The sequence below is a fragment of the Streptomyces sp. CB02056 genome, assembly GCF_001905545.1.
Lineage (GTDB): Bacteria > Actinomycetota > Actinomycetes > Streptomycetales > Streptomycetaceae > Kitasatospora.
Window position 1 is genome coordinate 1 of record NZ_LIPD01000016.1, and the last position, 109,947, is coordinate 109,947.

General features: G+C 73.5%; 108 protein-coding genes and 1 riboswitch (1 of these 109 only partly in view). Of the genes, 57 read left to right on the forward strand and 51 right to left on the reverse strand.

All coding sequences use genetic code 11. The annotated features are described in order from the left end of the window. Positions 1 to 141 precede the first annotated feature (141 nt). Positions 142 to 1,089 carry an ROK family protein gene (locus AMK13_RS33550; protein ID WP_049655186.1) on the reverse strand — a complete coding sequence of 316 codons (948 nt, stop codon included), beginning with the start codon at positions 1,087 to 1,089 and terminating at the stop codon, positions 142 to 144. Between the two features lie 325 nt (positions 1,090 to 1,414). On the opposite strand from AMK13_RS33550, the gene AMK13_RS33555 reads away from it, so the two are divergent. Further along, a complete protein-coding gene (locus AMK13_RS33555; protein WP_074005442.1) occupies positions 1,415 to 2,695 on the forward strand; it encodes an extracellular solute-binding protein in 1,281 nt (426 codons plus the stop codon). Between the two features lie 46 nt (positions 2,696 to 2,741). Here AMK13_RS33555 and AMK13_RS33560 read toward each other — a convergent pair whose 3' ends face one another. After that, entirely contained in the window at positions 2,742 to 3,092 is a 351-nt protein-coding gene (locus tag AMK13_RS33560) for a cupin domain-containing protein (RefSeq protein WP_049655188.1), read from the reverse strand. 102 nt (positions 3,093 to 3,194) lie between these two features. Between AMK13_RS33560 and AMK13_RS33565 the strand changes: the two genes are divergently transcribed. Continuing rightward, positions 3,195 to 3,422, forward strand: coding sequence for a DUF3263 domain-containing protein (locus tag AMK13_RS33565; protein WP_079272731.1), 228 nt, complete (start codon positions 3,195 to 3,197; stop codon positions 3,420 to 3,422). Between the two features lie 353 nt (positions 3,423 to 3,775). Next, positions 3,776 to 4,615, forward strand: a complete 840-nt coding sequence (otsB, locus tag AMK13_RS33570; RefSeq protein WP_074005443.1) for a trehalose-phosphatase — start codon at positions 3,776 to 3,778, stop codon at positions 4,613 to 4,615. On the opposite strand, the gene AMK13_RS33575 is transcribed toward otsB, so the two are convergent. Then, positions 4,602 to 6,068, reverse strand: coding sequence for an alpha,alpha-trehalose-phosphate synthase (UDP-forming) (locus AMK13_RS33575; protein ID WP_074005444.1), 1,467 nt, complete (start codon positions 6,066 to 6,068; stop codon positions 4,602 to 4,604). The genes otsB and AMK13_RS33575 overlap by 14 nt on opposite strands. A gap of 45 nt (positions 6,069 to 6,113) precedes the next feature. Further along, positions 6,114 to 7,151: a glucosyl-3-phosphoglycerate synthase gene (locus AMK13_RS33580; RefSeq protein ID WP_074005445.1), complete on the reverse strand. Its 1,038-nt coding sequence runs from the start codon at positions 7,149 to 7,151 to the stop codon at positions 6,114 to 6,116. A gap of 111 nt (positions 7,152 to 7,262) precedes the next feature. After that, positions 7,263 to 7,399, forward strand: a riboswitch (SAM riboswitch). A 16-nt stretch (positions 7,400 to 7,415) separates the two neighbouring features. On the opposite strand from AMK13_RS33580, the gene thrC reads away from it, so the two are divergent. The 6 genes from thrC to AMK13_RS43820 all read left to right on the forward strand — a co-directional run bounded on the left by thrC (position 7,416) and on the right by AMK13_RS43820 (position 12,486). Next, a complete protein-coding gene (gene thrC / locus AMK13_RS33585; RefSeq protein ID WP_074005446.1) occupies positions 7,416 to 8,696 on the forward strand; it encodes a threonine synthase in 1,281 nt (426 codons plus the stop codon). 35 nt (positions 8,697 to 8,731) lie between these two features. After that, positions 8,732 to 9,010: a MoaD/ThiS family protein gene (locus tag AMK13_RS33590; protein WP_049652344.1), complete on the forward strand. Its 279-nt coding sequence runs from the start codon at positions 8,732 to 8,734 to the stop codon at positions 9,008 to 9,010. A gap of 538 nt (positions 9,011 to 9,548) precedes the next feature. Continuing rightward, complete coding sequence (locus tag AMK13_RS33595) at positions 9,549 to 9,752, forward strand: cold-shock protein (RefSeq protein ID WP_030289665.1); 204 nt, start codon at positions 9,549 to 9,551, stop codon at positions 9,750 to 9,752. 347 nt (positions 9,753 to 10,099) lie between these two features. Further along, positions 10,100 to 11,722 (forward strand): chaperonin GroEL, encoded by a 1,623-nt coding sequence (gene groL / locus AMK13_RS33600; protein WP_049652341.1) that lies wholly within the window; start codon positions 10,100 to 10,102, stop codon positions 11,720 to 11,722. 170 nt (positions 11,723 to 11,892) lie between these two features. Further along, positions 11,893 to 12,249 carry a hypothetical protein gene (locus AMK13_RS33605; RefSeq protein WP_049652339.1) on the forward strand — a complete coding sequence of 119 codons (357 nt, stop codon included), beginning with the start codon at positions 11,893 to 11,895 and terminating at the stop codon, positions 12,247 to 12,249. Between the two features lie 63 nt (positions 12,250 to 12,312). Next, positions 12,313 to 12,486 carry a hypothetical protein gene (locus AMK13_RS43820; protein ID WP_158077776.1) on the forward strand — a complete coding sequence of 58 codons (174 nt, stop codon included), beginning with the start codon at positions 12,313 to 12,315 and terminating at the stop codon, positions 12,484 to 12,486. A gap of 6 nt (positions 12,487 to 12,492) precedes the next feature. Here the strand turns inward: AMK13_RS43820 and AMK13_RS33610 are convergent, their stop codons facing one another. Beyond that, positions 12,493 to 13,203, reverse strand: coding sequence for an HD domain-containing protein (locus AMK13_RS33610; RefSeq protein WP_074005447.1), 711 nt, complete (start codon positions 13,201 to 13,203; stop codon positions 12,493 to 12,495). A 78-nt stretch (positions 13,204 to 13,281) separates the two neighbouring features. On the opposite strand from AMK13_RS33610, the gene AMK13_RS33615 reads away from it, so the two are divergent. The 3 genes from AMK13_RS33615 (at position 13,282) to AMK13_RS33625 (ending at position 15,410) form a co-directional block, all read left to right on the forward strand. After that, complete coding sequence (locus AMK13_RS33615; RefSeq protein ID WP_074005448.1) at positions 13,282 to 13,665, forward strand: PadR family transcriptional regulator; 384 nt, start codon at positions 13,282 to 13,284, stop codon at positions 13,663 to 13,665. Then, positions 13,662 to 14,636, forward strand: coding sequence for a hypothetical protein (locus AMK13_RS33620; protein WP_074005449.1), 975 nt, complete (start codon positions 13,662 to 13,664; stop codon positions 14,634 to 14,636). The genes AMK13_RS33615 and AMK13_RS33620 overlap by 4 nt, the downstream gene beginning before the upstream one ends. An 87-nt stretch (positions 14,637 to 14,723) precedes the next feature. Beyond that, positions 14,724 to 15,410, forward strand: coding sequence for a copper homeostasis protein CutC (locus AMK13_RS33625; protein WP_049652332.1), 687 nt, complete (start codon positions 14,724 to 14,726; stop codon positions 15,408 to 15,410). Positions 15,411 to 15,475: 65 nt separating this feature from the next. Here the strand turns inward: AMK13_RS33625 and AMK13_RS33630 are convergent, their stop codons facing one another. After that, positions 15,476 to 17,593: a HelD family protein gene (locus tag AMK13_RS33630; RefSeq protein ID WP_074005450.1), complete on the reverse strand. Its 2,118-nt coding sequence runs from the start codon at positions 17,591 to 17,593 to the stop codon at positions 15,476 to 15,478. Positions 17,594 to 17,931: 338 nt separating this feature from the next. Between AMK13_RS33630 and AMK13_RS43825 the strand changes: the two genes are divergently transcribed. Further along, positions 17,932 to 18,093, forward strand: a complete 162-nt coding sequence (locus tag AMK13_RS43825; RefSeq protein ID WP_158077777.1) for a hypothetical protein — start codon at positions 17,932 to 17,934, stop codon at positions 18,091 to 18,093. A gap of 58 nt (positions 18,094 to 18,151) precedes the next feature. Here AMK13_RS43825 and AMK13_RS33635 read toward each other — a convergent pair whose 3' ends face one another. After that, a complete protein-coding gene (locus AMK13_RS33635; RefSeq protein ID WP_049652330.1) occupies positions 18,152 to 19,789 on the reverse strand; it encodes a DNA repair helicase XPB in 1,638 nt (545 codons plus the stop codon). Between the two features lie 124 nt (positions 19,790 to 19,913). On the opposite strand from AMK13_RS33635, the gene AMK13_RS33640 reads away from it, so the two are divergent. After that, positions 19,914 to 20,168 (forward strand): hypothetical protein, encoded by a 255-nt coding sequence (locus AMK13_RS33640; RefSeq protein ID WP_049652328.1) that lies wholly within the window; start codon positions 19,914 to 19,916, stop codon positions 20,166 to 20,168. Positions 20,169 to 20,189: 21 nt separating this feature from the next. On the opposite strand, the gene AMK13_RS33645 is transcribed toward AMK13_RS33640, so the two are convergent. Further along, positions 20,190 to 22,691, reverse strand: coding sequence for a helicase C-terminal domain-containing protein (locus AMK13_RS33645; protein ID WP_074005451.1), 2,502 nt, complete (start codon positions 22,689 to 22,691; stop codon positions 20,190 to 20,192). 172 nt (positions 22,692 to 22,863) lie between these two features. Between AMK13_RS33645 and AMK13_RS33650 the strand changes: the two genes are divergently transcribed. Then, positions 22,864 to 23,847 (forward strand): hypothetical protein, encoded by a 984-nt coding sequence (locus tag AMK13_RS33650; protein ID WP_074005452.1) that lies wholly within the window; start codon positions 22,864 to 22,866, stop codon positions 23,845 to 23,847. A gap of 126 nt (positions 23,848 to 23,973) precedes the next feature. Here AMK13_RS33650 and AMK13_RS33655 read toward each other — a convergent pair whose 3' ends face one another. Further along, positions 23,974 to 24,612, reverse strand: a complete 639-nt coding sequence (locus tag AMK13_RS33655; RefSeq protein ID WP_063780391.1) for an NAD(P)-dependent oxidoreductase — start codon at positions 24,610 to 24,612, stop codon at positions 23,974 to 23,976. A gap of 134 nt (positions 24,613 to 24,746) precedes the next feature. Between AMK13_RS33655 and AMK13_RS33660 the strand changes: the two genes are divergently transcribed. Beyond that, a complete protein-coding gene (locus tag AMK13_RS33660; RefSeq protein ID WP_074005453.1) occupies positions 24,747 to 25,520 on the forward strand; it encodes an SDR family NAD(P)-dependent oxidoreductase in 774 nt (257 codons plus the stop codon). Positions 25,521 to 25,617: 97 nt separating this feature from the next. Continuing rightward, complete coding sequence (locus AMK13_RS33665) at positions 25,618 to 26,238, forward strand: TetR/AcrR family transcriptional regulator (protein WP_074005454.1); 621 nt, start codon at positions 25,618 to 25,620, stop codon at positions 26,236 to 26,238. Between the two features lie 8 nt (positions 26,239 to 26,246). Here the strand turns inward: AMK13_RS33665 and AMK13_RS33670 are convergent, their stop codons facing one another. After that, positions 26,247 to 27,119 carry an alpha/beta fold hydrolase gene (locus AMK13_RS33670; protein ID WP_074005455.1) on the reverse strand — a complete coding sequence of 291 codons (873 nt, stop codon included), beginning with the start codon at positions 27,117 to 27,119 and terminating at the stop codon, positions 26,247 to 26,249. A 68-nt stretch (positions 27,120 to 27,187) separates the two neighbouring features. On the opposite strand from AMK13_RS33670, the gene AMK13_RS33675 reads away from it, so the two are divergent. The 3 genes from AMK13_RS33675 to AMK13_RS42480 all read left to right on the forward strand — a co-directional run bounded on the left by AMK13_RS33675 (position 27,188) and on the right by AMK13_RS42480 (position 29,950). Then, positions 27,188 to 27,793 (forward strand): TetR/AcrR family transcriptional regulator, encoded by a 606-nt coding sequence (locus AMK13_RS33675; RefSeq protein WP_074005456.1) that lies wholly within the window; start codon positions 27,188 to 27,190, stop codon positions 27,791 to 27,793. A 163-nt stretch (positions 27,794 to 27,956) separates the two neighbouring features. Further along, a complete protein-coding gene (locus AMK13_RS33680) occupies positions 27,957 to 29,015 on the forward strand; it encodes a fatty acid desaturase family protein (protein ID WP_079272734.1) in 1,059 nt (352 codons plus the stop codon). Between the two features lie 134 nt (positions 29,016 to 29,149). After that, complete coding sequence (locus AMK13_RS42480) at positions 29,150 to 29,950, forward strand: hypothetical protein (protein WP_074005457.1); 801 nt, start codon at positions 29,150 to 29,152, stop codon at positions 29,948 to 29,950. 22 nt (positions 29,951 to 29,972) lie between these two features. Here AMK13_RS42480 and AMK13_RS33690 read toward each other — a convergent pair whose 3' ends face one another. From AMK13_RS33690 to AMK13_RS33700, 3 genes are all read right to left on the reverse strand, one after another. Then, on the reverse strand, positions 29,973 to 31,199 hold the full coding sequence (locus AMK13_RS33690) for a sensor histidine kinase (RefSeq protein ID WP_074005458.1): 1,227 nt from the start codon (positions 31,197 to 31,199) through the stop codon (positions 29,973 to 29,975). After that, entirely contained in the window at positions 31,196 to 31,735 is a 540-nt protein-coding gene (locus AMK13_RS33695) for a hypothetical protein (RefSeq protein WP_074005459.1), read from the reverse strand. The genes AMK13_RS33690 and AMK13_RS33695 overlap by 4 nt, the downstream gene beginning before the upstream one ends. 150 nt (positions 31,736 to 31,885) lie before the next feature. After that, positions 31,886 to 32,248, reverse strand: coding sequence for a nuclear transport factor 2 family protein (locus tag AMK13_RS33700; protein ID WP_049657787.1), 363 nt, complete (start codon positions 32,246 to 32,248; stop codon positions 31,886 to 31,888). A gap of 107 nt (positions 32,249 to 32,355) precedes the next feature. On the opposite strand from AMK13_RS33700, the gene AMK13_RS33705 reads away from it, so the two are divergent. After that, positions 32,356 to 33,231 carry a LysR family transcriptional regulator gene (locus AMK13_RS33705; protein ID WP_074005460.1) on the forward strand — a complete coding sequence of 292 codons (876 nt, stop codon included), beginning with the start codon at positions 32,356 to 32,358 and terminating at the stop codon, positions 33,229 to 33,231. A gap of 103 nt (positions 33,232 to 33,334) precedes the next feature. Here the strand turns inward: AMK13_RS33705 and AMK13_RS33710 are convergent, their stop codons facing one another. Further along, entirely contained in the window at positions 33,335 to 33,922 is a 588-nt protein-coding gene (locus AMK13_RS33710; protein WP_074005461.1) for a TIGR03086 family metal-binding protein, read from the reverse strand. Positions 33,923 to 33,987: 65 nt separating this feature from the next. Here AMK13_RS33710 and AMK13_RS33715 point away from each other — a divergent pair, with 65 nt between their 5' ends. Further along, positions 33,988 to 34,854: an AraC family transcriptional regulator gene (locus AMK13_RS33715; RefSeq protein WP_079272737.1), complete on the forward strand. Its 867-nt coding sequence runs from the start codon at positions 33,988 to 33,990 to the stop codon at positions 34,852 to 34,854. Here the strand turns inward: AMK13_RS33715 and AMK13_RS33720 are convergent. The 4 genes from AMK13_RS33720 to AMK13_RS33735 all read right to left on the reverse strand — a co-directional run bounded on the left by AMK13_RS33720 (position 34,815) and on the right by AMK13_RS33735 (position 38,842). Continuing rightward, a complete protein-coding gene (locus AMK13_RS33720) occupies positions 34,815 to 35,804 on the reverse strand; it encodes an ABC transporter substrate-binding protein (protein ID WP_074005462.1) in 990 nt (329 codons plus the stop codon). The genes AMK13_RS33715 and AMK13_RS33720 overlap by 40 nt on opposite strands. Positions 35,805 to 35,889: 85 nt before the next feature. Continuing rightward, on the reverse strand, positions 35,890 to 36,708 hold the full coding sequence (locus AMK13_RS33725; protein WP_074005463.1) for an ABC transporter ATP-binding protein: 819 nt from the start codon (positions 36,706 to 36,708) through the stop codon (positions 35,890 to 35,892). Further along, positions 36,708 to 37,802 carry a FecCD family ABC transporter permease gene (locus AMK13_RS33730; RefSeq protein ID WP_074005464.1) on the reverse strand — a complete coding sequence of 365 codons (1,095 nt, stop codon included), beginning with the start codon at positions 37,800 to 37,802 and terminating at the stop codon, positions 36,708 to 36,710. Before AMK13_RS33730 ends, AMK13_RS33725 begins: the two co-directional genes overlap by 1 nt. Further along, positions 37,799 to 38,842, reverse strand: a complete 1,044-nt coding sequence (locus AMK13_RS33735) for a FecCD family ABC transporter permease (RefSeq protein WP_049658474.1) — start codon at positions 38,840 to 38,842, stop codon at positions 37,799 to 37,801. Before AMK13_RS33735 ends, AMK13_RS33730 begins: the two co-directional genes overlap by 4 nt. 99 nt (positions 38,843 to 38,941) lie before the next feature. Here AMK13_RS33735 and AMK13_RS33740 point away from each other — a divergent pair, with 99 nt between their 5' ends. After that, positions 38,942 to 39,571, forward strand: coding sequence for an HAD family hydrolase (locus AMK13_RS33740; protein ID WP_049658472.1), 630 nt, complete (start codon positions 38,942 to 38,944; stop codon positions 39,569 to 39,571). A gap of 45 nt (positions 39,572 to 39,616) precedes the next feature. On the opposite strand, the gene AMK13_RS33745 is transcribed toward AMK13_RS33740, so the two are convergent. Next, the gene (locus AMK13_RS33745) at positions 39,617 to 39,856 is read right to left on the reverse strand and encodes a hypothetical protein (protein WP_049658468.1); all 240 of its coding nucleotides are present in this window, start codon (positions 39,854 to 39,856) and stop codon (positions 39,617 to 39,619) included. A 470-nt stretch (positions 39,857 to 40,326) separates the two neighbouring features. Here AMK13_RS33745 and AMK13_RS46165 point away from each other — a divergent pair, with 470 nt between their 5' ends. Next, the gene (locus AMK13_RS46165) at positions 40,327 to 40,710 is read left to right on the forward strand and encodes a cold-shock protein (protein WP_049658465.1); all 384 of its coding nucleotides are present in this window, start codon (positions 40,327 to 40,329) and stop codon (positions 40,708 to 40,710) included. Positions 40,711 to 40,759: 49 nt separating this feature from the next. On the opposite strand, the gene AMK13_RS33755 is transcribed toward AMK13_RS46165, so the two are convergent. The 4 genes from AMK13_RS33755 to AMK13_RS33770 all read right to left on the reverse strand — a co-directional run bounded on the left by AMK13_RS33755 (position 40,760) and on the right by AMK13_RS33770 (position 44,339). Further along, positions 40,760 to 41,611: a 1,4-dihydroxy-6-naphthoate synthase gene (locus AMK13_RS33755; RefSeq protein ID WP_079272738.1), complete on the reverse strand. Its 852-nt coding sequence runs from the start codon at positions 41,609 to 41,611 to the stop codon at positions 40,760 to 40,762. An 11-nt stretch (positions 41,612 to 41,622) separates the two neighbouring features. Beyond that, on the reverse strand, positions 41,623 to 42,372 hold the full coding sequence (locus AMK13_RS33760; RefSeq protein WP_074005465.1) for a futalosine hydrolase: 750 nt from the start codon (positions 42,370 to 42,372) through the stop codon (positions 41,623 to 41,625). Between the two features lie 10 nt (positions 42,373 to 42,382). Continuing rightward, complete coding sequence (locus AMK13_RS43140; RefSeq protein ID WP_049659504.1) at positions 42,383 to 42,913, reverse strand: hypothetical protein; 531 nt, start codon at positions 42,911 to 42,913, stop codon at positions 42,383 to 42,385. Positions 42,914 to 42,986: 73 nt separating this feature from the next. After that, positions 42,987 to 44,339 carry an MFS transporter gene (locus tag AMK13_RS33770; protein ID WP_049659510.1) on the reverse strand — a complete coding sequence of 451 codons (1,353 nt, stop codon included), beginning with the start codon at positions 44,337 to 44,339 and terminating at the stop codon, positions 42,987 to 42,989. A gap of 572 nt (positions 44,340 to 44,911) precedes the next feature. Between AMK13_RS33770 and AMK13_RS33775 the strand changes: the two genes are divergently transcribed. Together AMK13_RS33775 and AMK13_RS33780 are read left to right on the forward strand one after the other, a co-directional pair. Then, on the forward strand, positions 44,912 to 45,793 hold the full coding sequence (locus AMK13_RS33775; RefSeq protein WP_049659506.1) for a DUF3027 domain-containing protein: 882 nt from the start codon (positions 44,912 to 44,914) through the stop codon (positions 45,791 to 45,793). A 224-nt stretch (positions 45,794 to 46,017) separates the two neighbouring features. Next, positions 46,018 to 49,314: a sacsin N-terminal ATP-binding-like domain-containing protein gene (locus tag AMK13_RS33780; protein ID WP_079272739.1), complete on the forward strand. Its 3,297-nt coding sequence runs from the start codon at positions 46,018 to 46,020 to the stop codon at positions 49,312 to 49,314. On the opposite strand, the gene AMK13_RS33785 is transcribed toward AMK13_RS33780, so the two are convergent. The 3 genes from AMK13_RS33785 to AMK13_RS33795 all read right to left on the reverse strand — a co-directional run bounded on the left by AMK13_RS33785 (position 49,278) and on the right by AMK13_RS33795 (position 52,462). After that, complete coding sequence (locus tag AMK13_RS33785; RefSeq protein ID WP_049655012.1) at positions 49,278 to 49,547, reverse strand: hypothetical protein; 270 nt, start codon at positions 49,545 to 49,547, stop codon at positions 49,278 to 49,280. The genes AMK13_RS33780 and AMK13_RS33785 overlap by 37 nt on opposite strands. Before the next feature lie 79 nt (positions 49,548 to 49,626). Continuing rightward, a complete protein-coding gene (locus tag AMK13_RS33790; protein ID WP_049655015.1) occupies positions 49,627 to 52,086 on the reverse strand; it encodes an HAD-IC family P-type ATPase in 2,460 nt (819 codons plus the stop codon). Positions 52,087 to 52,138: 52 nt separating this feature from the next. Beyond that, complete coding sequence (locus tag AMK13_RS33795; RefSeq protein WP_074005466.1) at positions 52,139 to 52,462, reverse strand: DUF2530 domain-containing protein; 324 nt, start codon at positions 52,460 to 52,462, stop codon at positions 52,139 to 52,141. A 176-nt stretch (positions 52,463 to 52,638) separates the two neighbouring features. Here AMK13_RS33795 and AMK13_RS33800 point away from each other — a divergent pair, with 176 nt between their 5' ends. After that, entirely contained in the window at positions 52,639 to 54,099 is a 1,461-nt protein-coding gene (locus AMK13_RS33800) for an NCS2 family permease (RefSeq protein WP_049655021.1), read from the forward strand. 77 nt (positions 54,100 to 54,176) lie between these two features. Here the strand turns inward: AMK13_RS33800 and AMK13_RS33805 are convergent, their stop codons facing one another. Continuing rightward, a complete protein-coding gene (locus AMK13_RS33805; RefSeq protein WP_074005467.1) occupies positions 54,177 to 54,626 on the reverse strand; it encodes a VOC family protein in 450 nt (149 codons plus the stop codon). Positions 54,627 to 54,757: 131 nt separating this feature from the next. Here AMK13_RS33805 and AMK13_RS33810 point away from each other — a divergent pair, with 131 nt between their 5' ends. After that, positions 54,758 to 55,681 carry a DUF4231 domain-containing protein gene (locus AMK13_RS33810; RefSeq protein WP_049655027.1) on the forward strand — a complete coding sequence of 308 codons (924 nt, stop codon included), beginning with the start codon at positions 54,758 to 54,760 and terminating at the stop codon, positions 55,679 to 55,681. Between the two features lie 204 nt (positions 55,682 to 55,885). Next, the gene (locus AMK13_RS33815; protein WP_074005468.1) at positions 55,886 to 57,604 is read left to right on the forward strand and encodes a hydrogenase maturation protein; all 1,719 of its coding nucleotides are present in this window, start codon (positions 55,886 to 55,888) and stop codon (positions 57,602 to 57,604) included. Between the two features lie 179 nt (positions 57,605 to 57,783). Here AMK13_RS33815 and AMK13_RS33820 read toward each other — a convergent pair whose 3' ends face one another. Together AMK13_RS33820 and AMK13_RS33825 are read right to left on the reverse strand one after the other, a co-directional pair. Next, entirely contained in the window at positions 57,784 to 58,632 is an 849-nt protein-coding gene (locus AMK13_RS33820; protein ID WP_074005469.1) for an MHYT domain-containing protein, read from the reverse strand. Positions 58,633 to 58,915: 283 nt separating this feature from the next. Beyond that, on the reverse strand, positions 58,916 to 59,410 hold the full coding sequence (locus AMK13_RS33825; protein ID WP_234348557.1) for a VOC family protein: 495 nt from the start codon (positions 59,408 to 59,410) through the stop codon (positions 58,916 to 58,918). Between the two features lie 123 nt (positions 59,411 to 59,533). Here AMK13_RS33825 and AMK13_RS33830 point away from each other — a divergent pair, with 123 nt between their 5' ends. Together AMK13_RS33830 and AMK13_RS33835 are read left to right on the forward strand one after the other, a co-directional pair. Next, positions 59,534 to 59,968 (forward strand): MarR family winged helix-turn-helix transcriptional regulator, encoded by a 435-nt coding sequence (locus AMK13_RS33830; protein WP_030235202.1) that lies wholly within the window; start codon positions 59,534 to 59,536, stop codon positions 59,966 to 59,968. Positions 59,969 to 60,362: 394 nt separating this feature from the next. Continuing rightward, entirely contained in the window at positions 60,363 to 61,652 is a 1,290-nt protein-coding gene (locus AMK13_RS33835; protein WP_198959492.1) for an MFS transporter, read from the forward strand. Between the two features lie 57 nt (positions 61,653 to 61,709). Here AMK13_RS33835 and AMK13_RS33840 read toward each other — a convergent pair whose 3' ends face one another. After that, a complete protein-coding gene (locus AMK13_RS33840; protein ID WP_079272742.1) occupies positions 61,710 to 62,228 on the reverse strand; it encodes a GNAT family N-acetyltransferase in 519 nt (172 codons plus the stop codon). A 46-nt stretch (positions 62,229 to 62,274) separates the two neighbouring features. Between AMK13_RS33840 and thpR the strand changes: the two genes are divergently transcribed. Beyond that, on the forward strand, positions 62,275 to 62,862 hold the full coding sequence (thpR, locus tag AMK13_RS33845; RefSeq protein ID WP_074005471.1) for an RNA 2',3'-cyclic phosphodiesterase: 588 nt from the start codon (positions 62,275 to 62,277) through the stop codon (positions 62,860 to 62,862). Positions 62,863 to 63,189: 327 nt separating this feature from the next. Here the strand turns inward: thpR and serC are convergent, their stop codons facing one another. Both serC and AMK13_RS33855 read right to left on the reverse strand, forming a co-directional pair. After that, positions 63,190 to 64,317 carry a phosphoserine transaminase gene (serC, locus tag AMK13_RS33850; RefSeq protein ID WP_049656082.1) on the reverse strand — a complete coding sequence of 376 codons (1,128 nt, stop codon included), beginning with the start codon at positions 64,315 to 64,317 and terminating at the stop codon, positions 63,190 to 63,192. Positions 64,318 to 64,492: 175 nt separating this feature from the next. After that, positions 64,493 to 65,593, reverse strand: coding sequence for a citrate synthase 2 (locus AMK13_RS33855; RefSeq protein WP_049656080.1), 1,101 nt, complete (start codon positions 65,591 to 65,593; stop codon positions 64,493 to 64,495). Between the two features lie 438 nt (positions 65,594 to 66,031). Here AMK13_RS33855 and pdxH point away from each other — a divergent pair, with 438 nt between their 5' ends. From pdxH to AMK13_RS33890, 7 genes are all read left to right on the forward strand, one after another. Further along, complete coding sequence (pdxH, locus tag AMK13_RS33860) at positions 66,032 to 66,664, forward strand: pyridoxamine 5'-phosphate oxidase (RefSeq protein WP_074005541.1); 633 nt, start codon at positions 66,032 to 66,034, stop codon at positions 66,662 to 66,664. A gap of 128 nt (positions 66,665 to 66,792) precedes the next feature. Then, positions 66,793 to 68,154, forward strand: coding sequence for a TIR-like protein FxsC (locus AMK13_RS33865; RefSeq protein WP_079272743.1), 1,362 nt, complete (start codon positions 66,793 to 66,795; stop codon positions 68,152 to 68,154). Next, complete coding sequence (fxsT, locus tag AMK13_RS33870) at positions 68,154 to 72,047, forward strand: FxSxx-COOH system tetratricopeptide repeat protein (RefSeq protein ID WP_074005473.1); 3,894 nt, start codon at positions 68,154 to 68,156, stop codon at positions 72,045 to 72,047. The genes AMK13_RS33865 and fxsT (AMK13_RS33870) overlap by 1 nt, the downstream gene beginning before the upstream one ends. 391 nt (positions 72,048 to 72,438) lie before the next feature. Beyond that, positions 72,439 to 72,624, forward strand: a complete 186-nt coding sequence (locus AMK13_RS33875) for a hypothetical protein (RefSeq protein WP_049660424.1) — start codon at positions 72,439 to 72,441, stop codon at positions 72,622 to 72,624. Between the two features lie 70 nt (positions 72,625 to 72,694). Beyond that, positions 72,695 to 75,121 (forward strand): FxsB family cyclophane-forming radical SAM/SPASM peptide maturase, encoded by a 2,427-nt coding sequence (locus tag AMK13_RS33880; protein ID WP_074005474.1) that lies wholly within the window; start codon positions 72,695 to 72,697, stop codon positions 75,119 to 75,121. Positions 75,122 to 75,282: 161 nt separating this feature from the next. Continuing rightward, positions 75,283 to 75,996 carry an aminoglycoside N(3)-acetyltransferase gene (locus AMK13_RS33885; protein ID WP_241853148.1) on the forward strand — a complete coding sequence of 238 codons (714 nt, stop codon included), beginning with the start codon at positions 75,283 to 75,285 and terminating at the stop codon, positions 75,994 to 75,996. Positions 75,997 to 76,326: 330 nt separating this feature from the next. Then, positions 76,327 to 76,860: an NUDIX domain-containing protein gene (locus AMK13_RS33890; RefSeq protein ID WP_074005475.1), complete on the forward strand. Its 534-nt coding sequence runs from the start codon at positions 76,327 to 76,329 to the stop codon at positions 76,858 to 76,860. Here the strand turns inward: AMK13_RS33890 and AMK13_RS33895 are convergent, their stop codons facing one another. Next, positions 76,861 to 78,174: a hypothetical protein gene (locus AMK13_RS33895; protein WP_074005476.1), complete on the reverse strand. Its 1,314-nt coding sequence runs from the start codon at positions 78,172 to 78,174 to the stop codon at positions 76,861 to 76,863. 694 nt (positions 78,175 to 78,868) lie between these two features. On the opposite strand from AMK13_RS33895, the gene AMK13_RS43830 reads away from it, so the two are divergent. The 5 genes from AMK13_RS43830 to AMK13_RS33915 all read left to right on the forward strand — a co-directional run bounded on the left by AMK13_RS43830 (position 78,869) and on the right by AMK13_RS33915 (position 82,216). Then, positions 78,869 to 79,009, forward strand: coding sequence for a hypothetical protein (locus tag AMK13_RS43830; protein ID WP_158077778.1), 141 nt, complete (start codon positions 78,869 to 78,871; stop codon positions 79,007 to 79,009). 120 nt (positions 79,010 to 79,129) lie between these two features. Further along, positions 79,130 to 79,258: an albusnodin family lasso peptide gene (locus tag AMK13_RS42500; protein ID WP_107418935.1), complete on the forward strand. Its 129-nt coding sequence runs from the start codon at positions 79,130 to 79,132 to the stop codon at positions 79,256 to 79,258. A gap of 78 nt (positions 79,259 to 79,336) precedes the next feature. Further along, positions 79,337 to 81,034, forward strand: a complete 1,698-nt coding sequence (locus AMK13_RS33905; RefSeq protein ID WP_074005477.1) for an albusnodin/ikarugamycin family macrolactam cyclase — start codon at positions 79,337 to 79,339, stop codon at positions 81,032 to 81,034. After that, the gene (locus tag AMK13_RS33910; protein ID WP_074005478.1) at positions 81,031 to 81,696 is read left to right on the forward strand and encodes a lasso peptide biosynthesis B2 protein; all 666 of its coding nucleotides are present in this window, start codon (positions 81,031 to 81,033) and stop codon (positions 81,694 to 81,696) included. Before AMK13_RS33905 ends, AMK13_RS33910 begins: the two co-directional genes overlap by 4 nt. Beyond that, complete coding sequence (locus AMK13_RS33915; RefSeq protein ID WP_074005479.1) at positions 81,665 to 82,216, forward strand: GNAT family N-acetyltransferase; 552 nt, start codon at positions 81,665 to 81,667, stop codon at positions 82,214 to 82,216. Before AMK13_RS33910 ends, AMK13_RS33915 begins: the two co-directional genes overlap by 32 nt. 156 nt (positions 82,217 to 82,372) lie before the next feature. Here AMK13_RS33915 and AMK13_RS33920 read toward each other — a convergent pair whose 3' ends face one another. The 3 genes from AMK13_RS33920 to AMK13_RS33930 form a co-directional block, all read right to left on the reverse strand. Beyond that, positions 82,373 to 82,894, reverse strand: a complete 522-nt coding sequence (locus tag AMK13_RS33920) for a DUF6879 family protein (protein ID WP_074005480.1) — start codon at positions 82,892 to 82,894, stop codon at positions 82,373 to 82,375. A gap of 109 nt (positions 82,895 to 83,003) precedes the next feature. Then, positions 83,004 to 83,309, reverse strand: coding sequence for a DUF6879 family protein (locus AMK13_RS33925; RefSeq protein ID WP_338016368.1), 306 nt, complete (start codon positions 83,307 to 83,309; stop codon positions 83,004 to 83,006). Positions 83,310 to 83,455: 146 nt separating this feature from the next. Then, positions 83,456 to 83,716, reverse strand: coding sequence for a DUF397 domain-containing protein (locus AMK13_RS33930; protein WP_074005481.1), 261 nt, complete (start codon positions 83,714 to 83,716; stop codon positions 83,456 to 83,458). Positions 83,717 to 84,066: 350 nt separating this feature from the next. Here AMK13_RS33930 and AMK13_RS33935 point away from each other — a divergent pair, with 350 nt between their 5' ends. Continuing rightward, positions 84,067 to 84,570: a GNAT family N-acetyltransferase gene (locus AMK13_RS33935; RefSeq protein WP_074005482.1), complete on the forward strand. Its 504-nt coding sequence runs from the start codon at positions 84,067 to 84,069 to the stop codon at positions 84,568 to 84,570. Positions 84,571 to 84,623: 53 nt separating this feature from the next. Here the strand turns inward: AMK13_RS33935 and AMK13_RS33940 are convergent, their stop codons facing one another. Beyond that, positions 84,624 to 84,821, reverse strand: a complete 198-nt coding sequence (locus tag AMK13_RS33940) for a DUF397 domain-containing protein (protein WP_074005483.1) — start codon at positions 84,819 to 84,821, stop codon at positions 84,624 to 84,626. A 198-nt stretch (positions 84,822 to 85,019) separates the two neighbouring features. Between AMK13_RS33940 and AMK13_RS33945 the strand changes: the two genes are divergently transcribed. Beyond that, positions 85,020 to 85,556, forward strand: a complete 537-nt coding sequence (locus tag AMK13_RS33945; protein ID WP_074005484.1) for a hypothetical protein — start codon at positions 85,020 to 85,022, stop codon at positions 85,554 to 85,556. A gap of 47 nt (positions 85,557 to 85,603) precedes the next feature. Here AMK13_RS33945 and AMK13_RS33950 read toward each other — a convergent pair whose 3' ends face one another. Then, on the reverse strand, positions 85,604 to 85,801 hold the full coding sequence (locus tag AMK13_RS33950; RefSeq protein WP_074005485.1) for a DUF397 domain-containing protein: 198 nt from the start codon (positions 85,799 to 85,801) through the stop codon (positions 85,604 to 85,606). Positions 85,802 to 85,803: 2 nt separating this feature from the next. After that, on the reverse strand, positions 85,804 to 86,697 hold the full coding sequence (locus tag AMK13_RS33955; RefSeq protein WP_143204701.1) for a helix-turn-helix domain-containing protein: 894 nt from the start codon (positions 86,695 to 86,697) through the stop codon (positions 85,804 to 85,806). A gap of 138 nt (positions 86,698 to 86,835) precedes the next feature. Here AMK13_RS33955 and AMK13_RS33960 point away from each other — a divergent pair, with 138 nt between their 5' ends. Both AMK13_RS33960 and AMK13_RS33965 read left to right on the forward strand, forming a co-directional pair. Continuing rightward, on the forward strand, positions 86,836 to 87,204 hold the full coding sequence (locus AMK13_RS33960) for an ATP-binding protein (protein ID WP_074005487.1): 369 nt from the start codon (positions 86,836 to 86,838) through the stop codon (positions 87,202 to 87,204). Further along, a complete protein-coding gene (locus tag AMK13_RS33965; protein WP_049649948.1) occupies positions 87,201 to 87,443 on the forward strand; it encodes a hypothetical protein in 243 nt (80 codons plus the stop codon). Before AMK13_RS33960 ends, AMK13_RS33965 begins: the two co-directional genes overlap by 4 nt. Positions 87,444 to 87,491: 48 nt before the next feature. Here the strand turns inward: AMK13_RS33965 and AMK13_RS42505 are convergent, their stop codons facing one another. After that, a complete protein-coding gene (locus AMK13_RS42505; RefSeq protein ID WP_074005488.1) occupies positions 87,492 to 88,085 on the reverse strand; it encodes a TetR/AcrR family transcriptional regulator in 594 nt (197 codons plus the stop codon). A gap of 78 nt (positions 88,086 to 88,163) precedes the next feature. Here AMK13_RS42505 and AMK13_RS44335 point away from each other — a divergent pair, with 78 nt between their 5' ends. Together AMK13_RS44335 and AMK13_RS33980 are read left to right on the forward strand one after the other, a co-directional pair. Then, complete coding sequence (locus AMK13_RS44335) at positions 88,164 to 89,669, forward strand: MBL fold metallo-hydrolase (protein WP_074005489.1); 1,506 nt, start codon at positions 88,164 to 88,166, stop codon at positions 89,667 to 89,669. Between the two features lie 95 nt (positions 89,670 to 89,764). Next, positions 89,765 to 90,292 carry a hypothetical protein gene (locus AMK13_RS33980; protein ID WP_074005490.1) on the forward strand — a complete coding sequence of 176 codons (528 nt, stop codon included), beginning with the start codon at positions 89,765 to 89,767 and terminating at the stop codon, positions 90,290 to 90,292. A gap of 31 nt (positions 90,293 to 90,323) precedes the next feature. Here AMK13_RS33980 and AMK13_RS33985 read toward each other — a convergent pair whose 3' ends face one another. Further along, positions 90,324 to 90,875 carry an NIPSNAP family protein gene (locus tag AMK13_RS33985; protein ID WP_074005491.1) on the reverse strand — a complete coding sequence of 184 codons (552 nt, stop codon included), beginning with the start codon at positions 90,873 to 90,875 and terminating at the stop codon, positions 90,324 to 90,326. A gap of 91 nt (positions 90,876 to 90,966) precedes the next feature. Between AMK13_RS33985 and AMK13_RS33990 the strand changes: the two genes are divergently transcribed. Then, positions 90,967 to 91,896, forward strand: a complete 930-nt coding sequence (locus AMK13_RS33990) for a helix-turn-helix transcriptional regulator (RefSeq protein ID WP_074005492.1) — start codon at positions 90,967 to 90,969, stop codon at positions 91,894 to 91,896. An 89-nt stretch (positions 91,897 to 91,985) separates the two neighbouring features. Here AMK13_RS33990 and AMK13_RS33995 read toward each other — a convergent pair whose 3' ends face one another. Beyond that, positions 91,986 to 93,464, reverse strand: coding sequence for an MFS transporter (locus AMK13_RS33995; protein WP_074005493.1), 1,479 nt, complete (start codon positions 93,462 to 93,464; stop codon positions 91,986 to 91,988). 77 nt (positions 93,465 to 93,541) lie between these two features. Here AMK13_RS33995 and AMK13_RS34000 point away from each other — a divergent pair, with 77 nt between their 5' ends. Further along, positions 93,542 to 93,937: a MarR family winged helix-turn-helix transcriptional regulator gene (locus tag AMK13_RS34000; RefSeq protein ID WP_158077779.1), complete on the forward strand. Its 396-nt coding sequence runs from the start codon at positions 93,542 to 93,544 to the stop codon at positions 93,935 to 93,937. A gap of 10 nt (positions 93,938 to 93,947) precedes the next feature. Here AMK13_RS34000 and AMK13_RS34005 read toward each other — a convergent pair whose 3' ends face one another. From AMK13_RS34005 to AMK13_RS34025, 5 genes are all read right to left on the reverse strand, one after another. Next, entirely contained in the window at positions 93,948 to 95,009 is a 1,062-nt protein-coding gene (locus tag AMK13_RS34005) for a TauD/TfdA family dioxygenase (RefSeq protein WP_049649958.1), read from the reverse strand. Then, the gene (locus tag AMK13_RS34010; protein WP_053111967.1) at positions 95,006 to 96,004 is read right to left on the reverse strand and encodes a ThiF family adenylyltransferase; all 999 of its coding nucleotides are present in this window, start codon (positions 96,002 to 96,004) and stop codon (positions 95,006 to 95,008) included. The genes AMK13_RS34005 and AMK13_RS34010 overlap by 4 nt, the downstream gene beginning before the upstream one ends. Next, a complete protein-coding gene (locus tag AMK13_RS34015; RefSeq protein ID WP_074005495.1) occupies positions 96,001 to 96,876 on the reverse strand; it encodes a hypothetical protein in 876 nt (291 codons plus the stop codon). Before AMK13_RS34015 ends, AMK13_RS34010 begins: the two co-directional genes overlap by 4 nt. Beyond that, the gene (locus tag AMK13_RS34020) at positions 96,873 to 98,084 is read right to left on the reverse strand and encodes an acyl-CoA dehydrogenase family protein (RefSeq protein ID WP_074005496.1); all 1,212 of its coding nucleotides are present in this window, start codon (positions 98,082 to 98,084) and stop codon (positions 96,873 to 96,875) included. Before AMK13_RS34020 ends, AMK13_RS34015 begins: the two co-directional genes overlap by 4 nt. A gap of 68 nt (positions 98,085 to 98,152) precedes the next feature. Continuing rightward, a complete protein-coding gene (locus tag AMK13_RS34025) occupies positions 98,153 to 98,473 on the reverse strand; it encodes a hypothetical protein (RefSeq protein ID WP_074005497.1) in 321 nt (106 codons plus the stop codon). A gap of 137 nt (positions 98,474 to 98,610) precedes the next feature. Between AMK13_RS34025 and AMK13_RS34030 the strand changes: the two genes are divergently transcribed. Next, on the forward strand, positions 98,611 to 98,967 hold the full coding sequence (locus AMK13_RS34030; protein ID WP_063780062.1) for a winged helix-turn-helix transcriptional regulator: 357 nt from the start codon (positions 98,611 to 98,613) through the stop codon (positions 98,965 to 98,967). 247 nt (positions 98,968 to 99,214) lie between these two features. Here the strand turns inward: AMK13_RS34030 and AMK13_RS34035 are convergent, their stop codons facing one another. After that, positions 99,215 to 99,409, reverse strand: coding sequence for a DUF397 domain-containing protein (locus tag AMK13_RS34035; protein WP_074005498.1), 195 nt, complete (start codon positions 99,407 to 99,409; stop codon positions 99,215 to 99,217). Positions 99,410 to 99,607: 198 nt separating this feature from the next. Between AMK13_RS34035 and AMK13_RS34040 the strand changes: the two genes are divergently transcribed. The 3 genes from AMK13_RS34040 to AMK13_RS34050 all read left to right on the forward strand — a co-directional run bounded on the left by AMK13_RS34040 (position 99,608) and on the right by AMK13_RS34050 (position 106,152). Next, entirely contained in the window at positions 99,608 to 101,071 is a 1,464-nt protein-coding gene (locus AMK13_RS34040) for a TIR-like protein FxsC (RefSeq protein WP_074005499.1), read from the forward strand. Positions 101,072 to 101,144: 73 nt separating this feature from the next. Further along, positions 101,145 to 105,152, forward strand: a complete 4,008-nt coding sequence (fxsT, locus tag AMK13_RS34045) for an FxSxx-COOH system tetratricopeptide repeat protein (RefSeq protein WP_079272748.1) — start codon at positions 101,145 to 101,147, stop codon at positions 105,150 to 105,152. A gap of 31 nt (positions 105,153 to 105,183) precedes the next feature. Then, a complete protein-coding gene (locus tag AMK13_RS34050) occupies positions 105,184 to 106,152 on the forward strand; it encodes a 2-hydroxyacid dehydrogenase (protein WP_074005500.1) in 969 nt (322 codons plus the stop codon). Between the two features lie 7 nt (positions 106,153 to 106,159). Here the strand turns inward: AMK13_RS34050 and AMK13_RS34055 are convergent, their stop codons facing one another. The 3 genes from AMK13_RS34055 to AMK13_RS34065 all read right to left on the reverse strand — a co-directional run bounded on the left by AMK13_RS34055 (position 106,160) and on the right by AMK13_RS34065 (position 109,036). Further along, positions 106,160 to 107,071: an alpha/beta fold hydrolase gene (locus AMK13_RS34055; protein ID WP_049649964.1), complete on the reverse strand. Its 912-nt coding sequence runs from the start codon at positions 107,069 to 107,071 to the stop codon at positions 106,160 to 106,162. 11 nt (positions 107,072 to 107,082) lie between these two features. Further along, positions 107,083 to 108,000 carry a DUF4231 domain-containing protein gene (locus AMK13_RS34060; RefSeq protein WP_049649965.1) on the reverse strand — a complete coding sequence of 306 codons (918 nt, stop codon included), beginning with the start codon at positions 107,998 to 108,000 and terminating at the stop codon, positions 107,083 to 107,085. A gap of 271 nt (positions 108,001 to 108,271) precedes the next feature. Next, complete coding sequence (locus tag AMK13_RS34065; RefSeq protein WP_049649966.1) at positions 108,272 to 109,036, reverse strand: sugar isomerase domain-containing protein; 765 nt, start codon at positions 109,034 to 109,036, stop codon at positions 108,272 to 108,274. Between the two features lie 220 nt (positions 109,037 to 109,256). On the opposite strand from AMK13_RS34065, the gene AMK13_RS34070 reads away from it, so the two are divergent. Beyond that, positions 109,257 to 109,947, forward strand: the 5' portion of a protein-coding gene (locus AMK13_RS34070) for a metal-dependent transcriptional regulator (RefSeq protein ID WP_049649967.1). It continues 2 nt past the right edge of the window; the window shows 691 of its 693 coding nt (coding positions 1-691); the start codon lies at positions 109,257 to 109,259; the stop codon is cut by the window's right edge — 1 of its three bases falls inside, at position 109,947.

Below are 109,947 nucleotides of genomic sequence, written 5' to 3' on the forward strand. Positions count from 1 at the left end.
TCAGGTCGAGGTCGCCGGGCTGGGTGTCGCCGCCGAGGCCGGCGATGCGCTCGCCCTCGACGGCGAGGCGGTCGCCCTCGACGCCGCCGGGCAGGACCAGCCGGGCACCGGCCAGGGCAGTACGGTCACGGTCCGCGGTGGTCACGCGGTCACCTCCATGGAGAGCAGATCCCAGGCGAGCAGGCCCGCGCCCAGGGACGCGGCGGTGTCTTTGAGCATGGCGGGTACGACCTTCGGGGGCATCTGGAAGGTCAGTCGCCCGGTGACCGCCGCGCGCAGCGGAGTGAAGAGCGTGTCGCCGGCCTCGGCCAGCCCGCCGCCGACGATCACGGTGGACGGGTCGAGCAGGCTCTGGGCCAGCACGATGCCGTCCGCCAGGGCGTCGACGGCGCGCTGCCAGACCGCGAGGGCGCGGTCGTCCCCGGCGTCCACCGCGGCGGCGCAGGATGCCGCGTCGGCGTCGGGGTCGCCGCTGGTCTCGGCCCAGGCGCGGGAGACGGCGGAGGCGGAGGCCAGCGTCTCCAGGCAGCCGCGGGCGCCGCAGCCGCACTGCGGTCCGCCCGGGCGGACCACGACGTGGCCGATCTCGCCGCCGTAGCCGTGCGCGCCGGCCTCGATCCGGCCGTCGATGCCGATGGCGCCGGCGATGCCGGTGCCGAGGGCGATGAACAGGAAGCGGTCGACGCCGCGGCCGGCTCCGAGCCGGCCCTCGGCCAGGCCGCCGGAGCGCACGTCGTGGCCGAGGGCCACCGGCATCGCGCCGCCGTCCGGTCCGGCCAGGCGCTCGCCGAGGAGCTTGCGCAGCGGGAGCTCGCGCCAGCCGAGGTTGGCGGAGAAGACCGCGATGCCGTTCTTCTCGTCGATCGTGCCCGGGACGGCGACACCGGCCGCGAGCGGGGCGACGCCGAAACGGCTGCGGCCCTCGTCCGCCAGGTCGGTGGCGAAGTCGAGGATGGCGGCGACGACGGCGTCCGTGCCGTGCTCCCGCCCGGTCGGTCGGCGTGCCTCGAACAGCACGGAGCCGTCCTGGGCGAGCAGCGCGGCCTTCATGCCGGTGCCGCCTACATCGAGTGCGATGACGTGCTTCACGGAGGACAGTTTCCCTTGGGCGGGTAGAAGAGGTCTAGTCCAGTTGTCGGATTGGTCTGGTCCATACTGGGTGAGCTTTGTCGCAGCTGCGGGGGTGTGCGCGGCTTTGCGCCGGGGTGCGGGGCGGGCGCGGACCGGGGTGAGTGGGGGTTTTGTTGCGCATTGTGCAATGACGCCGAGCACTTCGATAACTACTGGGGCGGCGCCGGGCGGTGGTGTGGACCGGTGGACGACGGGTTTGGGAGTGTTGCGCGTCCCCCTGCCGGATTCCCCCGTTCCGGCTGCGTTCACCCCCCGTTCCATCCCCCCGAAGGCGGTACCCGCGTTGAACAGGCGCGTCCACGTCCCCACCCGTGTGCTCGGCGGTGCGCTGGCCGGAGCACTGGTCCTCACCGCGGTCAGTGCCTGCGGCGGGCAGGACGACGGGCCGGTCACCCTCAGACTGGTCGCCGCCGACTACGGGGAGAGCCCCGAGACCAGCTCCCAGCACTACTGGGACGCGGTCGCCAGGGACTTCGAGGCGGCCAACCCCGGGATCAAGGTCAGCGTCGAGGTGGACAGCTGGACCGAGATCGGCAAGAAGGTCGAGGACATGATCGCGGCCGGCAAGTCGCCGGACCTGCTCCAGACCGGCGGCTTCGCGGACCAGGTCGCGGCGGACCGGCTGTACCCGGCCTCCGACGTGCTCTCGGTGGACACCCAGGCCAGGTTCCTGGACACCTTCGCGCACGCCGGGCAGGTGGTCGGGACGCAGTACGGGATCCCGTTCGTCTCCTCCTCGCGGGTGCTCTTCTACAACAAGGCGGTCTTCCGGCAGGCCGGGATCACCCAGCCGCCCGCCACCTGGAACGAGCTGCGGCAGGACGCCGAGAAGATCAAGGCCAAGGTGCCGGGGGTGACCCCGTACGGGCTGCCGCTGGGGCCGGAGGAGGCACCGGCCGAGTCGATGCTGTGGACGCTGAGCGGCGGCGGCAGCATCTCCGACGACGTCGGCAACTACACCATCGACAGCGCCCAGAACCAGGCCACCTTCGGCTGGCTGAAGAGCAACCTGGTGGCCACCGGGCTGACGTACCCGGACCCGGGCAAGATGAACCGCACCCCGGTGTTCCAGGACTTCGCCGCCGGGAAGGTCGCGATGCTGAACGGGCACCCGACCCTGCTGCGGATGGCGACCGCCGGGAAGATCGAGTTCGGCACGGCGCCGATCCCGAAGAAGGACGGCGTCGGACGGACCGGGAGCCTCGGGGTCGCGGACTGGATGATGGCGCTGAAGGCGAACGGGCACAAGAACGAGATCAAGAAGTTCCTGGCGTTCGTCTACGGCAAGGACAACCAGCTGAAGTTCGACGAGCAGTACAACCTGCTGCCGGTCACCCAGGACGCGTTCGCCCAGATGTCGTCCGACCCCAAGCACGAGGACCTCAAGCAGTTCGCGGTCGGGCTCAGCAACGCGAGCTTCTACCCGTTCGGGGACCCGGCCTGGGGCGAGGTCAGCAACCGGATCAAGGCCGGGATCGGGCAGGCCGTGACGGGGGATCCGAAGCAGGTGCTCGAAGGACTGCAGGACGCGGCGGTGAAGGAAGCGGTGAAGGTCCGCAAGTAGCAGGTCGTCGGGGCCGGGGCGTGGTCCGCCCCGGCCCCGACGGGGCTCAGGGCAGCGTGATGGCGTAGGCCTTGCGGAGGGTCTCGTGGACCGTCCAGGTGGTGCGGTCGCCCTCGCGCAGCACCGCGCAGTCGCCGGGGCCGACCTCCAGGGTCGGGCCGCCCTCGACCTCGATCGTGGCCCGGCCGCTGAGCACCACGAACATCTCGTCCGCCTCGACGTCCGTGACCACGCCGGGGGTGATCTGCCAGAGACCGCGCAGGTGGCGGCCGTCGGCGGACTCGGAGAGCACCCTGCCGGTGACCTCGGGGGTGCCCGAGACGATCTGGGACGGGTCGAGCGGGTCGGGGTCGAGGTCGGCGGTCGGGATGTGCAGGGCGAAGCTCGGCGTGGTCATGGGGGTGACGGTAGCCGGGCGCGGGGAGCGGTGGGGCGAGCAGTGTGTGTCCGGGTCGCGCGCGAGAATGACACTCCGTAGCGGTGGACGGAGGTGTCGGCGGTGGGCGAGCTGAGCGAGCGGGACCGGGCGGTGCTGGCGCTGGAGGGGCGGCAGTGGCGGACGGCGGGGGCCAAGGAGCGGGCGATCCGGGAGGAGCTGGGGCTCTCCCCGACGCGGTACTACCAGGTGCTGAACGCGCTGCTGGACCGGGAGGAGGCGCTGGCGCACGCGCCGGTGCTGGTGAACCGGCTGCGGCGGGTGCGGGAGGCCCGGCGGGGGGCCCGTTGACGGGTGGGGGGGGTTCGGGCTCTCGGGGGGGTGGGGGCCGGGGGCGGCTCCGGGAGTGGCCGCTCCGGGGGCTGGGTGATTTTCAGACTGCCAACCCTGGAGGTGGGGCGTTCAGACCGTTGGCAGTCTGAAAATCACCCGTCACGCCCCTCTCCGCGGCCACCCCCTGCGCCACCCCCTCCCGCAGCGCGTCCCTCTCGCTGGGGGAGGGGGGGGGGGGGGGGGGTGGGGGAGGGGGCCCTGGTGCGGGGGTGGGGGAGGTGGCCTTGGTGCGGGGGGTGGGGGAGGCCGGGGTGCGGGGGCTCCGGGGTGGGCGGGGTGCGGAGTGGGGGGCTCCGGGGTAGGGCTTCGGTATGGGCTTTGAAGAGATGTTCGTGCCGGGGACCGGGGCTGGGCGGGACGGGGTGCGGGCGGTGCTGGGCGCGCCCGGGGATGCCGTGATCGGGTTGGACTTCGACGGGACGCTGGCGCCGATCGTGGCGGATCCGGGGCGGGCGCGGGCGCATCCGGGGGTGGTGGGGGTGTTGCGGCGGCTGGCGCCGGTGGTGGGGGGCGTGGTGGTGGTGACGGGGCGGCCGGCCGGGGTGGCGGTGGAGTACGGGGGGTTCGTGGACCTGCCGGGGGTGGTGGTGCTGGGGCACTACGGGGCCGAGCGGTGGGAGGGCGGGGAGCTCTCGGCGCCGGAGGTGCATCCGGGGGTGGCGCGGGTGCGGGCGGTGCTGCCGGGGGTGCTGGAGCGGGTGGGGGCGCCCGAGGGGACGTGGGTGGAGGACAAGGGGCGGTCGGTGGCCGTGCACACCCGGCGGACGGCGGCGCCGGAGGAGGCGTTGGAGCTGCTGCGGGCGCCGGTGGGGGAGCTGGCGGCCGGGTACGGGCTGGTGGTGGAGCCCGGGCGGCTGGTGCTGGAGCTGCGGCCGCCGGGGGTGGACAAGGGGGCGGCGCTGACCGGGTTCCTGCGCGAGCGGGGGGCGCGCTCGGTGCTCTACGCGGGGGACGACCTGGGGGACGTGGCGGCCTTCGCCGCGGTGGAGGAGCTGCGCGGCGAAGGCGTGGCCGGGGTGCTGGTCTGCGCCGGCGCGGTGGGGGACGCGCCGGTGCGGGAGCTGGCCGACCGGGCGGACCTGGTGGTCGCCGGGCCGGAGGGCGTGGTGGAGCTGTTGGGGGCCTTGGCGGACGCGCTCACAGCGCGTTGAGCTGGTCCAGGAACCACTGCTGCGGGGGGAGCGCGGTGGCCGCCGCCGCCAGGCGCTTGGTGCGGTCGGCGCGCTCCTCCGGGCTCATGGTGAGGCCGGCGTGGAGGGCCTCGGCGGTGGCGATGACGTCGTAGGGGTTGACGGTGAGGGCGTCGTCCTTGAGTTCGGCGTGGGCGCCGGCCTCGCGGGAGAGGACGAGGGCGCAGCCGTGGTCGGAGACCACCGGGACCTCCTTGGCGACCAGGTTCATGCCGTCGCGGATGGGGTTGACCAGGGCGACGTCGGCCAGCCGGTAGGCGGCGAGGGAGCGCGGGAAGTCGTCGTCGACGTGGAGGATCAGGGGCTGCCAGGCGGGGGTGGCGAACTCGGCGTCGATCTCCTCGGCCAGCCGCTGGACGGCGGCCGTGTAGGCGCGGTACTCGGCGAGGTCGGTGCGGGACGGGTAGGCGAAGGCGATGTGCACCACCCGGTCGTGCCACTCGGGGCGGGTGCGGAGCAGGTGCCGGTAGGCCTGGAGGCCGCGGACGATGTTCTTGCTCAGCTCGGTGCGGTCGACCCGGACGATGGTGCGGCGGTCGCCGACGGCCGCGCGGAGGGCGGCGAGGCGTTCGTCGACGTCGGGGCGGTGGGCGCGCTCGCGCAGGAAGTCGGCGTCGGCGCCGAGGGCGTGGACGCCGAGGCCCGTGGTGCGGCCGTCGACGGTGACGGTGAGCGCGTCGTGGTCGACGGTCGCGCCGAGGAGGTCCTCGCAGCAGGCGGCGAAGGCGCGGGCCCAGCGCTGGGTCAGGAAGCCGGCCCGGTCGGCACCGAGGACGCCGGTGAGGACGGCCCGGGCGACGTCGTCGGGCAGCATCCGGTAGTACTCGGGCGGGGCCCAGGGGGTGTGCGAGAAGTGGCCGATCCGCAGGTCGGGGCGGGCTTCGCGGAGCAGGGCCGGGACCAGGGAGAGGTGGTAGTCCTGGACGAGGACGGCGGCGTTCGGGGCGGCCTCGGCGGCGAGGGCTTCGGCGAAGGCCTCGTTGTAGGCCCGGTAGGCGGCCCACTCGGTGCGGAAGGCGGCGTCGAAGGAGGGCGCGGTGGGGGTCGCGTAGAGCAGGTGGTGGACGAACCAGAGGGTGGAGTTGGCGACGCCGTTGTAGGCGCGGGCGAAGGTCAGCGGGTCGATGTCCAGCATCCGTACGGCCTGGCCGCCGACCTCGTGGCCGGCCAGGTCGAGGCGGCCGTGGGGTGCCTCGGCGGCGGCCCTGCGGTCGGAGTCGTCGAGGGCGGCGCAGACCCAGACGGCGTTCGGGTCGTCGATGGCGGAGAGGCCGGAGACCAGGCCGCCGCCGCCGCGGCGCAGGGTCAGCGTGCCGTCGTCGGCGGTGCTGAAGGACACCGGTCCCCGGTTGGACGCCACCAGGACGGGGGCGGTGCCGGTCACGCTCGAACGGTTGGTCGTGAGATCGCCCATGGTTGGCATGTTGCCGTGGGGTCGGCGTGGCAAACCCGTGCGGCCCTAATGGCGGGCGGCGTACTCGGGGAGGGTGTGGATCGGGGGGCGTTCGAGGGCGGTCACCGGGTGGGTGTGGGCGGTGAAGGCGCGGGTCTCCGGGTCGCGGGTGAACTGGGTGAGGTGGGGGTGGACGAGGTCGGCGGAGGCCTTGAGGCGGTGGGTGCGGTCGAGGCGTTCCAGGGCGGTCCGGTAGATGGTGGCGGCCATCCGGCCGAGGGCCTGGCCGTCCTGGTGGCGGTGGTGCCGGACGCCCACGTCCACCTGGGCGAGGGCGTCCAGGCCGGCCAGCTCCAGGGCGTCGACCAGCAGGCCGAGTTCGACGCCGTAGCCGGTGGGGAAGGGCAGCCGTTCGAGCAGTGAGCGGCGGGCCGCGTACTCGCCGCCGAGGGGCTGGACGAAACCGGCGAGTTCCGGCCAGTGGAGGTTGAGCAGGGGGCGGGCGACGAGTTCGGTGACCCGGCCGCCGCCGGCGGGCAGGACGGCGCCCTCCGACTCCAGCGGGCGGTCGTACATGGCCTTGACCAGCTGGATGGACTCGTCGGTGAGCAGCGGGCCGACGATGCCGGAGACGAAGGCCGGGTCGAACTCGCGCAGGTCGGCGTCGACGAAGCAGACGATGTCGCCGTGGGTGACCAGCAGCGAGCGCCAGAGCACCTCGCCCTTGCCGGGGACGGCGGGCAGCCGGGGCAGGACGGCGTCGCGGTGCTCGACCCGGGCGCCGGCCTCGGCGGCGACGGCGGCGGTGGCGTCGGTGGAGCCGGAGTCGACGACGACGAGTTCGTCGACGAGCGGGAGGCGTTCCATCAGCTCGCGGCGGATGGTGCGGACGATGTCGCCGACGGTGGCCTCCTCGTCCAGGGCGGGGAGGACCACGCTGACCGTGCGACCGGTGCGCTCCTTGGCGTCGAGCAGGGTGCGGACCGGCCGGTCGGCCGCGCTCCAGGAGCGGCGGCGCAGCCAGGACGCCGCCTGCGGGAGGAGCGCGGGAGTCGGTTCGGCGGGCACGGAGATCTCCTCGGCGAGGTCGGTGGGACGGGTCATCTCGCTTGGCGGACGGTCCCGTTCAGGTTTGACGCCTTCGGATACAGTCTTCGTACAGCGGTCGGACCTTTGCACGCCGGGGTCTCCGTTGAGCACCACCACAATTTCACAAGCTCATCCAGAGGGACTGAGGGAACGGCCCGTTGACGTCCCGGCAACCTTCTCGCGCGGCTGTCTGTCGACAGGCCCCGGCGGGACAGGTGCCAATTCCGTCCCGTGTCGCGACCGCGCCACGGGGAAGATGAGGAGAGAGGCCTCGCCATCATGGCTATCGACACTGCCGCACCTGTTTCCGTCGACCTCGGCCCGGCCGCCGCGCTGTCCTGTCGCGAGTGCGGCACCCGCTTCCCGCTCGGCCCCAGCTTCGCGTGCCTGGAGTGCTTCGGCCCGCTGGAGATCGCCTACGAGTTCGGCAGCGAGGGCGCCGAGGAGCTGCGCAAGCGGATCGAGGCCGGTCCGGCCTCCATCTGGCGGTACGCGCCGCTGCTGCCGGTGCCGGCCGACGTGGCGTCCAAGCCGAACCTGAACCCGGGGTGGACCCCGCTGGTGAAGGCGGACAACCTGGGCCGGGAGCTCGGTTTCACCGCCCAGCTGCACGTCAAGGACGACTCCGGGAACCCGACGCACTCGTTCAAGGACCGGGTGGTCGCGTGTGCGATCGAGGCGGCCCGGGCGTTCGGCTACACCACGCTGTCCTGCTCCTCCACCGGCAACCTGGCCGGCGCGGTGGGTGCGGCGGCGGCCCGGGCCGGGTTCCGGTCCTGCGTGTTCATCCCGCACGACCTGGAGCAGGGCAAGGTCGTCATGGCCGGGGTGTACGGCGGCGAGCTGGTCGGCATCGAGGGCAACTACGACGACGTGAACCGCTTCTGCTCGGAGCTGATCGGCGACCCGGCCGGCGAGGGCTGGGGCTTCGTCAACGTGAACCTGCGGCCGTACTACGGCGAGGGCTCCAAGACGCTGGCGTACGAGATCTGCGAGCAGCTCGGCTGGCGGCTGCCGGAGCAGATCGTGATCCCGATCGCCTCGGGCTCGCAGCTGACGAAGATCGACAAGGGGCTCCAGGAGCTGATCAGGCTCGGCCTGGTCGAGGACCGGCCGTACAAGGTCTTCGGCGCCCAGGCGGAGGGCTGCTCGCCGGTGTCGGCCGCGTTCAAGGCCGGCCGGGACGTGATCAAGCCGGTGAAGCCGGACACCATCGCCAAGTCGCTGGCGATCGGCAACCCGGCCGACGGCCCGTACGTGCTGGACATCGCCCGCCGTACCGGTGGCGCGGTGGAGGACGTCACGGACGCCGAGGTTGTGGCGGCGATCCGGCTGCTGGCGCGGACCGAGGGGATCTTCGCCGAGACCGCGGGCGGGGTGACCGTCGGCGTGCTGAAGAAGCTGGTCGAGACCGGGCAGCTGGACCCGGCCAAGGAGACCGTCGCGATCAACACCGGCGACGGGCTGAAGACCCTGGACGCCGTCTCCGATTCCGGGATGACCGCCGTCATCCGCCCGACGCTGGACTCGTTCCGCGCCGCCGGCCTCGTGTCCGCCTGAACCACCCGATAGGCCCCGCCCCCGCTAGGAGAGTCATGAGCGCCACCGTCCGCATCCCCACCATCCTGCGCACCTACACCGACGGCGCCGCCGAGGTGACCGCCGAGGGTGCCACCCTGGCCGAGGTCGTCGCCGACCTGGAGAAGAACCACGCGGGCATCGCGGCCCGCATCCTGGACGACACCGGCAAGCTGCGCCGCTTCGTGAACGTCTACGTGAACGACGACGACGTGCGCTTCGCCGAGGGTCTGGCGACCGAGATCAAGGACGGCGCCAGCGTCTCGATCATCCCGGCGGTGGCCGGCGGCTGCTGAGCCGACAAAGCAGAACCCGCGGTCGCCCGCGCGTACGGAAATCCGTTCTCCGTATGCGCGGGCGACCGCTCGCATTCCGGCGGGAATATTTCCGGGTCGAGTCGGAGTAGAGTGTGGCTCGGCTGGGAACAGGGTTTCCCTTTCGGCCCCCGCAGTGCTCGGCCCGGGGGCGTCCGGCCGCCGGGGGCGGACCGTGAAACATGTCAGGCAGATGTCAGAATTCGCGCGGGCATTTGAGTAATTCGTCCGCTATGTCCGGCGTGGAATGCCGAGATTATTCCGATTCGATCCGTCCTGTCCCTTGACGCCTTGGCGGAATTACCGGCGGTTGGCCCTGTTGCAGAGGGCGTCGATCCGGATACATTCAGCGGCGGTCGACGCAATCACCCGCTCACCGGAGGCCGCCCGGCGTTCCGCGCGGATGGTTGCGGCGTGCACGGCTGCGCCCAGGGGGGGTTCCCCGGGCCGGCCTTCAACCAACCCGGGCCCGCGACCTGCGGGCACGTGAAGGGCCAGCACAGCACTAGGGGAGTTCGGAATGGCTCAGGGCACCGTCAAGTGGTTCAACGCGGAGAAGGGCTACGGCTTCATCGCGGTCGACGGTGGTGCGGACGTCTTCGTCCACTACAGCGCGATCCAGATGGACGGCTACCGCACCCTCGAGGAGGGCCAGCGGGTCGAGTTCGAGATCTCCCAGGGACAGAAGGGCCCGCAGGCGGACATGGTCCGCGCGGCGGTCTGACCCCTTCCGACTCCAGGAGCTCGGCGCGGCCCTACGGCTGGTGACCACTCGCTTCTCGACGGGCCCGTGCGACGCGTGTCGTACGGGCCCGTCGGCGTTCCCCGACGCGGCTCCGCCGGGGCTCGGGCGGGGCTCCGGCGACGGCTCGCGGATCGTCGATTGGGCTTGCACTCGACCACCCGGAGTGCTAATCATTGGCGTTAGCACTCACAGCGTGAGAGTGACAGCGGACCGGGTCGGTGAGGCCCCCGGGAGCGGTAGGGGAATGGACCCCCGCACACCAGGGCCGTCCGTCGCGGGCACCCCTTGGTCCGAGCAGTCGACCGTGTCCCGGAGGACCACTTCAGATGGCCAAGATCATCGCCTTTGATGAGGAAGCTCGCCGCGGCCTTGAGCGTGGCATGAACCAGCTCGCCGACGCCGTGAAGGTCACGCTCGGCCCCAAGGGCCGCAACGTCGTGCTGGAGAAGAAGTGGGGCGCCCCCACGATCACCAACGACGGTGTCTCCATCGCCAAGGAGATCGAGCTCGAGGACCCGTACGAGAAGATCGGTGCGGAGCTCGTCAAGGAGGTCGCCAAGAAGACGGACGACGTCGCGGGTGACGGCACCACCACCGCCACCGTGCTCGCCCAGGCCCTGGTTCGCGAGGGTCTGCGCAACGTCGCCGCCGGCGCCAACCCGATGGCCCTGAAGCGCGGCATCGAGAAGGCCGTCGCGGCCGTCTCCGACCAGCTGCTGGCCCAGGCCAAGGACGTGGAGACCAAGGAGCAGATCGCCTCCACCGCCTCCATCTCCGCCGCTGACACCCAGATCGGCGAGCTCATCGCCGAGGCCATGGACAAGGTCGGCAAGGAAGGCGTCATCACCGTCGAGGAGAGCAACACCTTCGGTCTGGAGCTCGAGCTCACCGAGGGCATGCGCTTCGACAAGGGCTACATCTCCGCCTACTTCGCCACCGACCTGGAGCGGATGGAGGCGACGTTCGAGGACCCGTACATCCTCATCGCCAACTCCAAGATCGGCTCGGTCAAGGACCTGCTCCCGCTGCTGGAGAAGGTCATGCAGAGCGGCAAGCCGCTGGTCATCATCGCCGAGGACGTCGAGGGCGAGGCCCTGTCGACCCTGGTCGTGAACAAGATCCGTGGCACCTTCAAGTCCGTCGCCGTCAAGGCCCCGGGCTTCGGCGACCGCCGCAAGGCCATGCTCGGCGACATCGCCATCCTCACCGGTGGCACCGTGATCTCCGAGGAGGTCGGCCTCAAGCTGGAGAACGCCGGCATCGACCTGCTGGGCACCGCCCGCAAGGTGGTCATCACCAAGGACGAGACCACCATCGTCGACGGTGGCGGCGACAGCGAGCAGGTCGCGGGCCGCGTGAACCAGATCCGCGCCGAGATCGAGAACAGCGACTCGGACTACGACCGCGAGAAGCTCCAGGAGCGCCTCGCCAAGCTGGCCGGCGGCGTGGCCGTCATCAAGGCCGGCGCGGCCACCGAGGTGGAGCTCAAGGAGCGCAAGCACCGCATCGAGGACGCCGTCCGCAACGCCAAGGCCGCCGTCGAGGAGGGCATCGTCGCCGGTGGTGGCGTCGCCCTGCTGCAGGCCGGTGTCGCCTTCGACAAGCTGGAGCTGGAGGGCGACGAGGCCACCGGTGCCAACATCGTCAAGGTCGCGCTGGAGGCCCCGATCAAGCAGATCGCGACCAACGCCGGCCTGGAGGGTGGCGTCGTGGTGGAGAAGGTGCGCAACCTCCCCGCCGGTCACGGCCTGAACGCGGCCACCAACACCTACGTCGACCTGATCGCCGAGGGCATCATCGACCCGGCCAAGGTGACCCGCTCCGCGCTGCAGAACGCCGCCTCCATCGCGGCGCTGTTCCTGACCACCGAGGCCGTCATCGCCGACAAGCCGGAGAAGGCCGCCGCGGCCGCCGGCGGCGGCATGCCGGGCGGTGACATGGACTTCTGATCCTGATCGCTCCGATCGGATCGGCTGGTTCCTCGTCCGTGTGGGCGGCTCCCTTCGGGGGGCCGCCCACACGGCGTTTCGGCGTCCGGCGGCGTCCGGAAGTTCCGGGGCCCGGGCGTTCGGACGTCCGGGCGTTTCGGCGTTCGGCCGGGTGGACGGAGAATGGACGGATGGCTTCCGACGACATCGAGACCGCCCTGCACAACGCGCGGGCACTGATCCTGGCCGACCTCACCGCGCGGGACGTGGCGGACGCCGCCGTCGTCTCGCTGGTGGAGCAGGCCGTGACGCACCGCCGCTGGTGGCTGGAGCAGTGGCCGGACGGCACCGAGTACGTGCTCGGGCTGGTCGCCCAGGACGTCCAGGACGCGCTGCTGGAGGCGTACGGGCGCTGGCCGCTGTGCACCGGGTGCGCGGCCGACGGGGACCCGCACGCGCTGAGCGTGGAGCCCGAGCTGGGGCCGGAGCCGCACTGGGTGTGCGGCAAGCAGGGCGCGGTGGTGGCGCCGGTGGGGAAGCTCGCCTAGCCCGGCCGGCTCGGGGCCGGGGGTGCCTTCCGGGGGTGGTGCGCGGGTGGGTACGGTGCGCGCATGGGGCGCTGGGTGTGGGGCGTGGCGGGCGGGTGCTGCGGGCTCGGGCTGTGGTGGGCCGTGCTGGAGGCGGCGGGGGCCGGCCACGACGCGTGGTGGGCCGTGGCCGGGCGGGTCCTGGCCGTGACGGGGGGAGTGGCCGCCGCGGACCGGGTGCGCGGGCGGTGGGGCTGACGGGCCTCAGAGGGCGCCGAGCTCCGCGGTCAGGTTGGCGCGGGCGGCCGCGGTGAAGCGCTCGCGGGCGGCCGGGGTGCGGTAGAGGTCCGGCAGGGCGAGCAGGTGGCGCAGCACGGCGGCCCGGCCGGCCGCGAAGTCCGGCGCGGGGACGAAGCCGTACTCCTCGCGGACGGCGGCCGCGTACGCCGCGTACGCCTCGGGGGAGCCGCCGAGGACGGCGAGGTCCGCGTCGCAGAGCACCTCGCCGTCGCGGTCGCCGGGGGCGGGGTCGTGGCCGACGGTGAGCAGCACGAGGCGCTCGACCTCGGCGACCCGCTCGGCGGGCAGCCCGGCGGCGGTCAGCGCGCGGACGGCCAGGGCGGCGCTGCGCTCCTCGTTCTCGGTGCGGTCGGGGCGGTAGACGGCGTCGTGGAACCAGGCCGCGAGGCGGACGGCCTCCGGGTCGGCGGCGTGCCCGGCCAGCTCGTCGACCAGGCCCAGCACCGCGCGCAGGTGCGCGGCGGTGTGGTAGCGGCGCTGCGGCTCCGACCAGCGGCGCAGCAGCTCCCGGCCGTACGGCTCGGGGTCGACGGCGGCCCCGCAGCGGTGCAGCAGGGCGGTCCAGGCGGCGAGCAGGTCGTCGGTGGGCGGGTCGGCGAGCGGGCCCTCGGCGGGCGCGTCGGTGAGCGGTTCCTCGGTGGGCGGGGCGTCCTCGGTGGTCGGCATGGCGACCATTGTGGCGGCCCGGCCGGGTGCCGGGCCCGGGGGAGTGGGCGCTGGACCTATAGGTAGGTTGACGATATATGTAGTCGTATGACAGAACGCTCCATGCAGGAGCCCACGCTGCTGCTGCTCACCGCGCTGGCCGACGCCCCGCGGCACGGCTACGCGCTCATCCAGGAGATCGCCGCGATCTCCGACGGCCGGGTCAAGATGCGCACCGGCACGCTCTACGGGGCGCTCGACCGGCTGCTGGGCCAGGGCCTGATCGAGGTCGCCGCCGAGGAGGTGGTGGACGGCCGGGCCCGGCGCAGCTACGCGCTGACCGCCGCCGGCCGCGAGGCGCTGGCCGCCGAGGCGGAGCGGCTGCGGGCGGTCGCCACCGAGGCCGAGCGCCGGCTGACCAGGATCCGGTCGATGCTGCCGGGCAAGACCGGGTCGCAGGGGCGGCCCGCGGCGGGGGGAGGCCTCTCATGACCACACCGGTGATCGGCGCTGGGCCCTCGGCGGTGCTGCGGGCCGCGCTCCAGCTCTACCCGGAGCCGTACCGCCGCGAGCGCGGCGAGGAGCTGGCCGAGGTGTTCGCCGACACGACGGCGGCGGGCAGCCGGCCGGCGGTCGCCCGGGAGGTCCTCGGCCTGGCGGTGTACGGGCTGCGGGTGCGGCTCGGGCTGACCGGCGCCACGGCGGCCGGGCGGCTGCTCGCGGTGGTCGCGCCGATGCTCGCCGGGGCGGTGGCCGGCGCCACGCTGGTGGCCTGGCTGACCACCGCGCACCGGATCGCCAACCTGCTCTCCTGGGACGACTCGTACGGCGCCTACTTCTCGTCGTTCTGCCCGCCGGTGGCCGCCGTGCTGCTCCTGGTGGCGGGGCTGCTGGGGCGCTGGACGGCGGTGCGGGGCAGCGCGCTGGTCCTGGGGGCGGTGGGGCTCTACAACCTGGCGGACGCCGTCTGGTCCTCCTCCTTCGACCTGTGGTGGAGCGGCTACATCGCGATGGCCACGCTGCCGCTGGTGCTGGCCGCGCTGCTGCTGGCGGCGGCGCCGACGGACCTGCTGCCCCGGCCGGGCCTGCGCGCGGCCGGTCTGGTGCTGGCCTCGGGGGCCGTGGGCGGGCTGCTGGAGGCGGCCCAGAGCTGGGACGACACCACCTTCCCGCTGGACCTGGTGTGGTTCGTGGTGATGCTGGTCGTCCCGCTGCTGCTGACCTTCGCCGGGCTGCGCGGGCGGGTGGCGCCGACGGCGGCGGGGGTGGCGGCGCTGGTGCTGGCCGGGCCGGGCTGCCTGTTCAACATCTGGCGCGGGTCCGGCGGGGTCTCGCAGCTGCTGCCGGCGGTGGGGCCGTCGGTGGCCGCGCTGGTGCTGGTGGCGGTGGCGGTGCACCGGTTCGGCCGGTCGGAGGCGGCCGGGGCGTCCGGTGCGATCGGGGCGGTCCACGGTCCGGCGTGACCGGGAGGTTCGGGGGGCCGTTCCGGCGTGACCGGAACGGCCCCCTGGGAGTTTCCGGGGGCGGGCCGATGTGGCAGGCTGTCGAATATGTCTAGACCAATTTTCGAAGTCATCGCGCTGACGCCCCAGGACGCCCAGGCCGCCGAGTCGGGCGGCGCCGACCGGCTCGAACTGGTCACCGACATGGCCGCCGACGGGCTCACCCCGTCCGTCGAGGACTTCGGCCGGATCCGGGCCGCCGTCGGCATCCCGCTGCGGGTCATGCTGCGGATCCGGGACGGCTTCGCCCCCGGCGACGTGGACGGGCTGTGCGCCCGGGCCGCCGCGCTGCGGGCCGAGGGGGCCGAGGAGTTCGTGCTCGGCTTCCTCGACGCCGACGGCGCCGTCGACCTGGCCGCCACCACGGCCGTCGCCGAGGCGATCGCCGGCTGCCGCTGGACCTTCCACCGGGCGATCGACCACAGCGCCGACCGGGCCGCCCTGCGGGCCGCCGTCGGCGGGCTGCCCGGCCTGGACACCTTCCTCACCTCCGGCGCGGCCGCCGGGGTGGACGCCGGGCGCGAGGTGCTGTCGGCCGAGCTGGCCCGGGCCGGCGAGCCCGGGTACCGGCAGCGGATCCTGATCGGCGGCGGCCTGCGGGCCGAGCACCTGAAGGAGCTGCGGGCGGAGGGCTTCGACGCCTTCCACGTCGGCGGCGCGGTGCGGGTCGACGGCTGGCGGACGCCGGTGGACGCGGCCAAGGTCGCCGAGTGGCGGGCGCTGATCGACGCCTGAGCGCGGGTGCGCCGGTACGGGCGTTCGTACGGAAGGGCCGGTCCGCGGACCGGCCCTTCCGCGCGCTACCGCAGCTGCTCCGGCAGCGGCTCGCGGTGCAGCACCGTCAGCCCGGAGACGGCACGGGTCAGCGCCACGTACAGCCGCCGCAGGCCGGTCCGCTCGTCCGGCTCCCCGGCGACCACCGCGGCCGGCTCGTCCAGCACCACGTAGTCGTACTCCAGTCCCTTGGCCAGCGAGGCCGGGACGAGGGTGAGCCGGGCCTCCGCGCTGGTCTCGTCGCCGGGGGAGAGGTACGGCAGGCCGGCCGCGGTCAGTGCCTCGGCGAGCCGCGGGACGCGGGCGTCGGCGGCGATCAGGCCGGTCGAGCCCTCGTGCTCCAGCGCCTCCCGGCAGGCGGCCAGGACCGCCTCCGTGCCAGTCGCGTCGCCGGTCGTGCCGCCGTCCGTGTCCGTGTCCGTGTCCGCGTCCGTGTCGCCCTCCGCGGCGCCGTCCGCGATCCGGCGGATCGTCAGCGAACCGGGCGCCTCACGGACCGAGGAGGCCGGGGCCAGGCCGGGGGCGATCGCCGGGAGCAGCCGGGAGGCGTACGCGATGACCTCCTCCGGCACCCGGAAGCCCTTGGTCAGCTCCTCGATGTGCGCCTGCGGCTTGCCCAGGTGGTGCAGTGCCTCCGGCCAACTCGCCGTCGCCCACGGGGTGGTGCCCTGGGCGAGGTCGCCGAGGACGGTCGCCGAGCCGGTGGTGCAGCGGCGGCCGACCGCGCGGTACTGCATCGGGGAGAGGTCCTGGGCCTCGTCCAGCACCACGTGCCCGAGCGAGGGGGTGCGCTGCACCAGGTCGGTGGCCTCGTCGACCAGGACGGCGTCGGCCGCCGTCCAGCGGGCGGTCTTCACCGAGCGGCCGGGCTTGGGCCACAGCACCGCCCGCTGCTCCTCGGGCGTCAGCACGCCCTCGGCGCAGGCGGCCAGGAACTCCGGCTCGGAGAGCAGCCGCAGGACCAGCTTCGCCGGGTCGACGGCCGGCCAGCACTCCTTGACCACCGCCTTGACGGCGCTGTTGCGGGCCACCGCGTCCTGCACCCGGTCGTCCGGGGCCTCGCCGCCCTGCTCCATCTTCAGCAGCACGGCGTGCGCGATGCGCTGCGGCAGGGCGTCCCTGGCCGCGCCGTAGCGGGTCTCGCGGCCCTTCAACTCCTCGATGATCTCGACCAGTTCGTACACCGGTACGCGCCAGCGGCGGGAGCCGCGGACCACCACGCAGGGCTCGGTGGGCAGCGCGATGCCGGACCGCACCGCCCGGCGCAGCACCTCGGCCATCCGGGCGTCGCCCTTCAGCCGGGCCGCCTCCGGGTCGTCCTCGCCCCTCACCTCGACGTGCCCGACCAGCTGCTGCACGGTGGCCTGGGCGACCTCCAGCTCGCCGAGGGCCGGGAGCACCTGCTCGATGTAGGAGAGGAAGGCGTTGTTCGGCCCGATCACCAGGGTGCCGGTCCGGGCCAGGCGCTCGCGGTGGGCGTACAGCAGGTACGCGACGCGGTGCAGGCCGACGGCGGTCTTCCCGGTGCCGGGCGCCCCCTGGACGCAGATGGTGCCCGTGATGTCCGAGCGGACGATCTCGTCCTGCTCGGGCTGGATGGTGGCGACGATGTCGCGCATCGGGCCGACGCGGGGCTTCTCGATCTCGGCGGCCAGCAGGGCGGAGGCGGAATCGGTCTCGGCCGGGTCGCTGAGGTGCTCGTCCTCGTAGGCGGTGAGCTCGCCGCCGGTGTAGCCGAAGCGGCGGCGGCGGTCGACGTCCATCGGGTCGGTGCGGCTGGCCCGGTAGAACGGCTGGGAGACCGGCGCGCGCCAGTCGATCACCATCGGGTCGCCGTCGGCGTCGTGGACGTGCCGGCGGCCGATGTAGAAGCTCTCGCCTCCGCTGCCCTCGCTCAGCTCCTCGCTGATCGCGTGCAGGTAGTCGAGGCGGCCGAAGAACAGCGGGGTGTGCGAGAGGTCGGCCAGGGCGGCGATCCTGGCCTCGATCTGGTTCTGGAGCACGAGGGCGGTGACCCAGGTGCCGGTCACGTCGCGGATGTCGAGCGACTCGACGTCCTCGCGCATCGCGCGCAGCGCGGCCCGGGAGGCGGCCAGGTGGTCGCGTTCGCGCTGGAGGGGGTCGGTGGTGGAGGTGGCGGGCACAGCGAACCTTCCCGGCTGCCCCCGGTGGCGGGCGCAGCGGATCGTAGGAGCTCACGGTGGGTACGGCCGACCGGTTGCCGAACGGTCGGTACCTCCCCCGGCTGCCTGCGGGACTTCAGCAGGTACCACGGTTCGGGAGGGGGGCAGACGGACGATCTTAGACCCGTCCGCCCCTGGGGGCCAGCCGCGCGGGTCTCGGGGTTCCGGCCGTACCGGCCTCGGGGTTCGCCCTACCCCGGCCTCGGGGGCCGCCGTACACCCGGCGGACGAGCCGCGCACCTGCGGATACGGCCTTTGGAGTGATGCCGACCGCCGGTCGGGTGCCTACCGTTGAAGACATGAGCACCACGAACCGAACCCCCCGACCCGGCCCGTCCGGCGCCACCGCCGTCTCCGGGCGCCACCGCAACCCGCTGAGCACCGCCGTCCGCAACGTCGGCATCGCCCTGGACACCGCCGCGCGCGTGATCTTCCTCGGGCGCGACGGTGTCCGGTACTGAAGGCGCCGTCCGGTACTGAAGGCAGTGTCCGTTCCCGGGACGGCCTACCGCCCGTGCGTCACAGCACGTCGTCCGCGTCCATGATCCGGTACGCGTAGCCCTGCTCGGCCAGGAAGCGCTGCCGGTGGGCGGCGAAGTCCTGGTCCACGGTGTCCCGGGCGACCACCGAGTAGAAGTGGGCCGAGTGGCCGTCCGCCTTGGGGCGCAGCACCCGGCCGAGGCGCTGGGCCTCCTCCTGGCGGGAGCCGAAGGTGCCGGAGACCTGGATGGCCACGGTGGCCTCGGGCAGGTCGATCGAGAAGTTCGCGACCTTGGAGACCACCAGGACGCCGATCTCCTTGTTCCGGAAGGCCTCGAAGAGCTTCTCGCGCTGGGCGTTGCTGGTCTCGCCCTTGATCACCGGGGCGTCCAGGGCCTCGCCGAGCTCGTCCAGCTGGTCGATGTACTGGCCGATGATCAGCGTCTGGTCCTTCTCGTGCTTCCTGACCAGCGCCTCCACCACCCGCCGCTTGGTCGCCGTGGTGGCGCAGTAGCGGTAGCGCTCCTCCGGCTCGGCGGTCGCGTAGGCGAGCCGCTCGGAGTCGGTCAGGGTGACCCGCACCTCGCAGCAGTCGGCGGGCGCGATGTAGCCCTGCGCCTCGATCTCCTTCCACGGCGCGTCGAAGCGCTTGGGGCCGATCAGGCTGAACACGTCGCCCTCGCGGCCGTCCTCGCGCACCAGCGTCGCGGTCAGGCCGAGCCGGCGGCGGGCCTGGAGGTCGGCGGTGAACTTGAACACCGGCGCGGGCAGCAGGTGCACCTCGTCGTAGACCACCAGGCCCCAGTTGCGGGCGTCGAACAGCTCCAGGTGGGCGTAGACGCCCTTCCGCTTGGTCGTCATCACCTGGTAGGTGGCGATGGTGACCGGGCGGATCTCCTTCTTCGTCCCGCTGTACTCGCCGATCTCGTCCTCGGTGAGCGAGGTGCGCTTGACCAGCTCGTGCTTCCACTGGCGGGCCGAGACGGTGTTGGTGACCAGGATCAGCGTGGTCGACTTGGCGTGCGCCATCGCGGCCGCGCCGACCAGCGTCTTGCCGGCGCCGCAGGGCAGCACGACCACGCCCGAGCCGCCGTGCCAGAAGCCCTCGACGGCCTGCGCCTGGTACGGGCGCAGCTGCCAGCCGTCCTCGTCCAGGTCGATCGGGTGCGCCTCGCCGTCCACGTACCCGGCGAAGTCCTCGGCGGGCCAGCCGAGTTTGAGCAGCACCTGCTTGATCTGCCCGCGCTCGGAGGGGTGCACCACCACGGTGTCCGGGTCGACCCGGGCGCCGACCAGCGGGACGACCTTCTTGGAGCGCAGCACCTCCTCCAGCACCGGCCGGTCGGTGGTGGTGAGCACCAGCCCGTGGGTCGGGTGCTTGAGCAGCTGGAGCCGCCCGTACCGGCCCATGGTGTCCGCCACGTCCACCAGCAGCGCGTGCGGCACCGGGTAGCGCGAGTACGTCACCAGGGCGTCCACCACCTGCTCGGCGTCGTGCCCGGCCGCCCGCGCGTTCCACAGCCCGAGCGGCGTCACCCGGTACGTGTGCACGTGCTCGGGCGCCCGCTCCAGCTCGGCGAACGGCGCGATGGCGCGACGGCAGTCGGAGGCCCTGGGGTGGTCGATCTCCAGGAGAAGAGTTTTGTCGCTCTGGACGATGAGCGGTCCGTCGTTCACGCGGGGAAGCCCTCCACTGGCTGACAGGGTGGATTGACGCAGACCCTCCAGTGTCGCGCATCGCGGGCGGTGCGCGGGAGCCGCCCGGAGTGACCACCGTCCGTACTCGCTCGTTGAGCTGGTCATGAAGAAGTCGAAGCGTGTTCTCACCGCCCTCGCCCTGATGGGCTCGGCCTTCGCGGCCACCGCCTCCTCGGCCGGCTCGGCCCACGCCCTCGCGGGCATCGGCGAGGGGCCCGGCGGCCTGCTCGCGGCGCCCGGGTTCCTGCTGGCGGACACCGTCACCGGGGGGTCGATGCCGGTCGGGCAGGGGCAGATCGGCAGCCTGGCGGACAAGGCCGTCCAGGACAAGATGAAGGAGGCGCAGCAGGGGCACTGAAGGCCCCCGGCCTCCCCGGGGTCACTCGTCGAGTTCCGCGACGCCGGTGATGCGGTGCAGGGCGAAGGTGCGGAGTTCGTCGGCGTGGTGGTCGAAGGCGGTGACGAAGCCGCCTTCGACCTTGACCGGGTCGATGATGCGCTGGCTGGCGATGCCCTCGGCGTTGAGGTAGCCGATCCACATGCGCTCGCCGAGCAGGACGGCCGTCTGGAGGGCGGCCAGGGTCTCGGCGGCGGCGGTGCGGGGGAGCCGGCGCGGGTCGGGGGCGGGGTCGCGGCGGGTGGCGGTGGCGGCGCGGTCGCCGGCCCGGATGGCCTTGATGGCGGCCGCGAGCAGGGTGTCGTCGGGGGCGGGCGGTCCGTCGGGGACGGGCACGGGGGCCGGCCGGGGCGGGGTGCGGCGGCTGTCCGGGCGGGTGATCAGCACGTCTCCCTCGGCGGACTCGGCGGCCGGGGCGTAGCCCATGGTGCGCAGGGCGGCGAGCAGGACGTCCGGGGCGGCCTGGGAGGCGAGGACGGTGGGGGCGAGCAGCCGCAGCCGCAGGTCGGCGGAGCGGCGGTCGGCGAGGACCTCGCCGAGCAGCGACGGGTCGTCGCAGCGCAGGTAGGAGGAGGCGGCGCCGACCCGCAGGACGCCGTGCCGGCGGGCGACGTCGTCGACCAGGTACGCGAGCGGCTGCGGGACGGGCGTACGGCTGTGCTGCTCCAGGAAGGCCCGCAGGTCGGTGGCGGTGCGGCCGGCGTCGAGGGCGCGGCGCACCGAGGCCGGGGTGAAGCGGTAGACGGTGGCGCCGCCCTTGGACTCGATGTCGGCGCACAGGGCGAGGGCCTGGGCGAGCGGGGTGAGCAGTGGGCCGGGGGCGATCGCGGTGAGGTCCGGCTGGAGGATCACGTGGTCCAGCGGCTGCGGGAGCAGCGGGGCGAGCACCTCGGCCGGGTCGGACTCGGCGGTGAGCAGGGCGCGGGCGGGGGCGGCCAGGGCGCCGCGGCCGGTGATGCCGAGGAGTTCGGCCTCGTCGAGGGTCCAGGCGGTGAGTTCGTCGCGCAGGTCGCGGCCGTCCGGGCCGACGGGGCCGCCGCGCAGCGGGCGCTGCCAGCGCAGGGCGGGGAGCAGCTCCTCGGCGGTGGCCGGGGTGCCGGGCGGCAGTTCGGCGAGCAGGGCGAGGGTGGCGCGGCGGACGGACGGGGCGAGGGTGCGGTCGAGTTCGGGGCCGAGGGCGGCGCGCGGCTTGCCCCGGCCGTCCGGGGTGCCGGTGAGGGCGGGGACGCGGGTGGCGGCGAGCCAGGCGCCGGCCAGGACGGACCAGCGCTCGGCGGTGTCCAGGTGCAGCCAGGTGTCGTACCCCGGGGTGGGGGCCCAGCGTTCGTCCACCTCGCCGTCGGGGGCCAGCAGGCCTGCGGTGTAGGCGAGTTCGAGCCAGAAGGCGGTCTGCTGCTCGGTGTTCTCCAGGGCCTGGGCGGTGCGCTTGAGGTCGCGGACGCCGAGGCCGCCGGCGCGCAGGGTCAGCGGCGGGGTGAGGCCCCAGCCGTCCAGCAGCTCCTCGACGGTCTTGACGGCGGTGTGCGCCTGGCCGGCCGCGGCGGCGTCCACGGCCTGCGGGTCGCGCGGGGCGGCGGCGGGCGCGGGCTCGGGCTGGACCGGCTCGACGGTGCGGTGGGTGCGGCCGCCGCGCAGGTGCAGGGCCAGCTCGCGGGGCAGCACGACGCTGCCGGGGCTGCTGGGCAGCAGCAGGCCGCGGGCGAGCAGCCACTCGACGGGGCTCTGCGCGTCCTCGGCGGTGACCGGGCGGGTGGCGTCCGGGACGGTGCCGGTGGGCGGGCCCCAGACCAGCCGCTCCAGCAGCCGCAGCGCGGCCTCGGGCGCGGTGTCGAGCAGTGCGGCGCAGCGGGCGCGGTCGGTGAGCAGCGCGGTGAGCGAGGCGACGGCGCTGACCGGGTCCGGGGTGCCGGGCTCCCCGGCCGAGGCGAGCAGCTGCTGCAGCCGGGCCGGGGACATGCCGACGGTGGCGTCGGCGAGGGTGGGGCCGAGGCCGGTGCGGCCCGGGTTGACGGCGGTCGGGGCGAGCGCCTCGCGGACGGCGAGGACCAGCCGCAGCCCGTTGTCCGGGCCCCAGAGCAGCGCCCGGTCGCGCAGGGTGGCGAGCGCGCGCGGCAGGGCGGTGGCGACGGCGGACCGGTCGGCGGGGGTGAGCGGGGTGGCGCCGGGGTGCGGCTTGACCTTCGCCGGGCCGGTCAGCAGGGTGCGGACGGTGCTCAGCGAGGTGCCGTCCGGGGCGGTGGCCAGGGCCTCGGCGACCTGGAGGGTGAAGCGGTCGAGCCGCTCCAGGGCGCGCAGCGCGGAGGCGCGGGAGGAGAGCCGGGCGGACAGCTGGGTGAGGTCGCCGGGGACGGGGTTCAGCAGGTCGGGGCGGGAGCGGAGCAGGGCGGCGAGCGCGTCGTCGGGACGGGCGCGCAACTCCTCGGCGAGGGTGCGCGGGCCGGTGGCGGACCTGCCCCGGCGTTGAGGGCCCTGCTGTGTGGTCATTCGACCTAGGTTAGTCGGGCGCGGGGACGACGGGGTGTCCGTCGTCCGGGCGCACCTTCGGCGCTCCGCCGTACCGGCGGACGGACTCGCGCGGGCGGGGGCGGGGTGGGTAGCGTCACGCCGAGGGCGGTTCGGTGGGCGGCCGGGTACGGGCGAGGCGGGGTGGTCGGTGATGACGGACGGCGAGTGGTGGCGCAAGAGCGGGCCGTGGAGCGAGCGTTCGGTCGGCGGCCCGGACGCGGGCCCGGACGCCGCTTCGGACGCCGGCTCGGGCTCGGGTTCGGGCTCGGGCGCCGGTTCGGGTGAGGCCGCGTCCGGCGGCGCTCCGGAGGCTCCGTCCGCCCCCGTTCCCGCTCCGGACTTCGACCCCGACAGCGTGTACGACCCGCCGGCGCCGAGCGCGGGCGGCATCCCGTCCGTGCCGCTGCACCTGCCGGAGACCGTCGCCGGGGACCGGCCGGACGGGCCCCCGCCGACGACGGTGTCGAGCACCGGCCCGTGGACGATGACGCTCTTCGACTTCTCGGACGGGCCGCGGCCCGCGCCGAAGCCGATCCCCGGGCAGCGCACCGCCGAGGAGGCCGCCGAGCAGGCGGCGGCGGAGGCGGCGGAGGCGGCGGCGCCCGCCGCGGACCTGACGAAGAAGCCGCGCAGGGGCTGGCTCAGGCCGGCCCCCGCCGCCCCTCCCGCGCCGCCCGAGGCCCCGGCCGGGAAGGCCGGGGGCAAGCCCAAGGCGAGAGGGAAGGGGAAGGCCAAGGGGAAGGGCCAGGAGGCGGAGAAGGAGGCGCCCGCCCGCAAGCCCTCCCCGCTGATCCTGCTCTCCTGCGCGCTGCTGGTCGGCGGAGCGGTCTCCGGCTTCCTCCCGGCCATGCTGGCCGGTTGGGGCCTCGGCTACCTGTCTCGCCAGATCTCCGACCTGATGCGGAAGTTCGTGATCCTCGGCATCCCGCTGGTCACGATGAGCGTGTCCACCTTCTACTCCATGCAGCAGGCCAAGCAGGCCGGCGGACAGGGCGGCGGCCTCCAGTCGGGCTCGCCGCTGGGCGCGATCAGCTGGTCGTCCGCCCCGAACGTGCTGCGGCTGTCCGCCGTGCTGTCGGCGGTGGTCCTGCTGCTGCTCGCCCTGCGCCGCCGCCCGCCGCAGCAGCAGGGCTGAGCGCGGGGGCCGGTCCGGTCCGGCCCCCGCCGGGCAGGGCTACTTGCGGACGAAGCAGCCGGAGCCGTCCACGACGGCGTGGGTGCCGCCGTTGTGTGACGGTGGCGCCGGGGCGCGGGCGGGGCGTCAGTCGTCGGCGAGGTGGACGAGTCGGCGGAAGGTCGTCGGGTCGCCGAGGTGGTCGACGATCCAGTGGGCGACGGTGGCGCGGGTGGCGGTGCCGGCCCGGGGGAGCGGTCGGTCGTACGAGACCTGCGGGCCCGGGGACGGCGGGCCGTCCTTGAGCATCGGCACGCGGACGACCGTCCAGGCGGTGTCGGAGCCGGCGAGCACCGCCTCCATCCGGGCCAGGTCGTGGTGGACCTCCCGGTACAGCCGGTCGACCACCAGCCTGGCCACCACCCGTTGGGCGCGCGGGAGCCGGCTGGTGTCCAGCCCCGCCGAGCTCATCGTGACCAGGTGCCGGGCGCCGCCGTCCCGCAGTGCCGCGGTCAACTCCCGGGCGCCGTCGGAGAAGACGGTGGTGGCGGTCCGGCGGCCGGTGGTGCCGAGGGTGGCGACGACGGCGTCCTGGTCGCTCAGCGGCCCCCGCAGGGAGCCCGGCCGGCCGACGTCGGCCCGGGCGGTGAGCGGGGTGCCGTGCGCGTACTCCGGTAGCCGGGCGGGGTCGCGGGCGACGGCGGTGACGGTGTGTCCGGCGGCCAGTGCGAGGTCGACCACCAGACGGCCGGTGCGTCCGGTGGCACCCACGACTGCGATCCTCATCGGTTCCCTCCTCGGGATGGTTCGGGATGGTTCGGTCTCGGATGGCGCCTTGTCATTCATTCAGACGGACTGTATGAATGAAATCAAGTGAACCACGGCGCACCGCGCGTGCGAACCCGAAGGAGCGATGGAACATGGGAGTTCGGCAGGATCGGTACCCCGACCTGGACGGCCGGGTGGTCGTGGTCGCCGGCGGCAGCCGCGGCATCGGCGCGGAGACCGCCCGCGCCTTCGCCCGGCAGGGCGCGGCCGTCGCCGTCCTCGGGCGCGACGCGCAGGCGCTGGCGGACGTGGCGGAGGGCCTGCGGGCGGAGGGGGTCCGGGCGCTCGGACTGGTCGCCGACTGCACGGACGCGGCGGCACTCGGCTCCGCCGCCGCCCGGATCGAGCGGGACCTCGGCCCCGTCGACACCCTGGCCGCCTTCGCCGGCGGCGGAGGCTACCCGGTGCCGACCGTCCGCGAGGCCGAGGAGCACTGGCGGGCCGTGCTCGACGGCAACCTCACCGCCACCTTCCTCACCGTCCAGGCCTTCCTGCCCGGCCTGCTGGCCCGCCGCGGCGGTTCGATCGTCACCATGGCCTCCACGGCCGGCCGGCTGGCCGGCGGCGCCTCCGCGGCGTACGCCACGGCCAAGGCAGGGGTGCTGATGTTCACCCGGCACCTCGCGCTGGAGGTCGCCGGTGAGGGCGTGCGGGTCAACGCCATCGCACCGGGCGCCGTCCGTACCGAGCGGACCGCCGCGCAGATGCCGCCCGAGGTGCAGGCCGCGGTCGCCGCCGTGCACCCGCTGGGCCGCCTCGGCGAGCCGGCGGACGTCGCCTCGGCCACGCTCTTCCTGGCCTCCGACGCGTCCTCCTGGATCACCGGGCAGACCCTGGACGTCAGCGGCGGGCGGGTCATGATCTGAGCGCCGGGCCCGCTCCGCCGGGAGCCGGGCCTTCCCCGCCCGGGTGAACCGATCGGCGATACTGCCAGTTCACACGGAACGAGTGGAGGCGAGCGGGATGAGCCCCCGGTCCTACCGGATGGGACAGCGGCAGGCGGAGGTCGACGAGACCCGCGCCCGGATCGTCGCGGCCGCCCGCGCGCACCTGGCCGAGACCGGCGGGGTCTCGCTGGACGCGGTCGCCCGCCGCGCGGACGTCGCCCGGGCGACCGTCTACTACCAGTTCGGCTCCAAGGCGGGCCTGCTGGAGGCGGTCTGCGACGCCCTCGCCGAGCAGGGCGGCATGGCCCGGCTCGCCGAGGCCTTCACCCAGGCCGACCCCTGGGCGGCGGTGGACCGCTTCGTCGAGGTGATGGGCGGCTTCTGGGCGGTCGACCGGGTCTGCACCCGCCGCTTGCGCGCCCTCGCCGCGCTCGACGAGGAGGTGGGCCGGGTCATCGCCGACCGCGACGCCCGCCGCCGGGAGGGCGCCGCGGTGCTGGTCGGCCGGCTGCCCGACGCCCCGGCGGACGCGGGGCGCCTGCTGTTCGTGCTCACCGCCTTCGAGACCTACGACGCGCTGGCGGCGGAGGCGGAGGCGGCGGGAGCCGTGGGCGGCGGGGCCGACCTGGCTGTGGCCACCCCGGCGGTCACCCGCCTGGTCCGCGCCGCTCTCGGCGGGCCGGCCGAGGGGTCGTAGGGCCCCGGTCAGCCGGCCTGCCGCGCGGCCGTGCCGAGGATGCCGGCGGTGACGGCCGCCGGGTCGTCGGTGGGCAGTGCATGGCCGGCGCCGGGGACGATCTCGACCCGGGCGGTGGGCACCAGCCGGTGCAGGCGGTCGGCGACGGCCCGGGCGTCGTGCAGGGCGCTGCGTTCGCCGAGGAGGAAGAGGGCGGGGGCGGTGAGCCGGCCGAGTTCCCGGTCGGTGAGGGTGGCGGCCGGGGGCAGGCGGCGGCGGAAGCCCATCGAGGCGCGGACCAGCGCCATCAGTTCGGTCTCCAGGACGGCGCTGTTGCCGACCAGCCGGGCCAGCCGGGGGCGCAGCGGGCGCGGGGCCGTCGCGGCGAGGCCGCCGAGGACGAGCCAGGTGTAGAAGCGGCGGTCCAGGTCGGCGAGGCCCGCCGTTTCGACCAGGGTGAGGGCGGCGGTCCGTCCGGGGTGGTGGATCTGGTGATTGAGGGCGATCCAGCCGCCGTAGGAGCAGCCGACCAGGTGGGCGGAGGGCAGGTCGAGGGCGGTGAGCAGTTCCTCCAGCCAGGCGGCGGCGTCGCGGCCGTCGGTGACGGGGGCGCTCTGCACGCTGGCGCCCGGTTCGCCGACGGTGTCCACGGCGATCACGGGGTGCTGTGCGGCGAGGGCGTCGAGGTGGGCGTGCCACATCAGCGCGTTGCCGCCGGAGCCGGGCAGCAGCACGATCGGCCGGCCCTCGGCGCGGCCGGTGCGGTACACCCGGGTGGTGCCGTAGCCGGTGGGGACGTCGAGCGGTGTCCAGGGCCCCGGCCGGAGTTCGGTCAGCGCGCGCTCGTAGGCGGCGCGGAAGCGGGCTTCGGCCTTGCCGTTCTTGAACTCGCTGATTCGCATGGTACATGTGTATCACATGCATGATACGGGTGTACCAAGTGAAGCGGGACGAACAGACGGAGGCCGGAATGACCGCGAAGGTCGACCACGAGGAACGCCGCCGGCAGATCGCCGAGGCCCTGCTGCGCATCGCCGACACCCAGGGCCTGCAGTCCGCCAGCATGCGGGCCGTCGCCACGGAGGCCGGGGTCTCGCTGCGGCTCGTCCAGTACTACTTCACGACCAAGGAGGGACTGCTGCTGGACGCCCTGGCCAGGCTCGGCACCCAGCTCCAGGCCCGGATGGAACGGTGGATCGGCCAGGCCCGCGCCCCCCGGGAGGTGGTGACGGCGATCCTGTCCTGCATCCTGCCGACGGACGCCGAGAGCCGCCGGATCACCAGGACGTACGCGGCGTACTACGCGCTGGTGCTCGGCGACCCCGAGGTGCTGGCGAAGCAGGCCGCGCAGCCGCCGGTCGTCCTGGAGGGCTTCCTCGCCAAGCAGCTCCGGGCGGCGCAGCAGGCCGGGGGGATCGGGCCGGAGCGGGACGTCGAGGCGGTCGCGGCCGGGCTGCTGGCGATGGTCAACGGGCTCGGCTCCAGCGTGCTGGGCGGCCAGCGCACCGGTGAGCAGGCGCTCGCGGTCCTCGCGTACCACCTGGACGAGCTGTTCGGGCGGCCGGAAGCGGGCTGACGGCCGGTGCCGTCGACCGTCGCGACGGCCCGCCGGTCCGACGGTCCGGCCCGCCGATCGGCGCGGCAGGCGGGCACCCCTCGCGGCAAGGGGGCTAACACCCGTACGGGGCGGGTGCTTTCCCCGTTCCGCTGGAGGGCCTGTCACTGACAGACTCCGGGGTATGTCCGCGCAGCCCGTGATGACGACCGAAGCGCCCGAAGCCCCCTCCTCCCGGTCCGGGAGCGGCGGCAGCGACTTCGCCCAGCTGACCCGCCGAATAGTCGACGAGGGCCTGCTCGACCGGCGCCCCGGCTACTACGCCGCCCGCATGGCCCTGGTGTTCGCCGCCTTCCTCGGCGGCTGGTACGCCCTGTTCGCGCTGGGCGACACCTGGTGGCAGCTCGGCCTGGCGGCGGCGATGTCCGTCGTCTTCGCCCAGATCGGCCTGCTCTCCCACGACCTGGCGCACCGTCAGGTCTTCGACCGGCGGGTGCCGAGCGAGATCGGCGGCCGGATCGCCGCCAACCTGCTGATGGGCATGAGCTACGGCTGGTGGATGAACAAGCACACCCGCCACCACGCCAACCCGAACCACGAGGAGCGGGACCCGGACGTCGCCCCCGAACTCCTGGTGTGGTCCCAGCGGCAGGCCCGGAAGGCGAGCGGCGTCGCCCGGTTCATCGGCCGCCGGCAGGCGTACCTGTTCGTGCCGCTGCTCCTGCTGGAGGGCCTCAACCTCAGCTTCAACAGCTTCCGCGCGCTGCGCGGGCCCGTGGTGAAGCGCCCGGTGCTGGAGGGCGTGCTGCTGGTGGTCCACTTCCTCGCCTACTTCGGCCTGGTGTTCGCCGCGCTCCCGGCCGGCAAGGCCGTCGCCTTCATCGCCGTGCACCAGGCGCTGTTCGGCGTCTACCTGGGCAGCGTCTTCGCCCCGAACCACAAGGGCATGCTGATGGTGACCCCGGAGATGAAGCTCGACTTCCTGCGCCGCCAGGTGCTCACCTCGCGCAACGTCCGCGGCGGGCTGCTCATCGACGCGGTGATGGGCGGCCTCAACTACCAGGTGGAGCACCACCTGTTCCCCAGCATGCCGACTCCGGCGCTCGGGCGGGCCGCCCGGATCACCCGGGAGTTCTGCGCCGAGAAGGGCGTCGCGTACTACGAGACGGGCCTGTTCCGCTCCTACCGGGAGATCTTCACCCACCTGCACCGGACGGGCGAGCCGATCCGCTCCGGCGGGTGACCGTCACGTCCGGCGGGTGACCGTCACGCCCTGGCGCCGGGATCCGTCGCCGGGACGGCCCTTCGGTGGCATCGCCCGTCCGCCGACGCGTTCGCGCCCGTACGATGCCCGAGCGGGGTGGGTGGAGACCGGGGGTGGGTGTGGTTCGGTTCTGGCTGAGGTGGGCGCTGATCGCGCTCCTGGGAGTGGCGGTCGTGTTCGGCGGCTGGGCCGGGTGGCGGTTCTACCGCGACACGGCCATTCCGGCCCCGCCGGACGTCCCGGGGGTGGCGCGGGCGCCGGAGACCGAGGAGGCCCGCCTGGCGGCCGAGCGGCGGATGGCCGACCGGATCGACCGGCTGCCCGAACTGCTGCCGTGGGCCCAGGGGTTGGGGCGGTCGACGGTCGACGTGTGCCGCACCGACTACCGCGGCGGCCTGTTCCTCCGGGGGCTGTGGCTGCCGGTGGCCTGCGAGCGGACCGTGAACGTGTACCTGGCCTTTGACGGCGGCGACGTCCGCTCCCGGCTGGCCGATCTGGACCGGTACCTGGACGCCGAGGGCTGGCGGAGCTCGCAGCGGTGGAGCGGCCTGGTCGCGGCCGACGAGTACGCCCACCAGCCGCCCGCCGACCCGACCCCGGAGGAGGTGGCGGAGGCGGCGGCCCGGCCGATCGCCCCGTCGGTGGAGTTCAGGCCGGCGACGGACGAGGCGGTGCGGACGGAGCTGGCCGTGAGCGTCTCCCGGCCGCCGGGCCCCGAACTCCTGACCTCCGGCGAGGACTACTGGTACGAGAAGTACGGCGGCCGGCGCTACCGGAACGACGAGGGGCAGCGGTCCGAGTACCTGGCCTGGCAGCCGGTGCGGCCGAGTGAGGTCACCGGGCCGGCCGAGGGCCGGTACGTGGCGGTCCTGGGCTTCACGACCAGGTACGCGGAGCAGCAGGAGGCGCCGTGAGGCAGGGAGCCGCCGTGGCCGGTCAGCCCGCCGTGCCGGGCGGCGGGGAGGGCGGCGGGGAGAGCGGCAGGGTGGCGGTGACCCGGAAGCCCGTGCGGTAGGGCGAGGCGGTCAGCTCGCCGCCGAACAGCGCGATCCGCTCGGCGAGTCCGAGCAGGCCGTGCCCGGTGGACAGTCCCCGGCGGGCCTCGGGGCGGCGGCCCGCGCCGTCGTCGACCACGTCGAGGGTCAGCACCTCGGACCAGCTGATCCGCACCGAGGCGTGGCTGCCGGCGCCGGAGTGCTTGATGATGTTGGTGACGGCCTCCTGGACCAGCCGGTAGGCCGTCAGGTCGACGCTGTCGTCGAGGTGGGCCGGGGTGCCGCGCACCTCCAGGTCGATCAGGATCCCGGCGCGTCGGGCGTCCTCCAGCAGCGGGCCCAGGTCGGCGAGCCCGTGGCGCCCGGTCCCGTCCGTCATGGGGACGTCGGCGGTGCGCAACAGCCGGAGCATGCGGCGCAGTTCGGCCATCGCGTTGCGGCCCAGTTCCTCGATGTCGCGGAGGGTGCCGGCCAGCCGGTCCGCGTCGGCGGGCGCGGTGCAGCGGGCGGTGTCGGCCTGCATGACGATGACGGCCACCGCGTTGGCCACGATGTCGTGCAACTCCCGGGCGATCTGGACGCGTTCGCCGAGGACGGCCTGGCGGGCGCGCGCGAGTTCGCGCTGGTCGCGCTCGGCGGCGAGGGCGGCGGCCCGGACCCGGCGGCCGGCGCCCCAGGCGACGGCGGTGATCGGCAGGAAGTAGGCGATGCCGCTGACGAGGTACGACGTCCGACGGGAGGGAGGCACCGCCCCGTCGGCGATCGGGTACCAGATGGCCAGGGCGATCGGCAGGGCCGTCAGCACGAGGGCGGCGACGGAGGCGGGCCGGCCGCTCAGCCTGGCCGCCGTGTACAGCGCGAGCAGTACGCCGAAGAAGGGGGTGAAGGCGAAGCCGCTGTTCAGGGAGAGCAGGGCCGCGCCCACGGCGGCGGCCCAGACGACGGCGAACACCGCCTCCGGCCACCGTCGGCGGAAGGTCAGCGCGACGGCCTCCGGGACGGCGAACGCGGACAGCAGCAGCTGGTCGCGGACGTTCGTCCCGGTCGCGAGCGGGGCCGCGTAGAAGAAGACGTCGGGGACGGTGACCGCCAGTGCCAGCGCGGCGTCCGCCGCCGTGACGGTCGGTGACCCCCGGCGGCGGACGCCGTCTGTCGCGACCTCCGTCACAACCGGAGTTCCCGGCAGCACGAGGTGTTCGAGCCGAGGCAGCACCAGTTGTCGTCGAACTCCCGGAACCCCTCCACCGGGATGTCGGACCACCACGGTTCCGGCGGGGTGGCGCGCTCCGGTGGACGGACCGGATAGCCGAGGGCGGCGTGGGCGGCCCACAGGTCGCCGCGGTACTGCCGCAGGGTGTCGTTGAGCCGGTCCCGGGTGACCTCTCCGGGGGCGGGCGCGTGCCGTGACGGCGTGAGCAGGGTCAGGAAGGCCGCCGCGCCGCGGACGTCGTCGGTGGCGAAGGCGGCCAGGCTGATGCCGGCCACGCGCAGGGCCTCGGTGCCGTCGCCCGGGTCGGGGGCGACGGTGATGCGGACGGCGAGGCTCTGCCACGGGTCGCCGACCGTGCGCGGCGGATCGGGCACCAGGAGAGTGCGGGGGCCGAGGAGGATGCCGTGGGCGAGGGCCGGACCAGCCTTCCCGTCCGACTCGACGTGGTGCACGGTGGCACCGACGGTGGGCGCGGGGATCGTCGATTCGCTCATGGTGGGGCTCCCGGAGGGGAGTGGGGGCTTTCACCCAGTGGTAGCGCGCCCCGTCCCGCGTCGCCTGCGGGGGATGACTGCTCGGGTGAGTGACCGAGCGGGGTCGGTCGCGGCCCCCCGCAGGCGTCCCGCGGGCGGCCGCGAGGCCCCTCAGCCGCCGAAACCGGCCAGCAGCCCGCGCGGGTCGAAGGTCACCCGGATCCGGGTGATCCGCCCGTCCTCGACGTGCATCCAGTTCGCCGTCGGCGCCGGCGGGGCGATGCTGGTGCGCAGCTCGAACCAGGTGATCACCTCGTCGCCCTCGGCCACCCGGACCTTCACGTCGATCTTCTCCAGCACCTGTCCGAGCCCCTTCAGCCCGGCCAGCGCCTCCTCCACCCCGGAGGCCGTCCCCAGCGCGCCGACGAAGTCGACGTCGTCGGCCAGCAGGCCCCGGACGGTCTCGAAGTCGCCCGCCTCCCAGGCGGTGAAGTAGGTCTCGGCAAGCTCACGCGCGGTCTTCGTCGTCGTCATGCCGCCATCCTCCCGAGCACCCAACCCATCCGTCCAACAGATGGATCGGATGGAGTCCATCTCTTCCGGTTATGCCGCAGGGGTCCGGTCGCCTATCGTCGTCGCCCATGGAGATGCACCAGCTGCGCTACTTCGCCGCCGTGGTCGACGAGGGCACCTTCACCGCCGCGGCCGCCCGGCTGCACGTGAGCCAGTCCGGCGTCAGCACCCAAGTGGCCAAGCTGGAGCGCGAACTGGGCCAGCAGCTGCTCGACCGGGCCGGCCGGCAGGTGCGCCTCACCCCGGTCGGCGAGGCGGTCCTCCCGCTGGCGAGGAACGCCCTGGCCACCCTCGACGCCATCCAGCACACCGCCGCCGAGTTCGCCGACGCCGTCCGCGGCCGGGTCCGGCTCGGCATGATCATGGGCTGCTCGATCCCGCCCTTCCTGGACACCGTCGCGGACCTCGGCCGCAGCCACCCCGGCATCGAACTCAGCCTGCACGAGGGGCACTCCGAGGACCTCCAGGCGCAGGTCCTGGCCGGCTCCCTCGACCTGGCCCTGATCGGCTACACCGGCGAGGCCGCCCCGGGGCTGGAGGACACCGTCGTCGTCGACGAGCCGATCTCCGCCGTCGTCCCCGCCGGGCACCCCCTCGACCGGGCGCGGCTCCGCCTCGCCGACCTGCGCGGCGAGAAGGTCCTCTGCCTCCCCCCGGGCACCGGCCTGCGCGCCGCCTACCAGGACTCCTGCCGCCGGCTCGGCCTCGATCCGCGGGTGGACATCGAGGCCAGCTCCCCGGCCGCCCTGCTCCGGCTCGCCGAGCGCGGCGCGGGCGTGGCCGTCCTCAGCGCCTCCTCCGCCACGGGCGCCGGGCTGCGGGCCGTCCCGCTGGCCGACGCCGCCACCTGCGCCCGGCTCGGGCTGGTCGTCCGCCGCGACCAGCAGTCCCCGGCGGTACGGCTGTTGCGCGCGAAGCTCGCCGCGGCGATGCGCCCGGCCTGAGCGCCGCCCGCCGCAGTGATGCGCCCGGCCTGAGCGCCGCCCGCCGCGCCGCGCCGTCCCCCCGTACCGGCGCGGGCGGGCCGGCGGGCCCGTCGACCGGAGCTCAGGCCTTCCAGTGCGGATCGCGCCCCGAGGCGGCCAGCGCGCGGTCCCACGCGGAGGCGTCCTCCGGCAGCGCCACCGACTCGGCGAAGCCCGCGTACCGGCGGTACAGCTCGGCGTTCTCCGCCACGATCTCCCCGGCCAGCAGGGCGAGTTCCTCGTCGACCCCGATGCGCCCACCGGTCGCCCGGGCCACGTCCCAGCCGTGCAGCAGCAGCTCCAGGACCAGCATCCGGGCGATCCCGACCGCCGGTACCGGGGCGCCGCCGAGGTCGACGTCCCCCTCCCAGGCGGCCGGGTCCGCCCAGGCCGCGACGGCGCGCTCCAGCTGGGCCGCGTAGCCGGAGCGCCAGTCGGCGTCGACGGTGAAGTCCCGCGCGCCGAGCTCCTCGGGCAGTTCGACCCGCCGGGCCCGGTGCTCCAGGCCGTGCGAGGTGTAGAGCACCCAGTGGTTGATCAGCGCACGGGTGTCGAACTCCGTGCAGGGCGTCGGCGCGTCCAGGGGCTGGTCGGCCGGGACGGCGGTGGCGACAGCGGCGGCGGCGGAGGCGGCGCGGGCCAGGAGCGGGTGCATCGGGTGGGCGGTCATGGCGCCGATTCTGCGCGGGGCCGTACCGGCCGGTCTTGAAGAAACGCGACGGCTAGCCTGGCGGCATGGGCACGGACCCCCTGGACCCCCTGGACCCCTTGGAACCCCCGGACGCTCCCGGCCTCGGCCGCGGCGTGCTCCACCCCGCCCGGGCGGCGGAGCTGATCACCGTGGACCGGCTCGTCCCCGACCCGGCCGTGGCGCGGTTCGTCGAGTACTACTGGCTGGTCCGCTGGGACCTGCGCGGCCTGCCGGCGTACGAGCAGAAGGTGCTCGCCCACCCCAACGTCCACCTGGTCTTCGAGGCCCCGCGGGCGCGCGTGTACGGGGTGGACCGCTCGCTCTTCGTCCGCCGTCTGGAGGGCGCGGGGCACGTGCTGGGCGCGCGGTTCCGGGCCGGCGCCTTCCGCGCCCTCGCCGGGCACCCGGTGAGCGGGCTGGCCGACCGGTCGGTGCCCGCCGCCGAGTACTTCGGGCCCGGGGCCGACCGGTTCAACGCGGAGGTCCTCGGGGCGTCCGGCAGTCCCGCGGCCCTCGCCGACGCCTTCCTCCGCCCCCGGCTGCCCGAGCCCGACCCGGTCGCCGCCGAGGTCGCCGCGATGGTGGACCGGATCACCGGCAGGCCGGACCTGTGCCGGGTGGACGCGCTGGCCGCCGAGCTGGGCCTGACGGTCCGCCGCCTCCAGCGCCTGTTCGCCGAGTACGTCGGCGCCTCCCCGAAATGGGTGCTGCGCCGGGCCCGCCTCCACGAGGCCGCCGAACGCGCCGGGACGGACGGCGGGTTGGACCTGGCCGCGCTCGCCGCCGAGCTGGGGTACGCGGACCAGGCGCACCTCACCCGGGACTTCGCCGCCGCCGTCGGCGTGCCCCCGGCCCGCTACGCGGGGGCGGGTCAGGCTCCGAGGAAGCGCTGCAGCTCGTCCAGGACGTAGTTGGCCCCGGTGTACCCGATCCCCTGGAACCACAGCTGGTCGTCGACCGGGAACGCCCGGTGCCCCTTGACCGCCCCCAGCGCCTGCCAACCCGGGCTCGCCAGGGCGGCGTTGGCCCCGGACAGCTCCGGATCGCCGTACGTCGCGTAGAGCAGCAGGTCGCCGTCGGCCTTGGCGATCTGGTCCAACGGGATCTCGGTGTCGGACTGGTCGACGTTCTGCGCGTCCGGCCGGCCGACCTGGGCGTCGGCGAGCACCGTGCCGGGGAAGCTCTGCCGGCCGAACAGCCGGATGCCGCCGCCCTCCACGAACCGCACCAGGCTCACCTTGCGCCCGGACAGCCTCGCCGCCGCCAGCGCCTGGGCCACCTGCCCGGCGTGCTTCTGGTACGCGCCGGCGAAGGCCGCCGCGGCCGCCTCCCGGTTGAGCGCCTGGGCGTGCAGCTGGAAGTCGGCCTTCCACGGCGCCCCGGCGGTCTGGGTGAGCACGGTCGGGGCGATCTCGCGCAGCTGCTCGTAGCGGTCGCCGTCGCGGGTCTGGTTGGAGAGGATCAGGTCCGGCCGCAGCGCCCGTACGGTCGGCAGGTCGGGCGAGCCGGCCGGGCCGACCAGCCGGATCCCGGCCGTCCGGGAGGTCGGCCAGTACTCGGGGTAGCGGGTGTCGCGGGCCGGGAGCGCGGCGCCGACCGGGGTGATGCCGAGGGTCAGCGCGGAGTCGAGCACGTCGGTGTCCAGCACGACCACCCGCATCGGCGCGCCCGGCACCACGACGGGGCCGGTGGCGGCGTTCACCGTCACCGGCGGCACCGGGGTCGGGGACGGCGAGGCGCCGCCGGCGGGGCCGTCCGCGGTCGCCGGGGCCGGCCGCCGGGCGGCGGTGCAGCCGGTGGCCGCCGCGAGCGCGCCCGCGCCGAGGCCGGTGAGGAGGGTGCGGCGGGAGATCCGGGGCATCGGCGGTCCTCTGGCGGCGCGGTGGGGTCGGGGCGCCGTCGATTATGTCCGAAATGGCACCTAAAGTGCCGTTAAGCGCGGGCCGTCAGGCGCGAGTGGCGTCCGGGGCGAGCGCCGCCCACGGGGCGCCCGGCACGACCAGCGGCGTGCCGGTCACCGGGTCCGGCACCACCACCGAGTCCAGTCCGAACACCTCCCGCACCAGCTCGGCCGTCACCACGTCCCCGGGCGCGCCCTGCGCCACCACCCGGCCGTCCCGCATCGCCACCAGGTGGTCGGCGTACCGGGCGGCCTGGTTGAGGTCGTGCAGCACCGCGACGACCGTCCGGCCGCGCTCGACGTTCAGCCGGCGGACCAGGTCCAGCACCTCCACCTGGTGCGCGATGTCCAGGTAGGTGGTCGGCTCGTCCAGCAGCAGGATGTCGGTGCCCTGGGCGAGCGCCATCGCGATCCAGGCGCGCTGGCGCTGGCCGCCGGACAGCTCGTCCATGCTCCGCTCGGCCAGCTCGGCGGTGGAGGTGCGCTCCAGCGCCTCCGCGACCGCCGCCTCGTCCTCCGGCGACCACTGCTGCCACCAGCTCTGGTGCGGCTGGCGGCCGCGCGCGACCAGGTCCGCCACCGAGATGCCCTCGGGGGCGGACGGCGACTGCGGCAGCAGGCCGAGCCGCTGGGCGATCCGCTTGGTCGGGATCCGCGCCAGCTCCTCGCCGTCCAGCAGCACCGCGCCCCGGACCGGCTTCAGCAGCCGGCCGAGGGCCCGCAGCAGGGTCGACTTGCCGCACGCGTTCGGGCCGACGATCACCGTCACCCGCCCGTCCGGGACGGCCACGTCCAGGTCCTCGACGACCGTGCGCGCCTCGTAGGCCAGGGTGAGGCCCCGGGCCTCCAGGCGGTGTTCGGACATCAGGAACCTCCACGGCGGGATCGGATCAGCAGCCACATCAGGTACGGCGCGCCGACCAGGCCGGTCACCACGCCCACCGGCAGCTCCGTCGGAGCCAGCAGCCGTCGGGCGACCAGGTCGGCGAGGACCACCACCAGCGCGCCGGTCAGCGCCGAGCAGAACAGCGGGACCTGCGCCGAGCGGGCCAGCCGCAGCGCGATCTGCGGGGCCATCAGCGCGACGAAGTCCACCGGCCCGGCGGCCCCGGCCGCGCACGAGGCCAGCACGATGCCGAGCAGCGCCATGCCGAGGCGGATCCGGTCCAGGCGCAGGCCGAGGCCGACGGCGGTGGCGTCGTCGAAGGAGATCGACCGCTGGGCGCGGGCGGCCCACAGCGCGACCGGCACGGCGGCGAGCAGCACCCAGGCGAGCCAGTCGGCCTGGTCGTAGCCGGCGCCGTTCAGGCTGCCGGTCATCCAGACCTTGGCGGCCTGGGCCTGGAAGCCGTCGCCCTTGGTGAGGAAGACGGAGGTGAGCGAGGACAGCGCGACGCTGATGCCGATGCCGATCAGCACGAAGCGCTGCGCGTGCAGGCCGCGCCGCCAGGCCAGCGCGTACACCAGCAGCCCGGCCACCAGGCCGCCGGCCACCGCCGCGTACGGGGCCTGGCCGGTCGAGCCGACCACGCCGTACGCCATCAGACCGACCACGGTCGCGGTCGCGCCCCAGGTCACGCCGACCACGTCGGGGCTGGCCAGCGGATTGCGGGCGACGGTCTGGATCAGCGCCCCGGCCAGCCCGAGCGCCAGGCCGACCAGCAGCCCGACCACCACCCGGGGCAGCCGGAACTCGCCGACCACCAGCTCGTGCGGGCTCGGCCGGCCGAGCACCACCTTGACCACCTCGGACGGCGCGACGGTGGACTCGCCCAGGCAGAGCGAGGCCACCACGGTCGCCGCCAGCGCCACCAGCAGCCCGACGGTGACGGCCAGCGAGCGCCGGTGCACCAGGAACGACGCCCGCCCGGCCCGGACGACGGTGTAGCCGCGCAGCGAGACCTTGCGGGAGACGGATGCCGTGCCGGGGACGGAGCTCGTACCGGGGACGGAAGTCATGCCGCCACCACCTTGCGGCGGCGGACCAGGGCCACCAGCACCGGGACGCCGACCAGCGCCGTCATCACGCCCGCCGGGACCTCGGACGGCGGGAACAGGACCCGGCCGAGGGTGTCGGCGAGCAGCAGCAGCGCCGGGCCGAGGACGGCGGAGAAGGCGAGGATCCAGCGGTGGTCGGCGCCGGCCAGCGCGCGGGCCGCGTGCGGGACGGCGAGGCCGACGAAGGCGATCGGGCCGGCCGCCGCGACCGCCGAGCCGGTCAGGACGGTCGCGCCGAGCGCACCGACCGCCCGGACCAGGCCGGTCTTGGCGCCCAGCCCCTTCGCGGTGTCGTCGCCGAGCGCCAGCGCGTCCAGTCCGCGCGCCACCGCGACCACCAGCACCGTGCCGACGGCCAGGAACGGCAGCAGCTGCCAGGCCACGTCCGAGGTCCGTCCGGAGAGCGAGCCGACGTGCCAGAAGCGGAACTGGTCCATGGTGGCCGCGTCGGTGGTCAGCACCAGGGTGTTGAGCGAGGCGATGAAGGCGGACGTCGCCGAGCCGGCCAGCGCCAGCTTGATCGGCGTGGCCCCGCCCCGGCCGCGCCCGGCGAGCCCGTACACCAGCACGGTGGCGATCACCGCGCCGGCGAAGCCGAACCAGACGTACCCGGTGAGGGTGGAGACGCCGAAGCCGGAGATGGCGACCACCACGCCGGCCGCCGCGCCCTGGGAGACGCCGAGGATGCCGGGGTCGGCGATCGGGTTGCGGGTCAGGCCCTGCATGACGGCCCCGGCCAGGCCGAGCGCCGCGCCGACGGCCAGCCCGACGACGGTGCGCGGCACCCGCAGTTCGCGGACCACCACGGCGTTCGCGGTGTCGCCGCCGTGCAGCAGGGCGTCCAGCGTGTCGCCGAACGGGATGGTCCGGCTGCCGACCGCCAGGCTCAGCAGCACCGCGGCGGCCAGCACGACGAGTGCGGCGGCCAGCCACAGTATTCGGCGCCGCGGCGCGCGGTACGGCGCGCGGGGCGCACCGGGCGGTGCGCTGGTGTCGGTCATGGGCCCTCTCCGCTGACAACTCAGGCAAACCTAAGTTCCGCCGTGAAGCCCGGGCAAATCGCCTCGTGGCCCGGGGCACCCGTTGGGTAGCCTGGCGGCATGCCCGCGACCTCACCCGCCCCGCTCACCGTCGGCTTCGACCTCGACATGACGCTGCTGGACACCCGGCCGGGTATCCGCGCCACCTACCTGGCGCTCTCCGCCGAGACCGGCACCCCCATCGACGCCGACCTGGTGGTCACCCGGCTCGGCCCGCCGCTGCTGGACGAGATCCGCAACTGGTTCCCGGAGCACGAGGTGGAGCGGGCCGTCACCCGCTACCGCGAGCTCTACCGCGACCACGCCTTCGCCCCGACCGTGGCCCTGCCCGGCGCCCACGCCGCCGTCGAGGCGGTCCGCGCCCACGGCGGCCGGGTCGCGGTGATCACCGGCAAGTACGAGCCGAACGCCCGCCTCCACCTGGAGCACGCCGGGCTGGCCGCGGACACCGTGATCGGCGACCTGTGGGCGGAGACCAAGGGCGACGCGCTGCGCGAGCACGGCGCGAGCGTCTACGTCGGCGACCACCTCGGCGACATCCGCGGGGCCCGGCACGCCGACGCCCTCGCGGTCTGCGTGCCCACCGGCCCGTACAGCGCGCGGGAACTCCACGAGGCGGGCGCGGACGTGGTGCTGGACGACCTCACCGGCTTCCCGGACTGGCTCGCCGGGCACCTCGCCGACCGCTAGGGCGGGCGACGGAGCAGGCCCGCGGGCCTCAGGAGCCGGAGGGCCTCAGGACTCGACCGGCTCGATCCGGCGGCGCTGGGCCCGCGCGTTCAGCAGCAGTCCGGTCAGCGCGGCCAGGAAGCCGGCCGGCATCAGCATGCTCAGCCAGTACGCGGCCGTCGGCAGCGGCGTCAGGTGCAGGAACAGCGGGACGAAGGTGACCAGGGTGGCGAGCGCGCCGAGACCGAAGACGATCACCCCGGCCTTGACGTACACGTCGCCGGGGTCGGCGCTCTGGCTGCTCACGTCTGCTCACTCCTACGGGCCGGTCGGAACTGCCCCCAGTCTGGCAGAGCGGCCGACAGGGAGGCCCACCGGAGCGGGCCGGTCACGTTGCGCAGTTTCCCGGCAGCTGAACGTTTTGATCCCTGTTGAGCGGGGGTATGCACGGGGTGCCGAGGGGCGCTACAGGTGCGCCCCGCGTCCTCAGACCCGGGGGTGTGAGCCGATGGACCGCGCGGAGCCGCGCCCCGGCCGTGCCAGTGCCGGGTCGCCCGTGACCGCGAGATCCCGTTCCCGCCGCCCCCACCGGGCCTCGGAACGCGGGTCCCTCGCGGAACGCGGATGAGGCAGTGACGGACGGTTAGTCTGCTCCTGACCGCGTGCCGGCCACGAGCGCCCACGGGCGCCGAGCCGAGGTCGGCCGCCTTTCCCCACCACCCAGTGATCCCCGGCCAGGGCCGGGATCCCTCACACCCATTCGAGGACTGTTCGAGATGCCCACCGGCCAGGTCAAGTGGTTCAACGAGACGAAGGGCTTCGGCTTCCTGTCGCGCGACGACGGCGGGGACGTCTTCGTCCACACCAAGGCGCTGCCCGACGGTGTCACGTCGCTGAAGCCGGGTCAGCGGGTCGAGTTCGGCGTGGTCGCCGGCCACCGCGGGGACCAGGCGATGGCCGTGCAGCTGCTGGACGCACTGCCCTCGGTGGCCGCCGCCCAGCGGCGGAGCGCCGACGACATGGCGCCGATCGTCCAGGACCTGATCACCACGCTGGACGCGGTGCTGCCCGGCCTCCAGCGCGGGCGCTACCCCGCCAAGCCCACCGGCCAGAAGCTGGCCGGCCTGCTGCGCGCGGTGGCCGACAACTTCGACGTCTGACGGGGAGCCGGACAGCCCTGGAGCCGGGCCGCCCTGAAGTCGGAACGCTCTAGAACGCCAGCGCACCCGGGTCGAGCGGGGGCACCAGCCCCTCCGCGGCGGCCCGGGTGAGCAGCGCGCGGACGGCCGCGTAGCCCTCCTCGCCGAGGTCCTCGGTGAACTCGGTGACGTACAGCCCGATGTGCTGCTCGGCGACGTCCAGGTCCATCTCCTGGGCGTGCGCCAGCACGTACCCGCGGCTCGCGGCCGGGTCCGCCCAGGCCTGTCGGACGGAGGAGCGGATCGCGTCGGCGATCTCCCGCAGCCGCTCGGCGCCGAGCGAGCGCCGGGCGACGATCGCGCCCAGCGGGATCGGCAGGCCGGTCTCCCGCTCCCAGGCCTCGCCCATGTCGGCCAGGCTGTGCAGGCCGTACTGCTGGTACGTGAAGCGGGCCTCGTGGATGACCAGGCCGGCGTCCACCCGGCCGTCCCGGACGGCGGGCATGATCTCGTGGAACGGCAGGACGACGATCTCGCCGAAGCCGCCCGGCACCGCCTTCGCCGCCCAGAGCCGGAACAGCAGGTAGGCGGTGGAGCGCTCGGAGGGCACCGCGACGGTCTTCCCGGCCAGGTCGGCGGGGGAGTCCACGCCCGGCAGGGTGAGCACCAGCGGGCCGCAGCCGCGGCCCAGCGCGCCGCCGCAGGGCAGCAGGGCGTACTGCTCCAGGACCCAGGGCAGCGCGCCGTAGCTGATCTTCAGCACGTCCAGCTCGCCGCGCTCGGCCTGCCCGTTGGTGATGTCGATGTCGGCGAAGGTCACCTCGGGGGCGTCCGCCCCGGGCACCAGGCCGTGCGCCCAGGCGTGGAAGACGAAGGTGTCGTTCGGGCAGGGCGAGTACGCGATGCTCAGCCGTTCAGCCACGGCCGGCCTCCTCAATCGATTCGTGGTGCGGATGCCAGCTCGTGGACGGGCAGGGCGGCGAAGGCCCGTTCCAGCGCGCCCAGGGCCTCGCCGATCCGCCAGGCGGCCCGGTCGCGCGGGCCCACCGGGTTGGACACGGTGCGCAGTTCGAGGGCCGGCACGCCGTACCGGGCGGCGGCCTCGGCCACGCCGAAGCCCTCCATCGCCTCGGCGACGGCGCCCGGGTGGCGGGCGGCCAGCGCGGCGGCGCGCTCGGCGCTGCCGGTGACGGTGGAGACGGTCAGCACCGGGCCGGTCACGGCGTCCAGCGCCCGCGCGGCCAGCGCGACGGCGGCCGGCGGCGGGGTGTGCCGGACGGTGCCGAAGCCCAGCTCGGTGACGTCGGCGAAGCCCTCGGGGGTCTCGGCGCCGAGGTCCGCGGCCACGATCGCGTCGGCCAGCACGGTGACGCCGACCGGGGCGAGCGGGGCGAAGCCGCCGGCGATCCCGGCCGAGACGGCCAGGGCGTACGGGTGGGCCGCCAGCGCGGTGGCGGCGGCGGCCGCGGCGGCGGCCGGGCCGACCCCGGCGGCCAGCACGTCCACCGGCACCGCCAGGGCCCGGTGCAGCGTGCCGCCGGGCAGCGGCAGCGCGGCGGACCCGCCGGGCAGGCCGCGCAGCACCGCCTCGGCCTCGGCGGCGACCGCGACGACGACGAGCAGCCGGGCCCCCGCGGGGTCCGACCGCTCGCCCCGGCCGTCGGCGACGGCGTGCGCGGTCATCGCGGGACCGTCAGCTGTCCTGGGTGTTCAGCTGGAAGTACCAGACGGCGATCGGGGCCTCCTGGTTCGGGTCGCCCTCGACCACGGTCACCACGGTCTTGCCGCTGGAGTTCAGCAGCTTGCCCGCGGCCTGGGCGCCGGACCAGGTCTGGCCCTTGGCGGCCGAGAACAGGCTGTAGCGCCCGCCCTGGTTGGCGGAGCCGCCGTTGGTGAAGGCCCACCAGCCCGTGTCGGCCACGTTCGGCGAGACGCCGACGCCGACCCGGTCGCTGCCCACGACGTCCGAGGAGGGCAGCGAGCCGTCCTTCAGCGCCTTGGTCGCGTCCTCCTGGCACTGCTGCTGCTGGTCCTCGGTGAGCGGGCTGCCGCCGTTCCAGCACAGCGGCTGCGCGACGACCGAGGAGTTGCCCACCGTGAGCGTGGCCTGGTGGGAGATGTGCTCGGTCTGGCCGGCGGCGATGGCGACGGAGGTGCCCACCGTGGCGGCGCCGACCACGACGACGGCGCCGAGGGCGGCGATGGCACGGGAATTGAGGCTCATGCGTCAGAATCTACCGGGCCGGGCCGATCACGCGACGCGGGGGTAGGCACCGCGTGTTGCCGCACCGCCCCGTTCAGGCCACCCGGGGGGTCGCCGGGTGCCGCCGCAGGCCCACCCGGAAGAGCGAGCGGAGCGTCCACAGCAGCGCCAGGCCGACCACCCCGGCGGCGATCGACAGGCCCAGCTCACCGTTCAGCGGCAGCAGGATGCCGACCGCGCCGCCGGCCACCCAGGACACCTGCATCAGGGTCTCCGACCGGGCGAACGCCGAGGTCCGCACCGCCTCCGGGACGTCCCGCTGGATCAGCGCGTCCAGCGCCAGCTTGCCCAGCGAGGCCGCCATCCCGGCCACCCCGGCGACCAGAACCACCGTCACCACGCCGTACCAGAGCGCGGCCGCCGCCGTCACGCAGGTCGCCAGCAGCAGCATCGCGGCGACCGTCGCCTCCGGGCCCCGGGTGCGCAGCCAGGAGCCGAGCACCGAGCCCAGCGCGTTGCCCGTCCCGGCCGCCAGTGCCACCAGGCCCAGCGCCACCGTCGGCCGCAGCCCGCCGATCGGCTCCTCCCGCAGCAGGAAGGCCAGGAACATCACCAGGAAGCCGACCAGCCACTTCATCGCCGACATCGCCCGCAGCGCCAGGATCACCGAGGGGCCGACCGTGCGCAGCGAGGCCTTGACCGGCGGCGGCCGGTGGTGGATCAGGTGCGAGCCCTCGCCGTGCACCTCGGCGTGCAGGACGGCCCGCTGCTCGCCCTTGGCGGAGTCCACCGTGGGCGGCAGGTGGAAGGCCATCAGGGTGCCGACGACGAACACCAGGAAGGCGCCGCGCAGCGGCCAGCCGGGCCCGATCAGGTGCAGCAGCCCGCCCACCGCGGCGGCCACGCCGGTGGCCAGCAGCCCGGCCAGGGTGACCCGGGAGTTCGCCTTCACCAGGGACAGCCGGCTCGGCAGCAGCCGGGGCACCACCACGCTGCGCACCACCCCGTACGCCTTGGACGCGACCAGCACGCCGAGCGCCTCCGGGTAGAGCGCGATGCCGCCGCCGGCGATCACCCCGGCCATCGTCCAGGCCAGCACGGCGCGGGCCAGCATGGCCATCGCCATGGCCGCCCGGCGGCCGTGCGGGAGGCGGTCCAGCAGCGGGCCGACCACCGGGGCCAGGAGGGCGAACGGGGCCATCGTGATCAGCAGGTAGAGCGCGACCCGGCCGCGGGCCTCGCCGGTGGGCACCGAGAAGAAGATGGTGGACGCCAGCGCGATGGTGATCAGCATGTCGCCGAAGGAGTTGAGCGCGTGCAGCTCGATCAGCTTGGCGAGGCCGGACTCGCCCGCGCCCTCGGCGGCGGTGGCCCGGCGGATCCGCCGGCCGGTGCCGTGCACCACCTTGCCGGTGCGGGAGCCGGCGGCGGAGGCGGTGCGGACCAGGAAGTGCCGGCGGGGCTCGGGGACCTCGTCCCCGAACTCGTCCTCGTCCCCGTGCCCGTCCGGCTGCCGCGCGGTCCGGTCGGGGGCTCCCGGCGTCTCCGGGGCCTCGTTCCCGGGCCGGTCAGGGGGGCCGGCGGGCGCCTCGGGGCCGTCCGCCGGCTGCGGTTCGTCCGCGCCGGGGACCGGGGGCTGCTGTCGCGGCACGGCGTCCGCCTGGTCGGGGCTGCCGGCCTGCGGGGCGCGCAGTGCGTGCTGCGACGGGTCGTGGTCCGCCACAAGCCCATCCTGCCCCAGAAACGCCGAGCCGACGCGGGACCGGACTCCGCTCGGCGCGGCCCCGGAGCGGCCGTGTCCGCCCCGGACTGTGCCGGGGCACCGGCCGACGGGTAGCCTGCCCAAGGTCGACCCGCCGGAGCGCCGGGGCGCCGGCAGGCCGGTCGAGCGGCGCGGCCGGTACCCGAGGGGGCTCCCGGTCGCGCAGAATGGACGAGGGACACCGAGCCGCGACGGAACAGGCAACACGCCGTGGGCGACAGAAGAACTGGGAGAGAATCGACGCCGTGAGTGCTGCGATGCGAAGCCGTACCCCCGACCGGCTCTGTGCCGAGGCCGTCGAACTCGCCCGCCAGGCCGCCGAGGAGGCCGTCGGTGCGGAGGCCGTCGGGCCGCACCTGGGCGTCCAGGCCGACGCCGACCGCGTCGTCACCCACACCTTCGAGTGCCTGGACGCGGCCTACCGCGGCTGGCACTGGGCGGTCACCGTCGCCCGCGCCCCGCGCGCCAAGAACGTGACCCTGGACGAGGTCGTGCTGCTGCCGGGCGCCGACGCGGTGCTCGCCCCCGAGTGGGTGCCGTGGAGCGACCGGCTGCGCCCCGGCGACATGGGCCCGGGCGACCTGCTGCCCACCGGCGCCGACGACCTGCGGCTGGAGCCCGGCTGGACCGGCGAGGACGAGCCGGCGCCGAACTCCGCGGTCGCCCTGGTGGACGACGAGGACCTGGTCGTCACCGACCCGCACGTCCAGCCCGCTCCGGCCCGCGCCCGGATCAACGCCGTCGCCGAGGAGCTGGGCCTCGGCCGCAGCCGGGTGCTCTCCCGGCTCGGCCTGCACCTGGCCGCCGAGCGCTGGGAGAAGTCCCACGGCCCGCAGACCCCGATGGCGCAGGCCGCCCCGGCCTCGTGCGCGAGCTGCGGCTTCCTGGTGCCGATCGGCGGCTCGCTCGGGCAGGCCTTCGGCGTGTGCGGCAACGAGTTCGGCCCGGCCGACGGCCAGATCGTCTCCTTCGCGTACGGCTGCGGCGGGCACTCCGAGGCGGCCGTCATCCCGGCTCCGCCGGCGCCGTCCGAGCTGATCCTGGACGAGCTGGTGGTCGAGCCGCTGCCGCTGCACCCGGACCGCGCCTCCGGCTCCGTCGAGCCCGACGGCCCGGCCGAGGAGCTCGGCCACTCCTGAGCCCCGGGCCTTCCCTCGGGTCTGTCTTCCGCGGCCCGCACTGGTCACCGACCGGTGCGGGCCGCGGTGCTGTCCGGACGGTTCCGCGCGGCTCCGGGCGGGTGGCGGGGGCGCCGTCGGCGCCGGCCCGGGGCCGACGCCGGCGGGGTCCGTGGTCGGGAGCAGTCGGTGGGGCAGGGAAGAATGCCCTACGACGAACAGGGCAGCGGAAGGTGGCAGGTCCAGTGGAACCTCGGATCATCGGCAGCGGCACGGACGAGCACCTCGCGGACCCCTTCGGGAGCGCCGCGCTGCGCCGGCGGGTGCTGGACGCCTGGGCCGCCTCGCCGTCCCGGTTCCGGGAGGACGCCAACGCCGAGGAGGAGCTGGCGCTCGGCGGCTACCGGGACCGCCTGGTGGTCGAGTTGGCGCAGAACGCGGCCGACGCCGCGGTCCGGGCCGGCCACGGCCCCGGCCGGCTGCGGCTGACCCTCGCCGACGGCGTGCTCGCCGCCGCCAACACCGGCGCCCCGCTGGACGCGGCCGCCGTCGAGTCGCTGTCCACCCTGCGCGCCTCCTCCAAGCGCGGCGAGGCGCCCGCCGTGGGCCGGTTCGGGGTCGGCTTCGCCGCCGTCCTCGCGGTCACCGACGAGCCCGCCGTGCTGGGCGCCGGCGGCGGGGTGCGCTGGTCGCTCGGGGAGGCCCGGTCGCTGGCCGGGGCCCAGCCCGAGCTGGCCGAGGAGCTGCGCCGCCGGGACGGCCACGTGCCGCTGCTGCGGCTGCCGTTCGCGGCCGAGGGCACCGCCCCGGAGGGCTATGACACGGTGGTCGTGCTGCCGCTGCGGGACGCGGCCGCCGAGGACCTGACCCGCCGTCTGCTGGCCGGGATCGACGACGCGCTGCTGCTCACCCTGCCCGGCCTGCACGAGGTCGTGGTGGAGACCCCGGACGGCGTCCGGACGCTCACCCGGGACGCCGCCGAGACCCGCCCGGACGGGGTCACCGAGGTCACCGTCACCGACGACGCGGACGGCCGGCCGCGGCGGACGGTCTGGCAGACCGCCGGCGCCTCCGGCACGCTCGCCGCCGAGCTGCTGGCCGACCGGCCCACCGAGGAGCGCGCCCGCCCGTACTGGACGGTGACCTGGGCCGTCCCGGTCGGCGAGGACGGCGCCCCGCAGCGGCCCCGGATCGCCTCCGTGCTGCACGCGCCCACCCCCAGCGACGAGCCGGTCGGCCTGCCCGCGCTGCTGATCGCCTCCTACCCGCTGGACTCCACCCGCCGGCACGTCGCCCCCGGCCCGCTGGCCGACTTCCTCACCGAGCGGGCCGCCGACAGCTACGCCGAGCTGCTGCGCGCCCGTGGCGCCGACCTCGGCTCGCTCGGCCTCGTCCCGGCCCCGCTCGGCCAGGGCGCGCTGGACAACGCGCTGCGCGCCGGGGTGCTCTCCCGGCTGCCCGACACGCCGTTCCTGCCGCACCCGGCGCCGGTCGAGGAGGGCACGCCCGCGCTGCGGCCCCGGGACGCGACGCTGCTGGAGGGCGCGGACGGCTCGGTGGTCGAGGCGCTCTCGCCGATCTTCCCCGGGCTGCTGCCGGCCGGCCTGGAGCGCCGTGCCGAGCTGCGGGTGCTGAACGTGCGCCGGGTGCCGCTGGCCGAGGTGGTGGACCAGCTCGGCGGCCTGGACCGCGAGCCCGCGTGGTGGCGCAACCTGTACGCGGCGCTCGGCGCGGCCGACCCGGAGGCGCTCGGCGCGCTGCCCGTCCCGCTCGCCGACGGGCGGACGGTCACCGGGCCGCGGCGCGTCCTGCTGCCCTCCGAGGACGCCGACTGGGCGGCCTTCCCCGGCTACCCCGGGTCGCTCGCGGGCGCGCTCGCCGCGCTCGACCTGCGGCTGGCCCACCCCGAGGCCGCCCACCCGCTGCTGGCCAGGCTCGGCGCCGGCACCGCCACCCCGGCCGGGGTGCTGGACACCCCCGAGGCGCGGGCCGCCGTCGCCCGTTCCTACGAGCTGGCCGAGGACGACCTCGACGCGGCGCTCGAACTCGCCGACGCCGTCCTGGCGTTGGTGAAGGCCGCCGCCCCGGAGCCGGGCGCCCACCCCTGGCTGGCCCGGCTGGCGCTGCTCGACGACGAGGGCGAGCCCGCCCGGGCCGGCGAACTCGTGCTGCCCGGAAGCCCGTTCGCCGCGCTCGCCCGCGAGGAGGACGCCGGCTGGGTGGACGACGAGCTGCTGGAGCGCTGGGGGTCCGAGGTGCTCGCCGCGGTCGGCGTGCTGGCCGACTTCGTGTTGGTGCGCGCCGAGGACGTGGTGCTCGACCCGGACGACCTGGAGCGGCTCGACCCGACCGTCCCCGCCGACCGCGCGGCCGGCGGCCACCCCACCGGCCTGCTGGACGAGGCGCCGGACGGGCTCGCCGAGTGGGCCGAGGACGCGCTGGAGGCGCTGCAGGCCGACGAGGCGGTCGGCGTCCCGCCGGTCGCCGCCGAGCTGCTGGCCGTGCGCGACCTCGACCTGGTGGACGACGACGCCTGGCCGGAGGCGCTCGCCGCGCTGGCCCGCCCGCCGTACCGGGAGGCCGTGGTCGGCCCGGTGCGCACCCTGCTGCCGGACGGCTCGTACGCCGACCTGCCGCCGTACACCGCCTGGTGGCTGCGCGACCACCCGGTGCTGGCGGGCCGTGAGCCGGCCGGCCTGCGCGCCGCCGGGGCCGACCCGCTGCTGCGCGGCCTGTACGACGAGGCCCGCACCACCCTGGACGAGCAGTTCCTGCACGCGCTCGGGGTGCGCACCACGCTGGCCGCGCTGCTCGCCGAGCCGCACGGGCCGGACGAGGTGCTGGACCGGATGACCGACCCGGACGCCGAGGTCGGCCACCGCCAGCTGCACGGCATCCACACCGCGCTGGCCCGGGTGGACCGCGAGCGGATCGAGCCGCTGGACGTGGTGCGGGCGCTGCCGCCGATGGACCCGGACACCGGGCGCCGGCCGGCCCACACCGTGGTGGTGGACGCCACCGAGGCGGTCGTCGCCGACGCCCCCGACCTGGTCCAGCTGCTGCACCCGTACCCGCTGCTGCCGGTCGCCCCGGCGCTGGCCGCCGACCTCGCCGAGCGGCTGCACGTGTCGCTGGCCAGCGAGGTGGCGGGCGGCCGGGTGCTGTCCGAGGGCGTGCTGCACCGGGTCCCGGCGGTGGTGCGGGAGCTGCTGCCCGGCTGCCCGGTCGCCTACGAGGAGCACGAGGAGCTGCTGGTCGTCGGGCCGGAGGGCGGCGAGGCGGCGGTGGACTGGCGCTGGGACACCGGGGCGGACACCCCGGAGCCGCCGTACGACCCGGAGCTGGCCGAGGCCGGCGACGAGGACGACGAGTTCGAGGTCCCGCCGGTGCCCGGCCTGCTGCACGCGGCGACCCCGGAGGGCCTCGCCGCCGGGCTGGCCTGGTCGGTCGGGCAGTGGCACCGCCGCTTCGAGGTGCTGGCCGCGCTCAGCGAGCCCGACCGCGCCTACGAGCTCTCGGCCGCCCGGGACTTCGAGGGCTGAGCCCCGCGGCGCGCACCGGTCGGCCGGTCGGTGCGCGCCCGCAGCCGCCGGTAGACGGCGGTGGTGGCGGTCAGCCAGACCGCGCCGAGCGTCACCAGCGCGGCGGTCCGCAGCGCGGGCGTGGGCCGGACGGTCAGCCCGACGCCCGCCATCGCCAGGGCGGCCAGTCCGGCCGCCGCCAAGCCGCCCAGGAAGGCGATGAACGCCTCCAGGTCCCCACCCCTGCGTGCCATTCGGCACCCCCTTCCGGGGTCATCATCGGGTGTGCGCGGGGGGCTTGTCACGCGGTGGCGCGGCCGGCCGGCGGCTCCGTCACTCCATGCCGCGGCGCTTCATCACGCGCCAGGCGATCTCCAGGGCGATGCCGCAGACCACCGCGACGGCGACGCCCGTCAGCGGGTCGCGGTAGCCGACCAGGGAGAGGTCGAAGAACGACTTCAGCGGGGGCACCAGCAGGACCAGGGCGAACGCGCCGCCCATGGCGCCGATCAGCAGCAGCCGCCACCAGTTGTACGGGCGGGCGACGATGGCGAGGACCCAGATGGCGATCAGGAAGAGCGTCAGGGTGGCCACGCTGGTGTCGGCCTTGAGGTCGGTCGCGTGGTCGGTGCGGGCGAGCGTGTAGGCGACGAAGGTGCCGGTGCCGGCGATGGCGCCGCCGGGGACCGCCAGCCGCAGCACGCGCTTCACGAAGCCGGTGCGGGCCCGCTCGTTGTTGGGGGCGAGGGCGAGGAAGAAGGCCGGGATGCCGATGGTCAGCGAGGACAGCACGGTGGAGTGCCGGGGCAGGAACGGGTACGGCGAGTGGGTGAAGATCACCAGGAGCGCCAGCAGGACCGAGTAGACGGTCTTCACCAGGAAGAGTGAGGCGACCCGCTCGATGTTGCCGATCACCCGGCGGCCCTCGGCCACCACCGACGGCAGCGAGGCGAAGGAGTCGTTCAGCAGCACGATCTGGGCGACCGCCTTGGTGGCGTCGGAGCCGGTGCCCATCGCCACGCCGATGTCGGCGTCCTTGAGCGCGAGCACGTCGTTGACGCCGTCTCCGGTCATCGCCACGGTGTGGCCGCGGGACTGCAGCGCCCCGACCAGTTGGCGCTTCTGCTGGGGGGTGACCCGGCCGAAGACGCTGGTCCGGTCGGCGGTCTCGGCGAGCTGCTCCGGGTCGGTGGGCAGGGAGCGGGCGTCCAGCGGGTGGTCGGCGCCGGGCAGGCCCAGGTGGCCGGCCACCGCGCCGACCGAGACCGCCGAGTCGCCGGAGATGACCTTGGCCCGGACCCGCTGGCCCTCGAAGTAGCGCAGGGTCTCGGCGGCGTCCGAGCGCAGCCGCTGCTGGAGCACCACCAGGGCGAGCGGGGTGAGGCCGGCCGCCGGGTCGGGGGAGTCCAGCGGGACGGGGGTGCGGCCCAGCAGCAGCACCCGCAGGCCCTGGGCGCCCAGTTCGTCCACTTCGGCCAGGGCCGGGTGCCCGGCGGGCAGCAGCACGTCGGGCGCGCCGAGCAGCCAGCTGGCCTCGCCGCCCTGCGGCTCCAGCAGCTGCACGCCGCTCCACTTGCGGGCGGAGGAGAAGGGCATCGCCTCGATCACCCGCCAGCCGTTCCGGCCGGAGGCGGCGCCGTCGTCGCCGCGCCCGTACGCGTCGATGACCGCCTGCATGGACGGGTTGGGGCGGGCGTCGGCGCCGGCCATCACGGCCAGCGCGTGCTGGACGGTGTCCTTGTCGACGGCGGCGGGCTCCCCGTCGGAGAGCACCCGCAGGTCGACCACGTCCATGCCGCCCTCGGTGAGGGTGCCGGTCTTGTCCAGGCAGACGGTGTCCACCCGGGCCAGGCCCTCGATCGCCGGGAGCTCCTGGACCAGGCACTGCTTGCGGCCGAGCCGGACCACGCCGATCGCGAAGGCGACCGAGGTAAGCAGCACCAGGCCCTCGGGGACCATCGGCACGATGCCGGCCACCATGCGCCGGACGGCCTCGCGCCAGTCCCGGCCCTCGACGGCCAGCTGGCTGATGATCAGGCCGAGGGCGGTGGGGATCAACAGGTAGGTGATGATCCGCAGGATGCTGTCGATGCCGGTGCGCAGCTCCGACTTCACCAGGGTGAACTTGCTGGCCTCCTCGGCGAGCTGGGCCGCGTAGGCCTCGCGGCCGACCTTGGTGGCGGTGAACGCGCCGGCGCCGGCCACCACGAAGCTGCCGGACATCACCTGGTCGCCGGGCTGCTTGAGGACCGGGTCGGGTTCGCCGGTGAGCAGCGACTCGTCGATCTCCAGGCCGTCCGCCTCGGTGACCTCGCCGTCCACGATCACCTTGTCGCCGATGCCGAGCAGCACGGTGTCGTCGAGGACGATCTCGGAGACGCCGACCTGCCGGGCGGTGCCGTCCCGGCGGACCTGCGGGCGGGCCTCGCCGATCAGGGCCAGGCTGTCCAGGGTCTTCTTGGCGCGCAGCTCCTGGATGATGCCGATCGCCGTGTTGGCCACGATGACCAGGCCGAACAGGCCGTCCTGGATCGGACCGACGATCAGGATGATCCCGAACATCACGCCGATGATCGCGTTGAAGCGGGTGAAGACGTTGGCGCGGACGATCTCCCGGGTGGACCGGCTGGACCGTACGGGGACGTCGTTGACCTGGCCCCGGGCGACCCGTTCGGCGACCTCGGCGGTGGTCAGGCCGCCGCGTCGGCCGGGCAGCAGGCCGAGGGGGTGGGCTCCGTCCGGGCGGTCTCCGTCGGCCGGCTGCTCTTCCGCCGGCTGGGCAGGCTGCGTCATGGCACCGACTCTACGGGCGCCTTATGTCCGGTGCGTGCTACTAAAGGACTATTCAGTCCGACCGGGTGGCCGGGTCCTGGCCGTCGTCGCCGGTCGTCCGTTCGGCCGTGTGTGCGGCCGCCTCGGCAGCTTCGGCGGCGCGGCCGCGGGCGATCGCGTCCCGCCGGGCGCGGCAGTACCAGAGGCCGATCAGGCCGAGCAGGCCGCCGGAGAGGCAGATCCACGGCCAGGTGCCGTGGCCGTGCGCCGAGAGGCTGCCCTGGAAGGGGAGCAGGGCGAGGAAGGCGATGAACCACAGCACCGTGCCGCCGCCGACGATGGCGACGTCGTTGGCCTCCAGCGGAGGGGGCGAGGGGTGCAGTGGCGTCTTGGGCATGGGGCCTAGCGTACGGTGCGGTGGGGCGGCTGCGCGGGTGCCGTGACCCCGCGCGGGCTCTACGCGCGAAGATAGCGCGTGTGCGATCGGGAAACGATACTTGAGGCCCTGCGCCCGGCCACCGTCGCCCCGGGCGTTCCCACCCCCTCCTCAGCTCCCCCACAGAGGACGCACGCATGCCTGTGGTCCAGCCGACCACCGAGTCGCCCGAACCCGCCGACGCCGCGCCGCAGCCCCCCACGAGCGCCGTCGACCGCTTCTTCCGGATCAGCGAGCGGGGCTCCACCCTGCCGCGCGAGATCCGCGGCGGTGTCGCCACCTTCTTCACCATGGCGTACATCCTGGTGCTGAACCCGATCATCCTGGCCAGCGGCACGGACGTCACCGGGGCTCACCTGAACAGCGCCCAGCTGGTCACCGCCACCGCCCTCACCGCGGGTCTCACCACCCTGCTGATGGGCGTCATCGGCAACGTCCCGATCGGCCTGGCCGCCGGACTCGGGGTCAACACGATCGTGGCGCTCCAGCTCGCCCCCAAGATGACCTGGCCGGACGCCATGGGCATGGTCGTGCTGGCCGGTTTCGCGATCATGCTGCTGGTCGCCACCGGGCTGCGCGAGCGGGTCATGAACGCCGTCCCGCTCGGCCTGCGCAAGGCCATCGCGATCGGTATCGGCCTGTTCATCAGCCTGGTCGGCCTGGTCGACTCCGGCTTCGTCAGCCGCATCCCGGACGCCGCCCACACCACCGTCCCGCTCCAGCTCGGCGGCAACGGGCACCTGCTCGGCTTCCCGGTGCTGATCTTCGTGATCGGCCTGGTGCTCACCCTGGTCCTGCTGATCCGCAAGGTGCCCGGCGCCATCCTGATCAGCATCGCGGTCTCCACCGCGCTCGCCGCGGTCATCGACAAGGTGGCCGACGTCCCGGCGCTCAAGTGGGGCCTCACCGTCCCGACCTGGCCGGGCAACCCGGTCTCCGCGCCGGACTTCGGCCTGGTCGGCAAGGTCAGCCTGTTCGGCGGCTTCGAGAAGGTCGGCGTGCTGACCGGCCTGCTGTTCGTCTTCACCGTGCTGATGTCCTGCTTCTTCGACGCGATGGGCACCATCCTCGGCGTGGCCGACGAGGCCCACCTGCTGGACGAGAAGGGCGACCTGCCCGGCATCAACAAGGTCCTGATGGTCGACGGCATCGCCACCGCGGCCGGCGGTGCCACCTCGGCCTCCGCCAACACCTGCTTCGTCGAGTCCACCGCCGGCGTCGGCGAGGGCGCCCGGACCGGCTTCGCCTCGATCGTCACCGGCCTGCTCTTCGTGGTGGCGCTCTTCCTCACCCCGCTCGCCACCATGGTCCCGGCCCAGGCCGCCACCCCGGCCCTGATCACCGTCGGCTTCCTGATCCTGGCCAACTCGATCAAGGAGATCGACTGGGCCGACTACACGATCGCGATCCCGGCCTTCCTGACCATCGTGATGATGCCGTTCACCTACAGCATCACCAACGGCATCGGCATGGGCTTCATCGCCTTCTGCGTGCTGCGCCTGGCCGCCGGCCGCGGCCGCGAGGTCCCCGTCCCCATGTACGCGGTGGCGTCGGTCTTCGCCTTCTACTACCTGATGCCGGCCTTCGGCCTGCTCTGACGGCCCCGCCGGTTCTCCGACGGCCCCGTCCTCCCGCTCGGGAGGGCGGGGCCGTCGGCGTTCCCGGGGCTCGGCGGTCAGTGGACGCAGAACTCGTTGCCCTCGGGATCCTGCATGACCGTCCAGGCGCCGCCGGGCTCGTCGACGTGGCGGAGGGTGGTGGCGCCGAGGGCGGTGAGGCGGGCGACGGTGGCCTCGCGCTCGCCCGGGCCGGGGTGGACGTCGAGGTGCAGGCGGTTCTTGCCCTGCTGGGCCTCGGGGACGGCCTGGAACAGGACGCGGCGGCCGAGGCCGGTGTCCGAGGCCGGGTCGAACGGGTCCTCGGGGTGGCGGACGGCGGCCAGGGAGCGCCAGGCCGGGTGGCCGTCCACCTCGGTGAGGGCCTCCGGGCCGACCGCGCCGGCGGCGAGCAGCCGGGTGATCAGCGCGCCGTGGTCCTCCGGTGTGTACTCCAGGGCGGCGGCCCAGAAGGCGGCCTGGCGGTGCGGGTCGGCGCAGTCGATGACGAGCTTCCAGTGCAGCGGCATGTAACCGTTTCTACCGGTTACCCGGGGGTCGGGCAATGGCCGGCCGTCAGAAGTTGTCAAAAAGGCGCCCGTGTAGGCCAGTTGGCGGTGGGAATACTGGCTGGACGGAGAAGGGGGAGGGGACTCGACCGATGGTGCAACAGGATCCGCCGGGGGGCGTCGAGGCGCAGCTGCTGCCGGAGCTGTTCTGGACGACGGACAAGGCCTCGCTGGACGGCCAGCGGGAGACGCTGCGCTGGTACCGCGGCCTGATCGCGATGCTGGTGGTCGCCGCCGTGATCGGGTCGTTCCCCGACCCGGACGACAAGAACGCCCTCGACATCTGGCCGCTGTTCTCGGTCGCCGCCTTCCTGGTGGCCGGCTACTTCTGGTCCCGGCTGCGCCGCGGCAACCCGCAGGGCCGCTGGTACCAGGCCCGGGCGGCGGCCGAGTCGGTCAAGACGCTGGCCTGGAAGTACACCGTCCGGGCCCGGCCGTTCGACGGCGCGGCCGAGTCCGAGGACACCGACCGCGGCTACCTGCTCCAGGTCGAGGACGTGCTGCGGGCCTTCGAGGACCCGGAGATCGTGCCGCCCGGCAGCGTCGCCGAGATCACCCCGGAGATGCGCCGGCAGCGCGCCGAGAGCCTGACCGCCCGGCGCACGCTCTACCTGCGCACCCGGGTCGAGGGCCAGCGCACCTGGTACCGCTCCCGGGCCGAGGCCTGCGACTCGCAGGCGGTCTCCTGGGGGCTCGGCGTCGCGGTGCTGATCATCGTCGGTGCTGCGGCGGCCATCGCCCAGGCCACCGGCGCGCTGCCGGTGCACGTCTTCGGCGCCACCTCGGCCGCGGCCGCGGCGATCATCGCCTGGACGCAGCTCAAGCAGCTCGGCCCGCTGGCCGCCGCCTACCAACTGGCCGCGCGGGAGCTGGAGAACGTCGGCAACCAGCTGTCCGACCTCGACCTCAAGGCGCCGGACGCCGAGGCCCGTTGGGCCCGGCTGGCCGCCGAGGCGGAGGACGCGGTCTCCCGGGAGCACACCACCTGGCGGGCCCGCCGGGCGTTCCCGCGCTGAGCCGGGCTCGCGGGACGGACGGGGGGCGGGAGCGGCGCAGAGTACTCGACCGGAGCGGGGACTTGGGGAGATCCGGCGAAACGCGGGGTGCGGGTGTGCGGGGTGCGTGAGAGTAGGGCGCCCAGGTGCGGACCGTAATCGTTACGTGTCCATGCCCTGGTTTCATCGCCTGCGCGCGACCCCAGTTCCCGCCGGAGGCCCTCCTTGCGCATTCTCCTGATCGCCAGCGCGTTCAACAGCCTGACCCAGCGCGTCCACACCGGGCTGCGCGAGCGCGGCCACCAGGTCGCCGTCCAACTCGCCCTCGGTGACGAGCAGATGAGGGCGGCGGTGGTCCGCACCGACCCCGAGCTGATCATCTGTCCGATGCTCACCAAGGCCGTCCCGCAGGACATCTGGTCGACCCGGACCGTCCTGATCGTCCACCCGGGGCCCAAGGGCGACCGCGGCCCCTCCTCGCTCGACTGGGCGATCACCGAGGGGGCCGAGCGCTGGGGCGTCACCGTGCTGCAGGCCGTCGAGGAGATGGACGCCGGCGACATCTGGGCGTCCGTCGAGTTCCCCGTCCCGGCCTGCGGCAAGAGCGAGTTGTACCGGGGCGAGCTCGCCGACGCCGCCGTCGAGGCCGTCCTGCTGGCCGTCCAGCGGTACGAGGGCGGGCTGTTCACCCCCGAACCGCTGGACTACGCCCGGCCGGACGTGCACGGCGAACCGCGGCCCCCGCTGCGCCAGGAGGCCCGCCGGATCGACTGGGAGCGGGACGACACCGCCACCGTGCTGCGCAGGCTGCGCGCCGCCGACTCCCAGCCCGGCGTGCTGGACGAGCTGTACGGACGGGAGTTCTTCCTGCACGGCGGCCACCCCGAGGACGAGCTGCGCGGCCCGGTGCCGGGCGCCGTGCTGGCCACCCGGGACGGCGCCATCTGCCGGGCCACCGTGGACGGCGCGGTGTGGATACCGCAGCTGCGCCCGCGCCGCACCCCCGGCGGGCCGGCCACCTTCAAGCTGCCGGCCGCCACGGTGCTCGCCGACGAGCTGTACCGGGTCCGCGAGGTGCCGGTGAGCCCGGAACGGGCGAGCGGCCGGGACACCTGGTCGGAGCTGCGCTACCACGAGGAGGGCGAGGTCGGGTTCCTCGAATTCGCCTACGCGGGCGGGGCGATGAGCACCGACCAGTGCCGCCGGCTGCTCGCCGCCTACCGGGAGGCGGCCGAGCGGCCGACCTCGGTGCTGGTGCTCGGCGCGCCCCGGGACTTCTTCTCCAACGGCATCCACCTCAACGTCATCCAGGGCGCGGCCTTCCCGGCGCTGGAGTCCTGGGAGAACATCAACGCGATGGACGACGTCGTCGAGGCGGTGCTGACCACGACGGACAAGGTGACGGTGGCGGCCCTGGCCGGGAACGCGGCGGCCGGCGGGCTGATGGCGGCGCTCGCCGCCGACGAGGTGTGGTGCCGGGACTCGGCGGTGCTCAACCCGCACTACCGGCTGATGGGCCTGTACGGCTCCGAGTACTGGACGTACACCCTGCCCCGCCGGGTCGGCGCCGAGCAGGCCGGGCGGCTCACCGCCGAGGCGCTGCCGGTCGGCGCGGACCACGCCCGCCGGATCGGTCTGGTGGACCGTACGGTCGGCGGGGACGCGGCCGGGTTCCGCCGCTGGGTGGCCCGGGAGGCGGCCCGGATCGCCGCCTCGCCGGAGCTCACCGGGCGGCTGGTGGACAAGAAGCGCCGCCGCGCGGCCGACGAGGAGGCCAAGCCGCTGGCCGAGTACCGGGCGGAGGAACTGCGCCGGATGCACGCCGACTTCTACCGGGCGGGCGAGCCGTACCACGCGCTGCGGCGGGACTTCGTGCACAAGGTCTGCCCGGTGGCCACGCCGGAGCACGTGGCGGGGCTGCTCGGGCGGCCGGCTCAGTCGTAGGCGGACCGCGTAGCGGTACGCGGCCTGTGCGGTCGTAACGGCCCACGCGGGCACAGGGGTTCGCGCGGTCGTGGCGGGTCACGCGTCGTACGGGGAGGGCAGGAGCGGGACGGGCGGCGCCCGGCCGGGGTGGGGGGCCCGGCCGGACGCCCGCTCGGGCCCCGCTCCCGTACCCGGCGTCAGTGCCGGGCCGCCCCGCCCAGCGGCTGTCGCCGCTGCGGGACGAACTGGCCGTCCGGGTCGCCCGGGGTGCGCGCGGCCCGCGGGGGCAGCGGGGCGGCCGGACCGGCCAGCAGGGGTTGGGAGTCGGGTCGGCTCGGGGAGACGGCGAAGGCCAGCGAGCCGAAGAAGATGTAGCAGCCGAGCCCGACCCCGAGCGGGAAGATGAACTGGAGCGCCATCACGCCGCCTTCGGTGGAGCGCGAGAAGTCCAGCTGGACGGAGAGCGCCGCCATGCCGGTGTAGTGCATCGCGCAGACCGCCACGCCCATCACCGGCGCCGCCGCCAGGACGGCGAGCGTGCCCCGGATGTTCAGCGCGGCCCAGAGCGCGGCGGTGGCGGCGACCACGGCGATGGCCACCGAGGCCGCCACGACGGTCCGGTCGTAGCCGAGCCGGCCGGGCAGGACCATCGCGGCCATGCCCAGGTAGTGCATCGCGGCGACCCCGAGGCCGGTGGTCAGCCCGCCGACCAGCAGGGCCGGGGCGCGGCGGCGCCAGTACCCGACGGTGAAGAGTCCGATGCCGACCACGGCGACGGCGACCAGCAGGCTGAGCACGGTGAGCAGGGGCCGGTAGCTGATCTCGGCGCCGGTCACGGAGAAGCCGAGCATCGCGATGAAGTGCATCGACCAGATCCCGGCGCCGAGCGAGGTGGAGGCGAACAGCAGCCAGACGACCCGGGTGCGGCCCTGGGAGACGAGCGCCCAGCGGGCGCTGCGCAGCGCGACGAAGGCGCCGAGGCAGGCGACGAAGTACGAGACCGCCGGGGTCACCCAGCCGTGGTCGGCATGGTGGATCGCACCCAAGAGAGCTCCCTGGACGAGGGTTGAGGGCACCGGGGCGCGGGAGGGCGCGGCTGGTCGGGGAAGGCGCGCGGCGAACGGGCACCGGAGCGGGAACGCCGTCCCGCGGGGAGGAGCCTGGCGTGTGGTGCCCCTGACAAGGGGGAGATTAGCCATCGACCGGCAGTCGCACAATGTTCGCGTTTTTCGTGAAGTCCCAGGTCAGGATGGGCCTTTACGCGGCCTGCATGATCCCGGCACCAACCCCTGACACCGCCTGCGCACCGCCCCCGGCCGCCTTTGGTGCTTACTCCAAGGGGGCTAGCCCGAACGGGTGGCCGGCCGGGTCGATCAGCACCCGTAGTGTGCGGCCGTGCTGGTAGGCGGGCTCGGTGGCGCCGAGCGCGAGGGCCTTGGCGGTGGCCTCGTCCAGGTCGTCGACGTAGAAGTCGAGGTGGAAGTGCTTGCTGCCGTCCGGCTCCGTCCACGGCTCCGGCCGGTAGCCGGTCACCCGTCCGAAGCCCAGCGGGCTGCCGCCCTCGGGGTTGTCCAGGATGGCGAAGTGGTCGTCCGCGTGCCTGGTCTCCCACCCCAGCAGTTCGCCGTAGAACGAGGCCAGCGCGACCGGGTCGGCGCAGTCGATGGTGACCATGGCGAGCCGGCCGAAGCCGGTGTCGGCGGGCCCGGTCGGCCCGGTCGGCTGGGGCTGCTCGGACGACCGGGGCCGGTCGGACCGTTCGGACGACTGCGGCCGTCCGGACGGCTCGGACCGCTCGGACCGCTCGGTGGCGAGGTCGGACATGGCAGGTCGGCCCTTCTGGGAGTCGAGAGCTGGGGCCCATCACCAATATGGCACCGGGGTGACCCTCCGGCACGGCGGCGGATCTCATTTTCCTTAGCGAGAGTAATGACGTAAGCTAAAGAGATGCCCGAGATGTCCGAGCAGGACCTCGCAGCGATCAGTCAGCTGCGATCGTCCACGATGCGCCTCTCCCGACGACTCAAACACCAGAGGGTGGAGGAGTCGCTGAGTCCCACCGAGATGGGAGTGCTGGGCACCCTCGCCCGGTGCGGGAAGGCGACGCCGGGTGAGCTCGCCCGGAAGGAGCACGTGCAGCCTCCTTCGATGACCAGGATCGTCGCGATGCTGGAGGAGAAGGGGCTGGTGCGGCGCGAACCGCACCCCGAGGACCGCCGACAGGTGGTCGTCAGCAGCACCGAGCAGGCCGAGACGATCCTCGCGGAGAGTCGTCGGCGCCGGAACGTCTGGCTCGCCGAGCTCGCCCAGGGGCTCGACGAGGAGGAGTGGGCCGTCCTCAGGGAGGCCGCGCCCGTGCTCTACAAGCTCGCACACCTGTAGCCGTACACCCGCGGTCCGTACGGCCGCAGCTCGTACACCTCTGAGGCACACCGACCCCGGCCGGCCGCCGGGAGAACAAGGAGCCCGCATCACCGCAGGACCGACCACCGACACCAGGAGCGCGACGGCCACCGCCATGGCCGTCGCGCCGCGAGGGGAGACCAACGTGACACCGACGGCCGCAGCCAGCGCCGCCATCCGCACCGACGAGCCCACCACCGACCCCGCCGCGGCCAGTGCCGCGGCCGCCGAAGCCCAGGCACCCGCCCCCACGGGACTGCCCGGCAACGGCGACGACGACCCCGACGAACGCACCGCGGCGGACCCCGCCGCTCCCGGCCGATCCCGATCGGCCACATCTCCCACAGGCGCCCGCTTCACGAGGCCCGGGGGGATGTTCTCCTCCCTTCGCGTTCGCAACTACCGCTACTACTTCGCCGGCCAGGTGGTGTCCAACACCGGCACCTGGATGCAGCGCATCGCCCAGGACTGGCTGGTGCTGAGCCTCACCGGCAGCCCGCTCGCGGTCGGCATCACCACCGCCATGCAGTTCCTGCCGATGCTGCTGCTCGGACTGTTCGGCGGCGTGCTCGCCGACCGGATGCCCAAGCGCCGGCTGCTGATCTACACCCAGGGCGCGATGGGCCTGCTGGCCGCCGGCCTCGCGGTGCTGACCGTCGGCGGCGTGGTGACGCCGTACTACGTGTACGCCTTCGCGCTGCTGCTCGGCCTGGTCACCGTGGTGGACAACCCGACCCGGCAGGCCTTCGTCTCCGAGATGGTCGGCCCGAAGGACCTGGCCAACGCCGTCAGCCTGAACGCCGCCAACTTCCAGACCGCCCGGCTGGTCGGCCCCGCCGTCGCGGGCCTGCTGATCGCCGCGGTCGGCAGCGGCTGGGCGTTCGCCGTCAACGCGCTGTCCTTCGCCGCAGTGATCGGCGGGCTGCTCGCGATGCGGGAGTCCGAACTGCGCCCGACCGCGCCGATCGCCCGCGAGAAGGGGCAGTTGCGCGAGGGCCTGCGGTACGTCAAGGAGCGGCCCGAGCTGCTCTGGCCGATGGTGCTGGCCGGGTTCATCGGCACCTTCGGCTTCAACTTCCCGACGCTGCTCTCCGGTTTCGCGTACGACACCTTCAAGGTGGGCGCCGGCCAGTACGGCCTGCTGAACACCGCGATGGCGATCGGCTCGCTGGCGGGTGCGCTGCTCGCCGCCCGCCGGGGCGTGCCGCGGCTGCGCCGGCTGGTCGGCGCGGCGCTGGCCTTCGGAGCGCTGGAGGTGGTCGCCGCGTTCGCGCCCGACTACTGGACCTTCGCGCTGCTGCTGATGCTCATCGGGGTGTTCGGGCTGAGCTTCAACACCTCCGTCAACTCCATGCTGCAGTTGTCCACCGACCCCGAGATGCGCGGCCGGGTGATGGGCCTGCTGGTGCTGGTCTTCACCGGCGGCACGCCGATCGGCGCCCCGGTCGTCGGCTGGGTGACCGCCTCGTACGGGCCCCGGCTCGGCCTGCTGGCCTGCGGACTGGTGTCCGCGGCGGCGGCCGGCGCGGTCGGCCTGGTGCTGGCCCGCAGCGCGGACCTGCGGGTGCGGTTCGACCTGCACCCGGGCCGCGGCGGCCGGGTGGTGGCCTTCGTGCCGCGGACCGGTGCGGCGAGCAAGTCGGAGCTGGCGGCGGCCTGCTGATGCCGCGCCAGGCCCCCGGGAGTGCCCCGGGGGCCGGATGGTTCAGGGCCGGACGGGTCAGAGCCGGATCTCCAGCACCTGGCCGGGCCAGAGGCCGTGCGGCTGCTCGACCTCGAACGTCACGGTCTCGGTGAAGCCGAGCGCCCGGTAGAGCCCGACCAGCTTGCGGTCGGCGCCGCCGTAGCAGTCCACCCGGATCAGGCCGATGCCGCGCCGGCGGGCCTCCTCGATCGCGTCGGCGATCAGCGCGGCGCCGATGCCGGAGCCCTTGCGGGTGCGGTCGGTGACCAGGTTGCGGACGTACAGCTCGCGCTCGTCCACGGCGGGGATCCACCGGCCGCGGTCCTCGGAGACCACGCAGCAGCCGACCGTACGGCCGTCCTCGTCCACGGCGAGGCGGATCAGGAACGGCTCCTCGGCGTACGAGGAGACCTGGTCGATCCGGGCCTGGTTGGTGCTGAACGGCTGGTCGCCCCACTGGCCGGTACGGCCCTGGGCGGTCAGCCAGGAGACGGCGCCGTCGAGCAGGGACAGGATGTCGGGGACGTCCGCGGACCCCCCGTTGCGGATCTTCATGGAAGACCGTTCTACCCCAGACGGCCGGGCGCGGGAAGATTGATCCATGAGGTTGTTCGTGGCGGTGCTGCCGACGACCGAGGCGCTGCAGGGGCTCGCGGACGCGGTCGCGCCGCTGCGGGAGCTGCCGGGGGCGGAGCGGCTGCGCTGGACCGGCGCCGAGGGCCGGCACCTGACCCTGGCCTTCCTGGGCGAGGTGGCCGCCGAGCGGCTGCCGGAGCTGGCGGCGGGCCTGGCCGCCGTCGCCGAGGTCAACCCGGTGCACCGGCTGCGGATCGCGGGCGCGGGGCGGTTCGGCGACCGGGTGCTCTGGGCCGGGGTCGAGGGCCAGGCCTGGGCGCTGCGCCGGCTGGCCGAGGCCGTCACGGAGGCCACCGCCGAGGTCACCGGGGCGACCGACGACTTCGCCTTCCACCCGCACCTCACCCTCGCCCGGGCGGGCTCCTCGCGCGGGCACCGGCGGGCCGTGCAGCGGGTCGCGGCGGCCGAGCTGGACGGCCTGGTGGCGGCGCTGGCCGACTACCGGGGGCCGGAGTGGGAGGCCGCCGAGCTGCACCTGGTGCGCAGCGACCCGGGCGGCGGCTCCGCGCGCTACGTGACGCTGCGCACCTGGGCGCTGGCCGACTGGGGCTGAGGGCTGAGGGCTGAGCGCCGCGGGGGCGGGCCGTGGGGGGCGGTGGGGCAGGGGCCCGGCGGAGTCCGGGGTGAGCCGGAGGTACGCTCGTTGACCGTGGATCCCAAGACTCGTATGCGCATCGTCTCCGGCACCCTGGTGCTGATGCTGGTCGTCGTGCTGATCAGCTCACTGGTCGGCCGCTGAGGCCTGCCTGAGGCCCGTCCGAGGGCTGCCTGAGCCTGCCGGAGGCCCGTCCGGGCACAGACACGCCCCAGGACCCCGGGAACGGCGAGAGGGCCACCGCCCGTCGGCGGTGGCCCTCGGCCGTGTCCTCGGGGGACCGGGTCAGACCTGCGCGAGCTGCTCGACCACGTAGTCGACGCAGTGGGTGAGCGCCTCGACGTCCGCCGGGTCGATCGCCGGGAACATCGCGATGCGCAGCTGGTTGCGGCCCAGCTTGCGGTACGGCTCGGTGTCCACGATGCCGTTGGCACGCAGTGCCTTGGCGACCGCGGCGGCGTCCACCGACTCGTCGAAGTCGATGGTGCCGACCACCTGGGAGCGCTCGGCCGGGTTCGCCACGAAGGGGGTCGCGAACGGGGACTTCTCGGCCCAGGAGTACAGCCGGGACGAGGAGTCGGCGGTGCGGGCGACCGCCCAGTCCAGCCCGCCGTTGCCGTTCAGCCACTCCAGCTGGTCGGCCAGCAGGAAGAGGGTGGAGAGCGACGGGGTGTTGTACGTCTGGTCCTTCGACGAGTTGTCGATGGCCGTCGGCAGCGAGAAGAACGGCGGGATGTAGCGGCCGGAGGCGGCGATCTCGGCGGCGCGCTCCAGGGCGGCCGGGGAGAAGGTGGCCAGCCACAGGCCGCCCTCGGAGGCGAAGGACTTCTGCGGGGCGAAGTAGTAGACGTCCGTCTCGGTGATGTCCACCGGCAGGCCGCCGGCGCCCGAGGTGGCGTCCACCAGGACCAGCGAGCCCTCGTCGGCGCCGGCCGGGCGCGCGATCGGCATCGCGACGCCGGTCGAGGTCTCGTTGTGGGTGAGCCCGTAGACGTCCACGCCGGCCTCGGCGACCGGCAGCGGGTGGGTGCCCGGGGCGGTCTTGATCACGGTCGGCTCGCCGAGCCACGGCGCGGCCTTGACCGAGGAGGCGAACTTCGAGGAGAACTCGCCGAAGTCCAGGTGCTGGGACTTCTCCCGCACCAGGCCGAAGGCGGCGATGTCCCAGAAGGCGGTGGAGCCGCCGTTGCCGAGGACGACCTGGTAGCCGTCCGGCAGCGAGAACAGGCTGCTCACGCCCTCGCGCACGCGCTTGACCACGTTCTTGACCGGGGCCTGGCGGTGCGAGGTGCCGAGCAGGGAGGTCTGGGTGGCGGCGAGGGCACTCAGGGCCTCGGGGCGCACCTTGGACGGTCCGCAGCCGAAACGGCCGTCTGCGGGCTTGATGTCAGCGGGGATCTGGATCTGAGCCACGCGCGCAGCCTACCGGCCGGGGGCCCGGCGGGGTACGGCCGTCCGCCCGCTGAGACCGCGGTCACGGCTGCTCGGGGAGCCGCCCGGAAACGTGCGGCAGCGGGCCCGGCCGGAGCCGGACCCGCTGCTCAGGGGCACTGACCGGACGCTCGTCCGGTATTCGCCGACCGGGGGGTCAGCGGGCGATGGCGTCCCAGCCCTCGATCTCCTCGGGGCGGCGCGGGCCGGGGCCGATGTAGCGCGCGGAGGGGCGCACGAGCCGGCCCGTGCGCTTCTGCTCCAGGATGTGCGCCGACCAGCCGGCCGTCCGGGCGCAGGTGAACATCGAGGTGAACATGTGCGCCGGGACCTCGGCGAAGTCCAGCATGATGGCGGCCCAGAACTCGACGTTGGTGGCCAGCACGCGGTCGGGGCGGCGGTTGTGCAGCTCCTCCAGCGCGGCCTTCTCCAGCGCCTCGGCGACCTCGAAGCGCGGCGCGCCGAGCTCCTTGGCGGTGCGGCGCAGCACCCGGGCGCGCGGGTCCTCGGCGCGGTAGACGCGGTGGCCGAAGCCCATCAGCCGCTCGCCCTTGTCCAGGGCGTTCTTGACCCAGGCGGTGGCGTCGCCGGTGCGCTCGATCTCCTCGATCATGCCGAGCACGCGGGACGGCGCGCCGCCGTGCAGCGGGCCGGACATCGCGCCGACCGCGCCGGAGAGCGCGGCCGCGACGTCGGCGCCGGTGGAGGCGATGACCCGGGCGGTGAAGGTGGAGGCGTTCATGCCGTGCTCGGCGGCGGAGGTCCAGTAGGCGTCGACGGCCTTGACGTGCTTCGGGTCCGGCTCGCCGCGCCAGCGGATCATGAACCGCTCGACGACCGTCTCGGCCTTGTCGATCTCGCTCTGCGGGACCATCGGCAGGCCCTGGCCGCGGGCCGACTGGGCGACGTAGGAGAGTGCCATCACGGCGGCCCGGGCGAGGTCGTCGCGGGCCTGCTCGGCGTCGATGTCCAGCAGCGGCTTGAGGCCCCAGACCGGGGCGAGCATGGCGAGCGCCGACTGCACGTCGACCCGGATGTCGCCGGAGTGCACCGGGATCGGGAACGGCTCCGCGGCCGGCAGGCCGGGGTTGAACTTGCCGTCCACCAGCAGGCCCCAGACGTGGCCGAAGGAGACGCTGCCCACCAGGTCGTCGATGTCGACACCGCGGTACCGCAGGGCGCCGCCCTCACGGTCGGGTTCGGCGATCTCGCTCTCGAACGCGACGACTCCCTCAAGCCCGGGTACGAAATCGGACATGCGACGGCTCCCTCAGTTCTGTGATCGGCGCCCCGCCGTGGTGGGGCGGCGCGCCAGTGACCGAATGGTGTTTGGCACTCGGTGCCAGGGTGACAGGCACGGGGTGCATTGCGCCATACACCACCATGGTGATGTTTCCCGTCGACCCGTTTGACTTTCCCCGTCGGAGGGGCCGGCCGGGCCCGTGGCGCCCCCGGAAGCCCTGGAATCCCCCGAATCAAACGTCCGGTTCCGGACAATTCCCCGCAGGGCGGGCGGCCGAGCGGTGGAGGGTCACCTGATCTCCCACCGGGGTTTGTCCGGAGGTAGCGGTGCCCGCTGCTTGTCGTACGGGATGATGTTGGCGTGCAGACCCCGGATCGCGCCCAGTCGACGCCCCCGAGCCCCGCCAACCGGACCCTGGCCGACGAGGCCCGCCCCCGGCCGGACCTCACCGTGATGCGCAAGCACTACAGCCACGAGGGCCTGGTCGAGGAGCAGCTCGCGCCCGAGCCGATCGGCCAGTTCACCCGCTGGTTCCACGACGCCGACGACGCCGGGGTGGTGGAGCCCAACGCGATGGTGCTCTCCACCGCCGACGCCGAGGGGCGGCCCAGCTCGCGCACCGTCCTGCTCAAGGGCTACGACCTGCGCGGCTTCGTGTTCTTCACCAACTACGGCTCCCGCAAGGGCTCCGAGCTGGCCGCCAACCCGCATGCCGGGCTGCTGTTCCCGTGGATCGCGCTGGCCCGCCAGGTGATCGTCCAGGGCCGGGTGGAGAAGGTCGGCCGGGACGAGACCGCGGCCTACTTCCGCACCCGCCCGCACGGCTCCCAGCTGGGCGCCTGGGCCAGCGAGCAGTCCAGCCCGGTCGGCGGCCGGGAGGTCCTCGAACAGCGGTACGCCGAGCTGGAGCGCCGCTACCCGGAGGGCGAGGGCGTGCCCGTCCCGCCGTTCTGGGGCGGGTACCGGGTGGTCCCGCGGAGCGTCGAGTTCTGGCAGGGCCGGGAGAACCGGCTGCACGACCGGCTCCGCTACGTCGTCGACCCGTCCAGCCCGACGGGGTGGCGGGTGGAGCGGCTCTGCCCGTGATCCGTTCGGCCCACAGGCTCCGCGCGGCGCCCGCGCGGAGCTGATGGGGGCCGAACGGCCCCGCATCCCCCCAACTCGCCGGTACCGTGGGCGGGTCGGCAGGCCAGGGTGATGTGGTCGGGGGCGCGATGGAACCGTTGTTCTTCTTCAGCTACGCCCGCCGGGACCAGCTGGCCGGCAGTACGTTCGTGGACCAGTTCTTCAGCGACCTCAAGGACGAGCTGGCCCGACTCGAACCCGCCGTCGGCCCGGCCGGGCTCGGCTACCGGGACACCGAGCGGCTGCGGGTGGGCGACGACTGGGAACGGCAACTGTCCGACAACGTCGCCTCGTGCCGGACCCTGGTGGCGCTGTACTCCCCGGCGTACTTCGCGAGTCCGTACTGCGGCAAGGAGTGGACGGCCTTCGACGAAAGGATGTGCCGCCACCAGGAGTTGACCGGTCGCTCGGTGCCGGCGCTGATCCCGGTGCTCTGGGAGCCGCTGCCGGAGGGCCTGCCGTCCCGTGTGCTGCGGATCCAGTACGTCCAGCGCGACATGGGCGAGGCCTACGCGGCCGGTGGACTGCGGTCCCTGCTGCGGGCAGACCCGTACGGGCCGGAGTACCTGCGGATCGTCAGGAAGATCGCCGAGCGCGTGCGGGAGGCCGCTGGGCAGTTCCTCGGCGAGCTGCCGAAGCTCGAACTCGGCGCGGTCCAGGGCTGTTTCCCGCTCTCCGGTGAGCAGCCGTCCCCCGTCCGGCCGGGGATGGTCCGTTTGTTCGTGGCGGCCGGACGGGCGCGGGAAAGCGGCGGATCGTCACCGGACGGGACGGAGTCGGCGGCCCGGGTGCCCGGGGGCGGGTGGTACGGATCGCAGCCCTGGGACTGGGCGCCGTACCACCCGCCGAGTGTCCCCTCACTGGTGGTCGGGGCCCAACGGGCGATCACCCGGGCCGGTCATATCACCACACTGGACGAGATCGGCCCGGGCCTCGCGGTCGACCTGGACCGGGCCCGGGAGAACAATCAGGTCAGTGTGTTGCTCGTGGATCCGTGGGCGGCCAGGCAGGAGCCGTACCGGGAGGCGCTGCGCGAGTTCGACGACCAGAACCATCCGGTCACCGGGGTCCTGGTGCCGGCCGGCACCGGTGACCCGCCGGACGGGCCGGCCCGCGACCGGCTCTGGGGCGGGGTGCGCGCGGTGTTCCCGCGCAACTGGCTGCACCGCTCGGGGCCGGAACCACTCTTCCGGGTGAGAGTGACCCGGGAGCGTTTCGAGAGCGAGTTATTGCGCACCGTGACCGTTGCGCAGAACCGGTTGTTGGACGAGGTGGACGAGGGCGAGGACGGTGATCCGGAGGCCATCCGGGCCTCGTTCGGACTCGGCCCGGGGGCGCGAGCGCTCCCCGGGCTGGCGATCCCGGCCCGGCCGGCACCACGGGCGCATCCGGGCCCCGTTACCGCCACGCCGCCTGACGACGAGGCGCCGAGCCGAGGGGACTCAGCGTGATGCCGGCCGACCGGACCCCGCCGACAGCCGACGATGCCGCCGCTCCGTCGGCGACCGGCTCGATCGTGACCTTCTACTCCTTCAAGGGCGGCACCGGCCGGACCATGGCCTTGGCCAACCTGGGCTGGATCATGGCGAGTCAGGGACTGCGGGTCCTGGTGGTGGACTGGGACCTCGAAGCCCCGGGCCTGCATCGCTACTACCACCCGTTGCTGATTGATCCCGAGCTCTCCGGCACACCCGGCCTGATCGACCTGTTGCGCGGCTACGTCGATCAGGCCCTGCCCCGCGCGGGTGAAGCGCCGGGGCTCGGACCGCGGGAGTGGCTCGCCGAGCCCGGACACCTGGACAGGTACCTCTGCGGCCTCGCCCTCGATCTGCCTGCCGGAGGCCGCCTCGACCTGATGCCTGCCGGACGGCAGGACAGCGCCTACTCGGCGGCCGTCACCAGCTTCAACTGGCGCAGCTTCTACACCCGGAACGACATCCGAGGGGCGGAGTTCCTGACGGCCCTGCGTGAGCAGTGGACGAGCTCGTACGACTACGTACTGATCGACAGTCGGACCGGGGTCAGCGACACCTCCGGCATCTGCACCGTGCTGATGCCCGACACCGTGATCGACTGCTTCACCATGAGCGCCCAGAGCATCCGCGGCGGCGTCGACGCGGCCCACTCCATCGCCGACTCGGACGTGCGGGACATTCGGGTGTTCCCGGTGCCGATGCGGGTGGAGGAGGCCGAGCGGTCGGGCCTCGCCGCCGGACGGGACTTCGTCCGGGAGGCGTTCGCCCCCTACCTGGAACGCTGGCTCTCCGGCGAGCGGGCGGAGACGTACTGGCGCGATGTGGAGGTGCCCTACAAGCCCTTCTACGCCTACGAGGAGGTGCCGGCGACCGTCGCCGACCGGCCCCGCCAACATCGCAGCCTGCTCAGCGCGTACGAGAGGCTGGCCGCCTGGCTCACCGACGGGCGGGTGCGCGAGCTGAGACCCGTCCCGGACCGGGTCCGGCGCCGGCTCTACGCGGCCTACCTGCGGCCCGGGCGGACCAGGTCCCGTCAGGTGTACGTGAGTTACGCACCGGGGGACCGTATGTGGGCCGAGTGGGCCGTTGCGGCGCTGACCGGGTTCGGCTACGTGGCCACGCTGCACAGCGCTGCGACCCCGACGGAGCCGTCCGGCGCCCTGCCGGAGGTCGACGGGCCCTTGGACGGGGACGGGCGGATGCTGGCACTGCTGTCGCCGGAGTACTTGGCACTGCCACGGGCGGGAGAGCTGTGGCGCCGCTCCGGAGAGGGGGAGGAGGGCGCGCTGGCGGCCGTGTCCGTGGCAGCCGTACCGCTCCCGGATCCCTTCGACAGCCGGGCGGTGGTCGAACTGGCCTCCTGCCAGGCCGAATCGGCGGAGTCCCGGTTGTTCGAACTGCTCGGGCCGCCGCCCGGCGCAGGCCGTTGGGTCGAGGCCGAGGAGTCGGCCGCGCCGTCGGTCCGTTTCCCTGGCAGTCGGCCGGTGGTGTGCTCGCTTCCTCAGCGTGACCCCGCTTTCACCGGTCGCGCCGTGTTGCTTGACCGGTTGCGTGACGGATTCACCGGGAGGCCCGCCGGCACACCCGTCCAGGTGCTGTACGGGATGGGCGGGGTCGGCAAGTCGCAGACCGCGGTCGAGTACGCGCATCGCTTCGCTGCGGGGTACGACGTCGTCTGGTGGGTCCGGGCCGAGCAGCCCGCCGACATCCCGCAGCAGCTCGCCGACCTCGCCGAGGTGCTCGGACTGCCTGTGGACGGGGACGTTCAGCAGGCGGCCCGGGGCCTGCTGGACCACCTCGCCCACGCGCGTCCGCACGCGCGGTGGCTGCTGGTCTACGACAACGCCGAGGATCCGGACCAGCTGACGTCCTGGCTGCCCGCCGGTACGACGGACGGACACGTGCTGGTGACCTCCCGGAACCGGCGCTGGGCCCGGCATCCGGGCCGTGTCGAGGTCGAGGTGTTCGACCGGGTGGAGAGCGTGCGACTGGTGGGGCGCTTCAACCCCGCGATCGACCCCCTGGACGCCGGCCGGATCGCCGAGCGGCTCGGCGACCTGCCGCTCGCTGTCGGCCAGGCGGCGCGGTGGCTCCAGGAGACGCCGATGCCGGTCGCCTCCTACCTGCAACTGCTGGACGAGGAACTCACCGAGGTACTGGACCGACCGATCCCCGGTGGCGGCCAGGCCGCTGTCGCCGCCACGGCACGGATCGTCGGTACCGATCTGCGCCGGGTCAGTCCTCCGGCTGTGCGGCTGCTGGAACTCTGCGGCTTCCTCGGGCCGGACGCGATTCCGATCGAGCTGTTCTACAGCGGGCCGGCCATCAAGGCGATCGGCCCCCCGCAGGGGGAGGACGAGCGTCTGGCGATCGGGGACATCCTGCGGATCGTCGACCAGTACGGGATGGTCCGCTACGACGCGAGGGGCGGCGGGACACTCGGGGTGCACCGGATCGTCCAGGCCGTGCTGCGCGACCAGGTGGACCCGGCGGACCGGCCGTCCGTCCGTGCCGCCGTGCACCGTGCGTTGGCACTGGTCGGGGCCGGCGACCCGGACCAGGCCGCGGACTGGCCGCGGTTCGCCATGCTGCTGCCGCACCTGGGCCCGTCCGGAGCGGTGGAGAGCGCCGACCCGGACGTGCGGCAATGGATCCGCGGGTCCGTTCGCTACCTGTGGCAGCGAGGGCTGCTGGAGGCCGCGCGGGACCTCGCGACGCGGGCGCTGGAACACTGGGACGAGGCGGGCCTGCCGACGTTGTTCCTGCGGGTCGAGCTGGCCAATGTGCGGCGGCTCCAGGGCGCCGCACAGGACGCGTACCGGATCGACCGGGCAGTGTGGGAGCAACTGACGGCCCTGCTCGGCCCGGAACACCTGAAGACCATCGCGGCCGCCGGCGGTCTGGGTGGTGACCTTCGCCAACTCGGCCGCTACCGCGAGGCGCAGGAGCTCGACCGCCGGACGCTCGCGGCTGCCGAGCGATCCCTCGGGCCGGCGCACCCGCGCACCACGATGATGATCAACAATCTGGCGCTCTCCGACTTCCTGGCCGGGGACCTCCACGGTGCGTTGGCTCGGCACGCCGAGGCGTTGCGCCGCCAGCGTGCGGTGCTCGGCGGGGACAGCCTGTACACCCTTTCCTCCGTCGTCAACCATGCCCGCGACCTGCGGGAACTCGGTCGGTACGAAGAGGCGCTGACCCTGCTCACGGATGCGGTCGAGCGCTACCGGGCCCGCTACGGCGAGGATCACGACGGCACGCTCAAGGCCCTCCGCCACCTTGGTGCGGTCCTGCTGCGGCTCGGACGGTACGAAGAGGCGCGGGCCGCTGACGAGGAGGCGCACCGGCGGCTACTGGTCCGCCACGGGGCGGACCATCCGGAGACCGCGGCTGCCGCCGGACACCTGGCCGCCGACCTCGCGGCATCGGGCGAGACGGACCGGGCCATCGCGTTGGCGCGGGAGGTGTCCGGCTATCACCGTGCACGCCTCGGGGATGAGCACCCCACGACGCTGCTCGCCGCCGGAAACCTGGCGGTGCTGTTGCGGCGGAGCGGTCGTGCGGAGGAGGCCGCGGAACTCTCCGGACGGGCGCTTGAGGGGCTTCGGGCGCAGTTGGGCGGTCGGCACCGGTACGTCGGGGTGACGATGCTGAACCACGCCAACTCGCTGGTGGATGCGGGCGATCCGGCCACGGCGCGAGAGTTGGGCGAACGGGCTGCAGCAGTGCTGGCGGAGTCGCTGGGGTCGGACCACCCCTACAGTCGGGCGGCAGTCAGGAATCTGACACTAAATCAGGAGATCGGTGGTGTCGGTGCTCCAGGTGCGGCCGAACGAGTGGACATCTTCGTCGAAACGCCGCCGGTGTGACCCGGTCGCCCAGGGTTGAGCAGCTGGTGCGGGCCGTCCGGGCGCTCGGCGGGCCGGGGGAATGAATCCGGCTTGCCGGATGCTTGGCCCGGCGGGGCGATTGTTCCGGTGCTTCCCGGGGCACTCCCGGGGTGTGACCAGGGGCTGGTCCGTGTGGTTGTTCGGGTACGGGCCACGGCGACGCGCTTCGGCGCGCGCCACGGCGAAGTGCGCGACCGCTGAACGGGTGAATTCTGGGGGCCCAAAGCGCTGTCGTACGACGTCGGCAGCCCGGGGAGCCCAACGTGAGTCCGCAAGGTGCCGCGCGGAGTCTTCGCGGGCACTACATTGGTCGCAACCGGGTGGGCTTACCCACCCTCGGCAGGTCCTAACCGCGCCTAAGGAAACGAATATGACTCCGGTAACCAGCACCAGGCCGGCCGGCAAGCTCACTGACCCTCAGGAGACGCCGGAACGCCCCTCGCTCGCCGACCTCGCCGCACTCGGCGCGGAAGAGCTCGCCTCCCGGCTCCAGCGCGCGCTCCCCGGCGCGGACTCCGGCCTCGTGCCGGTCGCAGCCTTCAACTCCTCGATCTGACCCGGCCCGGAACTCCCGGCGGAGCCCAGGCCGAGCAGACCGAGCCGATCGAAGCGAACCGGACAGTTCCATGACGACGTCGATTCCGCTGCCGTTGACACAGTTCGTGGTCAAGATGCACAGCAGGTGCGATCTGGCCTGCGACCACTGCTACGTCTACGAACACGCGGACAGCAGCTGGCGGTCCCGGCCGAAGGTCATCGCGGACGGGATCCTGGCCAAGGCCGCCGAGCGCATCGGCGAGCACGCGGCCGCCCACCGGCTGCCCGCCGTCCGGGTCGTCCTGCACGGGGGAGAACCCCTGCTCGCCGGCCCGGACCGCTTGCGCCGCGCCGCCGAGGCGCTCCGGGCGGCACTCCCGCCCGGCTGCGCCCTCGACCTGCGCATCCACACCAACGGCGTGCTGCTGAACCGGGACTTCTGCGCGCTGTTCGCGGAGCAGGAGATCAAGGTCGGCATCTCGCTGGACGGCGACAAGGCCGCCAACGACCGCCACCGGCGGTTCGCCGACGGACGCAGCAGCCACCCGCAGGTGCTGCGGGCCGTCGCGCTGCTGAACGAACCCGGATACCGGCACCTGTTCGCCGGGCTGCTGTGCACGATGGACGTCCGGAACGACCCGGTGGCCGTGTACCGGGCGCTGGCCGAACTCCGGCCGCCCGCCGTGGACTTCCTGCTCCCGCACGCCACCTGGGACGAGCCGCCCGGGCGCCCCGCCGAGCTGGGTGCCACCCCGTACGCCGACTGGCTGCTGACCGTCCACGGGCTGTGGGACGCGGACGGGCGGCCGTTCGCCGTACGGACCTTCGAATCCGTGCACCGGACCCTGCGGGGGTTCTCCAGCCTCACCGAGTCGCTCGGACTGGAGCCCTCCGACCTGGCCGTCCTGGAGACGGACGGGACCTTCGAGCAGGCCGACAGCCTGAAGACCGCGTACGACGGCGCGCCCGCCACCGGGATGAACGTTTTCGCGCACAGCCTCGACGACCTCGCCCGCCACCCCGGCATCGCCGCCCGGCAGTCCGGCCTGGCCGGACTGAGCGAGGCCTGCCGCGCCTGCTCCGTGGTCCGCTCCTGCGGTGGCGGGCTGTACGCCCACCGCTATCGGAGCGACGATGGGGGAGGCAGCTTCGACCATCCCTCCGTCTACTGCGGTGATCTCATGACGTTCATCAAGGGCATTGCGGGGAGCGGGAGTTCCGGCGACGGTGTGCCCGCGCAGCCGGCCGGGGTGCCCGGTGTGCCCGGTGCGCCATCGCCGGAGGCCGAACCGCTGCTGCCCGGTGCGCTCGCCCCGTCGCAACTCGACGAACTCGCGCACGGATACGGGAGCGCGGAGACCGTCGCCGCGCTCGGCCGCTCCCAACTCGCCCTCACCCGGGCGATGCTGGCCGCCGCCTGGGACGCCTCCGGACAGGGGCGGGCCGAAGCGTGGACCCTGCTGGCCGAGCTCGACACGGCGGCCCCCGCCGCCGTGGACGCCGTCCTCGCCCACCCGTACGCCCGCGCCTGGGCGGCCCGCCGCCTCGCCGGGGACCTCCAGGCCGGACTCGGCCCGCTGGCCGCGCTCGCCGCGGCGGCCGCCGTGCGGGCCGGCCGGGGCGACGCGGTGGCCGTGCCCGTACGCGGCGGCTGGCTGCACCTGCCGACGCTCGGCCGGATCGCCGTACCCGACGGCGAGGCCGTGGTCACCGGGCGGGCGGGCGGCCTCGCGGTCCGGGCGTCCGACGGCACGGTACGCACCGAACTGGACGAACCGCTGCGGAGGGTCCGGCTGGCCGGCGGCTGGACGGTCGCCCTGGAGGACGCCGACCCGCTGCGCGACTGCCACGACCACCCCGTCGCGGCCCACCTCTCCGAGAGCGAACTGCTCGACTGGACGGGCGCGTTGCGCGAAGCCTGGGAGCTGCTCGGGCGCGACCTGCCCGGGTACGCGGAAGGCATCCGGGCCGGTCTGACGACGGTCACCCCGTTGCGGCCGGGCCCGACCGGCCGGGACGTCAGCTCGGCGGCCCGGCAGGCGTACGGCGCGGTCGGCATCGCCCGGCCCGCCACCGCGCCGACCCTCGCCCTGCTGCTCGCGCACGAGTTCCAGCACGTCAAACTCGGCGCGGTGCTGGACCTGACCGACCTGTACGACCGCGCCGACCCCACCCTGTACTTCGCCCCCTGGCGGCCCGACCCCCGGCCGCTCGAAGGGCTGCTCCAGGGCACGTACGCCCACCTGGCCGTCACCGAGTACTGGGGCACCCGCACCCTCGCGTACGACGGACTGCCGGGCACGGCCGCCGACCGGGCGCGGGAGCAGTTCGCGCTCTGGCGGCGGTACACCGCCGAGGCCGTGGAGCGGCTGGCGAGCTCCGGAGCCCTGACCGGGACCGGCTTGCGCTTCGCCGACGGCATGCGTGCCACCGTGGCACCCTGGCTCGACCTGTCGCTGCCCGCCGCCGCCGAGCAGGCGGCCGACCGGGTACGGCGGGAACGGGCCGGGGTCTGACCTCCCACCCGCGCCGCCCCGGGACCTCCCCCGCCCGGGGCCCTCACCCCCCGGGAGACGCCATCCTCACCGAACCCCGCGCCGGCGGCGGCGTCGCCGTCGCCTCCCCCGTCCACCCCCTCGTCCGCGACCTCGCCGACCTCGGGGTCCGTCCCGGCACGGTGCTGCACGTCCAGGCATCGCTGCGCTCCCTCGGACCGGTGCCCGGCGGGGCGGCCGGGGTGGTCGAGGCCCTGCTCGACGCCCTGGGCCCCGACGGCACCCTCGTCGCCTACACCGCCACGCCCGAGAACTCCGCCACCTCCCGCATCCACCAGTCCGCCACCGCCGGTCTCTCCCCGGCGGAGGTGGCCGACTACCAGGCCCGGATGCCCCGCTTCGACCCGGCCACCACCCCGGCCTCGCCCTCCATGGGGGCGCTGTCGGAAGCCGTCCGCTCCTGGCCGGGCGCCCTGCGCAGCCGGCACCCGCAGACCTCCTGGGCCGCCGTGGGCCGGCTCGCCCACGAGGTCACCGCCCACCACCCGCTCACCTCCCACCTCGGCCCGGAGTCGCCGCTCGGACGGCTCTACGACCTGGACGCCCGGGTGCTGATGCTCGGCGTCCCGATGGACCGCTTCACCGCCTTCCACCTCGCCGACCTGCGCATGCCCGACGTGACCGTGCGCGAGTACCGCTGCGTCGGCGTGGACGGCTGGACCACCTTCCGGGCCCCCGACCTGGACGACCTCCACTTCGGCCGCCTCGGCGCCGAGGTCCTGCGCACCGCCCGCGGCGTCACCACGGCCCGCATCGGCACCGCCGACTGCCGGCTGGTGCCGGTGCGGGAGGCCGTCGACCTGGCCGAGGCCGTCCTGCGGCGCGGCCGCGCCTGAACCCCGCTCCTCGTTCCCGCCGCTGACAAGTGATCCCGCCGTTTCCCACCCCCCCCGCCCCCCACACCCACCCCTCCGCCCCACCCCGCCCCCGTGGCCGCTTCGGCTCCGCCGAAGCGGCGACGGGGCTCCAACCTCATTGCGTGCGTAGGAAGTCGGCCCCGCCGACTTCCTACGCACGCTGTCCTCCCGATCGGTTTGGCGGCTCCTGGGCCCCACGGCTGCGAGCAAGGTGCCCCTATTCGTCAGTGTGACGCAACCGGGTTGGAAGCCGCTTGCCCAGCCTGCGGCGTCTGACATGCTGATGGTCCGTCGAGAGGGGTCGCAGCGATGCAGTGGAAGATCCACGGGGAACGTCCGATCTACGAGAACCCTTGGGTGAACCTGTGGTTGGCCGACGTCGAGCAGCCTGACGGGCGCCGCTGGGAGTACCACGTGGTCAAGCTGCGGCACCTGGCCGTGGCCGCCATCGTGAACAGCGAGAAGCAGGTCCTCATGATGTGGCGGCACCGCTTCATCACCGACACCTGGGCCTGGGAACTCCCGATGGGCCTGGTCGAGCCGGATGAGACCCCGGCGGAGGCTGCGGCCCGTGAAGCACTGGAGGAGACCGGCTGGAAGGTCTCGGACGTGAAGCCGCTGATCTACGCGCAGCCGGCGAACGGGATCACCGACTCGGAGCACTTCGTCTTCCGGGCCGACGCCGCGGAGTACGTGGGACCGCCGACCGAGCGCAACGAGTCCGACCGGATCGAGTGGATTCCCCTGTCCGATCTGCGCGGCATGATCAACCGTCGCGAGATCGTCAGCAGTGGCACGCTCGTGGGCGTGCTCCACCTGCTGCTGGACGAGGCTGGCCTTTGATCAGCCGGCCGCACTGGTGATCCGGTCGGCCAACGTCGCTACTGAGGCATTGGCCCGGTAGGGCCTGAGCAGGTGGCGGAACTCCTGGAGGTGGGCGACCACTCGGGGGGACTCGACCACTGCCGCGAGATCGGCGGCTTCCGTGGCGGTCGCGCACGCCAACTCGACCTGCCGCTGCTGGAGCTGGGTGCGTGCGAGCCAAAAACTGTGGAACGCGCGGCCCCGGAGGTTCGTCGTCGGTTCGGCCCGTAAGGCTTCGGCGATGAGGGGTTCGGCGGCGGTCGCGTCTCCCAGCTGGCCGAGGGCGATGCCGGTGTCCACAGTGAGCTTGGTGCGGTCGAAGTACTCGACCCATGCGGGGTCGTCGTCCCCCTCGCGGATGCGCTCGAAGTGCTGTTGCGCCTCGGTGATCGCGCGGTGGGTCGACGCCTGGTCGTGTGCACTCGCGTGGCCGAAGGCTTCGCGCATCGACAGCATGGCCAGTAGCCTCGGCGTACCGCCGACAAGGCGCGCGCTGTCCTGCGCGGCTAGGGCGAGCGTGATCGCGTCCTGTGCCCTGTCCTGGTAGGTCGACTGGAGGCTGAGACAGGCCAACACGTTGGCGATGAAGGGGCGGTCGTCGATCTCTCGTGCGAGCCGAAGCGACTCAGTGAAGTATCCCTGCGCGGTGTTGTACTGCCGTGCGTCGAAGTACGTCCACCCTGTGAGGCGTGCGAGCTCGGCAGCGATGCCGTGCAGGCTGCGCCGGTAGTTGGGATCGGCGGTGTCGCGCATTATGCCCGTGACGTATCTGAGCTGACCGATTACCGCTGGCCGGAGCGCTTCGCCGCCGTGCTGGTCATCGCGCCGCCAGTAGTCCTCGATGGACGCTTGGAGGGACCGCAGGACGTTGGGCGTGACCCGCGTGCCCGCCGCGATGGCGAGGATGTTGTCGAGATCGCTGCCTGAACGCGAATCCACGACCGGCAACGGGGTACGGGCAGGCTCGACCACCGGTGTTGGGTCCCGGCGTGGGATCGGTGACGGTTCCCAACTGCGGTCCGCCAGGCCGAGCATCCGTCCCGGAATCCGTAGGCCGTCTGCGATGCGTTCGATGACGGTCATGTTGGTGATCTTCGGTCGGCCCTTCATCACCTCGCCCACCCTGCTGGGTGTCAGCTCGCACGCTCGGGCGACGCGTGAAGGGTGGAAACCGCCTTTGCGCTTGGCGAGCTGGAAGATCAACGCGAAGTCTCTCTCCGCGCATGCCGCCACCATCTCGGGGTCCGTGAGCAGCCGACGCGGAAGCCCTGGTGACGGAGTGGACTCGCTCATGGCCAGCTGCCCCTCAGCGCAAGGAAGATCATTGCTCAGTGTCACGTGAGATAACTGACCGCGAGTTTACCCATCGTGGGTACACGCGCTGGCCTTATTTCGACACCACCTGCCACGGGATTCTGGGATCGCTTCCGGGAGGACGCCGGGAGCCCGACTGATGGAGGGGAGCGGTTCTACCGATGAGTCTGATCAAAACCGCCGACCCATCAGGTACCGAGCACATCGAGATCCCGGTAGTACGGTCTGGTGACCTCGGGTGCCTGCTCCATCTACGCTGCCATCCCGAATCTGCGGGGACCGCACGCAAGTTGGTGACTACCGCTCTGACGGCATGGTCCCTTGAGTACCTTGCGGACGTGGCTGAGCTGCTGGTGACCGAGCTGGTTGCCAACGCGGCCAAGCACACGGGGTGTTCGCGGATCTCCGTCTCGGTGGACCGACAGGAGGCGTCGGTGTGGGTGGGGGGCCGGGACTCGTCCCGCGCACTGCCGTGCCGCACGGAGCCGGAGGGTCAGGCGGAGTCCGGGTATGGCCTCTGCCTGGTGGAATCCCTCTCGTCCCGTTGGGGAGTGGACTGGGCCCCGTTCGGCAAGTGGGTCTGGTTCGCGCTGAGGACGGCGACGCCATGACCTCGGACGGAACTGGGGCTCGCGGCCAACACCATGGCGAGCGTCGTGATCCCGTTGGCGCGGTGCTGACGGGGGTCTGGGCGCTCGGTCACGTGGTCACGGTGTTCCTCCTCGGAACCGCCGCGGTGAACCAACTGGACGCCGACCACCACGGCCTGGCGCACATCTCGCTGGCGGCACCGGACCACGAGCCGCCGGCCTGAGCATTGGCTCACCTCAAGACTCCCCCCGGCCCCGACGACGACACCGGGGTCGGGGGGTCGCACCACCGTGACGGGGAGTGGACCCGCCACGCCCTACGGCAACGAAGGGAGGTGAACACCATGGAGGACTACGCCCAGCTCGACCCCGAGCCGGAGGAGGAGGCCGTCGTCCTGGGAGACGCGGCGGTCCTGACGAAGGGCAGCAACAACCAGAGTGTTGAGGGCAAGCGCTCGCCCTACAACGCCTGACAGTACTGCGGCGGCACCTCACGACCCCCGGGGGGTGCCGCCGCACCACTCTCGCGCTCACTGCACGGAGGCGATCACATGAGCTTGTTCGGCGGGTCGATTTCCCGTTCTGCTCCGTCCCGGGTGCCGGTCGGTGCACGGGTTGTCTGGCGTGGGCCGTTGGCCTGGTCGGCAGGTGCTCCTGTGCGCTCGGCGAAGGAAACGGGTGGGCGGCGCCTGGCTGTGTTCGGCCCGTGCGGGGCGACGGACGCTGAGCTGATCCGCCTTGTCTGGTCTGCGGACCTACCTGCTCTGGACATGGCGGCTACGGCCTGGGCTGGCGCGTACACCCTGGTTTTCGATGACGGGTACGGCGTGTGCACGGTGTGGGCCGACCCGGCGGGCGCCGCCCCTGTCTACACCGCCCGGAAGGACGGGGCCCAGGTGTGGGCGTCGAGTTCGCTCGCGCTGGCCTCCCTGCTCGACGCCGAGCCCGATACTGCCTGGCTGGCCGCGCACCTGGCCAACCCGACCGGTTGGGTTCCCGGCCGGTCGGCGTGGACGGGAGTGGAGCAGGTACCGCCGGGACACCGCTGGTCGGCCACCGCCTCCGGCGCCTCCGGCTTCACCCCGTTCTGGCGGGTGCCCGAACTCGCCTGGGCCGATGCCGTGCGACGACTGCGTGCCGACCTGGCGGGCGGCGTCCGCATCCGGGTTTCCGGCCGTGCGGCCTCCTCCGATCTGTCGGGTGGCCTGGACTCCAGCACTCTGGCGGCCCTCGCCGCCCAGTGCGGTCCGGTCACCGGTCTGACCTACCACCCCAAGGGCAGGGAGAGCGGTGGAGACATCGACCACGTCCGTGCCGTCGCCCGCGTGTTTCCCGTGATCCGCCACCGCTTCATGGCCCTGGGCCCGGAGCACCTGCCGTTCACCGGCCTCGGCTCCCTCCCGCTGACGGACGAACCAGCGCCGTCCGCCATGGTTCATGCCCAACTGGGCGCACAGCTCGACATGTTGGATTCGGAGGGCATTGACGTCCATCTGACGGGGGACGGTGGCGACTCATTGTTCATGCCACCGCCCGTGCACATGGCCGATCTGGCACGATCGGGCCGCTTCCTGCGCCTGGCCGGCGACGCACAGGCATGGGCGCGCCTCTACCGGTCAAGCCCCTGGACGGCGATGGCCGCCGCTTGCAATGCCCCGGGCAAGCTCGATGGGGCATCGGCGCCAAGGCCGTGGCTCACCCGCTACTCGCTCGATCTGGCCGACGCCGTTACCGCTCCGTACTCGGAGGTGAATGGCCTCGGGTACGCGGACCGCCACCTCCTGGAGGAGGCCCGCTACGTCGGCCGCAGCGCCGCGACGGAGAACCAGCTCGCTGCCGCGCACGGCATCGAGATGCACAGCCCCTTCACAGACACCCGCATTGTGGAATCCGTCCTCGCCACACCTGCGCCCGAGCGATGGTCCGCGCACCGGTACAAGCCCCTGCTGACCGATGTTGCGGCTCGTCTCCTGCCTCCCGCTGTCCTCCAGCGGGGGGCCAAGGGGGTGTTCGCGGCCGACCACCACCACGGGTTGCGCGCGAACAAGGCTGGCGTCCTGGATCTCACGGGCGGCTACCTCGCGGACCTTGGCCTCGTCCACCCGGCGGCCCTGCGCTCGCTGCTGGGCAACGCCGTGCTCGGCGTTGACATCCCGTGGGGGCTGATCGAACCCGTCCTCGGCACGGAGCTGTGGCTCCGGTCCTCGACGGCTGCCGGACAGGCGGTTCAGTGGGAGGAGACAGCGTGACCACGCCCGTGCCGACTTCGCACACGCGCACCGCCCTGACCGGCCGGGCGGGTGTCGTCGTCAACTACCGGACCGGCGAGACGATCGTCCTCACGGGTGGGGCACTCGCTCGCTGGCTCGCTGCGCTGGAGCAGAGCTCGGCTCCGGTTCCGGTGACGGTCAGGGACTCGGAGGTGTCCTGGGGCACGAGCGAGTCCCCCGCCCGCCTGGAGGCGCTCGTCCCACCGCCGTTGGCCTGGCGCCTGGCTGCTGCTGCCGTGCTGGCGACGACCCTTGCCGTGCGCACCGCCGGCCGCCGGGGATCGAGGTTTGGCCGCCTGCGCCACCTCGCCGAACTCGGCGGGAACCTCCCGTTGCCGACAACGGCCCACGCCCGCCTGGCGATACGCTCGGTCCGCTGGGCCGCTCGTCCGTTCCCGGCCCGCGTCGCATGCCTGGAGGAGTCCACCGCGGCCTCGCTCCTGCTCGCGCTCGGCGGCCGTGGGGGTGCCTGGCGGCACGGGGTGGCCACCGACCCGATACGGCTGCACGCCTGGATCTGTGACGTTCACGGCCTGCCGGTCGAAGAACCCGAGCACACTGGCGACTACACGCCGATCAACGCACCAACCGACCTGGAACGAGGCCCCGATGCCCACTCCGAACATCCTGCTGCCCGGTAAGCGCGTCAGCCTGGCGATGACCAACCGTGACCACCTGACCGACTACCACCGCTGGGAGAATGACCCCGGCACGATCCTCGGTTTCGGCACGCAGGTCGCCCAGTCCTGGGAGGTCCGCGCCGGTGGCTGGGAGGCCCAGGGCCGCAACCGCGACTACCCCCAGTTCGAGGTGGTCACCGCCGACGGCCACACCCCGGTGGGCATCACGACCCTCCAGATCGATCCGGTCGTGCGGACCGCCGAGTACGTCATCCTCCTGGCCCCCGAGGCACGCGGGAAGGGCTTCGCCGCTGAGGCCACTGAGCTGACGCTCCGCTGGGCCTTCGAGTACACGGCCCTGCGCATGGTGTGGCTCAAGGTCCTGGAGCCGAACGCGGCGGGTGTCGCTGCCTACCAGAAGGCCGGGTTCCAGTCCGCCGGCCGACTGCGGCAGTCGGGTTACTGGCTGGGCCGTCCCTGCGACGAACTGCTGATGGACGCCGTTGCGGACGACTTCTTGTCTGATGCCAAGTCCGTCTGAGGCCGAAGGATCGGCATCAGTCCTCCGTCGCCGCTTCGGTTCAGCCGAAGCGGCGACGCGGACCCAGCCCCATCGCGTGCGTGAGAAGTCGGCCAGGCCGACTTCCTGCGCGATGGTAGCCGCAAGGCTTGAAGGCTTATTCGAGGTCCGTTCCTCTCACTCGCTTCCGTGCCGGGCCCACCGCTCGGCGAAGGGCACCGCACGGCTCAGGGCGAGGTCGCGGTACCCCAGCCACTTCTCGGTGGTCGACTCCCTGTCGGCGTCGACGAACGTGCCGCCGTCGCCGTAGCGCATGGTGATGACGGTGGATTCGTCGAACACCCAGAAGTCGGGAACACCATCGAGCGGATTCGGCTGGTCGGTGGTGTCGAGGATGAAGAACTCCTCCCCGGCGGTGGCGTTCTTGGTGTATCCCCAGCCGAGTTCGAACCGGAGGTAGGGGGTCAGCGGACGGGAGAGGATGTGGACCCGGTACATGCGCTTCCCGCCGGCGGTGTTCGCCCGGACCTCATCCACCCACTCCTGGTTGTAGTCGGCCGGCTGCGGTTCACCATCGAGGAACGCGCGGAGGCTCGCCGCGTTCGATGACCCGCTGTAGTCGTCAAGCGTTTCCAGTCGGAACGCCTCCCGCTGGAACGTCGAGAAGAGGTTCTCGAAGTCTTCGCCTGAGATGCTCACTGGGAATCCTCCGGCTGGGCTAGGGCTCAACTGCTACTGGGAGTAGATCAGTTGGCGGAGATGAAAGCGGTGGTAGGCGGCCGTCGGTCGGGCTGGTCCGGGTCGAGTGTCACCCGAGCGTGTTCAGGAATTCGAGAAACGGTACGGAGTGGGCCAGGGCGAGCTCCTTCCACTCCTGGTACTGGCGCATGTCGCCGGTGACCAGTTCACGGTTGATCTGGGTGCCGTCAGGCCGGAAGTTCAGGTGGACGGCCGAGGAACCGTCGAACAGCCACCAGTCCTGGTCGGGGATCCCGAGATCCCGCTCGGTGGCGTCCAGGATCCGGATGTCCTCCCCCGCGGTGATGTTGCCGGGGATGCCCCAGGCGAACTGGTACCGCTGGTAGTCCGTGAGGGGCCGGCGCACCACGCGCACGCGGCCGATCGTCCGCCCGGAGGAGACGAAGCCGTGCACCCGCCGGTGCCGCGAGGTTCTCGGCCTCCTTGGGCATGGTGTAGGCGGGCTGGGCCTCGAACCGGAAGGCATCGTGCTGGTAGCCGTCGAAGTGGGCGCGCCACTGGTCACCGTCCAAGGATACGAACGGCCTCCTCCAGGACGTGCTGGGGGATCTCAACGGTGGGCACTTTCAGGGCCGTGAAGTGGTCGAACTCGCCGGCCTTGGCGCTGTGGAGCCAGGCGGCGAGCTTGGTGGGGGTGGTGGTGACGACGGCGGTGGGGTCGTCGGACTCGCGGATGTAGAGGAGGTCGTCAGCGGACGCGATTTCGACGCAGTTGGCCTCCTCGCCGCTGAAGCTCGACTTCTGCCAGTTGAGCTGTTTCATGGCTACCTTCCCGGCGCTGTGTGACGGCTGGAGCAAGTCCGGTACAGCCTCTGCCGTGCGCACGCTGCTGCCACGACGGCTCGTGTCCCAAGATGCCGGGTGTACGGGCCGAGAGGTTGCTCTCTGCGCGGGAAGTCGGCTTTGTCGACTTCCCGCGCGAGGCTTTAGGCGGTTGTTGATTTGGGGGTGGGTGGGGAGATGGCTGGCGTCTTCGAGCGGTTCCGGGACCTGGCCGGGCGCTCGATGCGGAAGGTGTGGAGACGAGCCTTGCGCCGGGGCGGCGGGAGCGGCCGGTTGGCGGGGAGAAAACCAGGGGATCGGGTGCCGGCCCGGTGCTACGGTCGGGCGCCATGAGCTGGCTTCCCGATGACTTCGTCCACCCCGTCCACGTGCCGCTGCCCGGCGGGCGCCACCACCTGCGGCCGGTCCGGGAGGCGGACGCGCCGCTCGACTATCCGGCAGTGATGGGTTCGCGCGAGCGGCTGTGGACCGTCTTCGGTCCGGCCTGGGGCTGGCCCGCGGCCACCATGACCTTCGAGGCCAACCAGGCCGACCTGTTGCGGCACGAGAAGGAGATCGCCGCCCACCAGTCGTTCAACTACGCGCTGCTCGACGAGGCGGAGACGGCCCTGCTCGGCTGCGTCTACATCGACCCGCCCGCGAAGACCGGCGCCGACGGCGAGATCGCCTGGTGGGTGGTGGACGACCTCGTGGGCAGTGAGGTCGAGCGGGCCCTGGACGCGCTGGTGCCGCAGTGGATCGCCGCCGACTGGCCGTTCGAGCAGCCGCGCTTCCTCGGCCGGGGGATCTCGTGGACTGACTGGCTCGCCTTGTCCGCACACCCCGACGCGTGAGCTGACCCGGAGGCCCCGTGCCCCGGCCCGGCGCCGGGGCACGGGGAGGGGAGTCAGGCTTCGGTGAAGTGGTCGAACTCGCCGGCCTTGGCACTGTGGAGCCAGGCGGCGAGCTTGGGGCGGGTGGTGGTGACGATGTGGGGCGGATCGTCGGACTCGCGGAGGTAGACCAGCTCACCGTCGGAGGCGATCTCAAGGCAGTTGGTGTTGGTGCCGCTGAAGCTCGACTTCTGCCAGTTGAGCTGTTCCATGTCTACCTTTCCGGCGCTGTGTGACGGCTGGAGCAAGTCCGGTACAGCCTCTGCCGTGCGTGTGCTGCTACCACGACGGCTCGTGTCCCAGGATGCCTGGCGTACGGGCCGAGAGCTTGCTCTCTGCGCGGGAAGTCGGCCCAGTCGACTTCCCGCGCGAGACTTTAGGGGGTTGTCGTTTTGGGGGTGAGTGGGGAGATGGCTGGCGTCTTCGAGGTGATGGGGCTTCTGCGGTCCACATTGGCGGTGTACCGGGAGGAGTTGGGGCTCCTGGATTGTGAGGTGCCGCAGGGCGGGGACGGCAGCTCGGTTCCGGCGGGGACGCCCGAGGGGGTCAGGGAGCTGATGGCGGCCAGTGACGGGCTCTACCTGGACCACTCGTGCCGGCTCTACCGGGCCGACGAGTTGGCCGACCGGCAGTGGGCGGAGGGGCTGGAGGGAGCGGGGCTGCCCGGTGGTGGGGTGCTGGAGGACACGTCGCGGTTTTTCTACTTCGGGGAAGCCGCGTCGAGCCCGCTGCTGGTGGATCGCGACGGCAGCGTGTGGAGGGTGCCGGACGAGGGCTGCATCTGGTTCACCGGGTGCAGGGTCGAGCCTGTCGCGGGCAGTGTCGAGGAGTTCTTCTTCGAGTGGATCGCGGGGGAGCGCTTCCGGGACCTGGCCGGGCTCGATGCGGAGGGCGTGGAGACGAGCCACTGGTACCGCGTGCTGGGACTGGCGGGGCGAGTGGGTTGAACGGGGTCCCCGTGCCCGGCCCACCGCCGGGGCACGGGGGAGGGGAGTCAGGCTTCGGCGAGGTGGTCGAACTCGCCGGCCTTGGCGCTGTGGAGCCAGGCGGCGAGCTTGGTGGGGGTGGTGGTGACGATGGTGGTGGGGTCGTCGGACTCACGGATGTAGACGAGGTCGCCAGCGGACGCGATTTCGACGCAGTCTGCCCTATCGCCGCTGAAGCTCGACTTCTGCCAGTTGAGCTGGCTCATGACTACCTACCTTGAATCTTGTACCGAACGTGCTGGATCAAGCCCCACGAGTCGCGATGGGAAGGCGACGAGGGCGTGGCCGTGTTCAGGGGCGGCAGGGCCAGTCCCCTGAGTCGCTCGAACCTACGTCGGAATGCGGCCACGTCCTCAGGATCTCCCAAGAAGTCTGAATCATGTGGATGTTCCAGCAGAACCGAGTCAAGGCGTACGTGAGCCCCGTGCATCAGGACGAACGGGGTCTCACTCCGGGAGTAGGTGGTGCAGTCGAACGAGAGGATCTGGACCGTGACATGGGGCAGCCTGCTGACCTCGATGAGGTGGTTCAGCTGGTCGCGCATGATGGTCGGTCCCCCGTACATCATGTGCAGAGCCGCTTCATGGATAACAGCGTGGAAGGGTGGGGCGTTCTCGACGGCGAGCAGCTCCTGTCGGCGCTGACGGAACTCGACCCTCTTCTCCGCGTAGTCGTGGATGATCTCGCTGTAGGCCTTGGTCTGGAGCAGGCCGGGAATCAGGAGCGTCTGGTAGCTGTCCAAGGCCGTCGCGCTCGCCTCTGCTTCGGCGAGATCGATCGCGGTGGGATGCACGTGAGGTTTGTAGTCGTTCCACCAGGCCGTCTTGGAACCCTTGCTCATGGCTGCAAGACCGGCTCGGTAGTCGGTGTCTGTGATCTCGCACAGATCAAGCCAGACATTCAATCGGTCAAGGTTGAGGCCCATCCGACCGGATTCGATGTGGCTGACCGCTGGCCCCTTCACGCCGATCGCCTGGCCGATCTCCAGCGCCGAGCGTCCGGCGGCATCACGTACACGGCGAAGCTCCTCGCCGAACCGGCGCTGACGTTCGCTGATCCCAGTCCTGAATGCCATCGGCGTGCCTTCCTCGCGGACCGTCACCTACGGACAGTGTAGATCCATGCGCAGAGCGTGTTGCCAACTTTGCCGAGAAGACCCTAAAGTTTCACTGCACTGCTCGCCGGATGAGGCGTCAAGTCTCTCCGTGCGTAGCTCATTTGAGCTGATGGGAGATTCCCCATGTGTGACCCCAACCTCAACTCCCCCTCCCTCACCGTGTCCCGCGAGGTGTTGCGCGACGCGATGGAGCGCGCCGGGTACCCCGACCCGGTCATCGGGGACGCCGAACTCGCGCTCATGGAGCTGGTCGTGAACGCGTGGCGGCACGGGCTGACCGCCTCGCCGGTCGTCACGGTCGTCTACTCCGGCAGCACCCTCCGCGTCACCGTCGCCGACCGCAGCTCGGAGCTGCCGAAGCATCAGAAGTTCGGTCTGCTCGCCGAGTCGGGGCGGGGGTTGCAGCTGATCGAGGGGCTCATGCACCGGTGGGGTGTCGAGCCGCAGAAGCTCGGGAAGCGGGTCTGGTTCGAGCTGGACCTGGTCGCGTGAACGCCCTCTATCCCATCCGGCCGGCCGATCCCGCGATCCGGCACCTCACCAGTCGGCAGATCGCCGGCCTGATCGTGGAACTCCGCACCGAGGGGCGCGAGTTCGGCCTGCTCTGGCCGTCCGCCCAGCCTGGGGAGACCGTCCTGAACGGGCAGGTCCTGGTCTCGCTCGGCAATGTTCCGGCCAGCACTCTGATCAACCTGCTCGCGCTCGTCCGCGAGTTCAGGCAGTACCGGTAGCGGGCGCACGCGGGCTCCGTCCGTCGGACGGGGCCCGCGCCCGTGCGGTCAGTATCCGGCCGTGAAGCCGGTGGCGAGGATGTCGAGCCTGGCCAGCAGGGCGTCGGCGAGCGGGCGGTCCGCGCCGGCGGCGAGCCAGCGGCCGAGGGTCGTGATGTAGGTGTCGAACACCAGGTCGGCGATGGCCGCCGGGTCGAACTCCGGCCGGATCTCGCCCCGTTCGGCTCCCCGGGTGGTGGCGGTGACGAACGCCTGCGGCGTCGTGGTGCCGAGGGCGAAGGCGGCGTGGAGGACTCCGCTGTCGTGCAGGTCCTTGGCCAGCGCGTACTCCCGCTCGTTGAGCTCCGCGAGGGTGCGCAGGGCGTCGGCGAGCGCATCGATGACGGAGTCGCCGGTGGATGCGCTCGCCTCGTCCTGCCGGTTCAGTACCTCGTGCCGCTGTTGGACCCAGGCGGTGACGAAGTCCTCCTTGCGGCGGAAGTGGTTGAAGGCCGTCTGGCGTCCCACGTCCGCGCGTTCGGCGATGTGGTCGTAGGTGGTGGCCGCGTACCCCTGGGTGGCGAACAGCTCCAGGGCTGCCGTCAGGAGCCGTTCCCGGGTCGCGGTGCGGCGCTGGTCGTGTCGGTTGGGAGGAGAGGTCACAAGGGGAGAGTACTTGAATCCATTGATGGACTGGAGTACATGTTGGTACTCCAGTCCAATCAGTGAGGAGGCCCACCCATGGCCGTCCCGTACACCCTCGGCCTGCACGAGATCGCCCCGGACACCTATGCCTACCTGCAGCCCAACGGCTCCTGGGGCCTGAGCAACGCCGGGCTGATCGCCTCCGGCGACGAGGCCCTGCTCGTCGACACCCTGTTCACCGTCCCGCAGACCCGCGAGCTGCTCGACGCCGTTGCGCGCGCCCTGCCGCACGTCACCATCGGCACGCTGGTCAACAGCCACAGCGACGGCGACCACTGGTGGGGCAACCAGCTCCTCCCGGACGTCGTGACCATCGCCTCCGAGGCCGCCGCGGCCGAGATGCGCGCCGACCACCTGCACGCGGTGGTCGCCGCGCCGGGTGACCTCCGGCTGCCGAAGGTCGTCCAGCGGATGCGGGAGACCTTCGACTTCGGCGGCATCACCCCGACCCCGCCGAACCGGACCTTCACCGGCGAGCTGGACGTGGCTGTCGGGCGGCGCACCGTCCGGCTGATCGAGGTCGGCCCCGCCCACACCCAGGGCGACATCCTGGTCCAACTGCCCGACACCGGTGTGCTGTTCGCCGGGGACCTGCTGTTCATCGGCGGCCACCCGGTGATCCACAGCGGCCCGATCGGCAACTGGATCGCCGTCTGCGACCGCATCCTCGGCCTGGACGTCGATACGATCGTGCCCGGGCACGGGCCGGTCGTCGGCAAGCCCGAGGTCCGCTCCTTCCGCGACTACCTGGAGCGGGTCCGCGACCATGCCGAGCGCACCCACCGGGCGGGCGTGCCGGTGCTGCGCGCCGCACGGGAGATGGACCTGATCGGCCTCGCCGACCTGGCCGACCCCGAGCGGCTGGTCCTCAACATCGGCGCCGTCCACCGCGAACTCAACGGCGACGGAACCCCGGGCGAGATGGAACTCCTGGGCCTCCTGGACGCGTACGAGCCCGCCCCGCTGCTGGCCCCGCGGGCCGGGGCCGAGGTCGCCGCCGAGGTCACCGCGCTGGCCGCGGGCCTGCCGGGCGTCGTCCGGCAGCTGTTCCCGGCTGAGGGAGCCGGGCCGCTGGAGGGCTTCCCGGTGCCCAACGTGCTGGCCACCATCGGGCACCACCCCGACCTGCTGACCAGCCTGGCGCCGCTGCTCGCCCTGCTCAACCAGGGCACGATCCCGCCCCGCGAACGGGAGTTGGCTGTTCTGCGCACCGCACACCGCACCGGTTCGACGTACGAGTGGCTGCACCACGTCCGGCTCGGCGGCCTCGCCGGGCTGAGCGGGCCCGAGATCGCCCGCGTCCCGGAGGGGCCGGACCACCCCGACTGGGCCGAGACCGACCGCGTCCTGCTGCGGGCCGTCGACGAGCTGCACGACGGGCACGCGCTCTCCCCGGCCACCTGGGAGGCGCTGGCGGACAGCTACTCCGCGCCGCGGCTGCTGGAGCTGCTGGCGCTGGTCGGGACGTACCGGATGGTGGCCGGAATCCTCAACTCCTGCCGGGTCCCCGTCGACGGCTGGCTCTCCGGGGCCGGCGCGTAGGGGCGGCAGCAGGAGCGGGCGCGTAGGGCACGTGCCCGGCGCGCGCAGGGAACGCGCACCCCGCCGTTGTCCGTGCCCGCTCCTACGATCGCCGCATGCCCGACGCCTTCACCGTCCTGTGGACCCAGCCGACCTGCCGCGCCCTGCGCAAGGCCGGCCACGTGGGTGCCCGGCCCCCGGTCGCCTTCAGCGGGGTGCACACCGCGCTGCCCGCCTGGTCGGGGGCCCGGGCCGGGGACGAGGTGTACGCGCTGCACGTCAACCGGTGCGAGGTGTTCGTGGTGAGCCGGATGCGGGTGGTCGACCGGGAGCGGGGCGACTGCTGCGGCGCCGCCGCCGCGAGCTGGGACGACCCGGCGTTCCCCGGGCACGAGGCCTGGTCGATGCTCGGCGCCGGCGGCTGCGGCGCCTCGGCGGTGCACGTGGACGCGACGCCGGTGCGCTTCGACCGGCCGGTGCCGGGCGAGCTGCTGGAGCGGCTCACCTGGCGCAACCGCCGCAACCGGACGCGGAACCTGAAGCACGTGGTGGACGGCCGCCTCGAACGGGCGGTCGGCCTCCAGGGGTTCTACCGCCTGGCACCGGAGTCGGCCGACGAGCTGGCGGGGCTCGTCGGCTCCTGACGGAGCGGGTGCGGCGGGGTGCGTCCGGCGGCTACGGCGTGACGGGTTCCAGCCGAAGTCGCCGGGACGGCCAGGGGGCCGGCTCGGCGGGCCCGAACCAGATGCGGACGTCCTCGCCGGTGCGGACGGGCAGCCGGGGGAAGTCGTTCTCGGCGTGCTCGGTGCGGTGCAACGCGTGGGCCGGGAGCAGGTGTTCGGTGGCGAAGGCGTCGAAGGCGGCGGCGTCGGCCGGGTGGCAGACGGTGGCGAGGACCTCGCGGGCGCCCGCGGGCGGGGTGAAGCCGGGGCCGCGCAGCAGCAGGACGTCGTCGCTGTCGACCATGGTGGCGTTGGCCGCGTCGCGGTGCTCCCGCCAGACCGGGCCGCCGTAGAAGGCCTCCAGGGCGCGCCGCCGGCCGGCCATGTCGGGGAAGGCGCGCAGCCAGACGAAGCGGTCCGGGTCGTCCAGGTCGCGGAAGCGGCCGCCGACGGTGATGCCGACCGCCTGCTGGCCGGTCACGAACTCGCGCTCGAACAGCTCGATCAGGGTCTCCCGGGCGCCGGGGTGCAGGGTGTACCGGCGGAGTTCGACGACGGGGCTCATGCGGTGGCCGCCCCGGTGCGGGTGAAGTCGTTCATGGGCCGCAGCGTAGGAGCGCTCCCCTGACATCCCCTGTCAGTGGATACTGGGCGGCATGCGCGCGAGTCGGCTGGTCGCCCTGCTCCTGCTGCTCCAGAACCGGGGCCGGCTGACCGCCGAGCAGCTGGCGGCGGAGCTGGAGGTCTCCGTCCGCACGGTCTACCGGGACGTCCAGGCGCTCGCCGCCGCCGGTGTCCCGCTGTACGGCGACGCCGGGCACGCCGGCGGGTACCGGCTGGTCGACGGCTACCGGACCCGCCTCACCGGGCTGACCGCCGACGAGGCCCAGGCCGCCTTCCTCGCCGCACTCCCGGGCGCCGCAGCCCAGTTGGGCCTCGGCGAGGCGCTCGCCGCCGCCCAGCTCAAGCTGCGGGCGGCCCTGCCGGCCGAACTGCGCGAGCACGCCGGGCGGATCCAGGAGCGCTTCCTGCTCGACGCGCCCGGCTGGTACGGCGCCGCGGACGAGACCCCGCACCTGGCCGCCGTGGCCGCCGCGGTGTGGGAGCGGCGGGCGGTGGTGCTGCGGTACCGGCGCTGGCGGGCGCCGGAGGAGATCGAGCGGCGGGTGGAGCCGTACGGGCTGGTGCTCAAGGCGGGGCGCTGGTACCTGGTCGCCGCCGGGCCGACCGGGATGCGCACCTACCGGGTCGACCAGGTCGTCGAACTGCGCGAGCTGGACGAGGGGTTCGCGGTGCCGGACGGCTTCGGCCTGGGCGCGTACTGGGCGGACTACCTCGCCGACTTCCGGGCCCGGCTGCACACCGGGGAGGCGCTGCTCCGGCTCACCCCGGAGGGCGCCCGGCGCCTCGGGGTCGCCGCCGCGGCCGACGGCTGGACGGAGGCCAGGGTGCCGATCGAGTCGCTGGACCACGCGCACGGGGAGTTCCTGCGACTGGGCGCCGACGTCGAGGTCCTGGAACCGGCCGAACTCCGCGCCCGCATCGCCGCAACGGTCCGGACCCTGGCCGCCCGCTACGGGGGGTGACCCCCGGGCCCGGACAGCGGAACGCCCGACCGGCGGGGGGCCGGTCGGGCGGTTCCGGGGGGCCGGTTCGGCCCGGGGAGGGGGTGGTTTCAGGACTCCGTGGTCGCGGTCTGCCCGGCGGCACGGGTCAGCCGGTGCAGGCCCAGGGCGATGCAGGCGGCGAGGGCCGCGCAGATCACGACGGCGAGGAAGCCGTTGCCGACGCCGGTGGTCATGGCGTCCGGGGCGGTGGCGCCGGAGGCCAGCTCGCCGTCGGTGGAGGTGGCCAGGATGGTGCCGATCACCGCGATGCCGAGGGCGGCGCCGCTCTCGTTGAAGGTGTTCAGCAGGCCGGAGCCGACGCCGGACTCCTCGGGGAGCACGTGGGAGGTGCCGACCCCGTAGAGCGGGACGAAGCAGGTGGGCAGGCCGGCCCCGATGACGGTCAGCGCGACGATGGCGACGACGGTGCTGGACGGTCCGGTGACCAGGACGGCGGCGCCGGCGATCTGGGTGAGTGCGCCGATCAGGTAGGTCAGGCCAGGGCCGACGGCGCCGATGAGGTTGGGCACGACGGAGGCGAAGACCAGCGCGGCCAGGCCCATGGGGAGCATGGAGAGGCCGGTGGCGAAGGCGCTCATGTCGTGCGCGCCCTGGAAGTAGTTGCTGGCCAGGTAGGAGCTGCCCATCATCACGATCGCGGCGAGCAGCAGCCCGAGGCTGCTGAGCCAGTAGGTGGGGATGCGCAGGAGGTGCAGCGGGAGCAGCGGGTCGGACTTGCCCAGTTCGGCCCGGGCGACGCCGGCGAGCAGGAGTACGGACAGGCCCATGCTGGCCCACGCGGTGACGGAGGTCATGCCGTCGTGCAGCCGGATCAGGCCGAAGGACAGGCAGGCCAGGCCGGCGGTGGCGAAGAAGGCGGTGGGCAGGCGCAGCGGGCGACGGCCGTCGGCGCGCATGGCCGGCAGGCTGCGCAGGCCGATGATCCCGGAGGCGAGGCTGATCGGGATGTTGATCAGGAAGGCCCAGCGCCAGCTGACGGCCGAGACGACGAGCCCGCCGAGGACGGCGCCGAGGATGGCCCCGATCACGCCGAGGCCGCTCCAGGTGGCGAGGGCGGCCTTGCGCTGGTCCTCGTTCTGGTACACCGTCACCACGATCGACAGGGCGGCGGCGGAGAGCACCGCGGCTCCCAGGCCCTGGAGCACGCGGCCGGCGATCAGCAGTTCCTGGTTGCCGGCGAGGCCGCACAGGACGGACGCGACGGCGAAGGTGGTCAGGCCGGCCAGGAAGGACCGGCGCCGTCCGACGACGTCGGCGACGCGGCCGCCGAACAGCAGCAGGCTGCCGTACATGAGGATGTAGGCGCTGATCGTCCACTGGAGGGCGGTCTGGTCGGCGGGGAGCTCGGAGCCGATCGAGGGCAGCGCCACGTTCACGACCGTCGAGTCCAGCATGACCATCAGCTGGGCGACGCCGACGGCGGCCATCGGCATCCAGGAGGTCTTGGCGGGTTGCCGCTCCTGCCCCTGCTCGGTTCCTCGGTCGTTCTCCTGCTTGGCGTCCACGAGTGAGATTGCCTCAGTCATCGGTTCTCCTTTCCGGGGCAACAAGATACATGCGCATGAATCGACATGGAAGGGGGGTCGGATCTAGACTGCGGAGCGTGGCGAACACTCCTCTTGCCGATCGGTGGCTGTCCCTGGTGCGCGTCTGCGCGCAGATGAACCAGAGGATCGAGCACACCCTGTCCGACGAGTTCGACCTCTGCGTGACCGCGTACGAGATCATGGAGGTGCTGTGGGCGGAGGGGGACTGGGTCCGCCCGGGAGAGGTCAGTACCCGCACCTCGCGCAGCCAGCCCCAGGTCTCCCGGATGCTGACGCAGATGGTCGACGCGGAGTACGTGGACCGCAGGCCCTCCCCGGGCGACGGCCGCGGCTACCAGATCCGACTCACCGAAGCGGGGCGGGAGGTCTTCCGGCGGGCGGCCGCGACCGTCGACGGGGAGCTGAAGCGGATCACCGACGAGAACGCCGACGCCCGGGTGTGGATGGCCTGAGCCCGGGGCGTCAGACGCCGGCCGTGCCCACCAGCACGCGCTCGGCGCCGGCCGCCACCGGGGTCACCGGCCGGTGGCTGCGGCCCTGACCGCCCTGGCCGAGGTGGCCGTTGAGCGGCCGCAGGTCGGTGACCACGAAGGAGCGCCGCAGCCAGCGGTCGTTCCCGTCGTAGCGCGGGGTGAAGTCGGTGCGCCCGTGCACCGCACGGCGGTTGTCCAGGATGATCAGGTCGCCCGGCCGGAGCACCAGCCCCTTGAGCGTGCGGCGCACGGCCTCCTCCAGCCGCTCCAGCGCGGTCCGCGCCCGCGGCGTGGTCGCGACGGTGGCGTGGAAGTCCACCATGAGGTCCGGGCAGTCCTCCTCGCCGGAGAGGACCGGCATGGGCGCGGTCAGCACCCCCACCGAGGCATCCGGGACGAAGGAGGAGCTGAACCTGGTCCGGAACTCCGGCCGCCGCAGGGCCGCCACCGTCTCGGCGTCCAGCAGCGGCAGGGCGTCGCCGATCCCGCCGCTGACGGTGGCGGCGACCTGGTCGTGGTCCGCGCGCAGGCAGACCAGGCTGAGGAAGTGCGGCGGGTTGGGGTGGAAGCCGTCCTCCGTGTGGAGCTCCAGCAGGACGGAGCCGCTGTTCTCCTGGCGCTGCTCGGCGCCGCGCTTCGGGCAGACGTCCTGGACCAGCCGGCCGTCCTTCTCGTCGCTGTAGGAGATGGAGCGGCCGAGCATCGACATGACCATGAGCTGGCTGATCGTCGCCACCGGGACCTCCGACCAGGTCGGCTCCGACTCCGGCCGGTCCGGGGTGGCGGGCAGCGTTCCGACCGGCAGGCCGGTGAGCAGGAGGCAGCCGCCGGCGTTGCTGCGGTCGCGGAACGCGATGAGCGCCCGCCGGACCGGGGCCGGCAGCGCGGCGGCCGCCAGCTCGACCGCGTGCAGCAGACCGGCGTCGTGCAGCGAGTGCCCGCGGAAGTCGAGGGCGACGGCCAGCGCGGCCCGGGCGATCTGCTCCGACTCCTCTGCGGTCAGCCGGATGCCGGCGCTGCGGATGTCGGTGTAGGTGAAGTCACTGGTCATGGTGCTGTCCTCTCTCTCGACGGGCCGGCCGCGCGCAGGGCCCACTGGCGGCGGGCCCGGTAGACCGGTGCGGGGGCGAAGCCGTTCCAGGCCTGCTCCGGCGGCAGCCAGGCGAGGAAACGGGCCCGCTCCAGGTGGCGGTGGAGGCGGTCGACGAGGCGCCGGCCCCTGGTCATCGCGACGTGGTGGACGTCCACCGCGACGGTGCGGGGCAGGGGCCGCCCGGAGACCAGGACGTTGACCATGTGCACCGCGAGCGCGCCGAACTGGGTCGCCGCCTCCGTGAGTTGGGGAACGCTGTAGTCCGGCCGGGCCAGGCCGCGGCGCAGCTCCCGGTACATCTCGCCGGGGATGTGCGCCCGGGGCGCGATCCGGAAGACCACCTCCCAGGTGTCCAGACGCTCCTCGTCGCCCGGGGCGATCTGGCCGTCGAAGATCTCCCGGACCACCCGGTAGTCGAAGCACTGGGCGGCGAGCATCCCCGCCATGTCCCAGGCCGTCACCAGCGGCTTGCGCTGGCGGCAGGCTTCCTGGTGCAGGCGGATCTTGGCCGCGAGGCCCGAGGGGGTGGTGACGTCGACACCGTCGACGATCACGTCCGCCTGCTCCACCAGCGCCCGGACGTTGGCCGCGGTGATGCCGTCCGGGACGACCCGGGCGTCGACGTGTGGGTTGATCCCGCGCAGCAGATCGACGCCGACGGAGGCCTTGTTCCGGCCCAGGTCGTCCACCGTGGCGTTCTGCCGGTTCAGGTTGTTGAGCTCGTACGTGCCCACGTCGGCCAGGACGAAGTGCCGGTACCCCATCCGTCCGAGCGGCTGGACGGTGGCCCCGCCGATGGAGCCGCAGCCGGCGATCAGCAGGCGCGTCCGGCCGATCCGTTCCTGGAGTTCGTCCGGGATCAGGCCCTGGTTGCGCTGGGTCAGGCACGCGTAGAACTGCGCCTCGTCCAGCTCACGGGCCTGTTCGGGGGTCTCCACGTCGATCGCGGTCATGACCGGGCCTCCAGGAAGTCGACGAGTCGGGAGCGCACCGAGCCCTCCCGGCCGGAGCCGAGCACGGTCCGCAGGTGTTCCAGCGTCGGCCGCAGCGCCCCGTCGTCCGTGAGGACGAAGGGGTACGAGCGCTCCTGCTGGTCCCACATGGGGGCGAAGAGGTCGGTGGGGTCGGGCGGGACGGGTGCGACATCCAGCGTCCGCACCGCGAAGCCCAGCAGGCGCAGCTGGTTGACGGCCCCTTCGAGCTTGCCGTCGCCCACGATCGCGGCGGCCGGGTCGCTGTCCAGCACCTCCAGGCAGCCGGCCGCCCAGGCCAGGTAGACCCACCAGGGGACGCTGACCGCGGCCTGCGAGCGGGGCATCGCGTAGTCGCGGACCAGGCGCTTGCCCTCCCGCACCAGGTGCGAGGGGGTCCGCGGGCCGAGGTGCTCGGCCAGCGGGAGGGCGTAGTCCCGCTCGACGACGAACGGCCGGTGGCCGGGGTCGCCGAGCGGGGTGTCGGCGTGGTCGCGGGCCGCGGCCAGGGTTCCGTAGCCGCGCAGGCGCCCGGTGGACCGTTCCACGACGAGGGTGTGGAAGTCCCGCAGCGCGAACTCGTCGTACGGTTCGGCGCGCAGACCGCGGGCGGCCACCGCGGCCGCGTCGACCCACCCGCGCTGGAGGTACTGCACCAGGCGGAAACGGTAGACCTGGTCCAGCGCGGCGGCCGGCAGCCGCGCGCCGGCGACGGTCAGGACCAGCAGCCCCTCGGGGCTCACCGCGTGGAAGAGCGGGTCCCCGGTGAGCGACTCCTCCAGGCCCGGCAGGGTGATGTCGGCGCCGTCGCGCAGGAGGTCGTCGCGGTGGCGGTCGGCGAGGGCGGTGGTCATCGGATCTCCGGGACGGAGAACAGCTCACCGGTGATCACGAGCGCGAGCGCCTCGGGGGAGCCCTCGTAGATCCGCGGCCCGTAGGCGTCCCGCAGGACCCGGTCCATGCCGTCCCCGCGCTGGAAGGCCTGGGCGCCGATCAGGGCCATGGCGGCGTCGGCGTTGTCGATGGCGGCGCGGTCGGCGACCAGCTTGGCGACGGCCGGCTCGTACGCGGGGGTCGGGATGACGTTGTCGGCCTTCACCGCGGCGTCCAGGTACAGGGCCCGGGAGGCGGAGACGCGCGCGGCCATGTCGGCGAGCTTGCGCGCGGACATCTGGTGCTCGTACAGCAGCCGGCCGCCCTGCCGGCGGCTGCCGCTCCAGGCGACGGCCCGCTCCAGGGCGTGCCGGGCGATGCCGGTGGCCAGTGCCGCGCAGGTCACCCGGGTCACGTTGCCGATCGCCACGTTGAGGTCCCACCCGCCGGCCAGGCCGTTGAGGACGTTCTCCTCGGGGACCCGGGCGTCGGTGAAGACCAGCTCGCCCGCCGGCGCGGTCCGGTAGCCGACCTTGTCGTGGATCTCGCCGCGGGTGACGCCGTCCTGCTCCAGGTCCGTGACGAAGCAGGTCAGGCCGGTCGATCCGGGCTCGCCCTCCAGGTTGGCCATGACCGTCGCGTACGTCGCCACCGGGGCGTTGGTGATGTACCGCTTGGTGCCGTTCAGCAGGAACTCGCCGCCGGAACGCCTCGCGCTGGTCATCTCCTGGGCGTGCGGCGCGTTCTGCGGGAGCACCAGGTCGGTGCCGTTGCGCTCCTCGGCCACGGCGTTGCACGCCAGGACCGGGTCGGGGCCGAGGAACTTCGGCAGGTAGCGCTCCTGGAGGCGGGTGTCGCCGGAGATCAGGATCGGGGTCTGGAACAGGCCGGTCGCGCCGAAGACCACGGCCATGCCGGGGTCGGCGGCGGCCAGCTCCTCCAGGACGAGCGAGACGGCGATCTGGCTCAGCCCGAGGCCGCCCAGCTCCCGGGGGATCGCCATCCGCAGCAGGCCGACCTGGTGACCGGCGCGGACGGTGTCCCAGTCCACCTGGCCCTTCTCGACGGCGTCGCGCTCGGCGGCGCCGGGGGCCACCTGGTCCTTGGCGAACGCGACCACGGTGCGCAGGGCGTCCGCCTCGTGGGCGGCGAGCAGCGGGTGGTCGGCGGGGGAGTGGAGGGTGGACATGGGTGCTCCTTGTCTGGGGTGGTGGACGTCCGGAGGGCTCGGAGTCCGGAATTCCGGACTCCGGGTGCTCAGCGGCCGAGGCCGAAGGCCGCCAGGGCCTGGCCGAAAGCGAAGGTCTGCATCACCGGGCCGTGCGAGGACAGCCGGCGGCCGGTGACGGAGCGCATGAAGGTGCGTCGGCCGGAGGTGATGTCCAGCAGGTCGGCCCAGCTGATCCGCAGCACGTGGGTCGGAGCGTCGTCGGTGGTCCGGCCCTGCGGGTCGAGGGTCACCTCGGTGTCGGGGTCGCTGAGGACGAAGCGGACGGTGGCCCCCGCGGCGGCCCACTCGGGCGCGGCCTGGGCGGCCGCGGCGAGGGCCGTGACGGTCTTCTCGGGCGAAATGGTCATGGGGAACCCCTGGGAAGTGGTGATCGAGGAGGTCCCCAGTTATAGATCAGGACCGTGATCCACTTCACCGTGACGACCGCACCCCGGGGAGTTATGGTTACCCCGAAGTAACAGCCGGTCCACGGGGGGAGACCGAAATGAATGGTGACTGTCTTGCGCGTCTGGTAATGGACCGCATTGGCGAGCGGTGGACGATGCTCGCCTGTCAGCAGATTTCCGCCGGTGCGCGACGATTCTGCGATCTGAAATCCGGCATGGAGGGCGTTTCGGGCAAGGTGCTGTCCGAGACGCTGGTCCGCCTGGAGCGGGACGGCTTCATCGGGCGCCGGGTCGTCGGGAGCCGTCCGCCGGCCGTGATGTACGAGCTCACGCCCATGGGCGAGAGCCTGTTGCGACTGGTCGAGGGCATCGTCGCCTGGTCGGAACTGTACGGCGAGGACATCGAGCGGGCGCGCCAGGCGTACGCGGACCTCGAACTGGCCGCCGTCGGCTGACCGGGGCGCCGGGCGCGCGATCGTACGGGATCAGGGCGTCGTTCCGGTGCGGTGCAACCGGCCGAAACATTGTGGAAATGATTTCTTCGCCCGCGCGTCCCGGCGAATAGCCGGTCGACCGCGGGCCCGGCCCATTCCGCACCGCGGAACCGGCCGGGTCCGCGGCGGTGCGGAAGTCCGCGGGAGAAATCGGGAAAGGCGCTGAATTGTCCGGCTTTCCCGTTCCCGCCTCAGGGGCCCGGCGGGGTCAGGCGACGAAGTGGTCGAACTCGCCGGCCTTGGCGCCGCGGACCCAGGCGTTGAACTTGATGCGGGTGGTGGTGACGACGAGGGTGGGGTCGTTGGACTGCCGGATGTAGACGTGGTCGCCCGCGGAGGCGATCTCGATCCAGTCATCCTTGTCGCTGCTGGTGCTGGACCTCTGCCAGTCGAGGTGGTCCACGGATGCCCTCCTGGTGGTGCGTGGCGGCCGGAACGAGGGTACTGCTCCCTGTGCACGGGTGGCGGCATCGTTTCGGTCATGTCAATTCGTGCGAGACGTTGTGCTATTCCATTGGGGTGTCAGTCGTTCCTACACTGAAGCCCCGCCGCACGGGGGCTGCGGGAGGCAGGTTTGCCGACGGGCCCGGGGGAGGCGCGTGTGACTGACCGGGGCTGGGACGAGGACGACGCCCGGCCGTACTTCTTCCTCTCCTACGCGCACACCCCCAAGGCCGGTGCGCGGGGCGCGAGCGACCCGAACCACTGGGTCAGGCAGTTGTACCGGGATCTCTGCGAGGCGGTGCTGCAGCTCACCACCGTCCCGGACGGGGTCGCGGTCGGCTTCATGGACGAGTCCATGCACCAGGGCGAGTTGTGGGCCGAACGGCTGTCCGACGAGTTGGCGACGTGCCGGGTCTTCGTACCCCTGTACTCCCCGAGGTACTTCAACAGCGTCCCGTGCGGCCAGGAGTGGCACGCCTTCACCCGTCGGCCGGTCTACCCGGCGAACCTCGACTCCGAGCGCACCAGCGGCATCGTGCCGGTGCTGTGGGCGCCGATGAGCCGCTACCGGCTGCCGAACGTGGCCAGTGAACTCCAGTTCAACCACACGAGCTTCGGACCCGAGTACGCCACCGAGGGGCTCTACGCGCTGATGAAGCTCAGCTACTTCCGCTCCTCCTACGAGCTGGCCGTGCACCGGCTGGCGGCCCGGATCGTCCAGGTCGCCGAGGAGACGGTGATCCCGGTCGGGCGGCGGCTGGAGTTCAACACCCTCCCGAGCGCCTTCAACGTCACCGCCCCGACCAAGCAGCTGCGGATCTCCGTACTCTCCTACCACCAGAACGAGTTGCCCGCCGACCGCAGCCCCGACTACTACGGCGAACGGCGCACCGACTGGCACCCGTACCGGCCGGTCGGCTCGCCGATCGCCCAGCACGCGGCCCGTCTCGCCCGGCAGTTGGGCTTCCAGCCGACCGTGCACGAGTTCGACGACGAGGTCGAGTCGATCATCGACGGCAACGCCGAGGCACCCGGCCTGCTGCTGCTCGACCGCTGGGCGCTGCGCGACCCGCGCCGGCGCGAACTGGTCCGGCGCTTCGACCGCTCGGACGCCACCTGGGTGAGCATCCTGGAGCCGTTCAACGGCGACGACCCCGAGTGCGCCGAACGCTCCGACGAACTCGGCGACTTGAGCGACGATGCGCTGCGCATCACCCGGCGCGCGAGCCGGCCGAGCTTCCTCGGCGCGACCGGCCCGACCGGGCTGCACACGCTGGAGGACTTCGACGACGCGCTGCCCCGGGCGGCGATGAAGGCCAAGTACGCCTTCGAGGGCCGCACCCGGGCCGAACCGGAGGAACCGCCGCCACCGCGGCCGAGCCTGCGGGACGCGTTCCGGCGCCCAGGGGGCGGGTACGGGTCGGACGGAGCCCCGGCGGACCCCTTCGGGGACGACCAGGGGGACGACCCCGCCGACAGCAGAAGCAACGGCAACGGCCGCACCCAGCACCGGAGTCGGAACAACGGCAACGACCCGCACCGCGAGCACGCACCGTACCGCGACGACGGCGATGAACCCGATGACGGGATGGCGCCCTTGGGAGGACGAGGACCGCAATGAGTGAGCGAAGCGAACGAATCATCGGAGGGTGCGTGTCTCGCGAAGCGACCGCCGAGCGCAGCGAGGTGGCCGCATGAGCGACAACGTCACCAGGAACCTGCGCCTCGGCGGGCTCACCGCCGCCGACCTGGCCGCCCAGCGGGAGGCCGGGCGGCAGGCGGCGGAGCAGGACCGCAACGGCCGGATCATCACCTTCTACTCGTACAAGGGCGGCACCGGCCGCACCATGGCGCTCGCCAACACCGCCTGGATCCTGGCCGCCAACGGGTTCCGGGTGCTCACCGTGGACTGGGACCTGGAGGCGCCCGGCCTCGCCAAGTTCTTCCACCCGTTCCTCGACCAGGCCTCGCTGGCCGGGACCACCGGCATGATGGACCTGATCGCCGAGTACCGGGAGGAGGCGCTGCGCCCGGTCGAGCACGCCGAGGGCTGGCACCTGGACTTCGCCCGGGTGCACCCGCACGCGCTCTCGCTCATCTGGCCGCACTTCCCGGCCGGCGGCAGCCTGGACTTCCTCTCCGCGGGCCAGTTCAACCGCGACTACTCCGAGGCCGTCACCCACCTCGACTGGGACATCTTCTACGACCGCTTCGACGGCGGGCAGTTCTTCGACGCCCTCAAGGCCGACATGGCCAAGCGCTACGACTACGTGCTGATCGACTCCCGCACCGGCCTGTCCGACATCGCCGAGATCTGCACCGTCCAGATGCCCGACGACCTGGTGGTCTGCTTCACCCTCAGCGACCAGTCCATCGACGGCGCCTCCCGGATCGCCCAGCACATCCACGACCGCTACCGCGAGCGCGGCATCCGCATCCTGCCCGTCCCGATGCGCATCGACGAGGGCGAGAAGGAGAAGGCGGACGCCGGCCGCGCCCTCGCCCGGGTCCGCTTCGACGGGCTGCCGACCGGCTTCGAGGGCGAGGAACTCGCCCAGTACTGGGGCTCGGTGGAGATCCCGTACCGGCCGTTCTACGCCTACGAGGAGATCCTCGCGACCTTCGGCGACCAGACCGGCACGCCCACCTCGATGCTGGCCGCCTGCGAGCGGCTCACCTCCATGATCACCGAGGGTCGGGCGGCCGGCCTGCCGCCGATGGACGAGGAGGTGCGGCTGCGCTACGTGGACGCGTTCACCCGCCGCCGCCCGTCCGTGCCCGCCGACCTCTACCTGTCCTACGTCCCCGAGGACCGGATGTGGGCGGACTGGATCGAGTCCGTCCTGACCAGGGCCGGCTTCCGGGTGCTGCCGCGCGACCTCAGCGCCGGCACCGACCCGCGCGAGGAGACCGAGCGCGGCATCGACTCCGCGTACCGGACGGTCGCCGTGCTCTCGCCCGCCTACCAGCGCTCCCCGCAGGCGCGGGCGCTGTGGGAGTCGGTGGTCAGCTCCGACCCCTCCGGCACCCGGCGCCAGCTGCTGCCGGTCCGGGTCGGCGACGTCCGGCTCACCGCGCCGTTCAGCAACCGCAACCCGGTCGACCTGGTCGGCCGCGACGAGACCCAGTCGATCCAGAGCCTGCTGCGCGCGCTCGGCCGCGGCGACTCCCCGCTCGACGAAGCGCCCAGCGGCGGCCCGCGCTTTCCCGGCAGCAAGCCCTCGGTGTGGGACGTCCCGCCGCGCAACCCCTCCTTCACCGGCCGCGCCGCCGTCCTGGAGCAGCTGCGCAACCAGCTGCGCGGCGGCATGGCGGCCGTGCTGCCCACCCCGCAGACCCTGTACGGGCTCGGCGGCGTCGGCAAGACCCAGGTGGCCCTGGAGTACGCCCACCGCTTCATGTCCGACTACGACCTGGTCTGGTGGATCGACGCCGAGCAGATCGAGCTGGTCGCCCCGGCGCTCGCCGAACTCGCCCGCCGGCTCGGCCTGCGGGTCGGCGACTCGGTCACCGAGGCGGCCGAGGCGGCCCGGGAGGCGCTGCGGCGCGGCGTGCCCACCTCGCGCTGGCTGCTGATCTTCGACAACGCCGACGAGCCCGCCGAGATCCGCCGGTTCTTCCCCGGCGGCTCCGGCCACATCCTGGTCACCTCCCGGAACCAGGCCTGGACCGGGCACGCCGAGGCGCTGGAGGTCGACGTCTTCACCCGCGGGGAGAGCGTCGAGCACCTGTGCCGGCGCGCCCGCAGCCTCTCCCGCCCGGACGCCGACCGGGTCGCCGAGGCGGTCGGCGACCTGCCGCTGGCCGTCGAGGTGGCCGCCGCCTGGCTGGACACCACCGGCACCCCGGTGGAGACCTACGTCTCCCAGCTGCACGCCGAGGCCGCCCGCGCGCTGGCCGTCGGCCGCCCGGCCGACTACCCGACCCCGGTCGCCGCGACCTGGAACGTGTCGATCGGACGGCTGCGCCAGCAGTCCCCGGCGGCCGTCCGGCTGCTCCAGCTCTGCGCCTTCTTCGCGCCCGAGCCGATCTCGATGAACCTCTTCTACAGCGACCAGATGATCCGGGCGCTGGTGCGGTTCGACGCCGACCTCAGCGACAAGTTCATGCTGGGCAAGGTGATCCAGGCGATCGGCCGGTACGCGCTGGCCAAGGTCGACGCCGGCAGCAACAGCTTCCAGGTGCACCGGCTCGTCCAGGCGGTGATCCGGGCCGGGATGACCGCCGACGAGCAGGAGGTCGCCGTCCACGAGGTGCACCGCATCCTCACCGGCGCCCGGCCCGTCCTCGGCGACACCGACGACCCGGCCAACTGGCCCGCCTTCGACGAGATCTGGCCGCACCTGTCGCCGTCCAAGGCGCACAACTGCGACGAGGCGGACACCCGCCAGCTGCTCATCGACCGGGTCCGCTACCTGTGGAAGCGCGGCGAGCTCGACCGCGCCCGCGACCTCGGCCACGCCCTGGACGTGGAGTGGACCGGCAAGCTCGGCGAGGACGACCGGCAGACCCTGCTGCTGCGCTTCCAGCTCGCCAACGTGCTGCGCTCCCAGGGGAACTACGGCGAGGCGCTGGCCCTGGACGAGGACACCCTGGAGCGCCAGCGGGCCCTGCTCGGCGAGCACCACCCGTACACCCTGATGACGGCCGGCTCGCTCGGCGCCGACCGCAGGGCGCTCGGCCGGTTCCAGGCCGCCCTCGACCTCGACCGCGAAATCCTCGACCAGTTCCGCGAGTTGTTCGGCGACGACAACCCGCGCACGCTCTCCATGGCGAACAACCTGGCGATCGACTACCGGCTGGTCGGCGACAGCGAGGCGGCCCGCGAGCTCGACCAGGAGACCCTCGACCGGCGCACCGCCGTCCTCGGCCCCAAGCACCCCTACACCCTGTCCACCAAGTCCAACCTGGCCCGCGACCTGCGCGAACTCGGCGACTACCGCGGCTCGGTGGACCTGCTCCAGGAGGTCACCTCCGACCTCGGCGACGTGCTCGACCCGGACCTGCCGGAGAACCTGCGCAACGCCAAGTCGCTGGCCGTCTCGCTGCGCCGGATCGGCCAGCTCGCCGAGGCCCGCCGGATCACCAAGGAGACCTACGAGCGCTACCTGGAGCGCTACGGCGCCGACGCCCCCGACGCGCTCGCCTGCGCGCTCAACCTGGCCGCCGACCACAGCGCCTCCGGCGACAAGGAGGCCGCCCGCGACCTCTGCTCCACCGTCTTCGAGGGCCACCGGCGGCTGTTCGGCGACGAGCACCCGTTCACCCTGGCCTGCGCCAACAACCTCGGCATCTACCTGCGGGGCAGCGGCGACGTCCCGGGCGCCATCGAGCGCGGCCGGATCACCTTCGAGGGGCTGACCCGCTCGGTCGGGCCCGAGCACCCGTACACCCTCAACGCGATGATCAACCTGGCCAACGCCTACGGCGACGACGGGCAGCTGGACCGCGCCGAACGGCTCGGCCGGGCCGCGTACCAGGGGCTCTGCGACCGCTACAGCGCCCAGCACCCGGACGCGGTGGCCTGCGAGGCCAACCTGGCGATCACCCTGCGGTCGGGCGGGCGGCACACCCAGGCGGCCGAACTGCGGGCCCGGGCGATCTCCGAGCTGATCCGGCAGTTCGGCGAGGAGCACCCCAACACGGTCGCCGCGCGCGGCTGGAAGCGGATCAACCGGGACCTGGAGCCGCAGCCGGTCTGACCGGGCAGGGGGCGGGGTACGCTGCCGGACCATGAGCACCCCGCCCCCGGTCCTGGTCACCCGGCGCCTCGCCCCCGGCGTCATCGAACGGCTCACCGCGCACCACGCCGTCACCTGCCACGACTCCGACCTGGCGATGGACCGGGCCGCCCTGCTGGACGCCGTCCGCGGCCGGCGGGCCGTGATCACCACCCTGGACGACCGGGTGGACGCCGAGTTCCTCGACGCGGCCGGCCCGGGGCTGGCGGTCGTCGCCAACCACGCCGTCGGCTACCACAACGTGGACGTGGCCGCCTGCGCCGAACGCGGGGTGCTGGTCACCAACACCCCCGGCGTGCTCACCACCGCCACCGCCGACATGGCCTGGGCGCTGCTGCTGGCCGCCACCCGCCGGCTCGGCGAGGGCGAGCGGCTGCTGCGCTCCGGCGCGCCCTGGACCTGGGCGCCGAACTTCCTGCTCGGCATGGAGCTGGCCGGCACCCCGCTGGGCGTGCTCGGCATGGGCCGGATCGGCCAGGCGGTGGCCCGCCGGGCCCGCGCCTTCGACATGCCGGTCGGCTACCACAACCGCCGCGAACTGCCGCCCGAGCAGGCCGGGGGCGCCGACTGGAAGCCGCTGGAGGAACTGCTCGCCACCTCCACCGTGCTGGTCGTCACCTGCCCGTTCACCGCCGACACCCGGCACCTGCTGGACGCCCGCCGGCTCGCCCTGCTGCCGCGCGGCGCGGTGGTGGTCAGCATGACCGCGGGCGTGGTGGACGAGGAGGCGCTGGCCGCCGCGCTGGAGTCCGGCGCGCTGTTCGCCGCCGCGGTGGACAACTTCGAGCGCGAGCCGGCCGTCCCGTCCGCGCTGCTCGCCCAGGAGCGCGCCGTGCTCGCCCCGCACCTGGGCAGCGCCACCGTCCGCACCCGGCAGGCGATGGGCGGCCTGGCGGTGGACAACGTGCTGGCGGTGCTCGGCGGTTCGGCGCCGCTGACGCCGGTGGTCCAGCTCATCTGACGGCCGCTCAGCGCCCCGGACGCCGGTGGAGGTCCGAACCCCCCGGGGCACCCCAGCCGGCCGCCCAGGCCAGCGCGGTGGTCATCACCCGGAACGCCCCGAAGTGCGCGGCGCCGGGCTCCAGGAACAGCTCGGCGTCCGGGATGTGGTCGGCCAGCCAGCGGGAGTGGTCGACCGGCGAGAACTGGTCGTCCGCGCCGTGCCAGAGCCAGGTCGGCACCCGGACCGACCCGACCTCGAACCCCCAGTCGGCGGTGAAGGCCAGCACGTCGTCGATCCAGCCGTCCGCGCCGTGCCGGAACGCCTCCCGGTAGTTGCTCTGGAGCATCCGCCGCAGCCCGCTGTCGGCCACCACCTCCCGGTCGGCGGCGGAGAGTTCGGTGCGCAGCCCGTTCAGCAGCCGGACCGGGTCGTCCTTGATCTGCCGGGAGCGGAACTCCATCGCGTCGGCGATCCGGCCGTGCCCGCGCTCGGCCTCCTTGTAGGCGCGGACGTTGGACGGGGTCATCCCCGCGTACCAGTCCAGTCCGGTCGCGTTGCGCGGGGCCAGGCCGACCAGCACCGCCGCCCGGCTGACCCGCTCCGGCAGCAGCGCCGCGCAGGCCAGCGCGTGCGGGCCGCCGCCGGAGCGGCCGAGCACCGCGAAGTTCTCCAGCCCGAACTCGTCCGCGATGGTCCGCACGTCCGCGGCCGCCGCGCTCACCCGGCGGCCGAACAGCCGGGTCGAGTCGCCGTAGCCGGGCCGGTCGTACGAGATGAGCCGTACGCCCAGCCGGTACAGCACGGTGCTGCGCGGGTGCGGGCCGACCCGGCTGCCGGGCATGCCGTGCAGCAGGAAGACCGGACGGCCGCGCGGGTCGCCGAGGGACTCCACGGCGAGGGCGCGGTCGTCCGCCGTCTTGACCGTCCGTAACGACACCTGCGGCCTCCTCAGTGCTCCGGGTCGGTTGCGTGCTCCCGGTCGGTGGTGGTGCGCACCTCCCGGCGCGCCTGCCAGGTGGTGTGCTCGCGGGAGATCGCGTCCTCGGCGTCCCGGGCCAGGCGGGCCCAGACCTCCTCGGCCTCCATCGACTCCAGGTCCAGCTGGGCGAGTTGGCGCTGGACCTGCGCCAGCTCCTCGGCGGCCAGGGCGTACGCGGCGGCCAGCGGCCGGTACTGGCGCAGCTGCGCCCAGGCGGCGACCGAGGCGGCCACCGCCGACACCGTGCCCAGCGCGTCGTAGCCGAACGCGCCGAGCGCCCGCAGGACGGCGAGCACCAGGCCCAGCGCGGGCAGCAGCACGCCCAGCACCCCGGCCCAGTGCCCGGCGCGGGCGCAGTAGCGGGCCTTGGCGCGGTACCAGTCGTGCTGCAGCCGGATCCGCTCGGCCAGGTACACCTCGCGGCGCACCGCCAGCGGCTGCCCGCGCAGGTCGCGCATCGCCGGGGTGATCTCCACCCCGGCGTCCGGGACGCCCACCGGGGTCTCCCGGAACGCGCCGAGCACCCGGGCGAGCTGGAAGCGGTACAGCCCCTCGGCGTCCGGCAGGGGGCGCGGCGGGGGCTGGTAGGCGTCGGCCCGGACGGCGTACTTCCAGGCCAGCGTCTTCACCGACTCGGCGGCCGCCCGGCCCTCGTACCAGAGGCCCTGCGGGTTCTGCCGGCTGATCACCACGGCCAGCGCGATCGCGCCGAGGTAGGCGGCCGCCGCCGGCCAGGCCCAGGGCTCGCCGTCGGCGGAGCCGGTCGCCGCGGCGACCACCAGCAGGACCAGCTCCCAGGCGGAGAGCAGCACCGAGCGCCGCTGCCCGCGCAGTGAGGCCGCGTCGGCGGCCCAGAAGAACTCGGGCAGCAGGTCCCGCTCACGCACCCACCCGGTCCGTCCCGCAACAGACGCCATGTTCGGCCCCCACCAGTCGCTCCGGTCGCACCGCTCTCCTGCCCCGGGCGGCTCGCCGGTACGCCTGGTGACGGCCGGGGCGGCCGGATGTGGCCGGGAAGACCCGGTGGTTGTCCGGTACTCCCCGTGTTCGGTCCGGCACCCAGCGTGCGGGAGGCGGTGGGGGCGTGCGGCGGCCGACGGGTGTGCGCGGGCGACCTGCCGGTGCGGACCGGCGGGTTCACCCGGGCGGGAGTGCGGCTCAGTAGGTGTAGAAGACCCGCTCGGCGTTCTCGGCCATCTGCTTCGCGTTCCACTCGGTGCCGCCCGGGACGTTGCCGGAGCGGAACAGCGGCGGCGCGGGGCACTCCCCGGCGGCCGCCCGGTCGGCCAGCCGGCCGACCGCCGAGGCGACCACGGCCTGCATCAGCGCGCTGGTCACGATGGTCGAGACCGGGCCGAAGGTGGTCTCGGCGCCAGGGTGGGTCAGCTCGCCGTCGCCGACCGCGATCTTGCTGTCCAGCACCACGTCGCAGTGGTCCTTCAGGTAGGTGCCGGTCGGGTGCGCCGAGGGCACCTCCCGCGGGTACGCGAGCGAGGTCACACCGACGACCTTGAGACCGCGGTCCCGGGCGTACCGGGCCAGCTCGACCGGCATCACCTGGCGGCCGGAGAGCGAGATCACGAACAGCAGGTCCCCGGCGGTCGCCGGGGTCAGGTCCAGGGTGGCGGTGGCCAGCCCGGAGACCCGCTCCAGCGCGCTGGACAGCGGCGCGGGCATCACCGTCACCCCGGCCATCCCGGGCACGTTCAGCAGGTTCACCGGGACCAGCCCGCCGGCCCGGTAGACCACGTCCTGGGCCGGCAGCGCGGAGTGCCCGGCACCGAAGGTGAACACCCGGCGACCTTCGGTCATCGCCTCCGCCAGCAGCGCGGCGGCAGCCTCGATGGTGTCGGCCTCCTCCTCGCGGACCCGCTGGAGGTGGGAGATCGCCGCGTCGAAGTACCGGCCGACCAGGTCGTTCATCTGCTGCCTTCGCTCTCTGCCGGTGGGGGATCCGGCCGGGTGGGGTGGTCCGGGTGGTCCAGACCGCCGGTGGAGAAAGCTTCGGCGAGCACGGTCGCGCCCCGGCGGCATCGTTGTCAACAGGAACAAAACGGGTCCCCGGAGCCCCGGGGCGGACCCGGTTGTCGGTCCGGTACGTCAGAATTGGCGGTGAGGACACCGAAGAACGGAGCCAGCGGCGATGTCTGGGCTGATCGACACCACTGAGATGTACCTTCGCACCATCCTGGAGCTGGAGGAGGAGGGCATCGTCCCGATGCGCGCCCGCATCGCCGAGCGCCTGGAACAGAGCGGTCCCACGGTCAGCCAGACGGTCGGCCGGATGGAGCGCGACGGGCTGCTCCAGGTCGCCGGGGACCGCCACCTGGAGCTGACCGAGGAGGGCCGTCGGCTGGCGGTGCGCGTCATGCGCAAGCACCGCATCGCCGAGTGCCTGCTCGTCGACGTGATCGGCCTGGAGTGGGAGCAGGTGCACGAGGAGGCCTGCCGCTGGGAGCACGTGATGAGCGAGACGGTCGAGCGCAAGGTGCTCGCCATGCTCGGCCACCCCACCCAGTCCCCGTACGGCAACCCGATCCCGGGCCTGGACGAGCTGGGCGACACCAAGGCCGAGGGCGAGGGCTTCGACGCCGGGCTCGTCCCGCTGGACACCGTCAAGCCGGGCGAGGCCGGGGCCGACGTCGTGGTCCGCCGGATCGGCGAGCCGATCCAGACGGACAGCGCGCTGATGAGCACCCTGCGCCGGGCCGGCGTCCGGCCGGGCTCCACGGTCAAGGTGAGCGCCGGCGTCGGCGGCGTGCTGGTCGGCACCGGGGACAACGCGGCGGAGCTGGGCAAGGACATCGCCCAGCACGTCTTCGTCGCCCAGGCCT

Coding starts and splice junctions, on each gene's coding strand:
- AMK13_RS33560 (WP_049655188.1), bottom strand. CDS start 3,092: ATGACCACGCCGAGCTTCGCCCTGCACATCCCGACCGCCGACCTCGAC.
- otsB (WP_074005443.1), top strand. CDS start 3,776: ATGGGCTTTGAAGAGATGTTCGTGCCGGGGACCGGGGCTGGGCGGGAC.
- AMK13_RS33575 (WP_074005444.1), bottom strand. CDS start 6,068: ATGGGCGATCTCACGACCAACCGTTCGAGCGTGACCGGCACCGCCCCC.
- AMK13_RS33580 (WP_074005445.1), bottom strand. CDS start 7,151: ATGACCCGTCCCACCGACCTCGCCGAGGAGATCTCCGTGCCCGCCGAA.
- thrC (WP_074005446.1), top strand. CDS start 7,416: ATGGCTATCGACACTGCCGCACCTGTTTCCGTCGACCTCGGCCCGGCC.
- AMK13_RS33590 (WP_049652344.1), top strand. CDS start 8,732: ATGAGCGCCACCGTCCGCATCCCCACCATCCTGCGCACCTACACCGAC.
- AMK13_RS33595 (WP_030289665.1), top strand. CDS start 9,549: ATGGCTCAGGGCACCGTCAAGTGGTTCAACGCGGAGAAGGGCTACGGC.
- groL (WP_049652341.1), top strand. CDS start 10,100: ATGGCCAAGATCATCGCCTTTGATGAGGAAGCTCGCCGCGGCCTTGAG.
- AMK13_RS33605 (WP_049652339.1), top strand. CDS start 11,893: ATGGCTTCCGACGACATCGAGACCGCCCTGCACAACGCGCGGGCACTG.
- AMK13_RS43820 (WP_158077776.1), top strand. CDS start 12,313: ATGGGGCGCTGGGTGTGGGGCGTGGCGGGCGGGTGCTGCGGGCTCGGG.
- AMK13_RS33610 (WP_074005447.1), bottom strand. CDS start 13,203: ATGGTCGCCATGCCGACCACCGAGGACGCCCCGCCCACCGAGGAACCG.
- AMK13_RS33615 (WP_074005448.1), top strand. CDS start 13,282: ATGACAGAACGCTCCATGCAGGAGCCCACGCTGCTGCTGCTCACCGCG.
- AMK13_RS33620 (WP_074005449.1), top strand. CDS start 13,662: ATGACCACACCGGTGATCGGCGCTGGGCCCTCGGCGGTGCTGCGGGCC.
- AMK13_RS33625 (WP_049652332.1), top strand. CDS start 14,724: ATGTCTAGACCAATTTTCGAAGTCATCGCGCTGACGCCCCAGGACGCC.
- AMK13_RS43825 (WP_158077777.1), top strand. CDS start 17,932: ATGAGCACCACGAACCGAACCCCCCGACCCGGCCCGTCCGGCGCCACC.
- AMK13_RS33640 (WP_049652328.1), top strand. CDS start 19,914: ATGAAGAAGTCGAAGCGTGTTCTCACCGCCCTCGCCCTGATGGGCTCG.
- AMK13_RS33645 (WP_074005451.1), bottom strand. CDS start 22,691: ATGACCACACAGCAGGGCCCTCAACGCCGGGGCAGGTCCGCCACCGGC.
- AMK13_RS33650 (WP_074005452.1), top strand. CDS start 22,864: ATGACGGACGGCGAGTGGTGGCGCAAGAGCGGGCCGTGGAGCGAGCGT.
- AMK13_RS33655 (WP_063780391.1), bottom strand. CDS start 24,612: ATGAGGATCGCAGTCGTGGGTGCCACCGGACGCACCGGCCGTCTGGTG.
- AMK13_RS33660 (WP_074005453.1), top strand. CDS start 24,747: ATGGGAGTTCGGCAGGATCGGTACCCCGACCTGGACGGCCGGGTGGTC.
- AMK13_RS33665 (WP_074005454.1), top strand. CDS start 25,618: ATGAGCCCCCGGTCCTACCGGATGGGACAGCGGCAGGCGGAGGTCGAC.
- AMK13_RS33670 (WP_074005455.1), bottom strand. CDS start 27,119: ATGCGAATCAGCGAGTTCAAGAACGGCAAGGCCGAAGCCCGCTTCCGC.
- AMK13_RS33675 (WP_074005456.1), top strand. CDS start 27,188: ATGACCGCGAAGGTCGACCACGAGGAACGCCGCCGGCAGATCGCCGAG.
- AMK13_RS33680 (WP_079272734.1), top strand. CDS start 27,957: ATGTCCGCGCAGCCCGTGATGACGACCGAAGCGCCCGAAGCCCCCTCC.
- AMK13_RS33695 (WP_074005459.1), bottom strand. CDS start 31,735: ATGAGCGAATCGACGATCCCCGCGCCCACCGTCGGTGCCACCGTGCAC.
- AMK13_RS33700 (WP_049657787.1), bottom strand. CDS start 32,248: ATGACGACGACGAAGACCGCGCGTGAGCTTGCCGAGACCTACTTCACC.
- AMK13_RS33705 (WP_074005460.1), top strand. CDS start 32,356: ATGGAGATGCACCAGCTGCGCTACTTCGCCGCCGTGGTCGACGAGGGC.
- AMK13_RS33710 (WP_074005461.1), bottom strand. CDS start 33,922: ATGACCGCCCACCCGATGCACCCGCTCCTGGCCCGCGCCGCCTCCGCC.
- AMK13_RS33715 (WP_079272737.1), top strand. CDS start 33,988: ATGGGCACGGACCCCCTGGACCCCCTGGACCCCTTGGAACCCCCGGAC.
- AMK13_RS33720 (WP_074005462.1), bottom strand. CDS start 35,804: ATGCCCCGGATCTCCCGCCGCACCCTCCTCACCGGCCTCGGCGCGGGC.
- AMK13_RS33725 (WP_074005463.1), bottom strand. CDS start 36,708: ATGTCCGAACACCGCCTGGAGGCCCGGGGCCTCACCCTGGCCTACGAG.
- AMK13_RS33730 (WP_074005464.1), bottom strand. CDS start 37,802: ATGACTTCCGTCCCCGGTACGAGCTCCGTCCCCGGCACGGCATCCGTC.
- AMK13_RS33735 (WP_049658474.1), bottom strand. CDS start 38,842: ATGACCGACACCAGCGCACCGCCCGGTGCGCCCCGCGCGCCGTACCGC.
- AMK13_RS33740 (WP_049658472.1), top strand. CDS start 38,942: ATGCCCGCGACCTCACCCGCCCCGCTCACCGTCGGCTTCGACCTCGAC.
- AMK13_RS46165 (WP_049658465.1), top strand. CDS start 40,327: ATGCCCACCGGCCAGGTCAAGTGGTTCAACGAGACGAAGGGCTTCGGC.
- AMK13_RS33760 (WP_074005465.1), bottom strand. CDS start 42,372: ATGACCGCGCACGCCGTCGCCGACGGCCGGGGCGAGCGGTCGGACCCC.
- AMK13_RS43140 (WP_049659504.1), bottom strand. CDS start 42,913: ATGAGCCTCAATTCCCGTGCCATCGCCGCCCTCGGCGCCGTCGTCGTG.
- AMK13_RS33775 (WP_049659506.1), top strand. CDS start 44,912: ATGCGAAGCCGTACCCCCGACCGGCTCTGTGCCGAGGCCGTCGAACTC.
- AMK13_RS33785 (WP_049655012.1), bottom strand. CDS start 49,547: ATGGCACGCAGGGGTGGGGACCTGGAGGCGTTCATCGCCTTCCTGGGC.
- AMK13_RS33790 (WP_049655015.1), bottom strand. CDS start 52,086: ATGACGCAGCCTGCCCAGCCGGCGGAAGAGCAGCCGGCCGACGGAGAC.
- AMK13_RS33795 (WP_074005466.1), bottom strand. CDS start 52,462: ATGCCCAAGACGCCACTGCACCCCTCGCCCCCTCCGCTGGAGGCCAAC.
- AMK13_RS33800 (WP_049655021.1), top strand. CDS start 52,639: ATGCCTGTGGTCCAGCCGACCACCGAGTCGCCCGAACCCGCCGACGCC.
- AMK13_RS33805 (WP_074005467.1), bottom strand. CDS start 54,626: ATGCCGCTGCACTGGAAGCTCGTCATCGACTGCGCCGACCCGCACCGC.
- AMK13_RS33810 (WP_049655027.1), top strand. CDS start 54,758: ATGGTGCAACAGGATCCGCCGGGGGGCGTCGAGGCGCAGCTGCTGCCG.
- AMK13_RS33825 (WP_234348557.1), bottom strand. CDS start 59,410: ATGTCCGACCTCGCCACCGAGCGGTCCGAGCGGTCCGAGCCGTCCGGA.
- AMK13_RS33830 (WP_030235202.1), top strand. CDS start 59,534: ATGCCCGAGATGTCCGAGCAGGACCTCGCAGCGATCAGTCAGCTGCGA.
- AMK13_RS33835 (WP_198959492.1), top strand. CDS start 60,363: ATGTTCTCCTCCCTTCGCGTTCGCAACTACCGCTACTACTTCGCCGGC.
- AMK13_RS33840 (WP_079272742.1), bottom strand. CDS start 62,228: ATGAAGATCCGCAACGGGGGGTCCGCGGACGTCCCCGACATCCTGTCC.
- thpR (WP_074005471.1), top strand. CDS start 62,275: ATGAGGTTGTTCGTGGCGGTGCTGCCGACGACCGAGGCGCTGCAGGGG.
- AMK13_RS33855 (WP_049656080.1), bottom strand. CDS start 65,593: ATGTCCGATTTCGTACCCGGGCTTGAGGGAGTCGTCGCGTTCGAGAGC.
- pdxH (WP_074005541.1), top strand. CDS start 66,032: ATGCGCAAGCACTACAGCCACGAGGGCCTGGTCGAGGAGCAGCTCGCG.
- AMK13_RS33865 (WP_079272743.1), top strand. CDS start 66,793: ATGGAACCGTTGTTCTTCTTCAGCTACGCCCGCCGGGACCAGCTGGCC.
- fxsT (WP_074005473.1), top strand. CDS start 68,154: ATGCCGGCCGACCGGACCCCGCCGACAGCCGACGATGCCGCCGCTCCG.
- AMK13_RS33875 (WP_049660424.1), top strand. CDS start 72,439: ATGACTCCGGTAACCAGCACCAGGCCGGCCGGCAAGCTCACTGACCCT.
- AMK13_RS33880 (WP_074005474.1), top strand. CDS start 72,695: ATGACGACGTCGATTCCGCTGCCGTTGACACAGTTCGTGGTCAAGATG.
- AMK13_RS33890 (WP_074005475.1), top strand. CDS start 76,327: ATGCAGTGGAAGATCCACGGGGAACGTCCGATCTACGAGAACCCTTGG.
- AMK13_RS33895 (WP_074005476.1), bottom strand. CDS start 78,174: ATGAGCGAGTCCACTCCGTCACCAGGGCTTCCGCGTCGGCTGCTCACG.
- AMK13_RS42500 (WP_107418935.1), top strand. CDS start 79,130: ATGGAGGACTACGCCCAGCTCGACCCCGAGCCGGAGGAGGAGGCCGTC.
- AMK13_RS33905 (WP_074005477.1), top strand. CDS start 79,337: ATGAGCTTGTTCGGCGGGTCGATTTCCCGTTCTGCTCCGTCCCGGGTG.
- AMK13_RS33915 (WP_074005479.1), top strand. CDS start 81,665: ATGCCCACTCCGAACATCCTGCTGCCCGGTAAGCGCGTCAGCCTGGCG.
- AMK13_RS33930 (WP_074005481.1), bottom strand. CDS start 83,716: ATGAAACAGCTCAACTGGCAGAAGTCGAGCTTCAGCGGCGAGGAGGCC.
- AMK13_RS33935 (WP_074005482.1), top strand. CDS start 84,067: ATGAGCTGGCTTCCCGATGACTTCGTCCACCCCGTCCACGTGCCGCTG.
- AMK13_RS33940 (WP_074005483.1), bottom strand. CDS start 84,821: ATGGAACAGCTCAACTGGCAGAAGTCGAGCTTCAGCGGCACCAACACC.
- AMK13_RS33945 (WP_074005484.1), top strand. CDS start 85,020: ATGGCTGGCGTCTTCGAGGTGATGGGGCTTCTGCGGTCCACATTGGCG.
- AMK13_RS33950 (WP_074005485.1), bottom strand. CDS start 85,801: ATGAGCCAGCTCAACTGGCAGAAGTCGAGCTTCAGCGGCGATAGGGCA.
- AMK13_RS33960 (WP_074005487.1), top strand. CDS start 86,836: ATGTGTGACCCCAACCTCAACTCCCCCTCCCTCACCGTGTCCCGCGAG.
- AMK13_RS44335 (WP_074005489.1), top strand. CDS start 88,164: ATGGCCGTCCCGTACACCCTCGGCCTGCACGAGATCGCCCCGGACACC.
- AMK13_RS33980 (WP_074005490.1), top strand. CDS start 89,765: ATGCCCGACGCCTTCACCGTCCTGTGGACCCAGCCGACCTGCCGCGCC.
- AMK13_RS33985 (WP_074005491.1), bottom strand. CDS start 90,875: ATGAGCCCCGTCGTCGAACTCCGCCGGTACACCCTGCACCCCGGCGCC.
- AMK13_RS33990 (WP_074005492.1), top strand. CDS start 90,967: ATGCGCGCGAGTCGGCTGGTCGCCCTGCTCCTGCTGCTCCAGAACCGG.
- AMK13_RS33995 (WP_074005493.1), bottom strand. CDS start 93,464: ATGACTGAGGCAATCTCACTCGTGGACGCCAAGCAGGAGAACGACCGA.
- AMK13_RS34005 (WP_049649958.1), bottom strand. CDS start 95,009: ATGACCAGTGACTTCACCTACACCGACATCCGCAGCGCCGGCATCCGG.
- AMK13_RS34010 (WP_053111967.1), bottom strand. CDS start 96,004: ATGACCGCGATCGACGTGGAGACCCCCGAACAGGCCCGTGAGCTGGAC.
- AMK13_RS34015 (WP_074005495.1), bottom strand. CDS start 96,876: ATGACCACCGCCCTCGCCGACCGCCACCGCGACGACCTCCTGCGCGAC.
- AMK13_RS34020 (WP_074005496.1), bottom strand. CDS start 98,084: ATGTCCACCCTCCACTCCCCCGCCGACCACCCGCTGCTCGCCGCCCAC.
- AMK13_RS34025 (WP_074005497.1), bottom strand. CDS start 98,473: ATGACCATTTCGCCCGAGAAGACCGTCACGGCCCTCGCCGCGGCCGCC.
- AMK13_RS34030 (WP_063780062.1), top strand. CDS start 98,611: ATGAATGGTGACTGTCTTGCGCGTCTGGTAATGGACCGCATTGGCGAG.
- fxsT (WP_079272748.1), top strand. CDS start 101,145: ATGAGCGACAACGTCACCAGGAACCTGCGCCTCGGCGGGCTCACCGCC.
- AMK13_RS34050 (WP_074005500.1), top strand. CDS start 105,184: ATGAGCACCCCGCCCCCGGTCCTGGTCACCCGGCGCCTCGCCCCCGGC.
- AMK13_RS34065 (WP_049649966.1), bottom strand. CDS start 109,036: ATGAACGACCTGGTCGGCCGGTACTTCGACGCGGCGATCTCCCACCTC.